This is a genomic window from Burkholderia sp. FL-7-2-10-S1-D7, from assembly GCF_001524185.1.
Classification (GTDB): domain Bacteria; phylum Pseudomonadota; class Gammaproteobacteria; order Burkholderiales; family Burkholderiaceae; genus Burkholderia; species Burkholderia diffusa.
In genome coordinates, this window is sequence record NZ_LOWY01000008.1 from 1 (window position 1) to 114,540 (window position 114,540).

Consider the following 114,540-nt stretch of genomic DNA (forward strand, 5'->3'; position numbering starts at 1 on the left):
CAGTCGCGCAGGCCGTAGTGAGCGCCGACGACGAGGCGCTTCGAGCCGATTCGGTTATTGGCTGCCATTTTCTTAGAATGCTCCGAACAGTTTGAGTGCCATGGCGATCGTCAGCGCGATCGAGACGACAAAGACGACGACGGCCGTCCGCTTGCCGCCTTCCTTCGAGACGGCGTCGTGGTTGACGTCCATCAGCAGGTGGCGAATGCCGGCGCAGAAATGGTGGAGAAACGCCCAGGACAGCGCGAGGACGATCAGCTTGACGACGATGTTGGAGAGGAAAGCCTTGAAGACTTCGAAGCTGAGCTCGGAGGTGAGACTCTGATCGAAGAGGAACAGCAGGAACGGCAGGAACAGGAACAGCAGCGCGCCGCTGACTCGATGGAGGATCGACAATATCGCCGCCAAGGGCATGCGATATTTCATCGTGATATCGCCGAATCCGATGTTCCGGTATTCCGGCCTCGGCTTTCTTACTGCGTCAGTCATGCTAGACCCCTACTATGTTGTCACACTAATCCGCGATTTTAGCGCCTTTTTATATCGCGCTGCAGCGAAAGTCTGCTCTGGATCATTACGCGAACGGGAATAAAGGCGGCCCGAAACATGCTACGCGAACATGGGGAGTCCGCGCGCACGCTGCTTGTGCCGATACGTCGTCAGCTCAAGTCATTCTGATAGTAATACCCGGTTGTGACATACCAGCCTCGCCGCACTTCCACAGGCCGGTCTCCGTATGTATAGGACACGCGCTCGACCGACAGCAAAGGAAAACCGGCCGGCACATGCAGCAGGTCGGCCACCGCCGGCTCCGCCGCCACCGCGCGGATCTTCTCCGTCGCGCGGATCATCCGCGTGCCGAACTCCGTCTCGAACATCGCGTAGAGCGGCCCCTTGTACTCGCTCAGCCGCTCGAACGTGAGCCCGCGGAACATCGCGCCCGGCAGCCAGATCTCGTCCAGCACCGTCACTTCGTTCTCGAACTCCAGCAGGCGGCGCACCTGCACGACAGGGTCGGCCGGCTTCAGCTCGAGCTGCCGCGCGATCTCGGCCGGCGCGCGCAGGCGCCGGCATTCGAGCAGGCGGCTCACGTGCGGATGCTCGGCACCGTCGTCGGCCAGCAGTCGCAGGAAGCGGAACTGCGCGCGATCTTCGTTGTGCGTTGCAACAAACGTACCCTTGCCCTGCCGCCGGACCACGAGGTTTTCCGCGGCCAGTTCGTCGATCGCCTTGCGAACGGTGCCCTGGCTGACCTTGTAACGGGCCGCGAGCTCCACTTCGCTCGGAATGATTTCGCCCGGCTTCCACTCGCCCGATTCCAGGCTTTGCGTGATCAATGACTTGATCTGCTGGTATAACGGACTGAAGGTCGGCGATGGCGACGGCGACGCGACAGGCGCCGGCACGGAATCGGCCGCGCCCGGCTGCCCTGGGCCGCCTGCGCCGGTCGGATTCGCGTTGTTCGCCTGGTTCGATGTCATGGCGCGCATTTCATCACAAACCGCGCTTTTCCGTCCACTCAAATTCCGCAAAACATCTGTCTTATATAAGACATATGATACCGTTTGACTTTGGGCCCGTCGGCTCCTACACTCCGGGGCGAGCAAGGGTTCGCGGGTGCAAAACGCGTCCCCGGCTACGTGCCACGGCCGTCTCCAGGTTCACCGCGTCTGCCTTTCGCGAGTCCTCCGCCCTGCTTCAATGCAACGCTACGCGTAACGCGCATAGAATGGCGTTTTGCCTAGCGTCCACCGCTTCACCCGTCCTGGAGATTTTCAATGGCTAAGCCCGCAAAGCGCGTTGCCGTCACCGGCGCCGCAGGTCAAATCGCTTACTCCCTGCTGTTCCGCATCGCGAACGGCGACCTGCTCGGCAAGGACCAGCCGGTCATCCTGCAACTGCTCGACCTCCCGCAAGCCCAAGCCGCCGTCAAAGGCGTCGTGATGGAACTCGACGATTGCGCGTTCCCGCTGCTCGCGGGCGTCGTGATCACCGACGATCCGAAGGTTGCATTCAAGGATGCAGACGTCGCGCTGCTGGTCGGTGCACGTCCGCGCTCGAAGGGCATGGAGCGCAAGGACCTGCTGTCGGCGAACGCCGAGATCTTCACGGTCCAGGGCGCCGCGCTGAACGAAGTCGCGAGCCGCGACGTGAAGGTGCTGGTCGTCGGCAACCCGGCGAACACCAACGCGTACATCGCGATGAAGTCGGCACCGGATCTGCCGAAGAAGAACTTCACGGCCATGCTGCGCCTCGACCACAACCGCGCGCTGTCGCAGCTCGCAGCGAAGTCGGGCAAGCCGGTCGCATCGATCGAGAAGCTCGCCGTGTGGGGCAACCACTCGCCGACGATGTACCCCGACTTCCGCTTCGCGACCGCCGAAGGCGAATCGCTGCTGAAGCTGATCAACGACGACGTGTGGAACCGCGACACGTTCATCCCGACCGTCGGCAAGCGCGGCGCGGCGATCATCGAAGCGCGCGGCCTGTCGTCGGCAGCGTCGGCAGCGAACGCGGCGATCGACCACGTGCGTGACTGGGTCCTCGGCACGAACGGCAAGTGGGTCACGATGGGCATCCCGTCGGACGGCTCGTACGGCATCCCCGAAGACATCATCTACGGCGTGCCCGTCACGTGCGAAAACGGCGAGTACAAGCGCGTCGAAGGCCTCGAAATCGACGCATTCTCGCGCGAGAAGATGGACGGCACGCTGGCTGAACTGCTCGAAGAGCGCGACGGCGTCGCCCACCTGCTGAAGAACTAAGCAGACTGCACGGCCGGGCCGCCTCCGGGCGGCCCGGTCACGGCACGGGCGGCGGGCCGGCAGCCGGCCCCGCCGCCCGATCCGATCCGGGCACGTTTTGCCGCTCCAGGCGCCCCGCGCGCCGGCCCAGAACGTGCCCGAATCCGATTTTCTCCACGTTGCCCGCCCCCTTGACGTAGAAGAGATGTCCGCGCTCACTCCTGCACAAGTGCTGTACGACGGGGCGTCCCCGCCCGCGATCCTGCCCTGCTGCGATCACTACGCGGGCAGCGAAAAGCTGATGCGCAAGTCGCTCGCGCTCCAGGCCGAACTCGGCCCCGTGTTCGACATCACGCTCGACTGCGAGGACGGCGCGGCCGTCGGCCAGGAAGCCGCGCACGCGGCACTCGTCGCCGAATTCCTCGGCAGCGCCGAGAACCGCTTCGGGCGCGTCGGCGTCCGCATCCACGACTTTTCCCACCCCCACTGGCGCGACGACGTGCGCATCGTGCTGCGCGCCGCGCGCGCGCCGGCCTACATCACGCTGCCGAAAATCGCGAGCGCCGCCGACGCGGCCGAGATGATCGCGTTCATCGAAGGCACGCGCCGCGAGCTCGGCCTCGCGCAGCCGATCCCGGTCGACGTGCTGGTCGAGACGCACGGCGCGCTTGCGCAGGCGGCCAGCCTCGCCGCGCTGCCGTTGGTCGGCACGCTCAGCTTCGGGCTGATGGACTTCGTATCCGCGCATCACGGCGCGATTCCCGATGCGGCGATGCGCTCGCCCGGCCAGTTCGACCACCCGCTCGTGCGCCGCGCGAAGCTGGAAATCGCCGCGGCCTGCCACGCGCACGGCAAGACGCCGTCGCACAACGTGACGACGGAAGTGCGCGACATGGCCGTCGTCGCCGGCGACGCGGGCCGCGCGCGCGACGAATTCGCGTTCACGCGGATGTGGAGCATCCATCCCGCGCAGATCCGCCCGATCGTCGACGCATTCGCGCCGCGCACCGATGAAGTCGCGCTGGCCGCCGAGATCCTGCTGGCCGCGCAGGCCGCAGACTGGGGCCCGACGCGCCACGGCGATACACTGCACGACCGCGCGAGCTACCGCTATTACTGGTCGGTGCTGCGCCGCGCACGGGCGACCGGCCAGCCGGTGCCGGCCGAGGCTGCGCCGCTGTTCGGCCCGGCCGCCGGAGACGGGCGGTGAGCGCGCGCCGACACACGCATTTCATCGATTCACTGGAGCGTGAACCCGAGACCGGTTTGCGAAACGACAAAAAACGTAACGGAGCCCGAAAACCTGAAATATGCGCGGCCAAATAGGTGAAAATAGCGGCCGCTGCGCGCTTCCGGGGCGCGTGCAGTTTCAAACCGGCCGGCAGCTTCGATTGCCGGCCCTTGTCAACTGATTATCGAAAGGTTCTGACTCCATGAAGAAACTCCTGATCGCTACCGCCATCGGCGCCTTGTCCGCCACGATGCTGGTGTCGGCTCCGAGCGCGTTTGCCCAGGGTACGGCCACCACGACCGCGAAGAAGGCAACGGCCAAGCGCCCGGCGCCGGCCAAGCGCATCATCCCGCGCAGCAAGAAGGCGCAGGCACGCGCAGCTGCAAAGGTCGATCCGGTACCGGACGGCGCGGTCAAGTGGTCCTGTAAGGAAGGCCTGTCGTTCGACCTCGCCGGCGACATGAAGCGCGACCAGGTCGTCACGGTTCACTGGGCGAAGAAGAACTACAAGCTGCCGCGTCAGGCCACGACGACGGGCGCCGACACGTTCTACGATCCGGCAGCTGGCTTCAAGCTGATCGTGATTCCGAGCAAGGCGATGCTGTTCTCCGACGCCAACGGCGGCGAGCGCCTCGCCGACGAATGCGTGACGCCGGAAATGGCGCAAGGCACGCCGGCTCCGACGCAATCGAACGAGCTGAAGCCGGCAACGAACTAAGCGCGCGTTTTCCGCTACCAGGCCCCTCGATGTCCGCCTCGGTCTCCAACGTCCGCCCCGCTCCGGATACGGTACTCGTCGATATCGTCGACTACGTGCTGAACATCGGAATCGACAGCGCCCTCGCGCTGGAGACGGCGCGTCATTGCCTGATCGACACGCTCGGATGCGGACTCGAGGCGCTGTCCTACCCTGCCTGCACCAAGCTGCTCGGCCCCGTCGTGCCCGGCACGATCGTGCCGAACGGCGCGAAGGTGCCGGGCACGTCCTTCCAGCTCGATCCCGTCCAGGCCGCGTTCGACATCGGCGCGATGATCCGCTGGCTGGACTTCAACGACACCTGGCTCGCCGCCGAATGGGGGCATCCGTCCGACAACCTCGGCGGAATCCTGGCGACGGCCGACTGGCTCTCCCGCACGGCCGTCGCGGCCGGCAGGAAGCCGCTCGCCATGCGCGACGTGCTCGTCGCGATGATCCAGGCCCACGAGATCCAGGGCTGCCTCGCACTCGAGAATTCGTTCAACGCGGTCGGGCTCGACCACGTGCTGCTCGTCAAGGTCGCGTCGACGGCCGTCGTCGGCCGTCTGCTCGAACTCACGCGCGACGAGCTGATCAACGCGGTATCGAACGCATTCGTCGACGGCCACGCGCTGCGCACGTATCGCCACGCGCCGAACACCGGTTCGCGCAAGTCGTGGGCGGCCGGCGACGCGACGTCCCGCGCGGTGCGCCTCGCGCTGATCGCGAAAACGGGTGAAATGGGCTACCCGTCGGCGCTCACCGCGAAAACCTGGGGCTTCTACGACGTGCTGTTCCGCGGCCAGCCGTTCCGCTTCCAGCGCCCGTACGGCACGTACGTGATGGAGAACGTGCTGTTCAAGATCGCGTTCCCCGCCGAATTCCATGCGCAGACGGCCGCCGAGGCCGCGCTGAAGCTGCACGCGCAGCTCGCCGCGGCGGGCCGCACGACCGACGAGATCAGCCGGATCACGATCCGCACGCACGCGGCCGCGATCCGCATCATCGACAAGCAGGGTCCGCTCTCCAATCCGGCCGACCGCGACCACTGCATCCAGTACATGGTCGCCGTGCCGCTGCTGTTCGGCCGGCTGACCGCGGCCGATTACGAAGACACGGTTGCCGCCGATCCGCGCATCGACGCGCTGCGCGCAAAAACCGTGTGTGTCGAGGATCCGCAGTTCACGAAGGATTACCATGACCCGGCCAAACGATCGATCGCGAATGCGCTGACGATCGAATTCGCGGATGGGTCGAAGCTTGCCGAAGTGGCGGTCGAATACCCGATCGGTCATCAGCGACGCCGTGCGGACGGCATCCCGCTCCTGGTCGAGAAGTTCAGGACCAACCTCGCCCGGCGCTTCCCGGCAAAGCAGCAACAAGCGATTCTCGACGTGTCGCTGGACCAGGCAAAGCTCGAAGCGATGCCGGTCGATGAGTACGTCGACTTGTATGTGATATAGGGGACTGTTTGCGGATGAAACGGACATGCGAATGCCCCAAATCGGTCGCAGGACAGGAAGTGAGGAGCGCCGTTTGGCCGTGCCGAACAAGTGACGAACGACGCCGTCATGTGGCCGATTTGGGTCATTCCCATGGAATAAAGTTTAAATTTGGGGCTGCCCCGAGAAAGGCCGTTCGCTGCGTCGCAGTCCTCGCGAGCGGCCTTTCTCGGGGCAACGCCTGTCCGTTTCATCCGCAAACAGCCCCCAGGTCATTTACAGGACTCTTTGTTTCCTAGCCTTAAACCCAGGAAAATCACCATGGCCCACAATCTCCACAAGACCCTCAAGGAATTCGACAGCGGTTCCGGCAAAGGCAAGTTCTACTCGCTGCCGCAGCTCGGCAAGGAACTGAAGACGAAGATCGAGCGCCTCCCGGTGTCGATCCGCATCGTGCTCGAGTCCGTGCTGCGCAACTACGACGGCAAGAAGATCACCGAGGAACACATCGAGCAGCTCGCGAACTGGAAGCCGACCGCGAAGCGCGTCGACGAGATTCCGTTCGTGGTGTCGCGCGTCGTGCTGCAGGACTTCACGGGCGTGCCGCTGCTCGCCGACATCGCGGCCATGCGTGGTGTGGCAGAGCGTTCGGGCAAGAACCCGAAGAAGATCGAGCCGCTGGTCCCGGTCGATCTCGTCGTCGATCACTCGGTCCAGATCGACTACTTCCGCCAGAAGGACGCACTCGACCTGAACATGAAGCTGGAATTCCAGCGCAACAACGAGCGCTACCAGTTCATGAAGTGGGGCATGCAGGCGTTCGACACGTTCAAGGTCGTGCCGCCGGGCGTCGGCATCGTCCACCAGGTGAACCTCGAGTATCTCGCGCGCGGCGTCCACAAGAAGGCGGACGGCGGCGACACCGTGTACTACCCGGACACGCTCGTCGGCACGGACAGCCACACGACGATGATCAACGGCATCGGCGTGGTTGGCTGGGGCGTGGGCGGCATCGAGGCGGAAGCCGGCATGCTCGGCCAGCCGGTGTACTTCCTGACGCCGGACGTCGTCGGCGTCGAGCTGAAGGGCAAGCTGCGCGAAGGCGTGACGGCCACCGACCTGGTGCTGACGATCACCGAAATGCTGCGCAAGGAGAAGGTCGTCGGCAAGTTCGTCGAGTTCTTCGGCGAGGGCACGAAGTCGCTGTCGCTGCCGGACCGCGCGACGATCGGCAACATGGCGCCGGAATATGGCGCCACGATGGGCTTCTTCCCGGTCGACGAAAAGACGATCGAGTACTTCGAAGGCACGGGCCGCACGAAGGCCGAAATCGCCGCGTTCGAAAACTACTTCAAGGCCCAGAAGCTGTTCGGCATTCCGAAGGCCGGCGACATCGACTACACGAAGACGGTGACGCTCGACCTGGCAACGGTCGCCCCGTCGCTGGCCGGCCCGAAGCGCCCGCAGGACCGCATCGAGATCGGCAACGTCAAGTCGACGTTCACCGACCTGTTCTCGAAGCCGGTCGCGGAAAACGGCTTCGCGAAGAAGGCGGACGACCTGAACGCGCAGTACACGACGAGCAACGGCGTCGACGTGAAGAACGGCGACGTGCTGATCGCCGCGATCACGTCGTGCACGAACACGTCGAACCCGAGCGTGCTGCTGGCCGCCGGCCTGCTCGCGAAGAAGGCCGTCGAAGCCGGCCTGACCGTCGCGCCGCACATCAAGACGTCGCTCGCGCCGGGATCGCGCATCGTCACCGAGTACCTGACGAAGACGGGCCTGCTGCCCTACCTCGCGAAGCTCGGCTTCGAAGTCGCCGCCTACGGCTGCACGACCTGTATCGGCAACGCGGGCGACCTGACGCCGGAACTGAACGAAGCGATCATGAAGAACGACATCGTCGCGGCTGCGGTGCTGTCGGGCAACCGTAACTTCGAAGCGCGTATCCACCCGAACATCCGCGCGAACTTCCTCGCGTCGCCGCCGCTCGTCGTCGCCTACGCGATCGCCGGCAACATCACGCGCGACCTGATGACCGAGCCGGTCGGCAAGGGCAAGGACGGCTACGACATCTACCTCGGCGACATCTGGCCGACGAGCGAGGAAATCCACGCGCTGCTCAAGTTCGCGCTCGACCCGAAGAAATTCGAGGACAACTACTCGAAGCTGACCAAGAAGGGCGACCTCTGGAGCAAGATCGAAGGCGAAACGGGCCAGGTCTACGACTGGCCGAAGTCGACCTACATCGCCGAGCCGCCGTTCTTCGGCAACGACTTCTCGATGGAGCCGGCGGATTCGATCCCGACGGTCAAGGGCGCGCGCGCACTGGGCATCTTCGGTGACTCGGTCACGACCGACCACATCAGCCCGGCAGGCTCGATCAAGGAAGACTCGCCGGCAGGCAAGTGGCTGAAGGAAAACGGCGTGCAGAAGGCCGATTTCAACAGCTACGGCTCGCGCCGCGGCAACCACGACGTGATGATGCGCGGCACGTTCGCGAACGTCCGGATCAAGAACCTGATGATCCCGGCGAAGGCCGACGGCACGCGCGTCGAAGGCGGCCTGACGATTCATCAGCCGAGCGGCGAACAGCTGTCGATCTACGATGCGGCGATGAAGTACGTCGACGCCGGCACGCCGACCGTCGTGTTCGCGGGCGAAGAGTACGGCACGGGCTCGTCGCGCGACTGGGCCGCGAAGGGCACGCAACTGCTCGGCGTGAAGGCCGTGATCGCACGCAGCTTCGAGCGGATCCACCGCTCGAACCTGGTCGGCATGGGCGTGCTGCCGCTGCAGTTCAAGGGCTCGGACAGCGTCCAGTCGCTCGGCATCACCGGCGAGGAGACCTATGACATCGAAGGCCTCGGCGACGACTTCAAGCCGCAGCAGGACGTCACGCTCGTGATCCACCGCAAGAACGGCGAAGCGACCCGCGTACCGGTGCTGCTGCGCATCGACACGCCGATCGAAGTCGACTACTACAAGCACGGCGGTATCCTGCCGTTCGTGCTGCGCTCGCTGCTCGCAGCGTAAGCGCCCTGCTGTTGCAGGTGCCGCAGCCGCCTCGCGGGCGGTTGCGGCCGATTTGGATGCCCGACCTCGTGTCGGGCTTTTTTTTGCCTGCTCGCTACGCGATGCCGTCGCTCGTCCGGCGCGTCACGCCGCCTTGTCGCCGCGCGCCTTCGCGCCCGCTCCTCGCGTGTTCTTCTTCAGGCGGGTGCGGTTGTATTCGATCGCCGCGCACACGAGGGCCTTAAGCGCCCGCTTGTCGATCCGGTCGCCTTCGAAGAAATCGATCGCGCGCCGCGCATTGCCTTCGAGGCCCGCATTGAACAGGCCATCGGGATCGGGCAGGTGCGCGCCGTGCATGAACGTCAGCTTCACCTTGCCCTTGTGCGCATTCGCGACCGCGATCATCCCGTCGCACGACCACACCGGGCTGCCCATCCATTTCCATTCCTCGACGATGCCGTCTTCGGCCGCAAGGATCGTCTCGCGCAGCGCGGCGAACGTCTTGCCTCGCCAGTCGGCGATGCCCGCGATCAGCGCGTCGATGCGTGCCGACGGCTCCAGGTCCGATGCGCTCATGCCCCGGCCTCCGGTTCTCCATCGGGCCGCGCCAGCACCTGTTCGAGCGATTCGAAGAACCGTACCCAGCCGTGCTGCGCACCGCGATACGCCTGTTCCTGATCCGCGCGGAAGCCGGCCTGCTCCATGCGCAGCAGCGTGCCGCGCGGCGTCGGCGTGAGCGTCCACGTGACGACACTTTCGAGCCCATACGCGGCCCATGTATAGGACAGCACGCGCTGCGGCTCGATCGTCAGCACCGTGCAGTCGACCGAACCCCAGTCCGCGCGGAAGCTGAACGCGCGGCCCGCGACGGGTTCGAAGTCGCTCTGCATCAGCCACGCCTCGATCAGGTGCGGTTGCGTGAGCGCACGCCAGATCTTCTCCGGCGGATGCGACAGTTCCCGTTCGACGACGACGGAGCGCGTTTCGGTAGTGGCCTGGTTCATTGATCCATCCTTTTGAGCAGATCTTCGAGCGCGTCGAACCGGGTCTGCCAGAAGCCGGCCATCTGGCTGGTCCAGTCGATCAGCGGAGTCAGCGCCTGCGGCTGCGCGCTGTAGTGCGTCTGCCGGCCTTCGTGACGGTCGCTCACGAGCCCGGCCTGCTTCAGTACGCCCAGATGCTTCGATACCGCCGGCTGCGACACGCCTGCATGGGCCGTGAGCGCGGCGACCGTCAACTCGCCCTCCTCGCACAGCCGCTCGAACAGCGCGCGGCGCGTCGGATCGGCAAGTGTCCTGAAAAGCATGTCGTGAGCGCTTTGCATGTTCGAATCAATAACCCGATGGTTATGGATTGAAGAATAGTCGCCGAACGAAACGCGTCAAGGAAGCGTTTCGCGGCGACATCGTTCGATCCCGCAGCGCGCTCGTTCGCCGGAGCGAGCCGAGCGGCAACGAACCGGCTCGCGATGGACATCCGGCGTGCGCCAAGTTGGCGCCATCGTCCGCATTCGAGCATTCACTCTAATCCGCGCACCTGACCCGCGAACCGAAAGCACGCTGCAAGACTCGGCGACGCGTTGTTCCACAGTTCGGGAAACGCTCGCGATCGACCGGCCCCTTTTTCGTGCATCCGCGCATCGAGGCGTCGTCGCGTTGGCATCATGGCGGCGCTTGACCACATAGTGCAACGCGCGGCGCACCCGTACCCGGTTGCACGCCAAGCGCTCTCGCCGCGATTCGCTCCGCAATCGCGCGCATTCCGATACCGCAACGAACGAGTCATGCGTGCAAACGTCGTCGGCCGCACCGCGATCGCGTCGCGAACCGGTTCCCTTTGCCGGCACCGATGCCGCGTGCACCGACGACGCCGGCACGTGCGCGCGAACACGCCGATGTCAGAACTGACAGCTATGGAAACTGGCAGCTACCGGAACGGCACCGACGCCCTACGCTCGTCACCGCTCGCGGCCCCACAAGGGCCGGGGGCTCCAGCAACGTCGTCTCTCCTAAAAAGGACTCCCGATGAAAAGGAACGCCCGGTTTGCCCTGCCCCTTCCGTCGCCCCGCCGCCTTGCGTGCGTGTGGCCGCTCGTGCTCGCCGCCGGCGCCGCACACGCGACGACGGACTGGGTCGATACCCACACGAAGGCCTTTCTGACCGGACCGCAACTTATGGCGCGCAGCGCGGCGCCGTCGCTCGAACTCGCGGCCGGCGAGACGACCGACATCGTCGTCAGCCTGAAGCTGCGCAATGCCGCGCAGCTCAAGCAGCTCGCGCACGACGTGAACCGGCCCGGCAACGCGCATTACCGCCAGTACCTGACGCACGAGCAGTTCCTCGCCAGCTACGCGCCGACCGACGCGCAGGTGCAGTCGGTCGTCGACTATCTGCGCAAGAGCGGCTTCGTGAACATCGAGGTCGCGCCGAACCGGCTGCTGGTGTCCGCGCGCGGCACGGCCGGCACCGTGAAGACCGCGTTCAACACGTCGCTCGTGCATTTCCAGTACGCGGGCCGCTCGGGCTTCGCGAACGCGTCGACCGCACAGGTGCCACGCGCGCTCGGCGACGTCGTCGGTTCGGTGCTCGGGCTGCAGAACGTCGCGCGTGCGCATCCGATGCTGCGCATCGGCAACGTGGCGAAGCCGCAGGCGCTCGCGGCGGGCACGGCCACCGGCCACTATCCGAAGGAATTCCCGGGCCTCTACAACGCGACCGGCGTGCCGACCGCGGCCGGCGTGACCGTCGGCATCATCACGATCGGCGGCGTGTCGCAGACACTGCAGGACCTGAAGCAGTTCACGTCGAGCAACGGTTACGGCACGGTCACGACCCAGACCGTCAAGACCAACGGCACCGGCACGAGCGGCAGCTACAGCGACGACCAGGACGGCCAGGGCGAATGGGATCTCGACAGCCAGTCGATCGTCGGCTCGGCCGGCGGCCAGGTCGGCAAGCTGGTGTTCTACATGGCGGACCTGAACGCCGCCGGCAACACGGGCCTCACACGGGCGTTCAACCGCGCGGTGTCGGACAACACCGCGAAGGTGATCAACGTGTCGCTCGGCTGGTGCGAAACCGACGCGAACGCGGACGGCACGATCGACGCCGAGGAACAAATCTTCACGACGGCTGCCGCGCAGGGCCAGACGTTCTCGGTATCGTCGGGTGACGAAGGCGTGTACGAGTGCAACAACCGCGGCTATCCGGACGGCGCGAACTACACGGTGTCGTGGCCGGCCGCATCGCCGCACGTGCTCGCGATCGGCGGCACGACGCTGTACACCACGTCGGCGGGCGCATTCTCGAACGAAACGGTGTGGAATGAAGGGCTCGACGAGAACGGCAAGCTGTGGGCCACGGGCGGCGGCGTCAGCACGGTCCTGCCGGCACCGGCGTGGCAGTCGGGCAGCAATCGTCAGTTGCCCGACGTGTCGTTCGATGCCGCGCAAAGCACGGGCGCGTACATCTACAACTATGGCCAGCTGCAGCAGATCGGCGGCACGAGCCTCGCCGCGCCGATCTTCACCGGTTTCTGGGCGCGTCTGCTCGCGGCGAACGGCACGGGCCTCGGCTTCCCGGCCGGCAAGTTCTATGCGGACATTCCGTCGAACCCGTCGCTCGTGCGCTATGACGTCGTGTCGGGAAACAACGGCTATCAGGGGTACGGCTACAACGCAGGCACCGGCTGGGATCTGACGACCGGCTTCGGCAGCCTGAACATCGCGAACCTCAACAAGCTGATCAAGACAGGCGGCTTCTGAGCGTGATGCGAAGGCCGGCGCGCGGCGGTCGCTTGCCGCACGCCGGCCGGGAAACGCGCGGGCAGCGGGCGCGCACGGAGCTACTCCGTCGCCCGCTCCTGCGCCGGCGTCGCCTCTACCGCGGCGACCGATGCGACCGGCGCGCCGGCCCGATGCGACGGCGCGAAGAGCCGCAACCCACTCGCGACGCTCGCGGCGCCGGCAAAGCCCGCACCGAGCATCAGCGCGAGCGTCGGCCCGTGACGCCCGGCGACCCCGAACGACAGCGCGACGAGCGCCGCGCCGGTCGCCTGCCCGATCAGCCGCGCGGTCGCGATGATGCCGCTCGCGCCGCCGCTGCGCTCGGGCGGCGCGCTCGACATCAACGCCTTCAGGTTCGGCGACTGGAAGAAACCGAAGCCCGCGCCGCACAGCATCATCCGCCAGCCGATGTCGACGACGTTCGGCGCCGCCGGCAGCGCGGCGAGCGACACCATTCCCGCGCTCAGCAGTGCGAGCCCGATCGCGCCGAGCAATCCGGGAGGATAACGATCGGACAGCCGGCCCGCGATCGGCGCGGCGAGCGCGACGATCGCCGACCATGGCGTCATCAGGAAGCCAGTCTCCACCGCGTCGCGATGCAGCACGGTTTCGAAGTAGAACGGCAGCGATACGAACGCGAGCCCCTGCGCGGCGAACGCGCACACGGCCGTCAGCGCGGACAGCGTGAACACCGGCCGGCGGAACAGGTCCACCGGCAGCATCGGTGCGGGGTGCCCGGCCTGGCGGCGGATCAGCAGCGCCCCGAACACGAGCGCGACCGCGGCAGCCGCGAACACGACGGACAGCGGCCCGCGCTGCGCGAATTCACCGAGCGCGAAGATCAGCGATGCGAACGTGATCACGTTGAACAGCGCGGCGAGCGGATCGAACGCATGCTTGCCGCGCGCAGTCTGCGGCAGCGACGGAATCGCCACGGCAAGCACGAGCACGCCGAGCGGCACGTTCACCGCGAACAGCCACGGCCAGGCCGCCACCGACAGGATCAGCGACGCGATCGTCGGCCCCACGGCGAAAGACACGCCGACGACCAGTGCGTTGAAGCCGACGCCGCGCCCGAGCCGGTGCGCGGGAAACAGGCCGCGGATCAGCGCGATGTTGACGCTCATGATCGCGCTCGCGCCGAAGCCCTGCACGATCCGCGCCGCTGTCAGCTGCGGCAGCGTCGCCGCGAGCGAGCAGCCGAGCGACGCGAGCGTGAACACCGCGAGGCCCGCGACATACACGCGCTTGTGACCGACGATGTCGCCGAGCGACGCGAACGGCAGCAGCGTCGCGACCATCGCGAGCTGGTAGGCGTTGATGATCCACACCGACGCGGCCGGCGACGCGTGCAGGTCGGTGGCGATCGCGGGCAGCGCGGTGTTCGCGATCGCCGTGTCGAGCGTCGCGAGCGCGACGGCCAGCAGCACGGCGGACATCGCGCGCCAGTTGACGGCCGGCTCCGGGGCGCCGGCAGGGGATGCAAATTCGGACAAGATGAGGCTCGGCTGACGAGCGACGCGCGGCGTCGCGGATTGAGCGGCGCGGCACCGGGCGCCCCTGCTGCAAGAACGGAACGCGCGGCATCGCGAGCCGTATTGTTGCAGAGCCTCATCGAGCGTGCAGGCAACCGCGTCGCCAGTCAGCGAAACGAAAGCTTCCGTGCGCCGCGTCGAGGGCGCGGCATCGTTGAGACCGCAACGATCGACGATACGGCGGCCGCTGCGGCGCCGGCCGTCAAGACACCGCGCGTCGCGCGTTGCGGCCGCGCAGCCATTCGAGCGCGAGCAGCAGGCTCGTCGAGAAGATGATCAGGATCGTTGCGAGCGCGGCGATCGTCGGGCTGATGTTCTCGCGAATGCCGGTGAACATCTGGCGCGGCAGCGTCGTCTGGTCCGCGCCCGCGAGGAACAGCGTGACGACGACTTCGTCGAACGACGTCGCGAACGCGAACAGCGCACCCGACATCACGCCCGGCGCGATCACCGGCAGCGTCACACGGAAGAACGTCGTGACGGGATTCGCGCCGAGCGACAAGCTCGCGCGCACCAGGTTCTGGTTGAAGCCCTGCAGCGTCGCGGCCACCGTCGTCACGACGAACGGCACGCCGAGCGCCGCGTGCGCGGCGATCAGCCCCGTGTAGGTATTCGCGAGGCCGAGCGGCGCGAAGAACAGGTACATGCCGACGCCGACCACGACCACGGGCACGATCATCGGCGACAGCAGCACGGCCATCAGGAGCCCCTTGCCCCGGAAGTCCGCCTTCGTGAGGCCGATCGCGGCAAGCGTGCCGAGCACGGTCGCGACGACGGTCGCCGACGGCGCGACGATGAAGCTGTTCTTCGCGGCCATCCGCCACTCGTCCGACGCGATCAGGTTCTCGTACCAGCGCATCGAGAAGCCCGGAATCGGATAGACGAGGAACGTGCTCGACGAAAACGACAGCGGCACGATGGCAAGCACCGGCAGGATCAGGTACAGCAGCGTCAGCACGACGAGCACGCGTAGCGCGACATACCACGCGCGCTCGACGAACGACATGTGCGGCGCGAACAGCGGCCTGGCGAGTTTCATGGTCGGCATCCCCTTCCCGTTTCTTTGCGTGTTGCTGCCCGGGCGCTCAGCCGAGGCTCACGTTGGTGCGCGTGAAGCGCCCGTACACCGCATACAGCACCAGCGTCGCCGCGAGCAGCAGCCCGCCGAGCGCGCACGCCATGCCCCAGTTGATCGTCACGTTCGTGAAGTACGCGACGTAGTAGCTGACCATCTGGTCGTTCGGCCCGCCGAGCAGCGCGGGTGTGATGTAGTAGCCGATCGCCAGGATGAACACGAGCAGCGCGCCGGCGCCGACGCCCGGATAGGTCTGCGGCACGTACACTCGCCAGAACGCGGCGAACGGATGGCTACCGAGCGACACGGCCGCGCGCTGGTATGTCGGCGGGATCGACTTCATCACGCTGTAGAGCGGCAGGATCATGAATGGCAGCAGGATGTGCGTCATCGAGATGTACACGCCTACGCGATTGAACAGCAGCGTCAGCGGATGCGAGATCAGCCCGCTGCCGATCAGTGCCGTATTGATGAGCCCCTCGCTCTGCAGCAGCACGATCCACGCGGCGACGCGCACGAGCACCGACGTCCAGAACGGAATCAGCACGAGGATCATCACGAGGTTCGCGCGGCGCTCAGACAGCGTCGAGATCCAGTACGCGAGCGGATAGCCGAGCAACAGCGCGAACAGCGTGACCGCGACGCCGATCACGAACGTGCGGCCGAAGATCGCGAGATAGATCGACTGATCGGGATCGGCCCGCACGATCTGGCCGAAGCCGTCCTGCTTGTGGTCGAGCGCGGCGAGCAGGTAGAACGGCGACAACTGGCTACCGTTCTTCGCGATCGACTGCCAGTACGCAACGTCGCCCCAGCGCGAATCGAGGTCGATCAGTTTCGCGCGCGTTTGCGCGGGCGTCAGTGCCGCGTCGTTGTCGCCTTTCAGCGGCATCGCGCGCGCCGTCTTCGCGACGAGCGAGCGGTAGCCGGGAATCTCGGTGTTCAGGCGCCGAGCGAGTGCGCCCATCGCCTCGCTGTCGGCGACCTTCGTCATGTCGGCCGCGAGCGCGACGTACGCGGCGTCGGCCGGCGGGGCCTTGCGGTCCCATCCCGACAGCGCGGCGATCGTGTTCGGCAGCGCGGCCGCGATCTCGGGGTTCTGCACCGCGCGCGTGAGCAGCGTGCCGATCGGCACGACGAAAATGAGCAGCAGGAAGATCGCGAGCGGCGCGATCAGCAGCAACGCCATCGTGCGCTTGCGGGCCTCGGCGGCCTTCAGCTCGCGCTTGAGCGCGGCTGACGACGGCGAGGAAGGAGCGATCGTCATCGTGTTCAACGGTTCTCTCCGGCCGGGCTCGATCCGGCGGAATGCCGCACGACGCAATCGATGCGCCGCGCGGCAGGTTGCATCAGGACACCTGAGTAGCGGTTACTTCGCCGCCCACGCGGCGAAGCGCTGCTCGAGCTCGTCGCTGTGGTCGGTCCAGAAGCCGATGTCCTCCAGCACCGCGTTCTTGCCGTTGGCCGGCGAGTTCGGCAGGTTCGCGAGCGTCTTCGCGTCGAGCGACTTGATCGCCGCGACGTTCGTGGGGCCGTACGCGATGTGCTGCGCATACGCCTGCTGCGGCTTCGGCGTCAGCGTGTACGCAATGTACTGCTCGGCCAGCGCCTTGTTCGGCGAGCCCTTCGGAATCGCCCAGTAGTCGAGGTCGTAGATGCTGCCGTTCCACACGACCTTCAGGTTCTTGCCTTCCTTCTGCGCGGCGTCGATACGGCCGTTGTACGCGGTCGACATCACGACGTCGCCGGCCACCAGGAACTGCGGCGGCTGCGCGCCCGCTTCCCACCACTGGATGTACGGCTTCAGCTCGTCGAGCTTCTTGAACGCGCGGTCCTGGCCGGCCTTCGTGCCGAGCACCTTGTACACGTCCTTCGGCGCGACGCCGTCGGCCATCAGCGCGAACTCGAGGTTGTAGCGCGCGCCCTTGCGCATGCCGCGCTTGCCGGGGAATTTCTTCACGTTCCAGAAATCGGCCCAGCCGGTCGGCCCGGTCTTCAGCTTGTCCGCGTTGTACGACAGCGCGGTCGACCACACGAAGAAGCCGACGCCGCACACCTGCGGCGATTCGGGAATCAGGTCGGACTTCTTCGCGATCTTCGACCAGTCGAGCTTCTCGTACAACCCTTCGTCGCAGCCGCGGTTCAGGTCGCCCGATTCGACTTCGACCACGTCCCAGTTGACGTGCTTCGCCTCGACCATCGCCTTCACTTTCGCCTGCTCGCCGTTGTACTCGACGGCCGTGACCTTGTTGCCGGTCGCCTTTTCGAACGGCTGGTTGAATGCGGCCTTCTGCGCGTCGCCGTTCGCGCCGCCGAAGTTGACGACCGTGAGTTCGGCCGCGGTGGCCGATGCGCCGACGACGGCGAGCGCCAGTGCGAGCGCGGTGCGACGCGCGGTAGAGCTTGCTCCGTTCATGGTGGTTCCTCTCCTCTCGTGGTGGAAGTGGGCAGTTGTTGTTGACGACGTACTGCGATAAAACGGGAAAACCCTGCGTCAGGCGAATATGCGCAGATGCTCGGGCGCGAATGCGAGCGATACCGGCGCGCCGGGGGAGAACGCATCGAGCGCGCCCGTACCGAGCGGCACCTTCACGAAGCACTCATCCTGGCCCGGCAGCGCGCAGCGCATGCGCACGTGATCGCCGAAATAGATGAGGCTGCGCGCTTCGCCGGTCACGCGGTTGGCGGTGCCGGTCGCGTGCCCGTTCGCGAGGCTCATGCGTTCGGGGCGGATGCACGCGACGGCCGGCGCGCCTTCAGCTGCGTCGCCGATGCGGCGACCGACGAGCTGCGTGCCGTCGTCGAGCCGGAATTCGCAGAATTCGCCGTCGACGCGCGCGATGGTGCCGCGCAGCCGGTTGCTGTCACCGATGAAGTTCGCGACGAATTCGTTGCACGGCGATTCGTACAGGCGGTCGACGGTATCGAGCTGCTGCACGATGCCCTTGTCGAACACGGCGACGCGATCGGACATCGTCAGCGCCTCGCCCTGGTCGTGCGTCACGTAGACGAAGGTCACGCCGAGCTTCTCGTGCAGCGCCTTCAGTTCGTACTGCATGTGTTCGCGCAACTGCTTGTCGAGCGCGCCGAGCGGCTCGTCCATCAGCACGAGCTTCGGCTCGAACACGAGCGCCCGCGCGAGCGCGATGCGCTGCTGCTGGCCGCCCGACAACTGCGCCGGATAGCGTTTCGCGAAACGCTCCATCTGCACCATCTTCAGCGCATGCGCGACGCGCTCCGCGCGCTCGGCCGCCGGCAGCTTGCGCACCGACAGCGGATACGCGACGTTCTGCTCGACCGTCAGGTGCGGAAACAGCGCGTAGTTCTGGAACACCATGCCGATGTTGCGCTTGTGCGGCGGCACGGTGTTCAACAGTTCGCCGTCGAGGCGGATCTCGCCGCCCGTCGGAAACTCGAAGCCCGCCAGCATCATGAGGCAGGTGGTCTTGCCCGAGCCGGACGGCCCGAGCAGCGTCAGGAATTCCCCTCGGTGGATGTCGAGGTCGAGCGATTTGACGACCAGCGTCTCGCCGTCGTAGGTCTTCCGCACGCCGCGAAAGCTGACGATCACATCATCGGACTTCATCGTGGCTGTCCCCTTGCTGCGCGACAAACGTTTTTGAGATGGGCCCACTATACGGTGCGTACGGTTCTACAATAGGGAACCATTTCAATATTACTAGTAGGACCACTTTGGATACCGTGATCCTGGCCGACTGGCTCTCCGCCCGTCTCGACCGCAGTTCGTCCGAGCCGATGTACCGGCAGTTGCTGCAACTGATGCAGCAAGCGATTCTTACCGGAGAATTAGGGCCAGGGACAAAGCTGCCCAGTTCACGCACCCTCGCGGCAGACCTGTCGATCGCGCGCAATACCGTGCTGCACGTGTACGACCAGCTGACGGCCGAAGGCTATGTGCTGACGACGACCGGGAGCGGCACCTACGTGGCCGACACGCGCCCGGACGCGGCCGTGATCCGCGTGCCGGGCGCCGCGCCGCCGCCGTCCGACGCCGGTGCGGCGGCGCAGCAGGACGCACAAGGCAGCCTGTCGATGCGGGGCCGGCAGTTGATCGAGCATGCGGGCGTGTCGCGGCGCCAGTGGGGCGCGTTCATGCCGGGCGTGCCGGATGTGTCGGAATTCCCGAGCCGGACATGGAGCCGCCTGCAGGCGCGCCTGTGGAAAGAAGCGAATCCCGAATTGCTGACCTATGCGCCGGGCGGCGGCTACCGGCCGCTGCGCCGTGCGCTCGCCGACTACCTGCGCGTCGCGCGCTCGGTCAAATGCTCGCCGGACCAGGTGATCATCACGACCGGCATCCACCAGTCGATCGACCTCGCGGTGCGGCTGCTATCCGACATCGGCGATCGTGCGTGGGTCGAGGAGCCGTGCTACTGGGGCGTGCGCAGCGTGCTGCAGGCGACCGGCCTCGCGCTCACGCCGGTGCCGGTCGACCAGGAAGGCATCGATCCGAGCACGAGCGACATGCAGCATCCGCCGCGGCTCGTGCTTGTCACGCCGTCGCACCAGTATCCGCTCGGGATGGTGATGAGCCTCGCTCGGCGCCGGATGCTGCTCGAGTATGCGCGCCAGCACCGCTGCTGGATCATCGAGGACGACTACGACAGCGAATTCCGCTACGGCAGCCGCCCGCTCGCGTCGCTGCAGGGGCTCGACGACGGCGGCCGCGTGATCTACGTCGGCAGCCTGGGCAAGATGCTGTTCCCGGGCCTGCGGATGGGCTACATGGTCGTGCCGGAGCATCTTGTCGACACGTTCCGCACCGGGTTGTCGGAACTGTATCGCGAGGGCCAGCTGATGCAGCAGGCCGTGCTCGCCGAATTCATCATGGATGGGCACCTGACTTCACACGTCAGGCGGATGCGCACGCTGTACGGCGAGCGCCGGCAATTGCTGATCGATGCGATCCACGCGCGCTTCGGCGACGCGCTGCCCGTGATGGGCGACGAGGCCGGCCTGCATCTGGTGCTCGGCCTGCCCGACACGTGCGACGATCGCGCGGTCACGCAAAGCGCATTCGACGCGGGTGTGATCGTGCGCCCGCTGACCAGCTACTACAGCAACCTGGACACCGCGCGGCGCGGGCTGCTGCTCGGCTATGCGTGCGTCGCGCACGAAGGCATCGGGCCCGCGTTCGACACGCTCGCGGCGACCATCGAACAGCATCTGCCGCGGCACTTCACGCGCGCCGCATGACCGCGTGCGTCATTGCGCGGCAGCCGTGCCGCGGTCGAGCGACGCCGCGCGGATCGCTTCGCCGGGCTTCGTGAACATGCGCTGCCGCAGTGCGGCGATCTGCGCGTCGCGATCCTGTGGCGACAACCCGGCCGCGTCGATCTGCGCACGCTGCGCCGCATAGTCGGCGTAGCGGCTCTGCCACGATGCGTCGTCCTGCTGCATCTGCGCGACGCGCGCGGCGGCTTCGGGGCCGAGTGTCTGCGTCAGTTGCGCGCGCATCGAATCGGGCGGCGCCCCGCTCTTCTGCAGCTGCGCGATCTGGTCGATCGCGGCCTGCTGCCGGTCGGCCTTCTCCCGAGCCGCGCGTTCGTCGGCGGGCATCTGCTGCGCGAGCGCTGCGAGCCGCTCCGCCTTCTGCGCATCCGTCAGCGTGCGGTCCTGCGCAATCTTCAGCCGCGCGAGATCGTAGCGCTGCCGCCACTGCTCCGCGCCGAAGAACGGCTGGCTCCAATCGCCGAGCGTGCGCGACGCGATCGACGCGCGCTGATCGAGCGCGAGCTGCAGCGCTCCGAGATCGGACTTGTCGACCGCGCCCGCCTCCGGCAGCTTCGCCAGCGCGTCGAGATACGCGCGATATCGATGCCAGACGTCGAGCGCCTGGCGCTGCGCGGCCGTGCCGTCGAGCTGTGCGGCGACCTCGCGCACGACGAGTGCATCGAGCGCGGCCGCGTTCAGGTCGCTCCGCGCGGTCAGACAGTAGTCGAAGAAATCGCGCACCGCGCGCGACTTCGCGAGATGGCCACCGGCATCGAGCGGCAGCCTCGGCGCACTGGAACCGTCGAGCGGCGGCGGCAGTCCAGCGCTCGCGGGCAGTGCGGCCTGCGGCGGCGCGGCGCTCGTGCCGCCGAGCACGGCCGCGCCGGCCGACACATGCGCCGCGTCGGCGCCGCGATGCGATGCCGTGCCGCTCCAGATCGCGACGCCGGCGATCGCCGCCAGCCCCACCGCGCCGTAGACCGCAACGCGTCGCGCGAGCGGCGCGCATCCTTCACGTGCCGTCATCGATCACACGCCCGCGAGCTTCAGCCGGTTCGCATGCGTGCGGATCACCGCGACCGGATCTTCCGCATTCGCGCCGCGCACGCCGAGCAACTGGTTGATCTCATCGAGATGGTTCCACTTGTAGCTCGTGCTCAGCACCTTTCCGTACAGCGCACTGCACTTCGACACGAGCCCGTCGTTCTGGCCCGAGGCGCGATTGATCATCACCGTGCCCGTGCCGAACAACGCAAGCGTCGACAAGTCGAGCGCGTTCGCCGGGTCGATCAGCGGAATCGTGCTGGTATCCGTCGAGCCCGTCACGCCGAACGCGGAGACGGTCGGCTGGATCGCCGTGCCGGCCCACGAATACAGCAGGTGCGTATTGCCTCCGACGGTTTCCGTCGGCGCACCCGTCTGGCAGCTGCCCGGCGCGCCGAGGCCCGCGCTCGGGTAATTCTGGTTGTACTTGGCGGCCTGGGAAGTCGTCAGCGTCTTCAGTGCGGCGAGCGCGTCCTGGTTGGTGTTGTGGCTGCTGCTCGTCAGGATACCGAACACATTGACGAACGCCGCGATCACCGAGGACGACAATCCGGTCGGATCGTAGGCGAGTACGCCCTGCACGAAGTCGGCGAACTCCGAGCCGCGATGCGGCGTGCCGATCGTCGTCACCGACGCGACGAGATCGGGTGCGACGGCCGCGACATAGCGCGACGTGAGGCCGCCCTGGCTGTGACCGACCAGGTTCACCTTGGTCGCACCGGTCGCGGCGAGCACCGTCTTGACGTAAGCGAGCAGTTGTTCACCGCGCCCGTTCGGCCCGTCGTCGCTCTGGAATCCCGACAGGTTCGCGACGTAGACGGTCGCGCCATGCTGCTGCAGGTCCTCCTGGATGCCGTACCAGTACTCGAGCACGCCCGCGTACTTGTCGGTGCCGGTGAGCCCGTGCACGAGGATGATCGGATAGCGCGTCGCCGCGTAGTCGTCCGCCGGCGCGGTTGCCGCCATCGCCGCGTGCGTCGTCGCGAGCGTCATCAGCGCGGCCGTCCCCGCGAACGGCGCGACGCTCATCGCGCAAGCCACTGCCCCTGCCACCACCCTGGAACGCATCGATCTGGCCATGCATGTTCTCCTGATTATTGTGTTGCCGGTGCGAATGAGATCGGATCGACGCGCACGGCAGGTCGCGAACGGTCGCGGGCAACGTGTGCGTCGAATGCGGGAGTGAATCACGAGTCGCGAACGTTTGCGCCCTGACTAGATACGGTTCTCTAATCGGTTGACGCGCCCCGCCCGTTCGGGCGGGGCTGCGTTCACGCGTGCGCATGCTGCATCGCACACGTGCACCGCGCGTTACAGCTTCGCGCTCACACGCAACCATGCCGTGCGCCCCGGCTCCATCACGGGCGCGTTCGCCGGATAGCCGAAGCCCGCGTTGCCGGCAAGGTTCAGGTGCTCGGTGTAGGCCTTGTCCAGCACGTTGTCGATGCCGACCGAGATCTGCACCTTCTTGCTCAGGTTGTACTGCGCATGCAGCGACAGCACGCCGAAGCCGGCGCTCGGACCGAAGTCCTTGCCCACCACATTGCCCTCGTTCAGGGCATAGCGATGCTGCGGCGCAACGACTCGCCACAGTCCGCCGGCCGACCATGCGCCGCGCGTATATTCGAGCCCGAAGCGCGCCTCGAGCGGCGGCATCTGCGGCAGCGGGTCGCCGCTCGTCGCGTTACGCCCCCACGCGTACGCGAGCGACGTCTCGACGCGCAGCGGTGCGACCGGCCGCCACGACACGCCGGCTTCTCCGCCCATGATCTGCGCGTTGACGTTGGTCGCCTGCGTGGTCGGCCCCATCATCCCGGCCGCGTAGTTGAACAGGATGTAGTCCTGCACATATCCCGCATAGGCCGACACCCACGCATCGAACCGGTCGCTCTTGTACTGCGCGCCGATGTCGAGTTGCGTGGTCTTCTCCGGCTGCACCGCCGAGAACGCATTGATCGAACCGGCCGGCCCGCGCTTCGCGGAGAACAGCTCCCAATAGTCCGGATAGCGTTCCGCGTGACCGATCCCCGCATACCAGGTGACCGGCAGCGCCGCGAGATCGCGCTCGTACCGCACGAAACCGCTCGGCAGCACGCGCGCGCGATCGTCGTCGAAGGTCGGGTTCGGCCTGCTCGCCATCATCCCGCTCGTCGTCGCACGCTTGTCGCGCGCGCTCGCGTAGTCGACCCGTGCGCCACCGATCACGCGCGACGCATCGCTCGCATACCACGTCAGCTCGCCGAACGCGCCCGCGTTCCACATCGTCGCCTGCGCATCCCACGGTTGGTCGCCGTAGTTCTGTCGCCCCATCGCCGAGCGGGCATCGAGCCGGTTCGACTGTGCATCGACGCCGGTCACGAGCTTGAAATCGTCGCCGAAACGGAACGTCGCGGCCGCCCGCGCACCGAGCGTGCGGCGCCGCACCTCGGATGCCATTCGCATCGGCATGCTGCTGGTCGGGTCGGGCTGCCGCAGCGTGTAGTTGTCCATCACGTGGTCGGCTTCGTTGTAGTACACGCGCGCTTCGATCCGGTCGAGCACGTCGCCGAGATGCCGCTTGTCGAACGAGAGGCCAAACGTCTCGCGGCGGAAATGCGCGCCATCCATGCCGCGCCCCGCGTAGCGCGCATAACCGTCACCGGTGCCCGCCGTCAGTTCGACGCGCGTGTGATCGTCGGGTGTCCAGCCCAGCGCCGCGTCCGCGTTCCACTTGTCCCATTGCGACGGTACGGTGTTGCCGTTGCCGTCCTTATAGTCCTGCGCATGTGCATGGTTCGCGGTCACGCGGCCGTAGACATCCGGCGTGCCGGCCGTCACGTCGACGTTCTGGTCGTTGCGGCCGAACGATCCGCCGACCAGGCTGCCGTCGAAACGCATGCCGGGGCGGTCGAAACGCGGCGTCACGCGTTCGAACAGCACGGTGCCGGCCGATGCGCCAGGGCCATACAGCACGGTTTGCGGGCCCTTCACGACGGTGACCTTGTCATAGCTTTCCGGCGCGATATACGAGGTCGGCGCATCCATCCGGTTCGGGCACGCGCCGAGCGTCGGCATCCCGTTCGCGAGAATGTTCAGCCGCGACCCGAACATCCCGCGCAGCACGGGGTCGCCGTTCGTCCCGCCGCTGCGGATCGACGTGAAGCCGGGAATGGTCTTCAGGTAGTCCGCGCCGTCGCTCGCCGGCAGCGGCTGGCGCGGCGTCTTCGGATCCGTGACGACGACGAGCGGCGTCGTCAGCGGCGACGCAACGACCTCGACGGGCGGCAGCAGCGCGGCCGCGTCGTCCGTCGGCGCACCGGCGGCCTGCGCGGATTCGGTCGCGGCCGCGGCCGCGGTCATCGCGCCGACGGCCAGCGCGGGAACAGTGAGTTTCAGCATGCGCGGCACGCGCCGCGCACGGGAATGGCGCGCCGCCCTCGGCGCGCGCAAGGAAAGAATGGTCATGATCGAAAGCCCGAGTGACGCCCTCCACGCGACCTCGACGGACCGCACGGATATCGGCGATGAATGGAACGGAAGACAGCGCGTCAGGCGCGCTCGGGCGGTGCGCGTGGATACGCGCGCGGATAGCAGTCGGCGCGTGCCGCGACCGCATGCGGCGCGGTGGCGGAAACGGCATGAGGGGGGACGAAGACGAACGATGCGGCGGCCGCGCCGCCGATCGCGGGACTGTGCGCGAAGAAGCCGCAATAGCCGCACGCATCGAGATGCAGTGCATGGTTGTGCGCGCGGCCCGCATCGGGCGCGCGGTGTGCGCCATGTTCTGCACTGCAGACGATTGCGTCGGGGGCGACCGCCTGCGCGATGCGCCACTGCGACACCAGCGGCGCCGCGATCGCGAGCCAGATCGCGAACACGCCGAGCCAGGCGGTCAGGTGACGATGTCGGTGCAGCATGCGCGGTGATGCGTAAGCGGAATGTAAAAGCAGCCGAGATGTTACAGAATGTTCGCCGCGATGGCCAGTCGTGCATCGCGGTAAACGGACCGGGGGCGCATGGTTGTCGATACAACCATGCGCCCCCGGCTGCTGCGCGGCTTCAGCGTGCGGCCATCACGGTGCCATGCGTCGCAGCACGTTGTCGCGCCGGATGAAGTGGTGGTAAAGCGCGGCCAGCGCATGCAGGCCGATCACGAAGTAGAACGCGTTACCGATCAGTTCGTGCGCTTCCTTGATCGTCGGCCGCAGCGCCTTGTCCGGGCCGAACAGCGTCAACGACACGCCGATCCAGTCGAGCGACACGGGCTTGCCGCCCATGTTGACCATCATGATGCCGAGCAGCGGCTGCGCGATGATGAATACATACAGCGCGAAATGAGCGAGCTTCGACATCCACTTGAGCAGCGTCGCCTGCTCAATGGCTTCCGGCACGCGGCTGATCACCCGCCATAGCACGCGCAGCACCGACAGCACGAGCACGCAGGTACCCGCCAGCAGGTGCACGTTCATCCAGAACACGCGACTGTCACTGCCTTTCGGTCCGCGAATCTCGATGGCCAGATAGGCCAGCGCCACCATCAGGAAGATGGCCCAGTGGAAAAAGATCGCGGGTGAGCTGTAGCGCGTCTGTTTCGCGAGGATGTTTTTCATGCTGTGTCTCGAAATTGCTCGTGTGGTATGCGGGGCAGACATACGCCGCGGCTGACGGCACCCCGGCGGTTGCCCCGATTGTAGCCTCACGGGCGACCGACGTTGTGCGGCCGGATCAAATATCCGAGGAATCCGCGCGGCCCGTCCGCTGGCCCGCATATGGAAAGTCCGAATCGCGCGGGCCCGCGGCTGTGGCAGGATTAAGCTTTGGTGCGACGTTGCGCGGGCATCATGAGTAAAGCGTTCTTCGTTGCGGCCTACCGGCTGATCGCCGCGTTGCTCGCGGTGTCGACCACGCTGCACAGCGTCGCAGGCTACTGGGGCATGCCTGCCTTCCATCTCGGCAACTACCTCAGCTACTTCACGCAACTGAGCAGCCTCTATGCCTCGGCCATGCTGATCGTGGGGCTGTCGCGTGTCACGCGTCCCGGCTCGGCGCGCTACGAATCGATGCGCGGCGCCGCCGTGCTCTACATGCTGATCACCGCGATCGTCTACGAACTGCTGCTCGCCCGGCTCGATGCGTTGCGCCACGTCACGCCGGCCCTCAACAACTGGGTCCTGCACCGGATCGTGCCGCTCGTGGTGCTGTGCGACTGGCTGTACGTGGAACCGCGCTCGCCGATCGCGTGGCGCAGTATGTTCGCGTGGCTCGGCTTTCCGGTCGTCTATCTCGGCTATACGCTCGTGCGCGGCGCGCTGGAGAACTGGTATCCCTACCCGTTCGTCGATCCGCGGCCGCACGGGTACCTGCCGGTCGCGCTCCAGTGTTCGCTGATCGCGCTCGGCGCGGCGGGACTCGCGCTGGGCATTCGCTGGCTCGGCAATCGTGCGAGGCAGTCCGGCACCGCGGAATTCAAGGAAGGGTGAAGACGGGAACGTGTGCGCCGCGCGGCGCACACGTCGTGACGCGGCGCGTCAGCCGCCGTTGCGCGGCAGGAAGTTCATCGGATCGACGACCTTGCCGTTCTGCCGGACTTCGAAGTCGAACGTCGCGCGACCGCTCGCGTCGGTGCCCATCTCGGCGACCGGTTGGCCCGCACGCACTGCGTCGCCTTCGTTGACGAGCAGCTTGCCGTTGTGCCCGTAGGCCGTGATGAGCCCGTTGTCGTGCTTCAGGATCACGAGCGGGCCGTATGCCTTGACGCCAGACCCGGCATAGACCACGCGCCCGTTTGCCGCGGCCCGCACCGAACGGTCGGGCCCGGTCGCAGCGATCACGATGCCGCGCGTCTTGCCGACCACGAATGGCGCGGCGACCATGCCCGTGGCCGGCCAGGCCAGCGAGCCCGGTTGTGCGGCCGCGGCGGGCGCCTGCCCGAACGAGGTCGAGGCAGGCGGCGGCGCGACGCGCAGCACCTGGCCGGGCGACAGGGCGTCATTCGGCGACATGTGGTTCCAGATGGCCACGTCCTGAACGCGCTGCCCATAGGCGGTGGCGACGCTGGCGAGCGTGTCGCCCGGATTCACGCGGTAATAGCCGGCAATCACGCCCGGCGTGGCGACCGACGCCGGCGTCGACGGTCGTACCGGCTGCCAGTTGTCGGTCCACGGCGTCATCGTACAGCCCGTCAGCATGGCGGCCGCGGCGACGAGCGCCGCCTGCGGCAACCAGCGCGCCAGCGCATCGTGGATCGGAATCGTATTTCTCAAGGGTCCTCCCGGATTTGCGTCGTGGCGCCGCCCACCGCCCTCCGGCGTGCGACGCACGATGTCCGGCCAGGCGGCCGGACCAACCAGTATCCGACCGCTCTCGCGGCCGTCAGTTTCCACGGCGGGACGTCGGCGCGAACGGGCTCATCGGCCCCTTTTTCGCGCCATTTTCGTATCGCCCCGGCCGTCAAAGATACCATCTGTCGTCGACAGGACCGCGGCAGGCGCCGATCCGGCAACAGTCTTGCGGTTTCCCCGACGCGTGCCGGCGGGCCGCGAGCCGCATCGCGCGGGGCGTCCGGAGGCTTCAGACCACCGTTCCGCCGCCGCCAGCCGTGTCCCACCGATGACTGCCGCCCCGCTGCCGGCCGCCTCCTATACTCGGAGGTGCACCGCACGATCCAGCGATAACGAGGAGAAAACCATGAACAATGCGACGTTTCTGTCCGTGCAGCTCAACGCCGAGGATTTCGCCGGTTCCAGCGGCCTCGTCGAATTGCTCAACCGGCACCTGTTGTTCGCGACGGACGTCGCCGAAGCAGCGGACGCACTCGTCCAACTGGCGAGCGTCGCGCACCTGAGCGGCGCCACCCGGCACAGCGTCGAGCTGCCGGTACTCGCGATCGAGCGGCTGCGCGACGCGCTCGACACGCTGAGCGGCTACGACGAGGCCTGGCTGCAGGCGCTGGAGCCGGCCGACGCGCTGTTCCGGGACATCGGCCGCGGACCACGGCCGCTGCATTGACACGACGGGCGCCACCAATGAAAACAGCCCGTCGTTCCGTGATGCGGAACGACGGGCTGCGGGTACTGCGTGGGGTCGCATCAGGCCGCACATGCGGCCGGCGATCGATGACGATTAACGACCCTTGTAGATCGGTGCGCCATCCGACACGCGCTTGACCTGCCAGCCGGTCTTGGCGACCGCCGGAGCGCCCGATTCCTGCTGGGCGGCCGGTTGCGCACCGTAGCCGCTCGTATCGGCAGCGGCCACGTTCTGTTGCGGGTTCACACGGGCTTCAGCGGCCTGGATGCTTGCCGGGTAGTCGGTGCGGTCGCTGCCCAGCTTGTAGCCGGCCTGTTGCAGCTGGGCCAGTTCGGCCTTCACCTGCGCACGGGTGACGGGGGCGTTCTGTTGGGCGAACGAGACGGCAGGAACGGCGAGGACAGCAGCAGCAGCGAACGTTGCGATCAGCGATTTCATGATTACCTCCGGGATTTTTTTGCTCCGCCGCACACACCATGTCTGCAGCGATTGAACAAAGTTTAGTCCCGAGATCACCTAGGGAAAACCATGAAACAACGAAAACACTGTTTCCTCGGAGCCAACAATTCCGGGATCCGGGAACGAAAAACCCTACTCAAAGAATAGAATTTCGCAACAATACCGTCCTCGCCAGCCGGTTACGACCAGTTCGCGTGGAAGCTGCCCGGCCGGTCGGTACGCTCGAACGTATGGGCGCCGAAGAAGTCGCGCTGCGCCTGCACAAGGTTCGCCGGCAGCCGCTCGGAACGGTAGCTGTCGAAGTACGCGACCGCCGACGCGAACGCCGGCACCGGCACGCCTGCCTTTACGGCGGCCACCACGACGTCGCGCAGCGACGCCTGGTAATTCGCGGCGATGTCCTTGAAATACGGGTCGAGCAGCAGGTTCGCGAGCGCCGGATCCTTCGCGTACGCGTCGGTGATCTTCTGCAGGAATCGCGCGCGGATGATGCAGCCCGCACGGAAGATCTTCGCGATCGTCCCGAGATCGAGGTTCCAGCCATACTCTTCGGACGCCATGCGCAGTTGCGCGAAGCCCTGCGCGTACGAGATCACCTTGCTCAGGTACAGCGCGCGGCGCACCGCTTCGACGAACGCGGCGCGATCGCCGTCGAACGACGCGGCGGCCGGGCCCGACAGGATCTTGCTGGCCGCGACGCGCTCCGTCTTCAGCGACGACAGCACGCGCGCGAACACCGACTCGGTGATCAGCGGCAGCGGCACGCCAAGATCCAGCGCGTTCTGGCTCGTCCACTTGCCGGTACCCTTCTGCGCGGCGCGATCGAGGATCACGTCGACGAGGTGCTTGCCGGTTTCTTCGTCCTTCTTGCCGAAGATCTTCGACGTGATCTCGATCAGATAGCTGTCGAGCTCGCCCTGATTCCACTCGGTGTAGACCGCGCCGAGTTCGTCGTTGGTCAGGCCCGCGACGTCCTTCAGCACGGCATAGCTCTCGGCGATCAGCTGCATGTCGCCGTATTCGATGCCGTTGTGGACCATCTTCACGTAGTGGCCCGCACCGTCCGGACCCATGTACGCGACGCACGGCTCGCCGTCCGACGGGGCCTTCGCGGCGATCTGCTTGAGGATCGGCTCGACCAGGTCGTACGCGTCGCGCTGGCCGCCGGGCATGATCGACGGGCCGCGCAGCGCGCCCTCTTCGCCGCCGGATACGCCGGTGCCAATGAAGTGCAGGCCCGATTGCGCGAGCTCCTGGTTGCGGCGGATCGTGTCCGTGAAGTGCGTATTCCCGCCGTCGATCAGCACGTCGCCCTTCTCGAGCAGCGGCTTGAGCGATGCGATCGTCGCATCGGTCGCTTCGCCCGACTTCACCATCATCAGGATCCGGCGCGGCGTCTCGAGCGACGCGACGAACTCTTCGAGCGTATAGGTCGGTACCAGATTACGGCCGGGGAATTCGGCGATCAGTTCGTCGGTTTTCTCGCGGCTGCGGTTGTACACCGAAACCGCGTAACCGCGGCTCTCGATATTGAGTGCGAGATTGCGCCCCATCACCGCGAGCCCGATCACACCGATTGCTTGTTTGCCCATTAGTCAATTCTCCGGAAAAAACAGGGCGCGACCCGAACAGGGCCGCGCGCACAGGCGAAAGGATAGTGGAAACCCGGCTGCGATGCGCGCTTGCGTGTCATTGCTCCGCGTGCGGCAGGCGCCTGAACACGACGCTCAGGTTGTTCGCCGGCATCTCGACGACCTCGATGCAGTCGAGCCCGCGGTCGAGGCCGAGCGCGACGACCGCCTCGAGATCGCGAACGCCCCACGACGGGTCGCGGCTGCGCAACTGCTGATCGAACGCTTCGTTGGACGGCGCCGTATGCCGGCCTTCGCGGCGATACGGGCCGTACAGGAACAGCACGCCGCCCGGACGCAGCACGCGCGACGCGCCGGCGAACAGTGCGTCGGTGCAGGCCCACGGCGAGATGTGGATCATGTTGATGCAGACGATCGCGTCGAACGCCGCGGCCGGCCACGACGCATCGCGCACGTCGAACGCCAGCGGCTCGGCCAGGTTCGCGAGGCCGGCATGCGCGACCCACGCGGCGATCGAGCGGCGCGCCTGTGCGTCAGGATCGCTCGGCTGCCAGCGCAGCGCCGGCAGCGCCTGCGCGAAATGGACCGCATGCTGCCCGGTGCCGCTCGCGATCTCCAGCACATCGCCGCTGGCCGGCAGCACGCGACGCAGCACATCGAGGATCGGCCCGCGATTGCGCTCGGCCGCCGGCGCCGACAGCCGCGCGGACGGATCGGGCGAGGACGTCGGCCCCGTCACGATGCGTGCTCCGGCGCGCCGCCGGCGACGCCCAGCCGCGCGTTCAGCGCGTCGAGCGCGGGCGCGCAACGCGCCTCGACCTTCAGCGTCAGCATCGGATCGGCGCGCGTATGGCCGAGGTTCAACGCGGCGACGGGCTTGTTCTGCGCCTGGGCCCACACGCAGAACCGGTAGCCGGAATACACCATCAGCGACGAGCCGACGACGAGCAGCGCATCGGCCGCATCGAGCGCCTGCGACGCCAGCGCGACGCGTTCGCGCGGCACGTTCTCGCCGAAGAACACCACCGCCGGCTTCAGCAACCCGCCGCAGGCCGGGCAGGCCGGGATGCGGAACGTGTCGAGCGCGGCCCATTCGAGGTGCGCGTCACCGTCGGCGGCGGGTTCCGCCTGCGCGCCCAGCAGCTCGGGGTTGTCCGTTTCGAGCACAGTCTGGATCGTCGCGCGCGCGTGATGCGCGCCGCAATCGAGGCACGTGACGCCGTTGATGCCGCCATGCAGTTCGATCACGTCGCCGCTGCCTGCACGCTGGTGCAGCCCGTCGACGTTCTGCGTGACGAGGCGCTCGATCCGGCCGGTGCCGCCGAGCCGCGCAAGCGCGACATGCGAGCGGTTCGGCCGCGCACGGCCCACCACCGGCCAGCCGATCATGCTGCGCGCCCAGTAGCGGCGGCGCGCGGTGTCGGAACCGAGGAATTCGTGGAGCTGGATCGGCGGCGAGCGCATCCATTGACCGTTGCGGTCGCGATAGCCGGGAATGCCGGAATCCGTGCTGATGCCTGCACCGGTCAGCACGAGCAGCCGCGGATGGCGCTCGACGAACGCGTGCAGCGCATCGAGCGCGGCCGGATCGATGCTGGCGGATGAGGGGTCGGGCGAGGCGATGTCGTTCATGTTGGCGGCGCGTGATCAGGCGCGGTGGCAAGCCGTGCGGCCAGCGCGCCAGCACATGATACAGAACGCCGGGCGATCGGGCTGGCGGCCCGCGCAACACCGGCGCAGCAAAAAAAGACGCCCATCGACCACATGGCGATGGGCGCTTCAACAATTGATCCATCGGGGTAGTGGATCAACTGACAGCACAATGTCGTCGGATCCACCGCGGCGCCGCCGGCGGACCTTTCCCCTGGACTACACCTTCGATTTCCCGATGTCGGGCGGATCGCCGCGCGGCGGTGCGTGCGGCAGGCACACGCATGCGTCGCGCTCGGCACGCGTGCGTTTCGCGCGTCGGCATGACGATCCATATCTCATGATTGATTGCCCATCCACGTGCTCGGCGGTTCATCCCCGAAGGCCGACTGGCACCGGTCGGCCTGGTGCGTCACGCCTGCACGTCGTCGTTCGGAACGAACCCGGATTGTTCGGATGGAACGAAAAGCCGCACGCTCATGTCACCGCAATCAACGGCGAAGCGAATTCACGGGCAGGTCGGCGATTCATTTTTGCAACACGACACGTTGCGATTCGGTCTGTTCTCATTCTCTTGTCCCCGTCTTCGATGCGTCCGACCCACTGAAGCGATGGCCGGCCCTCCACTGCGCCGGCGATCGCGCTCACGGCACACACAGATATGCAAGGAGTGCACCATGCTTCGCGGCGCAAGGCGGCGCGGCCGGTGAAGTGACCCCGAAGCGGATCGTGCGGCAACAGAAATGCGTGAACGTTTCGAAAGTGAAACAACCGGAAACGGCCCGCGCAATCGGCGGACGAGCGCGGCGCAGGTGTTGCACGAATGTGACGTGTACGCGGGCGAGACGTATGCACCTGCACGACACCCGACGATGCGCTTACGATCGCCTGCCCCTGGCCGCGCATGCGCGATCGAACGCGCACGTGATCCGAGGCAACCGATTGCGGATGTCCGCCGTGACGCCCGGCTCCTCGGCGCGCTTGCCGATATCGGCGTGCGTCGCCTCGCTCGTGCGAGCGCCGCCGCCGAACACGAACAGCACCGCGCGCCACAAGACCGAGCATTACTTGCCGAAGCGCGTTGATGCCGATTGATTGCCCGATGACCGAAAGCGCCGATCATGCCGGAGCCGCCGATGCCGCCGTGAATCGCTCGCGGCGCGTCGCAAGCGTCGCGCAAACACGCTAGCATGCGAACACCGTACGGAGCGCGCCCGCTTCGCCCCGTCTTCAAGGAATGGACATGCCCCTGCCCGCCTCCGGCCGCGCCGACGTCGCGCAGCGCATCTTCTTGGCCGAGCGGCTGTCGATCGGCCTGACGCTGCCGCTGCTGCGCAGCGGCCGGACCGTCGCCGATTTCAACGAGCAGCTCGAACTCGCGGCGCGGGCCGATTCACTCGGCTTTCGCGCACTGTGGATTCGCGACGTACCGCTGAACAGCGCCGACTATCCCGACCCGGTCGGGCACCTCGATCCGTGGGTGCTGCTCGGCGCGCTCGCGTCGCGCACGCGCCGGATCGTGCTCGCCAGCGGCGCGATCGTGCTGCCGCTGCGTCATCCGTTGCATATCGCGAAAGGCGCGCTGTCGGTCGCGACGCTGTCCGGCGGACGCTTCATCCTCGGTCTCGGCTCCGGCGACCGGCCGCCCGAATATGCGGCGTTCGGCGTCGATGCTCAAACGCGGCGCGACCGGTATCGCCGGCATTGGGACGTCGTTGCGGCCGCGCTCGGCGTGCCGTCCCGCGTGCTGCCCGACGAAACACCGCCGGACGCGCCCGACTTCACGCTGCTGCCGCGCGGCGATGCCGCGGTGCCGATGCTCGCGGTCGGCTCGGGCGGACAGAGCGTCGACTGGATCGCACGAAACGCGATCGGCTGGATGACGTACCACCGCGATCCGGACACGCAGCGTTCTCGTTATTCGATGTGGCGCGCGGCCGTCGACCGGCTCACTCAACCGGGCTTTCGCGCGTTCGGCGTGTCGATGCGGCTCGATCTCGATGCGAATCGCGATGCGCCGGCCCGCGCGCTGTCGCTCGGCTACGCGACCGGACGGAATGCGTTGATCGGGATCTTGCAGGACATGCGCGCAGCCGGCACGCACCACGTCACGCTGAATCCCGGCTCGGACCGGCCCGTGCGCGAGGTCATCGAGGAAATCGCCGAATACGTGCTGCCGATCTTTCACGACGAGCAGGGCTGATTCATCAGGAATCCGGAGTTTACCGAATGTAGCCGCAGCCGTGGTTTGCACCGAATCGATGTGCCGGCGAGCACGTTTCGTTCCCGACCCGGCACGTCGCAAGCGACTATTCGTCGACGGAACTATTCGGGTCCGTTCGCGATCATGTTAACTTCCGTCCATCGTCCAGACCGGCGGGCCACATTTCGATGAGCGCCCGCAAGCCTCCCCATGCGACATTTCCTGCTCGGCTGGCTGCTCGCCGCCGTCGTATCGATTGCCCACGCGGCTACCCCTGCACCAGCCGCCCCATCGGCGGCCTCCGGCGCCGTGCCCGCTTTGACGCCGCAACAGGCGCAGCAGGCCCTCTCCGTCCTGCAAAATCCTCGCGAGCGCGAACAGGTCGAAACGACGTTGCGCGCGATCGCGGCCGTCGGCGTGTTGAGCACGCCCGCGCTTCCGGCGAGCGCCGCGACACCGGCCAGCGCGGCATCGGCCACCCCAGCCGCGCTCACGACGAACGGGCTCGCGTCGATGCTCGTCCGGCAGGGGGCACGTTGGGCCGGCGAAATCGGCGCCGCGCTGAACGAATCGCTGCGCTCGCTGCTCGATGTCGGCTCCGTCGGCCGCTGGTGGCACGAGCGGCTGGTGCGAACCGACGAACGCGCGGACCTCACGCGCGCGATCCTGGTCATCCTCGCCGTGCTCGTGCCCGCGTTCGTCGTCGAATGGTTCGCGAAGCGGCTCCTGCGGCGCGCGCTGGCCGCCCTGGGCACGCGTCGTGCCGAATCGTCGCGTCGGGCCGAGCCCGAGCCAGCCGGGCCGGACGACGCCAGCGCCGACGGCACGGGCGCACCCGAAACGTCGTCGCAAGGCCGTGGCCATGCGCGGCGCCACACCACGCTGCTGCGCCGGATGCCGCGCGCGCTGGTCAGCCTCGCGCTGCGCGTGGTGCCGCTGGTGGTGTTCGTCGGCGTCGCGAGCCTGACGATGTCGGTGCTCGACGGCGACGGCACACCGACCGAAACCGCACTCGAATCGCTGATCGACATCTACGTGATCTGCCGCCTCGTGACGATTGTCAGCCGGCTGTTCTTCCAGCCCGATGCGCGGCAATTGCGGCTGCTGCACGTCAGCGACGCATGGGCCGCGATCGCGCAGCGCTCGATCGCGCGGATCGTGATCGTCGTCGGCGCCTGCACGGCCGCGGTCGAGATCGCCGCGAGCTTCGGCCTCAGCGACGCCGGTCACGTCGCGCTGCTGAAAGCCGTCGCGCTCGTCGGCCACTTGATGATCTCGGCGCTGATTCTCCGGTGCCGCCAGCCGGTTGCCGCCCGCATCCGCGCGGCCGGCGACGATCGGCCGGCCTTCGCGATGATCGGCAACGCGCTCGCCGACGCGTGGGCGCCCGTTTCGGTATTCGTCGTGATGGCGCTGTGGTTCGTGTGGGCGCTCGACGTCCACAACGGCTACCGCGTGCTGATCACGCTCGGCGGCCGCTCGATCGCCGCGATGATCGGCATGCGGATCGTGTCGATCGTCGTGTTGGGTGCGCTCGCTCGACTGTTCCAGCGCCGCGACGACGATCGCACGCTGGTCCACCTGCACGCGTACCGCTACTACCCGCTGGTGCGCCAGATCGTGTCGGCGGTGATCGCCGTCGTGACCGTCGTGCTGCTGCTGCAGATCTGGGGCGTGCCGATCTTCCACGCGTTCCAGACCGGCACGATCGGCCATCGGCTCGCGTCGGCGCTGATCACGATCGCGATCGCGGCCGTCGTCGCGCTGATCGTATGGGAAACCGCGAACATCGCGATCGAGCGCCGCCTGCAGCAGTGGACACACGAAGGCAACCTTGTGCGCGCCGCGCGGTTGCGCACGCTGCTGCCGATGCTGCGTTCGCTGCTGTTCATCATGATCGCGCTCGTCGTCGTGCTGACGGGCCTCAGCGAAATCGGCGTGAACATCGGTCCGCTGCTCGCCGGCGCCAGCATCTTCGGCGTCGCGCTCGGCTTCGGCTCGCAGAAGCTCGTGCAGGACTTCATCACCGGGATCTTCCTGCTGATGGAGAACGCGATGCAGGTGGGAGACTGGGTCACGCTCGCCGGCGTGTCCGGCACGGTCGAATACCTGTCGATCCGCACCGTGCGGCTGCGCGCGGGCGACGGGTCGCTGTACACGATCCCGTTCAGTTCCGTCACGACCGTCAACAACACGAATCGCGGGCTCGGCAACGCGGCCGTCAAGGTCAGCATCGCGTACGGCCAGGACATCGATCGCGCGATCGAGACGCTGAAGGAGATCGGCGCCGCATTGCGCGACGATCCGAATTACAAGGACGGCATCCTGTCGGATTTCAGCTACTGGGGCATCGACCAGGTCGACGGCGCGACGATCGCGCTGGCCGGACAGATCCAGTGCAAGGACTCGGCGCGCTGGGGCGTGCAGCGCGAATTCAACCGGCGTATCGCGGTGCGGTTCCGCGAACGCGGAATCCGGATCGCGAATCCGCAGCGCAGCGTCGTCGCGTATGAAGACGGTTCGCGGCCCGTGGCGCCCGAGAACGATGAGAATGGCGGCCCTACTGCCGGCAAGCCGGCCGCCGAACCGCCACCGCGCGCTGCCCCGGATCGCAAGCCGGACTGATCGTGCGGATGCCGCTGGGCCGGCCACCGCGCGTCGCGCCGTGCCTGTGCCGGCGCCATCGAACGACCGATAGCCGCGCTCGATGCGCGGCGGTTTTCATCGCGCGCTGAACGCGCTGCGCCGCGTTCGCCGGCGCGGCCCGCTCGCCGCCCGATGCGCCACGCTGCACATGCCAGTCCGATCTGCAATGGTCGCCATCAGCAGCGCGCGGCACCTTCACCGTTAGAACGATCCCGATCGAGCAGTTGCAGCGTGGAACGCGGCACGAGGTGGAATACCGTCAACTGGCCGAACGGACTCATCGCGCGCAACTGGTCGTCGCCGCGCCAATCGTCGACACGTTGTGTCATCCGGTCGCTTTGCCGCGCGATGCGATCCATCACGACGCGTCGCCCCACCCCGTTCTCGCGACGAGCCGTCGATCCGATCAGGTTGATTCGCCGGACGCGCCCGACGCGCGTCAAACCCTGCATTCCGTGACGGAAGACGCGCACGGGAGATTCGAATGATTTCTCGAATACGGTACGTGCATTACGAATCGAATCGCGAATTATCCGAAGGACGGATCCGCAATTGCATCCTGTTTCTGGTTTGAAAATTACAAAACACCCCATGACTTTTCAAAATAATTTCATCTAATTCCATTTAACTTTGTTTCATATAATCAGAAAAAGTTTGACAGCGAACTTTCGTTCTTGATACCGTCCGATGCAAGCAATCCGACGAACTGCAGACACGCAATCGTTCCCGCTCAACGCATCTCGCTTCCGCCGCACCGAAGTTCTCGCCGCCGACCGTCGCTTCTTCCGTCGGCGCATGCAACATCCCGATGCATTCATTGGGCAACTGCCGTCCGGCAGCAGGCCGAAGGACCGAACCAGATGAGCAGGATACCGAAACTGTTGCTCTAGCTTGCCTGCATCAGGCCTGCCGGCGCGGCCGGGCCGCATCGCGGCGCAGCGCCTCCCTTACCGAGCATTCCAGCATTTCGCCCCCCGGAGGATCACCACCCATCCGGGTCGGGCGAAAGGCCCCGTCGCGTCCGCGCCATCCGCGCGAGCGCGGCGGATATCGGCGGCGCACGATCCGCGCCGCCGTCGACCGTTGTTGTTCGTGCAGTTCGATGTTCAACCGGAGGGGTAATTCAAAATGAATCAGGTTGCAGACAAGAAACAAAAGCACAGCCGCATCGTCAAGCTCGCCCTCGCCGCCGCAGCAGCCGCTTCGTTCGGCATGGCCGCCCATGCCGCACCGGCCGCCGGCTGGACGGAAACGCGCACCAAGGGATTCCTGCCGCTCGTCCAGCAAGGTGAAAGCAGCAGTACCGCCGGTGCGCCGGCTGCCAGTACCGCCGCCGCTGCCGCGGCTGCCACCGAGATGGCGCCCGGTGAATCGGTCGACATCGCGCTCGGGCTGAACCTGCGCAACGAAGCGCAACTCGACCAGTACCTGCACGATCTGCATACACCCGGCTCGCCGCACTACAAGCAGTTCCTCACGTCGGCGCAGTTCGCCGCGCAATACGCGCCGACCGATCAGCAGGTTGCCGCCGTCGTCGCGCACCTGCACCAGGCCGGCTTCGTCAACATCGTGGTCGCGCCGAACCGCCTGCTCGTGTCCGCGTCGGGCACCGCGGCCACGGTCAAATCGGCGTTCCGCACGACGCTCAAGCGCTTCACGCGCAACGGCCGAAGCGTTTACGCGAACACCGATGCCGCGCAGGTGCCGAACGCAATCTCAGGCATCGTCGGTGCCGTGCTGGGGCTGCAGAACGTCGAGCTCATGCATACCGGCGCGGGCAGCAAACCGCAAGGCAACACCAGCAACCTGACGATTCCGGCAGGCGCATCGGCGGTGCCGCACAACCCGACGGAATTCTCGTCGCTCTATGGCGGCGACGGCACGCCGACGGCCTCACAAACCACCGTCGGCATCATCTCCGAAGGCGACCTGTCGCAGACGGTCAGCGACCTCAATACGTTCGCCGCCAACAACGGCCTCGGCACGATCAGCAGCAGCGTCGTGCAGACAGGTCCGTCAGGTAGTTCGTACACCGATACGTCCGGCACCGTCGAATGGAACCTCGACAGCCAGTCTATCGTCGGCGCCGCCGGCGGCAGCGTGAAGCAGGTCGTGTTCTACGTGGCGCCGTCGATGTCGCTCACCGCGATCACCGCCGCGTACAACAAGGCGGTGAGCGACAATGTCGCGAAGGTCATCAACGTGTCGCTCGGCGTGTGCGAATCGTCCGCGTACAGCACCGGCTCGCAGGCGACCGACGACACCATCTTCAAGCAGGCCGTCGCGCAAGGTCAGACCTTCTCCGTATCGGCCGGCGACCACGGCGCATACGAATGCGCGAGCGGCACGCCGTCGCGCTCGACCTACACGGTGAGCGAGCCCGCGACGTCGCCGTACGTGATCGCGGTCGGCGGCACGACCCTATTCACCAACACGTCGACCAACGCATACAACAGCGAAATCGTGTGGAACGATCCGAGCTGGCAGCCGGGCACCGTATGGTCGACAGGCGGCGGCTACAGCAAGTACGAAGCCGCGCCGTCGTGGCAATCGTCGAGCCTCACCGGGTCGACCAAGCGCGCACTGCCGGACGTCGGCTTCGACGCCGACCTGCGCACCGGCGCGATCCTCGTGGTGAACGGCCAGACGTCCGACACGCTGTGGGGCTCCGGCTACCTGAACAACGAAGGCGGCACGAGCCTCGCCGCGCCGATCTTCACCGGCATCTGGGCGCGGCTGCAATCGGCCAACAACAACGCGCTCGGATTCCCGGCGTCGAGCATCTACAAGTACTTTCCGAGCAATGCGGCGCTGGTGCACGACGTGACGTCCGGCAACAACGGCAGCGGCACGTACGGCCACAAGGCGAAGGCCGGCTGGGACGCGACGACGGGCTTCGGCAGCGTGAACATCTCGAAGCTGAACACGTTCATCCAGAGCACGTCCGATTTCGCGCGCTGATCGCGCGATGAATGGTGCGGTTTCCGGGTGCGGGTCGTTTTGCGCGCCCGGAGCCGCATCAGCGCCAGTGCGCGCACAGCCCCGGATCGACGCTGCGCGTCGGCACACGCCGCCCGCGGTCGCAGCGGGCCAGCGAAATCACAGCTGCGATTCGATCGGAAACAAGCCCAGAAACCACACTTCCACGCGCCGCGCCGCCGATACTTCCGGCTCGTGATCGAGTTCGGTCACTTTCCCGTCCGCGTCAGTCTGAATCCACTTGAGCTGCCCCTTCCCGGCCGGGTCGATCCTCGATTCGACTCGCCACGCGATTCGATCGAGCCGCGGCTCCAGGTCCGCCGCAACTTCCGACGCAATCGCCGGGCTCTCGCAGTAAACACCGATCTCGGTATTGAGATTCAGCGAGCGCGGATCGAGATTCATCGAACCGATGAAGATGCTTTTGCGATCGAACACATAGGTCTTCGCATGCAGCGAAGCACGCGACGAGCCGATGATGACCTGCTTCGAGATGCTCTTGTCGCCGGACGGCCGCCGTTCGTAAAGCCTCACGCCGGCCTCCAGCAGCGCACGCCGATAGCGCCGGTAGCCGGCATGCACGGCCGCGACGTCGGTCGATGCGAGCGAGTTGGTCAGGATCGTCACGCGCACGCCGCGTGCCGTGAGCGCGTGCAGCCGTTCGACCATATCCTTGCCCGGCACGAAGTACGGCGACACGATCAGCAGTTCCTGCTCGGGCCGCAACGCGAGTGCGCGCAGTTGCGGCATCAGGTGCCCGTCGCTGTCCTTCGGCGAGCGTGCGATCTTCGCCGGATCGTCGTACAGGACCGTCGCCTGCCCCCAGGACAGCTCGGTGCCCTGCCCGTGCACGATCTCGTCGAGCCGGTGTCGCGCCTCGAGCACGTACGGATTGTCCTCCATCGTGCGCAGGTAATCGCGCAACCGTTCGCGCTCCCGGTCGAGGCCGCCCGGCGCCGCGTCGTGCCCGACCAGCGCATCGATCGGATACGCATACGGCGAATTCCAGAACGTATCGAATTCGGTCGAGATGTCGTTCACGACGGGGCCGTGCACGACCACATCGAGATCGCCGAACTCCAGCATCGACGACGCGCCGAAATATTCGTCTCCGATATTGCGGCCGCCGACGATCGCGGCCTGGTTGTCCGCGATCATCGCCTTGTTGTGCATGCGCCGGTTGACGCGCGAGAATTCGAGCACCGTGCCGATCTTCTTGAAGTGGCGTGTGGCGACCGGATTGAAGAGCCGGATCTCGATGTTCGGATGCGAACTGATCTCGAGCAGCTTCTGGTCGTCCGCATTCGTCCCGAGATCGTCGAGCAGCGCGCGCACGCGAACCCCGCGATCGGCCGCACGGATGATCGCGTCCGCGAGCTCGTGTCCGGTCAGGTCGTCGTGCCAGATGTAGTACTGAAGGTCCAGCGAGCGGTCCGCGCGATCGGCGAGCAGCACGCGCGCATCGAGCGCATCGACGGGATCGCGCAGCAGATGAAACGCGTCCTGCCCCGGATGGGCGGTGGCCTGCTGACGGAACGCGACGCCGAGGCGCGTGGTTTCCGTATCGGTAAATGCGTGCGTTGGCGCGCGACCGGCCTGCGGCGGCAGGCTGGCGCACGCGGCAAGCATCAGCAACGACAGAATCGCACTCCACGAACGCAACATGATCATGATGGCCGCCCCCACTGTCGGGCGAAGTCTGTTTGTGTTTGTTCTGGCTGCCGGACGGAACGCGGCGCTGGCCTGCGGTTCGCGCGCTCGACGATTCTCGATCGTGCGCGCCGACCGCGCTACAGCATACTTCGATTGATATCGGGACGGCACGCTCCGCGCGTTTTCCCGGTGGCGGCGATGCGACACGCGACGCCGGCGTAAACGCATTCAACACGCTCGACACATTCAGGCGGCGCGCAAAAGAAAAACCCGCGAAGCCTTGCGGCGTCGCGGGTTTCGAAACTTCCTTGGATAGCCTTGGAAGCGAATCTGGTGGGCCCCCCGGGAGTCGAACCCGGCACCAACGAATTATGAGTTCGCTGCTCTAACCAAGCATGAGCTAGGGGCCCAGACAAGAAGCAACGTGTGCTACACGCCACTCCGGCAACGAAGCCGGGCCGGCATTGTAACAACAAAGACGCTAATGAGGACAAACGCCACCGGCATCACGCGGATACCGGCGGCGTTCGCAAGTCAGACGCTGGAAATCAGTTCCCTTCGAGGAACGACTTCAGCTTGTCGGAACGGCTCGGGTGACGCAGCTTGCGCAGCGCCTTGGCCTCGATCTGACGGATCCGCTCGCGGGTGACGTCGAACTGCTTGCCGACTTCCTCGAGCGTGTGATCGGTGCTCATCTCGATACCGAAACGCATCCGCAACACCTTCGCCTCGCGCGGCGTCAGCGAATCGAGCACGTCCTTCACGACGTCGCGCATGCTTGCATGCAGCGCGGCATCCGCCGGCGCGACCGTGTTGTTGTCCTCGATGAAGTCGCCGAGATGGGAATCGTCGTCGTCGCCGATCGGCGTTTCCATCGAGATCGGCTCCTTCGCGATCTTCATGATCTTGCGGATCTTGTCTTCCGGCATCTCCATCTTCTCGGCGAGCGTTGCCGGATCCGGCTCGAGACCGGTTTCCTGCAGGATCTGCCGCGAGATGCGGTTCATCTTGTTGATCGTTTCGATCATGTGAACCGGAATACGGATCGTGCGCGCCTGGTCCGCGATCGAACGCGTGATGGCCTGGCGAATCCACCACGTCGCATAGGTCGAGAACTTGTAGCCGCGACGGTATTCGAACTTGTCCACCGCCTTCATCAGGCCGATGTTGCCTTCCTGGATCAGGTCGAGGAACTGCAGGCCGCGGTTCGTGTACTTCTTCGCGATCGAAATCACGAGACGCAGGTTCGCCTCGGTCATTTCACGCTTCGCCTGACGCGCCTTCAGTTCGCCGGCCGCCATCTGGCGGTTGGTTTCCTTCAGGTCCTTCAGCGGCAGCACGACGCGCGCCTGCAGGTCGAGCAGACGTTGCTGCTGTTCGCGGATCGCCGGGATGTTGCGCGACAGGACTGCGCTGTACGAATGACCTTCAGCCGCGATCTTCTCGGCCCAGTCGAGATCCGTCTCGCTGCCGGGGAAGCGCGCGATGAATTCCGAACGCGGCATGCCGCACTTGTCGACGACGATGTGCAGAATCTGGCGCTCGACCTGACGCACTTCGTCCACTTGCGCACGCAGCGTGTCGCACAGACGCTCGACGGTACGCGCGGTGAAGCGGATCGTCATCAGTTCGGTCTGGATCGTTTCCTGCGCCTTCAGGTAGGACTTCGACTTGTAGCCTTCCTTCTCGAACGCGCGGCGCATCTTGTCGAACCACTCGCTGATCTGCGCGAACTTTTCGAGCGATGCGCGCTTGAGGGCTTCGAGCTGGGCGGCGTTGGCGGTTGCCTGGGCGGCACCGTCATCGTCCTCTTCTTCCTCTTCTTCCTCTTCCTCTTCGGCTTCCTCGTCCTCGTTCTCGATCGCTTCGGCTTCCTTCGCCGAGAAACCGTCCGTATCGGCGGAGTCCGAAGCATTCGGATCGAGCAGGCCGTCGACGAGTTCGTCGACGCGGATCTCTTCGTTCGCGACGCGCTCGGCCATCGCGAGGATGTCGGCGATCGTCGTCGGGCACGCGGAAATCGCCATCACCATGTGGCGCAGGCCGTCCTCGATCCGCTTCGCGATCTCGATTTCGCCTTCGCGCGTGAGCAGCTCGACCGTGCCCATCTCGCGCATGTACATCCGGACCGGATCGGTCGTGCGGCCGAATTCCGAATCGACGGTCGACAGCGCGACTTCCGCTTCTTCCTCGACTTCATCGTCCGACGACGCGGCCGGCGCGTTGTCGTTCAGGAGCAGCGTTTCCGCGTCCGGCGCCTGCTCGTAAACCGCCACGCCCATGTCGTTGAACGTGCCGATGATGCCTTCGAGGGCTTCGGTCTCGGTGAAGTTGTCCGGCAGGTGGTCGTTGATTTCGGCATACGTGAGGAAGCCGCGCTCCTTGCCGAGCTTGATCAGCGCGCGCAGCTTCACGCGGCGCTCTTCGAGCTCCTCGGCCGTGCCGGGCGTGCTCGTCGCGAACGCTTCCTTCAGCAGCGCCTTTTCCTTGGCGCGACGATCGCGCACCTTGGATTTGCCCGGGGCAGCCGCGGCTGCGGGCTGCTCGTCGCTCTGATTTGCGTCGTCATCGACGGATACTTCGTTCAGCTTTTTGGTCATGGAGTTCGCCGTACCGGCTATATCGACTCGCGGCTGCTGGACGACAGCCGGTTGAACCGTGGGTGCATGAGTAGTACGTACTGCCGTTTCGTCCGCGGCGGCAGTCGTGTCCCTTGCGCTTTTCGCACTTGCCCGCTTCGCCGCCGGCTTGGCCGGCCCGGAGTCGGGTCTGGCGGCAGCCCGTGTTTTGGCTGCCGGCGCCGGCGCAGCCTGAGCAGTGCCGGCCGCGGTTTTCTTTCCTGCAGGGGCTGACGTGGCTGAAGACACTGTCCTGGTGGAAGAAGCAGACTTGGCCGCTGTGACCTTCGTGGTCGGCTCCGTCGAGCCCTTGCCTGTTGCTTTCTTTCCGCCTGTCGTCTTTGCCATCGCGAATCTCGCCTCTGCTTAGAAAACAAACCGCTGGAAACCTTATATTATAGCACGCTGGGGAGCCCTCTCTTGGCGCCCCGGCCGCCTACAGCCCGAGCCGACGCTTCATGTCGGTTCGCTGCTGGTTCAATTCCGTCAATTCCGCCAGTTCCTCGGGTGTGAAGGTGGACTGCCGCGCAAGCCGGTCAAGCCGGTCGCAGCAGGCGTCATAGCGCATCTTGAGCACCGCGGCCTGCAGTTCCTCCCCCGCGATCCGTTCCTGTTCACGCTGCCGCTCGGGCACCGTCTCGTCTTCCGGATTCTGTAACAGCAAATCGCGGACGTTTTCATCATAGTCCAGAATTTCGCGGAAGATTTCCTCGTAAGTCGCGCCGTTCGAGGACGTCCGCAGGACATCCGACAGCAGCCGGAACTCCGCGCCGTCGCCCAGCGCACGCGCATGCTCGACGACTTCGGCGAACAGCTCGCCGATCCGCGGCAGCGCACGCAGGGTCGCAAGCTGTTCGTCGTCGAGTTGCGACGCGATCCGCGGATGCATCACGAGCGTACGCAACGCGCGCTTTTCGCTGTCCGTCACACGCCGCCGCTCGCTGCGCGCCGGCGCCTGGCGGGCCGGCGCCGCGATGCGCGCATCGACATCCGACAACGCCGCGACTTCCTCGAACGGGATATCGAGCCGGTCGGCGAACATGTGCATGATCTGCGCGCGCAACGCGTTCGCCGGCAGCGCCTGCAGCAGCGGCTTCGCGTCGAACAGCGCCTTCGCTCGACCTTCCGGCTGGTCGAGCGCCTTGCCGGCAATTGCTTCGTTCAACAGAAATTGTGACAACGGCATCGCACGCTCGACCTGCTCGGAAAACGCGTCCGCGCCGAATTCGCGTACGTAGCTGTCCGGATCGTGCTCGGACGGCAGGAAAAGGAATCGGATCGTCCGGTTGTCCGCCGCATGCGGCAGGCACGCCTCGAGCGCGCGGCGCGCCGCACGCCGGCCGGCCGAGTCGCCGTCGAAGCTGAAAATGACCGTGTCGGTCTGACGCAGCAACTTCTGCACATGGATCGGCGTGCACGCCGTGCCGAGCGTCGCGACCGCGTTCGGGAAGCCGAGCTGCGCGAGCGCGACGACGTCCATGTAGCCTTCGACGACCAGCACGTACTTGCGCTCGCGGATCGCAAGGCGCGCCTCGAACAGCCCGTACAGCTCACTACCCTTGTTGAACAGCGGCGTTTCGGGCGAATTCAGGTACTTCGGCTCACCGCTGCCGAGCACGCGGCCGCCGAACCCGATCACCTGCCCCTTCACGTTGCGGATCGGGAACATGATCCGCTCGCGGAACCGGTCGTAGCGTCGCGCGACGCCCTGTGCATCGGTTTTCTCGCTGACGATCACGAGCCCCGATTCGACGAGCGAGTCGTCGCGGTAGTCCGGGAACGCGGTTTCGAGGTTCTGCCAGCCGTCCGGCGCATAGCCGAGCCCGAAGCGCGCGGCGATCTCGCCGGTCAGGCCCCGGTTCTTCAGATACTGGATCGCGACGGTCGCGCCGCGCAATTGCTTGCGGTAGTAGTCGCACGCGGTGGACATCACGTCGGACAGCGCGGTCGCGACCGATTTCGACACGGGCGCCGGATAGTCACCGCCACCCGCACCGCCTCCGCCACCACCGCGCATGGACGGCTCGTGCGGCACGGTCAGTCCGACCGATTGCGCGAGCTCCTGCACGGCTTCCGGGAACGTGAGCCCCGCATGCTCCATCAGGAAACCGATCGCCGTGCCGTGCGCGCCGCAGCCGAAGCAGTGATAGAACTGCTTGGTCGGGCTGACGGTGAACGACGGGCTCTTCTCGTTATGGAACGGGCACAACCCCATGAAGTTGGCGCCGCCCTTCTTGAGCTGCACATACCGGCCCACCACGTCGACGATATCGACGCGGTTCAGCAAATCCTGCAGGAACGAATGCGGAATCACCGTGGGATCGAGCGAAAAATAGACAATACGACGCCCCGGCGCACGCGCATGCGGCGCGCCGGGATGCGGGTTTTACTTCGACAGCGCGGCCTTGACCTGCGCGGAAACGGCCGTCATGTCCGCCCGGCCGGCAAGCTTGCCCTTCAGCACGCCCATCACCTTGCCCATGTCCTGCGGGCCGGCCGCGCCCGTTGCCGCGACCGCGGCCTGGACTTCGGCAGCCACTTCGGCGTCCGACAACTGCGCGGGCATGTATGCGCCCAGCACGGTCAGCTCGGCCTGTTCCTTCGCGACGAGATCGTCGCGGCCTGCGGCTTCGAACTGGCTGATCGAGTCCTTGCGCTGCTTGATCATCTTGTCGATCACGGCGGTGATGCCCGCGTCGTCGAGGGTCACCCGATCATCGACCTCGCGCTGCTTGATCGCGGCCATCAGCAGGCGAATCGTCGCCAGACGCTCGCTTTCCTTCGCGCGCATCGCGGCCTTCATGTCTTCGCTGATCTGCTCTTTCAAACTCATCTTGCACCCGGGATGGAAACGTGACTTCAACGCCCGCGAACGGGCGTCAACACAAAAACCCGCTTGGGACTAAGTCTCAAGCGGGTTGCTCGAATCCGGCATCGGCGACTCGCAGCCCCAGATCGAGGCCGATCGTGCGGAGGTCGCCGGTGCGCCGCTCAGTGAATCGCGCGGCGCTCAATCGTTCAGTACAGCTTCTTCGGCAGCGTCTGGCTGCGGATTCGCTTGTAATGACGCTTCACCGCGGCAGCCTTCTTGCGCTTGCGCTCGGCGGTCGGCTTCTCGTAAAACTCCCGCGCACGAAGCTCGGTCAGCAGACCGTTCTTCTCGATCGTGCGCTTGAAGCGGCGCATGGCGACTTCGAACGGCTCGTTTTCTTTAACGCGAATGATCGTCATGATCCGACACGAATAAAGGTTTGCAGGGAAGATTGACAAGTATAGCAGAGCGCCGCGCAAAGACATAAGGGCCGGCCCCCGTCAACGGGGCCCGCGCCGCCGTGTCAGGCGCCCCGCGCAAACTCCGCCGCCGCCTGCCCGGCCGCCGTGCCGGATGCCCACGCCCACTGGAAGTTGTAGCCGCCGAGCCAGCCCGTCACGTCCACCGCCTCGCCGATGAAGAACAGCCCCGGCACCCGCGCGCTCATCATCGTCGCCGACGACAGTTCGCGCGTATCGACGCCGCCCTTCGTCACCTCTGCCTTCTTGTAGCCCTCGGTGCCGTTCGGCGTCAGCGTCCAGCCGGACAGCGCATCGCCGATCTGACGCAGCATCTTGTCGGGCAGGTCCGCGAGCCGCGCGTCCGCCGCGACGCGATGCGTGTCGAGCCAGACGTGAGCGAGGCGCGACGGCACCCAGTCCGCGAGCAGCGAGCCGATCTGGCGCTTCGACGTACGCTTCGCGTCGAGCAGGTCGGCCACCACGTCGCGCTGCGGCAGCAGGTCGATGCGGATCGGGTCGCCGGATTTCCAGTAGCTGGAAATCTGCAGGATGCCGGGGCCCGACAGGCCCCGATGGGTCAGCAGCAGGTCCTCGACGAATTCGCCGCCATGCTTCTTGTCGCCGGTCGACACGCGCACTTCGAGCGACACGCCGGACAGCGCCGCGAACGGCTCCCAGTCCTGCTGCGCAAAGGTGAGCGGCACAAGCGCGGGCCGCGTATCGACGAGCTTGTGGCCGAACTGCTTCGCGAGCCGGTAGCCGAAGTCGGTCGCGCCGATCTTCGGGATCGACAGGCCGCCGGTCGCGACGATCAGCGCGCGTGCGCGGATCGGCCCCGCCTGCTGCGTGTCGAGCGTGAAGCCCTCTGGCGCGTGGCGCACCGCGTCGACGGCCACCGGCCGGCGCCAGGCAATCCCGCCCGCATCGCATTCGTGCTTCAGCATGTCGATGATCGCGTCGCTGCCGTGATCGCAAAAGAGCTGCCCCTTGTGCTTTTCGTGCCAGGTGACGTGATGACGTTTGAGCAGCCCGAGGAAGTCGCGCGGCGTGTAGCGCGCAAGCGCCGAGCGCGCGAAATGCGGATTCGACGACAGATAATTGTCGGGGCCCGCATACAGATTCGTGAAGTTGCAGCGGCCGCCGCCCGAGATGCGGATTTTCTCGGCGAGCCGCGGCGCGTGGTCGATCAGCACCACGCGGCGACCGAGTTGCCCGGCGACCGCGGCGCTCATCATCCCGGCGGCGCCCGCGCCGATCACGGCGATATCGTAAGTTTCCATGGCGCGGATTGTTCAGGAACTTTGCATAGGTTAGGAAAATTTGTAGATTTATCAGTCACTTAGAGGTAGGCGACTGATTGCTATCTTGAGGAAGGGCGAATGATACATGCGACGGCCGACAACGCAACGCTTGGATGGTGGCGCAGCTCGTTCGCAAGTGGGGCTCGCAACCGCAAATCGACGGCCCCCATCCTTACTGATCTGCAGGAGAACCTGAATGCGGCTGATCTCTTCCACCAGCGACTTCCTCATCAGCGGCCGATCCTAGCCCACCAGCGGAACCGTGCCGGCCGGGCTGCTGTTCATCTCCAGCTGAAACCAGCTGGCTAAATCGAAGTGCCCCTCGGGCCGAAACCACTGCGACCAGTCTCAGTGGTTGAACATGCGAGCGAACTGGCTGAAGGAAATTTGGCTTTCCTCCGAATCGTATCAATGAGTGACGGCACGGGCACAACGCAATATAGCTACGTGCCAATCGGGACCTATGGCGCACTCCAGCTGCAACAGGAGAGCACGCCGATCGCAAGCGCGACGATCTCTTATGCGTATGACGAGTTCGGTAGATTGAGCATCCGAACAGTTGCGGGTGCTGGGCCGGAGACTTTCCAGTACGACGCCCTTGGTCGACTGGTGACCCATGCTGATGATCTGGGTTCTTTCACACTCGGCTACCTTGGGCAGACCCGTCAGATCGCGTCACGTCATTAGGCGCCGCCTACTTCTATCTTCACTGATTCGACAGGATATTGAATGAAAGCAACTCTTTTTATATTAGTTGCAGTTTTCTGGATTCCGTTTACGTATTGGACTGTTTGTTATTTGAGAAAGCTGAGAGGCTAGTCGGGTGGCGATATGATTTATCGACGAGGCATCTTGGGATTTGGTGTCTCTGGTTGGTCAGCGTTATTATTGCGCCAATAACCATACCGGAGCGTGATACTTACTCTTTATTGCACTGGGCCGTTGTTTTTCTCTACATTTCATTTCCGATATGTTTGTGGGCTGGATATTTTTGGGGTAAAGCAATGGCAGCGATTTTTCCGGGCACGCATGATCGATAGGATCGCTATACGCCTACGTAAGCGGCAACCCAATACCGGACGTGCCCACGCTTGAGGCGTTCCGCGCCCGACCACTCAACCGAACGCGTTCGACGAATCCGCGCAACTGGCGCGTCGCCGGCCGCGATCGCGATACGTGCGCCACGACACCACTCAGCTCGCCAGCAAGGTCCGGAGCGACGCCATTGTATGGGGCCGCGAGTACCAGAAACCCTGTGCTTCGTCGCATCCAAGTTCGCGCAACCGGTTGGCCTGCTCAACCGTTTCGACGCCTTCGGCCGTTACGCGCATGTGCAGCGCATGCGCCATCGCGATGATGGCATTGACGAGCTCCGCACTTCCAGCGTCACCAGGCAGCGGCGTCACGAATGAACGATCGATCTTGACCCGGTTGATCGGGAAGCGGGTCAGATAGGACAGGCTCGAATACCCGGTCCCGAAATCGTCGACCGCGACCTCGACGCCGAGTTCACGGATCGCACGAATCGTCTGCAGCGCGCCTTCCGTATCGGCAAACAGCACACCTTCGGTGATCTCGATTTCGAGGCACTCAGGAAGGAGCCCGCTACGGCCCAGTGCATCCCAGATGATCTCGAGCAGATTGCCGCGCTTGAACTGCTGCGGCGACACGTTCACGCACACGCGCGGCAGGTACCTAACGACGTGGCGCAGCTTGCCGAATTCCTGGCACGCCGTGTGGATCACCCACTCGCCGATCTGGTCGATCATCCCGCTCTGTTCAGCGATCGGAATGAATTCCGCGGGGCTGATCTCGCCGTGAGTCGGATGCTTCCAGCGCATCAGCGCCTCGACCTGCGCGATTTCGCCAGTCGCGAGCGTCACCTGGGGCTGGTACACAAGCCAGCACTGCTGCCGCTCGAGCGCGCGGGCAAGCATCGCTTCGAGTTCGAAGCGCCGCGCCGCGCGAACTTCGAGCACACTGGAGAAATGCAAGACACCGTTCGCGCCGGCGTCACGCGCGGACGATAGTGCAACTTCGGCACGACGCATCAGCGTTTCGGAGTCTTCGCCGTTGTCGGGATACGTCGCGATGCCTGCGTGGGCAGCAATGCGCAGATGGGCGCCGACAAACTCGAACGGCTCGCGCGCACGCGCGACAATTTCGCCGCCCAAATCCACCGACGCGTCATTACTAAAGAGCGCGAACTTGCCCTCACCGACGCACGCAAACGCCTGGGCGCGTGGGACGCGCTGCCGCAAGCGTTCACCGATCACCTGCGCGACGATCTCGACCCCCGGCTGCCCGAGCACATTGCGGATTGATTCGAGCCCGGACAGCGCAACCATCACCACACTGAAGCGGTCACGAACGCTGCGTGCCCGCGCGATGCGCAGGTCCAGCCGCTCGGCAAACAGCCGGCGGTTGGGCAAATTCATCGCGCCGTCGTAATTCAATGCGTACCAGCGCTCGCCATCCAAATGGCTGCCGTCCGCGCACGCGGTCAGAACGCCGACATATTCTTCGACTGCACACGCGTCGTGCGTGGAATCGATATCCGGGGGCGGCCTGTCGTCGAGTCGCGATACATCGACCCGCACGGGCCGCCAATCGCCCGGGCCTCGATGCACGCGCCAGCGCCCGCCATTCAGTTCGGTCACGCTCGCGGTGCACAGCAAGCCGCCCGATGAGGCCAATAGCGCCTGAATGGTCGAGCGGCCGACCAGCATCGCAGCCGGATAACCGGTCAGGGTTTCGAACGCGCGATTGACCCAGCTCAGCATCCCGTCGGCGGTGCAGAGAAACATCGGATTCGGGACCTGCCACGCCGCACGCTCGACACTCCGAAGCGCCCGCGCATCGGACGAACGCGAACCGCCGACCGCGTCGCCAGTCAGCCGCCACGCATCAAACGATCTTCCTGGGAACGTGGTTTTCTTCATCGGATCCGGCTTCGGTCATCGCGAAGCGGCGAACAGGAAATGCAACTCGGCAATGTCCGGCCCTCGGGGGCCGGTACCGCAGATGGTACTGGAAATGACGGATGCGCCACATGTTCGCGACCAAAATAACGCAACCCCATTGGGTTGACGAAAGGGCATGACGCTGCGCTGCCGTTGTCACATGCGTGTGGCAAATCGCGCGGACGGTTCGGTATGGGTATGGGTTCGGCTCACCAGTCCCGCTGCCTGACGGTGGCTCTGACGTTGATTCGATTGAATTTCAGACTGCGTACCTTGCTGGACGACGCGACGACTGCGAGGGGACCACTTCGTCCATCGGCAACATCGACGGTATCGACACGAGGCTGTTGAAGCGATGGGCGTACGCCCGTAAAAGCTCACCGTGGGGCAATCGTCCTTTTCGTGCACGTATGGACCTTGCGGTTTCGCCGCAAAGCCTTCTGTAGCAAGGCCTTGCGGTCGATTCTGGCTATCGTCGGCAGTCTCGGCCGGGATCTGCGGCAAGCTACCTGCCCGCAATTTTCAATTGCGACCGTGACGGGAGGCAGCAGATGTGATTCGGTGATTTCGCGCGGAAGGCACAGTATTTCTGGGGCGCGCCGATCATGCTCGTGGGTCTGTTTGTCGGCTATCAGAGCGTTGTCGCCTTGAGCTGATTCGAAATCAAGTACTATGCTCAAGGACCTAACCAGTTAGGAAGGTTCCAGAAAGTTGTACCTGCCTGGCCGCGCACCCGGGTCGCACCCCAGCGGCGGCAGGCCCTCGCCTGCTATAATTTGCGGTTACGTTTACCTTTGTGCGGCGCGCTCGACGCAGCTCGCACCGCCTCTACCCATGCTCGTTCTCGGCATCGAAAGCTCCTGCGACGAAACCGGCCTCGCGCTCTACGACACGCAGCGCGGCCTGCTCGCGCACGCGCTTCATTCGCAGATCGCGATGCACCGCGAATACGGCGGCGTCGTGCCCGAGCTCGCATCGCGCGACCACATCCGCCGCGCGCTGCCGCTGCTCGAGGAAGTCATGGCGCAAAGCGGCACGCGCCGCGAGGACATCGACGCGATCGCATTCACTCAAGGCCCCGGCCTCGCCGGCGCGCTGCTGGTCGGCGCGAGCATCGCGAATGCGCTCGCGCTGGCATGGAACAAGCCGACCGTCGGCATCCATCACCTCGAAGGCCACCTGCTGTCCCCGCTGCTCGTCGACGAACCGCCGCCGTTCCCGTTCATCGCGCTGCTGGTGTCGGGCGGCCACACGCAGCTGATGCGCGTGACCGATGTCGGCGTGTACGAGACGCTCGGCGAGACGCTCGACGACGCGGCCGGCGAAGCATTCGACAAAACGGCGAAGCTGATCGGCCTCGGCTATCCAGGCGGCCCGGAAGTGTCGAAGCTCGCGGAAACGGGCACGCCGGGCGCCGTCGCGCTGCCGCGCCCGATGCTCCATTCGGGCGATCTCGACTTCAGCTTCAGCGGCCTGAAGACGGCCGTGCTCACGCAGATGAAGAAGTTCGAGGCGGCAAAACTCGAAGGCGAAGCGCTCGAACGCGCGAAGGCCGATCTCGCGCGCGGCTTCGTCGACGCGGCCGTCGACGTGCTCGTCGCGAAGTCGCTCGCCGCACTCAAGAAGACGAAGCTCAAGCGCCTCGTCGTCGCGGGCGGCGTCGGCGCGAACCGCCAGTTGCGTGCCGCGCTGTCGGCCGCCGCGGCCAAGCGCGGCTTCGACGTGCACTATCCGGATCTCGCGCTCTGCACCGACAACGGCGCGATGATCGCGCTCGCCGGCGCATTGCGGCTCGGCCGCTGGCCCGAGCAGGCGAACGCCGACTACGCGTTCACGGTGAAACCGCGCTGGGATCTCGCGTCGCTCGCACGCTGATTCGCACAACGCACCGGCACGCACCGGAAATCACCAGCCAAAACACAAAGGCCGCTCGATCGAGCGGCCTTTTCCGTTACAGCGGCACAACGTCACGCAGCGTGCCGCTTGTCGCGCTCGATCAGCGCATACGCGCTGTGATTATGGATCGACTCGAAGTTCTCGGCTTCGAGCACGTAGGCGACCACGCGGTCGTCCGCATCGAGACGCTGCGCGACGTCGCGCACCAGATCCTCGACGAACTTCGGATTTTCGTACGCACGCTCCGTGACGAACTTCTCGTCCGGACGCTTCAGCAAGCCCCACAGCTCGCACGACGCCTCTTCTTCCGCGATGCGGATCAGCGCCTCGACCGGCAGGTCGGCCGCGAGCTCGGCGTCGATCGTCACGTGCGAGCGCTGGTTGTGCGCACCGTACTGCGAGATCTTCTTCGAGCACGGGCACAGGCTCGTCACCGGCACGAGCACCTTCAGGAACAGGCGCGCTTCGCCGTTGCGGCTTTCGCCCGCGAGCGTCACTTCATAGTCGAGCAGGCTCTGCACGCCCGACACCGGCGCCGTCTTGTTCACGAAGTACGGGAACGTGACCTCGATGCGGCCGGCCTCGGCTTCCAGCTTCTCGAGCATCGACGCGAGCATCGCACGGAAGCGCTCGACCGTCAGCGGCGCACGATTCTCCTCGAGCAGCGCGACGAAGCGCGACATGTGCGTGCCCTTCTGATCGGCAGGCAGGCGCACGTCGAGATTCCAGACGCCGACGGTCGGCTGCACGTCGCCGCTCTCGGTGCACACCGTCAACGGATGCCGGACCGCCTTCACGCCCACGCGCTGAATCGGAATCTGGCGGGTATCCACCGTGCTCTGCACGTCGGGCATCACGAAGGCGGGATTCATCTGGTTCATCTTTTTCAATCCTTGTAAGCAGCGCGTCCGACGACGCGCACGCCGCGTCATGCGGCAGCCGGAAAAGCAACATGGGCCCGCAGGCCCATGTTTTCCGCATCAATGTAGACCGGTTGCGCCAGTCGCACCGACGCCGCCCGCAGGCGGCGCCAGCTTATGCGACGCGCTTCGCCTGGCCGGCGACATCGGCCGCCGCGCTCAGGAAGCGTTCGCGAATCGATTTCGCGATGCCCGCGCCGTCGAGGCCGCATTGCGACAGCAGCTTCGCGGGATCGCCGTGATCGATGAACTGGTCAGGGAGGCCCAATTGTATTACGGGTCGGATAACCCCACTCTCCATCAGGGCTTCGACGCAGGCCGAGCCCGCACCGCCCATCACGCAACCTTCCTCGACCGTGACGAGGTAGTCGTGCGTCTCGGCGAGTTCACGCACGAGCGCCGCATCGACCGGCTTGACGAAGCGCATGTTCGCGACCGTTGCATCGAGCTCCTCGCCTGCCACGAGCGACGGCGCAACCATCGTGCCGAACGCGAGGATCGCGACGCGCTTGCCTTCCGGCTGCGACGTGCGGCGACGCACTTCACCCTTGCCGAGCGGGATTTCGGTGAATTCCTTCACCGTCGCCACGCCCGTGCCCGCGCCGCGCGGATAACGCACCGCGGTCGGGTTCGGCTGCTGAAGCGCCGTGTGCAGCATCTGGCGGCACTCGTTCTCGTCGGACGCGGCCATGATCGTCATGTTCGGAATGCAGCGCATGAACGCGAGATCGTACGCGCCCGCGTGCGTCGCACCGTCCGCGCCGACGAGGCCCGCGCGGTCGATCGCGAACACGACCGGCAGGTTCTGCAGCGCGACGTCGTGGATCAGCTGGTCGTACGCACGCTGCAGGAACGTCGAGTAGATCGCGACGACGGGCTTCAGCCCTTCGGTCGCGAGGCCGCCCGCGAACGTCACCGCGTGCTGCTCGGCGATGCCGACGTCGTAATAGCGATCCTTGAAGCGCTTCTCGAACTCGACCATGCCCGAGCCTTCGCGCATCGCGGGCGTGATGCCGACGACGCGCGAATCGCGCTCGGCTTCATCGCACAGCCATTCGCCGAACACCTGCGTATACGTCTTCTTCGCGGGCGTGGCCGACGGCTTGATGCCTTCTGCCGGGTTGAACTTGCCGGGGCCGTGGTAGAGCACGGGATCGGCTTCGGCGAGCTTGTAGCCCTGGCCTTTCTTCGTCACCACGTGCAGGAATTGCGGGCCGCGCAGTTCGCGGATGTTCTGCAGCGTCGGGATCAGCGAATCGAGATCGTGACCGTCGATCGGGCCGATGTAGTTGAAGCCGAACTCTTCGAACAGCGTGGCCGGCACGACCATGCCCTTCGCGTGCTCCTCGAGCTTGCGCGCAAGTTCGAGCACCGGCGGCGCGACGCTCAGCACGCGCTCGACGCCCGCACGCGCGGCCGCGTAGAAGCGGCCCGACATCAGGCGTGCGAGATGGCGGTTCAGCGCGCCGACCGGCGGCGAAATCGACATGTCGTTGTCGTTGAGGATCACGAGCAGCTTCGCATCCTCCGACACGCCCGCGTTGTTCATCGCCTCGAACGCCATGCCAGCCGTCATCGCGCCGTCGCCGATCACCGCGATCGAGAAGCGGTCGTCGCCGTTCAGCTGGCTGCCGATCGCCATCCCGAGTGCCGCCGAGATCGACGTGCTCGAATGCGCGGTGCCGAACGTGTCGTATTCGGACTCGCTGCGGCGCGGGAAACCCGAGATGCCGTCGTACTGGCGCAGCGTGTGCATCTGGTCGCGGCGGCCCGTCAGGATCTTGTGCGGGTAGGTCTGATGACCCACGTCCCAGACGATCCGGTCGTTCGGCGTGTTGAACACGTAGTGCAACGCGATCGTCAGCTCGACCGTCCCGAGGTTGGACGACAGATGGCCGCCCGTCTTCGACACGCTGTCGAGCACGAACGCGCGCAGTTCATCCGCGAGCGGTTGGAGTTGGCGACGATCGAGGCGGCGCAGATCCGCCGGGTCGTCGATGGTTTTCAGCAAGTCGTACATCGTCGTTCCATTGTAGGAAATCAAACGCGCCCGCATTCTATTGCACGCACCGTAGCGTGTGCGCAGCGGCGGGCTTCGCGTCAGCTGACCCGGTTTACCACCAGGTCGGCAAGTTCGGCGAGACGCTGTGCGCGTGCGCCGAACGGTTTCAGCGCATCGTGCGCTTCGGCGCGCAGCTGGGCCGCGAGCTCACGCGATGCGTCGAGGCCGAGGATCGATACGTAGGTCGGCTTGTCGTTCGCCGCATCCTTGCCTGCCGTCTTGCCGAGCGTCGCCGAATCGGTCGTGACGTCGAGAATGTCGTCGACGACCTGGAAGGCGAGACCCACGGCGCCCGCGTAAACGTCGAGCGCGGCCATCGCTTCCGCCGACGGCGTGTCGCCGGCCAGCGCGCCCATCCGCACGGCGGCACGCAGCAGCGCGCCCGTCTTCATCCGGTGCATCGTCTCGAGCTGTTCGCGCGTCAGCTTGAGGCCGACGCTCGCCAGGTCGATCGCTTGCCCGCCGGCCATGCCGATCGAGCCGCTCGCCAGCGCCAGCTCACGCACGAGCGCAGCCTGCTGCACCGGAGTCAGTGCCGCGGCGTCGGTCAGCGCGACGAATGCCTGCGACTGCAGCGCATCGCCGACCAGCAGCGCCGTCGGCTCGTCATACTGCACGTGCACGGTCGGCTTGCCGCGTCGCAGCGCGTCGTCGTCCATGCACGGCATGTCGTCGTGCACGAGCGAGTAAACGTGGATCATCTCCAGCGCCGCCGCCGCTGCGTTGCGCGCCGCTTCGGTCGCGCCGGTCAGTTCGCCTGCTGCATGGCACAGCAGCGGGCGAACGCGTTTGCCGCCGCCGAGGACCGCGTAACGCATCGCTTCGTGCAGTTGCGTGGGCACCACATTATCAGCCGGCAAATAGTGGCCGAGTGCGTCCTCGACGCGGTCGAGCACGGACCGCATCCATTGTTCGAATGTCATAGATCGTCGTCTTCGCCGTCCGTGGCGGCCGTTCCGGACGAAAGCGGCTTCAGGGTCGCGCCGTCCAGCACGCGAACCTGCTGCTCCACTTTCTCGAGCTGCTGTTGGCAAAACGCAACGAGGGCCGCACCGCGGCGATACGCCGCCAGCGAATCCTCGAGGCTCAACGCGCCGCCTTCCATCCGTGCAACCAGCGTCTCGAGTTCCGCGAGCGCCATCTCATAATTGTCCGGCAACGGTTCGGTGCCATTGCCGGGCGGCGTGGCGCCTGGGGATGCGGTTTTCGCCATGGACGAGGGTGTCAAATTTCAAAACAAGTCGGACATTCTACGGCAAAAGAGAATTCTCCGATCTGCCGACGTGGGCACCCCGGCACATCTTCCGGCCCCATCTTCGACACACGGGGTGCGCACCCCGATTGCCTCCCGACAAAAAATTGACACAAATCAGGCACTTAATCCTAGCCTTGCGAGGCGAACCGGGTATAATTCCCCGTTTCCCTAAATCGATTTTTCGATGGTTGGGTTGTTCACTGCTTTCACGCTAACACCGGGAGTGGGAATGTCCAATCTGAGCGACGCGCTTCAGTTGAAGTCGGCTCACAGCCAGCTTCCAGTCACTGCATATTTCGATGAGGCGCTCCTCGAGCGCGAGATCGAAACCCTCTTCAAGAAAGGACCTCGTTACGTCGGGCACGAATTGATGGTGCCCGAGGCGGGGGATTATTTTGCGCTGCCGTCCGAGAAGGAAGGCCGCGTGCTGGTCCGCAACCCGGCGAACCAGATCGAACTGCTGTCGAACGTGTGCCGTCACCGGCAGGCGATCATGCTGAACGGGCGCGGCCACACGCAGAACATCGTGTGCCCGCTGCACCGCTGGACGTACGATCTGGAAGGCCAGTTGCTCGGCGCGCCGCACTTCCCCGACAAGCCGTGCCTGAACCTCGGCAAGAGCCCGCTGCAGAACTGGCAGGGGCTGCTGTTCGAGGCCGAAGGCCGCAACGTCGCGCGCGATCTCGCGAACCTCGGCACGAAGCATCACTTCGACTTCTCCGAATATCACTTCGATCACGTCGAAGTGCACGAGTGCGATTACAACTGGAAGACGTTCATCGAGGTCTACCTCGAGGATTATCACGTCGTCCCGTTCCACCCGGGCCTCGGCAGCTTCGTGTCGTGCGACGATCTCAAATGGGAGTTCGGCGACTGGTACAGCGTGCAGACGGTCGGCGTGCACAACGCCCTCGCGAAACCGGGCAGCGCCACCTACCAGAAGTGGCACGAGCAGGTGCTCAAGTTCCGCAACGGCGTGCCGCCGGAGTTCGGCGCGATCTGGATGGTCTACTACCCGGGCCTGATGATCGAGTGGTATCCGCACGTGCTCGTCGTGTCGTGGCTGATTCCGCGCGGGCCGCAAAAGACGACCAACATCGTCGAGTTCTATTACCCCGAGGAAATCGCGCTGTTCGAACGCGAATTCGTCGAGGCTGAGCGCGCCGCCTATATGGAAACGGCCATCGAGGACGACGAGATCGCGATGCGGATGGACGCGGGCCGCCGCGCGCTGATGGCACGCGGCGAGTCGCAGGTCGGCCCGTACCAGAGCCCGATGGAAGACGGCATGCAGCACTTCCACGAGTTCCTGCGCCGCCACCTCGGCGACATCTGACCGCGCGCGGCGCGCCAGCGCCGCATGGCATTCGGCATATCAAAAGACGGGTTTCGGCCCGTCTTTTTTTGTTTAGACTTGGAGTATCAGGCCGTTTGCACTCCAGGGAGCCGTCATGCCACACACCCACTACACCACGCTTATCTCCGCAGCCAATCTCGCCGAGCGGCTGGCTGCGGCGCCGGGCAGCGTCGCCGTGTTCGACTGCCGCTTCGACCTCGTCGATCCGGGCGCAGGCGAAGCCGCCTATGCGGCCGGCCATATCCCCGGCGCGCAGTATCTCCATCTCGACCGCGACCTGTCCGGCCGCAAGACCGGCACCAACGGGCGCCATCCGCTGCCGACCCGCGACGCATTCGCGACGCTGATCGCCAGCCGCGGCGTCAAGCAGGGCCAGCAGGTCATCGCCTATGACGCACAAGGCGGCGCCTATGCGGCGCGGCTTTGGTGGCTGCTGCGCTGGCTCGGGCACGATTCCGTCGCGGTGCTCGACGGCGGCCTGCAGGCATGGGAAGCGGCCGGCCAGCCGCTGACCACCGACGTGCCGCATCCGGCCGCCGGCGACTTCCGCGCGGCGACCCCGCTCGAATCGACGGTCGACGCGGCAGCCGTGCTCGCGAACGTGACGTCGGCCACGCGCGTCGTGATCGATGCGCGCGCACCGGATCGCTATCGCGGCGAAAACGAAACGATCGATCGTGTCGGCGGCCACATTCCCGGCGCACGCAACCGGTTCTTCAAGGACAACCTGGCCGCCGACGGCCGCTTCAAGACCGGCCATGAGCTGCGCGAGACATTCACCACGCTGCTGGCCGGCACCGAACCGAACAGCGTGATCCTGCAATGCGGGTCCGGCGTGACCGCATGCCACAACGCGCTCGCGCTCGAAATCGCGGGGCTGCATGGCGCGTCGCTGTATCCGGGCTCGTGGAGCGAATGGAGCGCCGATCCGTCGCGTCCGATCGCGACCGGCCCGAACCCGTAAGCACCTGCGCGGCGCGACGACAAGGCGGCGGCATCTGCCGCCTTGTCGCCTACATCACGCCGTACTTGTGGAACCACTCGATCGCGCGCTTCCAGCCGTCCTCGGCATCGCCCTTCACGTAACTCGGCCGATAATCGGCGAAGAACGCGTGGCCGGCATCCGGATACACGACGATCTCCGATTGACGCGCAAGCTTCGAGTCGCTCTTCTGGATCGCCTGGCGCATGTCCGCGAGCGACGCCTGCGTGATGTTCGTGTCCTTCTCGCCGTACAGCCCGAGCACGGGTACCTTCAGCAACGGCGCATGATCGACCGGATTGAACGGCGTCATCTCGTCGGTCTTGCCCTCGACGAACCCGTACCATGCGACGGCCGCGCGCACGTGCGGATTATGCTCCGCGTATAGCCACGCCTGGCGGCCGCCCCAGCAGAACCCCGTCACGCCGAGACGCGACAGGTCACCGCCGTTCTTGCCGGCCCACGCGACGGTCGCATCGAGATCCTCGGTGACCTGCCGGTCGGGCACCTTGCTGATGATGTTGTCGTAAAGCTCCTTCATCGTCGGATACTTCGACGCATTGCCCTGGCGCGCGAACAGGTCCGGCGCGATCGCCAGATAGCCGAGCTTCGCGAAGCGACGGCAGACGTCGGCGATATGCGCATGCACGCCGAAGATCTCGTGGATCACGATGACGACCGGCAGGTTCGTCTTGTCGACCGGCTGCGCGCGATACGCGGGGATGCTCGCGTCGCCCGAGCGGATCTCGATGGTGTCGACGTCCAGCCCGGTGCTGTCGGTCGTGATCGTCTGCGCCGACACGGGCAGCACGGCCGCCGCGAAGGCGCCGCCCAGCGCGGCCTGCATGAACTTGCGGCGCGAGAACGGAACGTGGGGAACCAGGCTGTCGACTTCGGGTTTCAACATGAATGCACTCCTCGATTGGGCGCCGCCGTCACGGCCAGGGACGCGACCCGGCATCATGCCGGCGGACGGCGCGGATGTCGCGGCGGTTGGCACCCCGCCGCAAGCGGAAACCCGGACAAGATGCCCAATAATCCGTTGTCGCGTCAACTGTCAGATGTGTAAGACTCGATTACGACGGTGTAATGTAGTGGCATCCAACGGCATCGATAACCGCGGCGACCCGGCCCGGCAAACCCATGCAGGGCACGCATGCGGCGAGCGCCGTCGCGCGCTCGAAAGTCCACGGATTGAAACGAAACGATGCGCAATAAACAGGCCCCGGTGCGCGAATCCGAGGTCAACCGCACCTGAAACGACAACGGGCAGGAAACGCGCTCGATACGCGTTCCCTGCCCGTCGGAGCACGAACCGTGCGGTCAGTGCAGCTTCACGCGCGGCAGCGTCGTGCGGCGCAGCCAGTGCGCGAACGTATCGAGCATCATGCGCGGATAGCCGTGCAGCGCCGCGATGTGCAGGCGGTACAGCGACATGTACATGAAGCGCGCGAACAGCCCTTCGATCAGCATGTTGCCGCCGATCAGTCCGCCCATCAGGTTGCCGACCGCGCTGAAGTGACCGAGCGACACGAGCGAACCGAAATCGCGATACGTGAACTCGGGCAGCGGACGTCCGTCGAGCCGGCAGCCGATCGCCTTCAGCAGAAAGCTCGCCTGCTGGTGCGCAGCCTGCGCACGCGGCGGCACGTTACGCTCGTTGCCGGGCCATACGCATGCCGCGCAATCGCCGAGTGCGAAGACGTTGTCGTCGGTGAAGGTCTGCAGTGTGCGACGCACGTCGAGCTGGCCGAGCTTGTTGACCTGCAGGCCATCAAGATTCGACAGCACGGACGGCGCCTTGATGCCGGCCGCCCAGACCGTGAGATCCGCGCGCACCGACTTGCCGCTCGCGGTATGCACGAAACCCGGCGCGACCTCGGTCACACGCTCCGCGAGCATCAATCGCACGCCGAGCTTTTCGAGCAGCTCGGCCGTTGCGGTCGATACGCGCTCCTGCAGCGCAGGCAGAATCCGCGGCCCCGATTCGATCAGCACGATGCCGACGTCGTGCTGCGGGTCGAGCTTGTGCAGCCCATAGACGGACAGCACCTGCGCGGTGTTGCGCAGTTCCGCGGACAGCTCGACGCCCGTCGCGCCACCGCCGACGATCACCACCTGGATGCGCGGCTCGTCCGGCGCGCCCGGCGCGGGCTGCGCCGGCACCTGGTGCTCGGCGCGCATGCACGCGGCGATCAGGCGCTTGCGGAAGCGCTCGGCCTCGCCGACCGTGTCGAGCGCAATCGCGTTTTCGGCCGCGCCCTGCACGCCGAAGAAATGCGTCGTGCTGCCGATCGCGATCACGAGCGTGTCGTATTCCAGGTCGCGCGCCGGCAGCAGTTCCGCGCCGTCGCTGTCGTTGACGGGCGACAGTGTGATGCGCTTCGCCGCGCGATCGAGCGAGGTCAGTTCGCCCTGCTGAAACTCGAAGCCATGCCAGCGCGCCTGCGCCGCATATTCGAGTTCCTGCGTGAACGGGTCCATGCTGCCGGCCGCGACCTCGTGCAGCAATGGCTTCCAGATGTGGGTCGGATTGCGGTCGACGAGCGTGACAAGCGCACGCGCGGGACGATTGCCGCGCGCGCTGTAACGATCGCCGAGCCGCGTCGCCAGTTCCAGGCCGCCCGCGCCTCCGCCTACGATGATGATCCGATGCATCCGATTCCCCCTTTGCGATTCGAAACTGCTGCCGCCGGACGATGCAGACGCGATGCGTTCGCGCCGCCCGCTGGATTAACCGGTTCGGACATCATCGATGTGCAGTTCGAAACACTTCGATGTGCCGATCCCGGAACGCGGGGCGCGCTGCCCCCGCGACAATGACCTGACTGACATGCATTGTCCGGGAGCTTGCGCGTTGACCACAAGCAAACCATCTCGATATTCAGCATCCCTGCAACAATATGCCGCGGGACGCGGGAATCACGCGGGGGTGCGTCAGTGTGCCTCTTCCCAGTTCGCGCCGGCACCCACTTCAGCGACCAGCGGCACCTTCAGCTTCGCCACGCCGCACATCATTTCCGGCAGTTTCTCGCGCACGAGCGACAGTTCGTCGTCGGGCACCTCGAGCACCAGTTCGTCGTGCACCTGCATGATCATCCGCGATGCGAGGTGGTCGCGCGTGAGCCAGTCGTCCACCACGATCATCGACAGCTTGATCAGGTCGGCAGCCGTGCCCTGCATCGGTGCATTGATGGCCGCACGCTCAGCGGCCTGACGGCGCGGGCCATTGCCGCCGTTGATCTCCGGCAGCCACAGGCGGCGGCCAAAGACGGTTTCGACGTAGCCCTTTTCCTTCGCGGCCGCACGCGTGTCCTCCATGTACTGCGCAACGCCCGGGTAGCGCGCGAAATAGCGGTCGATATACAGCTTCGCCGCATCGCGCGTGATGCCGAGGTTCGACGCGAGGCCGAACGCGCTCATCCCGTAGATGAGCCCGAAGTTGATCACCTTCGCGATGCGGCGCTGGTCGGAGTTGACTTCCAGCGGCGTCACGCCGAACACTTCGGCGGCCGTTGCGCGGTGGATGTCCTCGCCCTGCGAGAACGCGCGCAGCAGCGACGCGTCGCCTGAAATGTGCGCCATGATCCGCAGTTCGATCTGCGAATAGTCGGCCGACACGATGCAGTGACCCGGCGACGCGATGAACGCCTCGCGGATCCGCCGGCCCTCGGCCGTGCGCACCGGAATGTTCTGAAGATTGGGATCGTTCGACGCAAGGCGGCCCGTAACCGCGACGGCCTGCGCGTAGTTCGTGTGCACGCGGCCCGTTGCGGGATTCACCATGCGCGGCAGCTTGTCGGTGTAGGTCGACTTCAGCTTCGACAGCCCGCGATGCTCGAGCAGCAGCTTCGGCAGCGGGTAATCCTCGGCCAGCTTCTGCAGCACCTCTTCGTCGGTCGACGGCGCGCCGCTCGGCGTCTTCTTCACGACCGGCAACTGCAGCTTCTCGAAGAAGATCTGCCCGATCTGCTTCGGCGAACCGAGATTGAATTCGCCGCCGGCCAGTTCGTACGCCTGCCCTTCGAGCTCGATGAGACGCGTCGCGATCTCGCTGCTTTGCGCCTGCAGCAGTGCGTCGTCGATGAGCACGCCCGTGCGCTCCATCTTGCGCAGCACGAGCGACACCGGCATCTCGATCTCGCGATACACACGCTCGAGGCCCGGTTCGCGCGCAACCTGCGGATACAGCGCATGATGAAGCTGCAGCGTGATGTCCGCATCTTCGGCGGCGTACGCGGCGGCCTGCTCGAGCGCCACTTCGTCGAAGCCGATCTGCTTCGCGCCCTTGCCGGCCACGTCTTCGTACTTGATCGTCTTGACGCCCAGATGACGCAGCGCGAGGCTGTCCATGTCGTGCGTGCGGTGCGATTCGAGTACGTACGATTCGAGCATCGTGTCGTGCTCGATACCGTTCAGCGCGATGTCGTAGTTCGCGAGCACCTGCGCGTCGTACTTCAGGTGTTGGCCCACCTTCTTGCGGTCCGCCGATTCGAGCCACGGCTTCAGGCGCGCGAGCACGTCGTCGATCGGCAATTGCTCGGGCAGGTCGGGGCCGCGATGCGCGACCGGAAGATACGCGGCCTTGCCCGGCTCGATCGAAAACGACAGGCCCACGAGCCGCGCGGTCATCGGATCAAGCGAGGTCGTTTCGGTGTCGAACGCGGTCAGAGCGGCCGCATCGATCTTCGCGAACCATGCGTCGAACTGTTCCCAGGTCTGGATCGTGTCGTATTCGCGGACGATGTCCGCCGCGACCACCGGTGCCGGCTCGCCTTCCGGCGCGTCGGCGCCGCCGCCTTCGGCGGGCGCGCTGTCGACTTCGCGCAGCCACGTCTTGAAGCCATAGCGCGCGAAGATGTCGCGCAGCAGGTCGCGTGCTTCGCCGTCGGTCTTCAGCGACGCTTCGATCGATTCGAGATGCGGTGCGAGATCGCAGGCCGTGTCGACGGTCACGAGCTTGCGGCCGAGCGGCAGGAAGTCGAGCGCGCGGCGCAGGTTGTCGCCGACCACGCCCTTGATCTCGCCCGCGTGTTCGATCACGCCGTCGAGGCTGTCGTATTGCGACAACCATTTCACGGCCGTCTTCGGCCCGCATTTCTCGACGCCGGGCACGTTGTCGACAGTGTCGCCGATCAACGCGAGATAGTCGATGATCCGCTCGGGCGGCACGCCGAACTTCTCGATCACGCCGCTGCGATCGAGCGTCTCGTTGGTCATCGTGTTGACGAGCGTGACGTGATCGGTGACGAGCTGCGCGAGGTCCTTGTCGCCGGTCGACACGATCACGTTCATCCCGTGCCGCTCGGCTTCGCGCGCGAGCGTGCCGATCACGTCGTCGGCCTCGACGCCCTCGACCATCAGCAGCGGCCAGCCGAGCGCGCGTACCGCGCCGTGAATCGGCTCGACCTGCAGTGCAAGATCGGGCGGCATCGACGGACGGTTTGCCTTATAGTCGGCATAAAGGTCGTCACGGAACGTCTTGCCCTTTGCATCGAACACGCAAGCGCTATACTCTGCACTGACTTCCTTGCGCATACGGCGCAGCATGTTGATGATTCCGTAGAGCGCTCCGGTCGGCTCCCCGCCAGGGCCACGCAAATCAGGCATCGCATGGTAAGCCCGATACAGATAGCTCGAACCGTCAACCAATAGCAGGGTCTTACCTTCCAGATTTCGTTCTTCAGGCATTATGAACAAGAGAAAAGTGATTCCGAGTCTGCGTTCGCTCGCAGATCAAGAACGCGCGACGGCCAAGAAGGCGCGCGCATCGTGGCAGATGTTCACGATTATGGCAGAGTTTATCGAGGCGACCGAGTACCTGTCGGAGATCCGACCGGCCGTCAGCATCTACGGTTCTGCCCGTCTCAAGCCCGACACGCCGCACTACAAGCTGGCCGTGCAGATCGCGCGCAAGCTGTCCGACGCCGGCTTCGCGGTGATCTCCGGCGGCGGCCCCGGCATCATGGAAGCCGCGAACAAGGGTGCGCACGCCGGCAAGGCGCCGTCGGTCGGCCTGAACATCGAGTTGCCGCACGAGCAGGCGGGCAACCACTACCAGGACATCTCGCTGCGCTTCCGCCACTTCTTCACGCGCAAGGTAACGTTCGTGAAGAACTCCGACGCGGTGATCGTGATGCCGGGCGGCTTCGGCACGCTCGACGAACTGTCCGAGGTGCTCACGCTGATCCAGACGAAGAAGTCGCGCCTCGTGCCGATCATTCTCGTGGGTAGCACGTTCTGGCAGGGGCTGCTGCAATGGTTCCGCGACCAGTTGATTCCGATGGGCCTCATCAATCCGGAAGACATGGATCTGATGCAGGTGATCGACGATCCCGACCAGGTGCTCGACGCTGTGCTCGCATTCTACGAGGACAGCGGCGAGGAAGAAGGCGCGGACGGCGAAGACCATCCGCCGCGGCCCGAAGAAGACCGCATGTTCTATCTGTAATTCGATCGGTGCGATGGCCGGCCTCACGGCCGGCGTCCCGTCTCCCGCGCGGCAGGCACGGCAATTCCGCCGCCTGTCGCCCGTCATTTTGTAACGCCGTATTAATCCCGCCGCGCAGCCGTGCGCCGCCGAATGTCAAATCCGGGCAGCCTGCATCGCGCCATGCGGTCGACGCCTCCCATGCCCGGCCTGCCATTGTCAAATCATGCAGCCTGCCATCGATCCGGCCGGCGCATCTGACGTCAATCCGACGTAACAAACCCGTCTCGCCTTTTTCGCGCCGCGCCTGCACACTGCATCTCGTCGGCGTGGCGTCCCCCGGTGGAACGATCCCCCCTCGCGTCCATCGCGTCGCGCCGGCCTTTTGACAAAGACATCACGGAAAACAACATGAAACGTTCGCTGATCGCCCTCGCCTTCGCCGGCCTCGGTCTTTCGCTGTCCGGCCTTGCCCAAGCCGTCAATGTCGACGTCAACATCGGCACGCCTGCGCCGGTCGTCGTCGCACCTGCGCCTGTCGTGGTCGCTCCGGGGCCTGCGGTCGTGACCGGCTGGCACGGCGATCGTTACTGGGACGGCCGCCGCTACTGGGAGCGTCGCGAGTGGGAAGATCATCAGCGCCATCGCGGTCACCACGACTACCATTGCCCGCCGGGACACGCGAAGAAGGGTGAGTGCTGAGCATCTGAGTGCGGGGTCGATCGGGGTCGCGCACCGCAGGACAAAGAACGAGGCCGCACGTGAACGAAAGTTCGCGTGCGGCCTTTGTCGTTATGCTCGCGGCTTGCGCGGCGTTTGCATCACTGAAACGCCACTTCCGCGAAGCTCCGAAGTTTGCGGACACAAAATCACATCAAATCTCGGCGTTCCACAACTTCCTCAAACTTTTTGCGGAAATTCCGTTCACGGTTACGTGGGGATTTCAGCAGCATTCCGGGAGCAAGTTAGACGACGCTTGCGGGCGGTCATACGCTGCCTTTGGAGTTCTATCAGCGCCCTGGACATCCTTAAAATCAATGTCTTACGCGACCCGCAAACCGCAAACCGCAAATCCAAGGCTACCCAAGGTCAATCAGAGGCCACCCAAGCTGTGATTTCACTGTAGTTGCCACGCACCAGGAAAACAGCGCCGAGCGCCCCGACTTTTCGCAGATACGATCCGTGGCTTCTCTACCGAACACCCCGAGCTTCGGCGTTTCAGAACTGAATCATCCGAGGCGATCGTCCCGTTTCCAATGGCCTGAGCTTGCAGGTGCGGCGCGTTGACGAGGCGAAATCGGCGTTCCACGGTACAAGCCTGAAACATTTTCCATACCACCCCATTTTTGTTCCCCCACGCCGCAGCCTGGGGCCCCGTGCCACAAGCGATTGCGACCGATGGTGCGCGTTTTGCTTATCCGCTGACCGTATGCACCGAGGTGTATGTGGGAGGCAGCGAGTTGTGTCGCGCAGCGGAGGGGGGCCGCTTCCCGCTACGCATTCGAAGTCGGCGACGCTGTTCACCGGCATCGGGACACGCACGGTCGCGCCAGTCGGCAAAGCCAGTTCGCATCAAGTACAGCGCGGATCGGGGTGATCTGACCTGTATGTAGCAGCAAGTTTCGGGCGCCAAGAACTGCGCCACGTTTATTGAACGGGGAAAAATAATCATGAATCGACAACATTGGAAGAAGCAACGGGGTGTTGCTGTTGTTGAATTTGCATTGGTTCTCCCTCTGCTGCTGTTGATCCTGTTTGGCATTGTCGAGTTCGGACTTGTGATGTTCGACCAAGCCGTCATCACAAATGCAAGCCGTGAAGGTGCGCGCGCGGGGATTGTCCTCAAATCGCCGAAAGCGACGACAACCGACATTCAGACCGTCGCGCTCAACTACTGCCAAAGCCATCTGATCAGTTTGGGCAGCACATCAACACCTATTGTCTCCGTTCCGTCGGGCCAAGGTGGCAGTTTTGGTACGCCACTCACTGTTACTGTCACATACAAATTCACTGGACTGGCTTTGGGTTCATGGATTGGTCCGTTCAGCAAACTGCTGACGTTGACGGCTACCACTGTCATGAACAATGAATGAGGAGCCGGTCATGGATCGCACTCGCTCACAGCCGATAGACGTGCCTCGCTCGCCCAGACCGTCGACGTACAACCGATGCGGTTTGAAGCGTCGTCGAAATCAGAGAGGTGCGGTCGCGATAACCGTCGCTCTCATGATGCTGATACTGCTCGGCTTTGCCGCAATCTCCATCGACGTCGGATATCTCTTTGTTGTCCGGAATGAACTGCAGAACGCAGCCGATGCTGCCGCGCTGGCCGGTGCGCCATGCATTTACCCCCGAGCGCAATGTGGCAATACGAATGCCGCGGCTCCAGATTGGGCAACGGCCCAAGCGCAAGCCGTGCTCGGTGTCTCGTTGAACAAGTCGTCAAACGTAACGCTGACGGGATATACGTCCGACGTGTCGTACGGTTACTGGGACGTCACTGGTAGCGTCAAGGGCCTTCAAACGTCCATGCCGCCATCACCGGCCGTTGGCAAGCCTGCAGTGCAGGTAGTTGTCAGCCGCTCTGGAACGAAGAATGGCGGCGGCGTTCCTTCGTTTTTGGCGAAGATTTGGGGGTTGCAGTCTGTACCCGAGAACGCCGTGGCTGTCGCGGTCATTTCGGACCCCGGAAACACTGGCTCCGGTGCGCTATTCCCGGTTGCGCTGACGAAGTGCATGTATGACCAGTACTGGGATTCGACGAACGGTAAGCCCAAAGTTGCAACATCGACGACGCCGCCCGGCACGGGTCAGCCAAACCAAGTGGTTGGACAACCGTACACCTTTTATGTGACCTCGTCCTACCATGCTGGTCCTTGCGAAGCGGGTCAATGGACGACCTTCGACACAACCGCTAACGATGTTCCAACCGTGCGGAATTTGATATCCAACGGTAATCCGGATCCAGCAGCAGTCGGATCGCCTGGTGGTGTTTGCTCGACACCGGACGATACATGCACCTATATCCAGCCCGGCACGAAAACGACGCTGTATACGTCCGTCAACGACTGTAGTGCCGCCGGCAACAAAGCTTGCGAGTATGTCCTGGTCCCGATTGTTCAGGATCTCACGACAACGTCCTACGAGCGGATTCTTGCATTTGCGTGTGTGCACATCGACCAGGCAGTTGGTGGAAGCGGGAAGTACATCCAAATGGAGATGAGCAACAATGCGGACAAATGCCAAGCGTCAGGGGCGGGCGGGGTCGGGCCGTACTATGGTGCTCTCACACCTGCGCGACTGGTCGAATGACTGGAACGGGTCCGGGAAATGGCGATCGCCCCGAGGGACCACGACTGCCCCAGTCATGGCGTCCCTTAAAAGAAAGCACGAAGATCGAGGAAGCCAGATTCGCGATGGCATTGATCGTTGTACTGATTGTCTATTTAGAGGTAGATCCAGCATCACGTAACACGAGCATCGAGAACGCCAACTGAAATGGAGCCCACTCCAACACCTTGCTTCATGTGCCGACATTGCGCACCAGCGACACATCATTCTGAAATCGACGATTGGCGCGCGCAGAATTTTGAACTGCCCGAGCCGCAGGGTTGCGTAGTTGGCTCGCGGGAGCAATTGGTTCCCGTGTTGGGCCGTGTGCCGGAGGGGGTACGGGGCGCGGCTCTCTTTTTACCTCTCACTGAATCTGATGGACCAGAGCAGCCGGGGCCGCTGTATTGTGACAATACGCTTGCGGGGGTCGGTATGGACGATCGTTACGCTGGGATTGAACGAGATCTGGTGCATGTAGAAAATGCCCTACAAACCCTTTCGCAAAACCGCGACGAGTTTCCGCTTGGGGCGTCGATCCGCGATCCCGCATATTGGCAGGCGCGACTCGAGTCGATTCGTGATACGGCCGATCGCTACAACTATCTGGATCTCCGGGATCGCTCTGATGATCTGCTCATCGAGATTTCGAAGCTGCAGTATTGGACCGCTCGACGTCGCGACACTGATGTTGGTTCGACGCCTGCCTCGCGAGGGTCCGCACGTCCCCAGAGAAAGTGACCCCGGCTGAGGATGAACGCGACGCGCGCCGACCATTGGTCGCGCACTGCTGCCCTACCCCGTCAACGAAACGACCGCCGAGCCTGACCGGCCGGCGAAGTAGCCGGTACTGTCGGCAACCGGCGGTCCCGTCACTGCGTCGGCGGCACATATTGGCGGAAGCGCACAACCTCGATCCCGATCCAGTCGTTCAGCTCACGGAGCCGCGCCTTCAGCGGCTCGATCTCGAGGCCATTGAATACCCCCCGGCCACCTTCTCCACGTTACCGAACCCGCCCGCGTTCGACGGGATGATCCCCATCGGTTGCGGCGGCACGCGGTGCGTCCGCCTGTTGATCGAGATGCCCCCGACCTGAGAGAAACATTGGATCGAGCGCGCGGCGGCAAGATCACCGCCATCGGGCCAGTGACATGCACGCATGCCGGTGGCCGCTTCACCGATATCGGCGCGTACTCAGGGTGGAAACGCGCCTGTCAGCGCGCACGATTGGCCTACGAGAAAGACTGCGAAGAAAGGGGAATCACCCCGAATCCGCTATACCTGATCGGCATGCACTTCCACGACCTGCGGGCGAAAGCGCTGACCGATCTGAAGCGGCGGCGGGGGGCCGCGGCAGCGCAATAACTGGCCGGCCACACGACCGAAAGCATGACGGCACACTACACGAAATCGCGTGAAGTAGAACGCGTTCAACCCGTTCCATTGACGCGTCCAAGTTGGACGCCGACGCCCATGTTAGACACGAGGGCTCCCCGAATCATCCGGGGAGCCTTATACCGCAGGGGCTTGTTACTGAAACGCCACTTCCGCGAAGCTCCGAAGTTTGCGGCTATGGAGCTTGTCGAGCCCGTTCGTGCGCAGAATCTCCATCGCCTTCACGCCGATCTGCAGATGCTGGTCGACCTGACCGCGATAGAACGTGTCGGCCATGCCCGGCAGCTTCAGCTCGCCATGCAGCGGCTTGTCCGATACGCACAGCAGCGTGCCGTACGGCACGCGGAAACGGAAACCGTTGGCGGCGATCGTCGCACTTTCCATGTCGAGCGCGATCGCGCGGCTCTGCGACAGCCGCTGCACGGGCTCGCGGTGATCGCGCAGTTCCCAGTTGCGGTTGTCGACGCTCGCGACCGTGCCCGTGCGCATCACGCGCTTCAGTTCGGCACCTTCGAGACGCGTGACCTCGGCCACGCCGCGTTCGAGCGCGAGCTGTACTTCGGCGAGCGCCGGAATCGGCACCCACAGCGGCAGGTCCGCATCCAGCACGTGATCCTCGCGCACGTAACCGTGCGCGAGCACGTAGTCGCCGAGGCGCTGCGTGTTGCGCAGGCCCGCGCAGTGACCGAGCATCACCCAGGCATGAGGACGCAGCACCGCGATGTGATCGGTGATCGTCTTCGCGTTCGACGGACCGACACCGATGTTGACCATCGTGATCCCGCTGCCGTCCGCGCGCTTCAGGTGATACGCGGGCATCTGCGGCAGCCGCGGCGGCGCGGCGCCCTCGGCCGGCTCGCTGCCGAGGTTCGCGTTGTACGTGATGACGTCGCCCGGCTCGACAAACGAACTGTACTGGCTGCGGTACGCGCGCACGTCGGGATCGGTGCTTTCCGTCATCAGCGTGCGGCCGAGCTTCACGAATTCGTCGATATAGAACTGGTAGTTCGTGTAGAGCACGTAATTCTGGAAGTGCGTGGGCGACGTCGCCGTGTAGTGACGCAGCCGGTGCAGCGAGAAGTCGACGCGCGCCGCGGTAAACAGCGCGAGCGGATGCGGCTCGCCGGGTGCCGGCTCGAACGTGCCGTTGACGATGCGGTCGTCGAGGTACGACAGGTCGGGCGTGTCGAAGATGTCGCGCATCGCGAGCAGGCGGTCGCGGTCGAGCTCGCCTTCGAGATGGATGCCTTCGGGAAACGCGAAGTGAACCGGAATCGGCTGCGACGACACGCCGATCTCGATCTTCACATGATGGTTCTTCGACAGCAGGCGCAGTTGCTCGCGATAGTAGTTCGCGAACAGGTCGGGACGCGTGACGGTCGTCTCGAACACGCCGGGGCCCGCGACGAACCCGTACGAGCGGCGCGAATCGACGTGCGTGTTGACTTCGGTGCGAATCCGCACGAACGGATAGCACGCGCGCACGTGCTCGGTGATCGATTCATGGCGGCGATAACGCGCGAAGGCGTCGCGCAGGAAGCCGGTATTGGTGTCGTAGATGGCCGACAGCCGCGCGACGGCGGCAACGGAATCGTCGAATGCTTCGACGGGCGGGCTCTCGGGCGTCAGCATCCGATGCCGGCGGCTCAAATCGTTCTTCATTTTCATCACCTCGTCTGATCGAACGACATTACCACGGAACCCGGTCACGCTCATGGCCGCCCGCTCGCACGCCGCTTAAACGCGAGGGCCGGGCCGCGCGCAGTATTTGCTAAAATCCGAAGGTTCACTGGAGACTCATCATGAAGCCGCTCATTCTCGTCGCCGCTGCCGCCGTGCTCGCTGGCACGTTTGCCGCCGCCCACGCCGCCGGCGGCACGCCCGACGCCGACGCGCAGGCCCGGGCCGAGGCCAACGAAGCCGCCGGCCTGCCCGATCTCCGCAAGATCAACCGGCCCGGCGCCGAAGTCACGTCGAAAGTCGACTTCGCCGACATTCGTCGCACGCCGAGCTTCCACGAAAAGAGCAAGAACGGCACCGAGGTCACCGAGTATCGCGATCGCGGCAAGCCGGTCGAGATCGACGTGAAGTCGAACTTCGGCACGCGCTACCAGATGAGCTCGACCCTCGACACCTCGCCGAAGCCGCATGACGCGGGCGTCCCGATCACGCGCCTGCCGTCGGTCAACCTCCGCTACTGATTTCCTGCCGCGCCGCGTCGATCCCGACGCGGCGCGCCGGCTTTCCCTTCACCTCCTGTCGCGCCGCACGCCGCGCGCGTGCCGACAACTGACCAGACGCATCTCGCATGGCCGTTTTCACCGCTGTTTCCGACTCCGATCTCGCGCAATGGATGCGCCACTACGAACTGGGCGACGTGCTGGCGTTCCGCGGCATTCCGTCCGGCATCGAAAACAGCAACTTCTTCCTGACGACGACGCGCGGCGAATACGTCCTGACGATCTTCGAAAAGCTGACGGGGGAACAACTGCCGTTCTACCTGGACCTGATGCGCCATCTGGCCAGCCACGGCGTGCCGGTGCCGGATCCGGTCCCGCGCGACGACGGCGCGCTGTTCGGCGAGCTGCACGGCAAGCCGGCGGCGATCGTCACGAAGCTCGAGGGCGCCGCCGAACTCGCACCGGGGGTCGAACACTGCATCGAGGTCGGGCAGATGCTCGCGCGCCTGCACCTCGCGGGGCGCGACTATGCGCGCCACCAGCCGAACCTGCGCAGCCTGCCGTGGTGGCAGGAGAACGTGCCGGCGATCGTGCCGTTCATTTCCGACGCGCAGCGCACGCTGCTCGAGGACGAACTCGCGCACCAGGCCGCGTTCTTCTCGTCGGACGACTACGCGGCGCTGCCGAGCGGCCCGTGCCATTGCGACCTGTTCCGCGACAACGTGCTGTTCGCGCACGCGGCGCCCGGCACCGGTCATGACGTCCGGCTCGGCGGCTTCTTCGATTTCTATTTCGCGGGCTGCGACAAATGGCTGTTCGACGTCGCGGTGACCGTCAACGACTGGTGCGTCGACCTCGCGACGGGCGTGCTCGACGTCGCGCGCGCGGACGCGCTGCTGCGCGCGTACCAGACGGTCCGGCCGTTCACGGCCGAGGAGCGCCGCCACTGGAGCAACATGCTGCGCGCGGGCGCGTACCGCTTCTGGGTATCGCGCCTGTACGACTTCTACCTGCCGCGCGCGGCCGAAATGCTCAAACCGCACGACCCCGGTCATTTCGAACGCATCCTGCGTGAACGTATCGCCCATACGCCCGCGCTTCCCGAGACCCATACCGCATGCAACTGATCGAAGTACCCGCGAAAGCGGGCTATGTCTGGTTCCGTCAAGGCATCTGGCTGTTCCGCCGGAACCCGCTCGCGTTCATCACGCTGTTTTTCACGTACCTGCTGGCGATCACGCTGGTGTCGATGGTGCCTGTCATCGGCGCGGCGCTGCCGCTGCTGTTCATCCCCGGCGTCGCCGTCGGCTTCATGGCCGCGTGCCGCGACACGGTGGCCGGCAAGCCGGTGATGCCGACGATCCTCGTCGACGGCTTTCGCTCGTACGGCACCGTGACGACGCAGCGGCTGCTCGTGCTCGGCGTGGTCTACGTCGCGCTGATGGTGCTGGTGTTCGCCGCGTCGTCCGTCGTGGACGGCGGCGGGCTGCTCACCATGATGCTGGGCGCGACGAGCGAAACGAGTCCGACGCCGGAAGCGCTTGCCGCGCAAGGCACGCTCGGCGCCCTGCTGCTGGCGACGCTGCTCTACGCGCCGGTCGCGATGTTGTTCTGGTTCGCGCCGGTGCTCACCGCGTGGCACGACATCCCGCCCGCCAAGGCGCTGTTCTTCAGCATCGTCAGTTGCTGGCGCAATCGCGGCGCATTCGTGGTGTACGGGCTGCTGTGGTTCGCCGTTGCGCTCGGCACGTCGTTCGGCCTGTCGCTGCTGCTGCAGGCGCTCGGCGCCGGTGCTTACGTGCTGACGATCATGATGCCGGTGACGATCATCATCGTGACGATGATGTACTGCTCGTTCTACGCGACCTATCGCGGCTGCTTCGGCGTGCAGGAACCGGGGGCCGCAACGCCCACGTCGGGCCGTTAAGTTGGGCCGTTAAGTTGGGCCGTTGAGTCGGGCCGTTGATGCAGACTCGGCCGGCGCACGCCGCCGGCCGCCCCAACCTTCGCGCTGCCCCCTGTTCAATCGAATCTGTTGAGCGCAAAATGATTTGCATGCAAATCATTAGCGCGTCCGCCGCGCCACCCGAATCATGGACCGCCTGCCCCCGCTGCCCCAGACGCTCGACGAGCAACTGTGCTTCGCGCTCTATTCGACTTCGCATGCAATGACGAAGGCGTACAAGCTGCTGCTCGACAAACTGTCGCTGACCTATCCCCAATATCTGGCGATGCTCGTGCTGTGGGAACGTGACGATATCGCGGTGAAGGATATCGCTGCCCGCCTCGACCTCGACCCGGCCACCGTCACGCCGCTGCTGAAGCGGCTCGAGGCGCTCGGCTATGTCGAACGCGTGCGCAGTGCGACCGACGAGCGCGTCGTGAACGTGCGCGTGACGCCGGAAGGCCGAGCGCTGAAGCTCAAGGCGCGCTCGGTGCCCGCCGATCTTTTTTGCGCGATGCAGCAAACGCCCGAGTTCCTGGTCAGGCTGCGCGCGGATCTCCAGCAATTGCGCAATGCACTGTCGGCCGCCAACGAAGGCTGACGGCACGTCGGTCTCAAACAGGCCCGGCACCGCCGGGCTTTTTCTTCAAATTTCATTTGCACACAAATCATTTGTGTTCTATACTTCTTCCGTGGCCGGCGACACCCCGTCCGACCGGACCGCTTCCCACCATTCTTTCGACAGGAGCTGCACCATGAACATTCTGTACAAGACCAGCGCCACGAGCACGGGCGGCCGCGACGGCCGTGCGGTATCGGCCGACAACAAGCTGGAAGTGAAGTTGGCCGCGCCGCGCGAGCTCGGCGGTACGGGCGCGGAAGGTACGAATCCGGAGCAGCTGTTTGCAGCAGGTTACTCGGCTTGTTTCCTGAGCGCGATGAAGTTCGTCGCCGGCCAGAACAAGCAGGCGCTGCCGGCCGACACGCAAGTGACCGCGGAAGTGGGCATCGGCCCGAACGACGCCGGCGGCTTCGGGCTCGACATCGAACTGCGCGTGTCGCTGCCGGGGTTCGACAAGGCCGACGCACAGGCGCTGGTCGACAAGGCGCACCACGTGTGCCCGTACTCGAACGCGACCCGCAACAACGTGCCGGTGCGCCTGACGGTCATCTGACGCAACGCGCGGCGCCGAATGCAAAAAGGGCGTGTGTGGCTGCTTGCCACACACGCCCTCTTGCGTGATTCGCCGGGCCGGCGAGTGAGCCGGCCCGCGCTGCGCTGCTTAACGCGAGCCGAACGAGAACGGACGGTTCATCGCCGCTTCGCGATCGATCTTGCGCATGCGGAATTCGAGATCGTAGATGTCGGTTGCTTCGGCCAGGTACGCATCGGCGGGCTCTTGCGCGGCCTTTTCAGCGTTTTTGGTCAGCATCAGGAAGAGGTGGCTCAGCAGGTACATGGTCGATCTCGCAATCCAAAGGTTCTTTGACTAGGGTTTTCCCGAATTATAGGGAAAACCCTAGTCTTTGGCCAGCGTCGATCAGACGGTGCGTCGTTCGGTCGCCACAATCCGCCGATTCTCTTCGAAAAATGACCATATCATCGCGCTCGCATCGGGACCGACCGCCGCATGAAACGGCACCGCTTCGTCGCCGCCCGCCCACGCATGATCGAGCCCTTTCACGTGACAGAGCCGCACGATCGACTCGCCGTCGCGACGCACGTCGGTGATCTGCGCGCCAGCCTCGCGCGTTTCCACACGCTCGCCGCCGCGCAGTGCGCCGCGGCTGTCCGCGAGCCCGTTCAGGCGCATGAACTGCACCATCAACTGGTCGGCATTCTTCGGCGCGACGACATGGTCCCGGTCGCCCTGCACGATCAACACGGGCATGCCCGGATACGCCCCCGCATCAACCAGCGTGTCGACCACCGCGGCCGGGTTCTGCCGCAGGCCGCGCCGCATCACGTCCATCGCGCTGATCCCGGAATTCGCCTCGCCGAGCGCGGGGCCCGAGTGCAGTGCCACAGCCGCGAAGCGATCCGGGTGGTGCAGCGCGAGCAGTGCCGCCAGGCCCGCGCCGGCCGACAGCCCGGCGACGTAGACGCGCGATGCGTCGAAGCCGTGCTCGTCGACGAGGGCGTCGACGAGCGACGCGGCCGCGTCCGCCTCGCCGCGGCCCGCGCGGTCGGTGTCTTCGTACCAGTGCCAGCAGCCGTGCGCGTGCGCGCGCAGCGACTGCTCCGGGTACAGCACCGCGAAGCCATACTTGTCGGCCAGCAGGTTCATCCGGGTGCCCTGCGCGAACTCGTCGACCGATTGCTGGCAGCCGTGCAGCATCACCACGAGCGGCATCGCACCGCGCCGGCGGCCAGGCGGAACGTACAGCCCGTAGGCGAGCTGCTGGACCAGGCGGCCAAGCGCGGGCGCCATCGGATGCTCGCCGCGCGTCCACTCGCCGGCCGCCCATGCAGCCGCGCGCGGCCGCACGCGCGACTCACGCGGCGGGGACAGATCGGTTGCGGCGGGCGACGCGGCGGCCTCGAGCGTATCGCGCGCGATACGCTGTGCATCACGTGCCGCTCGTTTGGCGGCCGGAGACAGCATACGTTTCATGCCGCCCAGCCATACCTTCGTCAGACTTTTGGTCATCGATCGGGCTCGCAGTCAGGAAAAATAGGGATACAACACTCGGTGGATCGTTCGACTTTGTGCAATGCACCATAGCATTGTTTATGGGATTTTTCCTGCTCGCGGATAGTTCCCCCGGGGCGCAAAAAACGGGCCTCGAGCATACGCGGCGCTATACTGGGGTTTAACCGCTTGTATCCGTTGTAGTCGTTCTTTCCGGCTCGCGCGTTGATTTAAGCATTCGTCCCGCCTCTGCTCGTTTCTCTCCCGATGTTCGACCTGCCCTCTCACCTGTGGATCACGATCACCGCGTTCGGTGGCGCCGGGCTGACCTTGCCGCTCGCGATCACGATCGCCGTGTGGCTCGCGCTCGGCTACTCGTGGCAGCGCGCGGCCGCGTGGCTCGGCGTGCTCGCCGTCGCGATCGGGGTCGTCGCGCTCACCAAGATCGCATTCCTCGGCTGGGGCGTCGGCATCCGCGCATGGGACTTCACGGGATTCAGCGGCCACGCGATGCTGTCGACGTCGGTCTATCCCGTCGCGATCTTCCTCGCGCTGATCCGCACGCGCACGACGGTGCGGATCGCCGGCATCGCGCTCGGGCTCGCGGCCGGCATCGCGGTCGGCGTGTCGCGCGTCGCGCTCGACGCGCATTCGCCGTCCGAATCGATCACCGGCTGCATCGTCGGTGCGATCGCCGCGCTGGCATTCATCGCCGGGTCGTGGCACGCGGTGCCGCACCGCTGGTCGGTGCCGGCGGTCGTCGTGAGCCTCGCGCTCGTCACCGTCGCGCTGCACGGCATCACGGTGCCGTCGCACCGCTGGGTCACCAGGGTTGCGCTGGAACTGTCGGGGCACGAGCGGCCGTTCGTCCGTGCCCGATGGAAAGCCAATCCCAACTACCGGCCGGCCTATCAGCCGTCGTCGCTGCACCGCACCGGATCGCCGCCGTTGCTGCACGCGTAACGGGCCGCGCGCCCGTCATTCCCGCCGCCGTTCAGGCCTGAAGATTTCATGCGCGCCGTCGCATGAACGGTATGTCGAGCGTTATAACCCGCCCTATATTACGATTACGGTTCCAACCATTCCATTCGAACGATCAGTCCATGCGCTCAACCGTCCGCCCGCTTCGCCGCACCCTGCTCCGCCTGCTGCCGCTCGCCGCGGTTGCCGCGGCCATCTCGTTCAGCGGGCCGGCTTCCGCTGCCGACGAGCTGGTCGTGTCGGCGGCGGCAAGCCTGACGAATGCGTTCAAGGCCGTCGGCGATGCCTATCAGAAGCAGCATCCGGACACCAAGGTGCTGTTCAACTTTGGCGCGTCTGACGTGCTGATGCAGCAGATCGCCAAGGGTGCGCCGGCCGACGTGTTCGCATCGGCCGACCAGAAGGCGATGGATCGTGCGGTCAGCGAAAAGGTCATCGTGCCGGGTACGCGCCGCGATTTCGCGGCGAACTCGCTCGTGCTGATCGTGCCGGCCGACAGCCACGCGGCCGCGCCGACGTCGCTGAACGACCTGACGGCGCCCGGCGTGAAGCGTATCGCGTACGGCGACCCGGCGTCGGTGCCGGTCGGCCGCTACACGGAAGGCGCGCTGCGTGCGGCAGGCGTATGGGACGCCGTCAGCGCCAAGGGCGTGCTGGCCGCCAACGTGCGCCAGAGCCTCGATTACGTCGCCCGCGGCGAAGTCGACGCGGGCTTCGTATTCGGCACCGACGCGGCAATCATGCCGGGCCGCGTGAAGGTGGTGCTGACCGTGCCGACGCAGACGGCCATCACCTATCCGATCGCGGTGGTCAAGGACAGCCGCCATGCCGCACAGGCGCAGTCGTTCATCGACTTCGTCGCGTCGCCGCAAGGCCAGGCCGTACTGGCCACGTTCGGCTTCAAGCCCGCGGGCAAGTGAGCGCAGCATGATGCAGGACGCCTGGGTACCGCTGCTGTTGTCGCTGAAGGTCGCCGGCTGGGCGACCGCGCTCGACGTCGTGCTCGGCGTCGCCGCCGCCTTCCTGCTCGCGCGCTGGCGCTCGCCGATGCGCGACGTGGTCGATTCGCTGCTGACGCTGCCGCTCGTGTTGCCGCCGACGGTGCTCGGCTATTACCTGCTCGTGCTGCTCGGCCGACGCGGCGTGTTCGGCGCATGGCTCGACAAGCTCGGCATCCAACTCGTCTTCACGTGGCAGGGCGCGGTGATCGCATCGATGGTCGTCGCGTTCCCGCTGATCCTCAAATCGGCGCGCACGGCGTTCGAAAGCGTCGATCCGCATCTCGAGCGCGCGGCACGCACGCTCGGGCTCGGCGAAGCCGCGGTGTTCTTCCGCGTGACGCTGCCGCTCGCCACGCGCGGCATCCTGGCCGGTGCGCTGCTCGCCTTCGCGCGCGCGCTCGGCGAATTCGGCGCGACGCTGATGATCGCCGGCAACCTGCCCGGCCGCACGCAGACGCTTTCGGTCGCGATCTATGCGGCGGTGCAGGCCGGCGACGACAGCACGGCCAACTTCCTCGTGCTGGTGACGTCGATCACCTGCGTGCTCGTGCTGCTCGCGACCGGCTGGCTCGTGCCGTCGCGCGCCGGGCGGAGCCAGCTGACATGACGCGCGTGCCGCATTCGTACCGCCGCGCCTCACGGGTCGCGGCAAAACGCCTTCCCGCCGCGCGATCGGCTTCCCGCACGCGCGGCGCGGCACGACGGAGACCGGCATGAGCGTTGCCGTCGACATCCGCAAGACCTACGTGACTGCGGAGCGCCGCTTCACGCTCGACGTGTCGTTCGCGGCCGCCACGCAGCGCGTCGTGCTGTTCGGGCCGTCCGGCGCGGGCAAGAGCATGACGCTGCAGGCGATCGCCGGCCTGTTGTCGCCCGACGAAGGCACGATCGCGCTGAATGGCGAACCGCTGTTCGATTCCGCGCGCGGCATCGACGTGCCGACCCGTGCGCGCCGCGTCGCCTACCTGTTTCAGGACTATGCGCTGTTTCCGCACCTGAACGTGCGCCAGAACATCGCGTTCGGGCTCACGTCGGGCCTGCGCAATCCGCGTGCGAAGGCCGTGCCGCCCGAAGTCGCGTACTGGCTGCATGCGTTCGAACTCGACACGCTCGCCGGGCAATTCCCGTCGCAGTTGTCGGGCGGACAGAAGCAGCGCGTCGCGCTTGCCCGCGCACTGGTCGCGCAGCCGCGCATCCTGCTGCTCGACGAACCGTTCGCGGCGCTCGACGGCGCGATGCGGCAGCGCATGCGCCACGAGCTCGCCGAACTGCAGGCGCGGCTCGATATCCCGATGGTGCTCATCACGCACGACCCCGACGACGTCGCCGCATTCGGCGACCAGGTCGTGCAATTGAGCGAAGGACGCGTGCAGGCCGCCGTGCCGCACGCCGAGTGGCCGACGCGCGTCACCTGATCGCGCGAAGGCGGTGGCCCAAGCGGCCACATTTGACCTGAGAGAAGCCGCACTGGCGGCACAAGCTGAAAACGGGATCGAAGCCGGCGCCTCGCGTACGTTGGGCGGCGCCGGTTTCGCCTCGCCCACCCACGGTCATCGCCGGAAACGGCTCACACCGCCGTCGCGCGCGATCAGCCCGTCACCGCGAGAATCACGCTCGATGCCTTGAACAGCGCGATCGCACGCTGGCCGGCGGCGAGTTGCAATGCCCTGACGCTGTCGTTCGTGACCACGGCCGTGAGCGTCCCGCCGCCGTCGAGCGCCAGCGTCACCTCGCTGTTCACCGCGCCCGCCGCGACGGCTTCGACCGTCCCGTGCAACTGGTTGCGCGCGGATACCTTCAGAAACGCTTCGGCTCCGCCTTCGTCGTCGACGGCCAGCACGACCCACGACGCCTTCACGAGCGCGCACGCATCCGCGCCCGGCCGCAGGCCCAGCGCATCGGCGCTTTCGTGCGTCAGCACCGCGACGATCACCTGCCCGCCGGGCAGCACGAGCGTCACCTCGTCGTTCACCGTGCCGCGCACGATCGCCTCGACCTTGCCGAACAACTGGTTGCGCGCGCTCGTTTTCATCCCGATCCGGCCGATCAGTGCCCAGTCGACGTCGAAACCGGACACCGCCGCGCTCGCGGCGTCGATGAAGCGGCGATGCTCGCGCTCGATCGTGCGGAACGCGGCAATCAGCGACGTCGCGCGCGGCGTCAGCGTCGTGCCGCCGCCGCCCTTGCCGCCCGTCGAGCGCGTCACGAGCGGCTCGCCGGCCAGGTTGTTCATCGTATCGATCGCATCCCACGCGGCCTTGTAGCTGAGGCCGACGGCCTTCGCCGCGCGCGTGATCGACCCGGTGTCGCCGATCGCCGCGAGTAGCGCGATGCGGGTGGCGCCGCCGAGCGTCTGCTCGCCCGCGCGCAGCCACAGTTCGCCGCCCAGCTCGAGCGGTCCGGCAGAAGAGGAAGGAGGCGACGCGTCGCTCATCGGTCTTTCTGAAGAAAACGGGTGGCCATTATAGTGAGCGCGCGCCGCTCAACGCGGCTTGCCATTCAGCTTCGGCGGGCGCAGGCTCGCGAGCAGCGTCTCGGCCTCCCTCGCCGCGCGTTGCTCGAGCGCGGCACCGTAGCCGCGCACGAAACCCAGCTGGTAAGCGGGCGCCGCCAGTTGCTCGAGATGATGCAGCGCGACGATCGTGTCGTTCGCCTCGCCAAGCACGCTCTGCACGCGCGCGAGCGTCTTGACCGTTTCGTTGCGCGTGCGGCGCGAGGCCAGCGACGCGAAGAATTCGAGCGCGTAACGCAGCCGCTTCGCGTCGATCCGCACCTGATGCCGCGCGGCCGTGTCGAGCGACGTGAGCGACGGCGTTGCATACAGCTGACCGAACAGCCGCCGCACGCGCTTGGTCGCGTGACGCCGCAGCGACGGTGCGTCGTCGTCGGCATCGGTCGGCGGCAGCGCGAGCCCGCTCAGCCACTCGAGCCACCCGAGCGTCAGTCGCGCATAGCGCGCCGAATGCAGCGCCTGGCGCAGTTCGACGCGCGCGGCCATCGCCTGCACGCGCGCGGCGTCGAGCGTGCCGTCCCAGTCCGCGCTGCCGCCGTCGGCCGCGATCAGCGCGGGCAGGCTCTCGGTCGAGAACACGTCCCAGTCGCGCACCGTGCCGAGCAGGGCCGCAAGCCAGCGCAAGTCGACGCCGAACGTGTCCTGCCATTGATCGTCCGCGAAACGCGGGAAGAAGCGCATCAGCGTACGCAGCCGCCGCAGCGCGACGCGCATCTGGTGCACGAATTCGGGATCGTCGCGGTGGAGCACGCCGCCCTCGTTGCCGAGCCATTGCGCGGCGATGTCACCCGACAGCGCGAACAGCGCTGCCCGCTGCGTGCGGATGCCGGTCAGGTCGACGGGTTGCGCCTTGACCGGCCCCGCGACGGCAGGCTCGCCCGCGCACGCGCGATCGATCACGCTGGTCAGCTGCACGAACGCGGGCCATGCGCCGCTGAGCTCGCGCACGGCGGCAAACAGCGCGCGCAGCGCCGCCGTGCGTGCGGCGGCGGTTTCCCAGTCGGGGGCCGCGAGGCGCAGTTCGACATGACGGCGCGGCGGCTCGGTGCCGCCGTGCAGCGTGACATCGTCGAGCGTCATCTCGACCACCACGCCGGTGTCGTCCGCCCAGCGCCCGCGCCGCCGCTCGCTGACGAGCCGCGGCGGTGCGGGCGCCGACGATGCGGCGACCGCCGCTTCGTCGACGGCGCCAGCCGTCACGCTATCGCCCTCGCCCGTGGCCGCCGCGGATTCCGAATCGGCGATCGGCGCCGACACCGGCGTGGCCACGACGATGCCCGCATGCTCGGCATCGAACAACTCACGCTCCACGACGCCGGGCGCGAATGCCTTGGTGCGCGACGCGACGACCCGCCGCCCCTGCGCGTTCGACTCGATCCACGTCCACCAGCACTCGCCGGGGTTCGGCTCGGCTTCCTCGACCTGGCACGGCTCGATCGTCACGCGCTCCTGGCCGCGCCGCATTCGCACCTGCGGGCAGATCCGCCACGCACGGACGAGTTCGGCACCGAAGTCGCGCTGCGCGCCACGGGCCCGGCTTCCCGTCTTGACCGGCCAACCTTCCAGCGACAGGCACAACACGATTTCCAGCACGCGCGACATGGAGGCTCCTGCACATGAAGAATCGCCGGCGCATCGTCCGCGCCGGCGTCACCCGTGAAGCAGCTTCCATAGTACACGCCGCAAAAACGCGCGGGAAACGATCTGGCCCTGTCGCGCCTGTCGCGCATCAAACGACGTATCAGACGACGTATTGCGCGATGCCGTTGCCGAACGACCAGTCCTCCTTCAGCACTTCGACCAGACTGATGAATACGTCCTGCGGCCGCACGCCGGGCTGTCGCGCGAGGTTTTCGGCGATGGTCCGGTACAGCGCCTGCTTCTGCTCGAGCGTGCGCGTGTTGTTCGCCGTGATCTGGATCATCACGAGATCGTCGCTGCGTTCGATGTCGAGGTAGTGGCGGCCGAATACGAAGTTCTCGGCCGAATGCTCGGTCACGACCATGAAGATGTCGTCTTCGGGCACGTTGAACGTGTGCATCAGCGCGCGATGCACGCCGTCGACGAGCGCCGCACGGTAGGCGGCCGGTTTGCCTTCGCGCACTGCGATACGGGTGAACGGCATGGTCCTGCTCCTTTCGGTGACGTTGAAAAATGGAAACGCCACGTCAGGTTAGGCGCGCCTTACTATAATTAACAGTCATCAATCTATATTTCATTCATTTACATTTGAAATGAAAGTCCTCGACCTCGATGCAGTGCGCGCGTTCGTGCTGGTCGCCGATCTCGCGAGCTTCACGCGCGCGGCCGACGCGCTCGGCACCACGCAATCGGCCGTCAGCCTGAAGCTGAAACGGCTCGAAGCGCACCTCGGCAAGCCGCTGCTCGCGCGCACGCCGCGCGTCGTCAAGCTGGCCGCTGACGGCGAGAACTTCCTGCCCGCCGCACGCGCGCTGCTCGACGCGCACGATCAGGCGCTCGGTGCGATTTCGGCCGGCACGCACCGCCTGTCGCTCGGCGTCAGCGAGCACGTTGCGGTGCCCGACCTGCCGGCCGTGCTGACGAGCCTGCACCGGCAGGATCCCGGGCTGTCGCTGGAAATGCATCTGGGCACGTCGGCGAGCCTGATCGCGCAATACGACGAACGGCGGCTCGACGCGGCGATCGTGCGGCACGAACCCGGCGAGGATCCTCCGCGCGACGACGGCACGCTGCTGTTTACCGAACCGCTCGCGTGGCTCGCCGCGCCCGACTGGACGCCGCGCGCCGGCGAGCCGCTGCCGCTCGCGGTGCTGGCCGGGCCGTGCGGCGTGCGGGCCGCCGCGCTGCGCGCGCTCGAGCATGCTGGACGGCCGTGGCGCGAGCGCTTTACGGGCGGCGGCGTCGCAGCGGTCGCGGCGGCGGCCGCGGCCGGGCTCGCGGTCTGTCCGCTGGCGCGGCGCGTCGCGCCGCGCACGCTGGTCGACGTCGGCGCGAAATTCGGCTTGCCACCGCTGCCGCACTCGCAAGTCGTGCTGTATTCGCGCGTGCGCGACGCCCGCGCGGCGGCCGCCCTCCGAAGGTTTTCCGACAGCCTTGCAATCTCGGCGTAAACTGATCGGCCCGCCGTTCGCAATCTTCCGAAGAATTCCGATGAAGCCAGAAGCCCGCAAGCACCTCCGTGCCAACCTGCTGATGCTCGCCGCCGCCGCGATCTGGGGCTCGGCGTTCGTCGCGCAACGCCTGAGCCTCGACGTGATCGGGCCGTTTCTGTTTACGGGGCTGCGCTTCCTGCTCGGCGCACTGGTGTTGATCCCGCTGCTGACGCTCAACGCGGGCTCGCGCGCGCAGCTCGCGGCGATTCGGCGCGAGCCGGCGCTGCTCGGGCCGGGCCTCGCGCTCGGCGGGCTGCTCGCCGTATCGATCTCGCTGCAGCAGTTCGGCCTGCAGTACACACGGGTCGCGAACGCGGGCTTCATCAGCTCGCTGTACGTCGTGATCGTGCCGCTGATGGGTGTGTTCGCTCGCCACCGGATCGGCGCCGGCACGTGGTTCGGCGCGCTGCTCGCGGCGATCGGCCTGTACTTCCTCAGCATCGACGAGCATTTCTCGGTGCTCTACGGCGACTGGTTCCAGCTCGCGGGCGCCGTGGTCATCGCCGCGCACGTGATGGCCGTCGGCCATTTCGCGACGCGGCACGATCCGCTCGTGCTCGCGTTCCTGCAGTTCGTCACGTGCGGCGCGCTGTGCCTCGCGGCCGGCCTCGTGATCGAGCCGGTCAGCGTCGCGATGCTGCGCAGCGCGCTGCCGACGCTGCTGTACGGCGGGCTACTGTCGGTCGGCGTCGGCTATACGCTTCAGGTCGTCGCGCAGCGCGATGCGGCGCCCGCGCACGCGGCCGTGATCTTCAGCATGGAAGGCGTGTTCGCGGCCATCGCGGGCTGGGCCGCGCTCGGCGAGACGCTGACGCTGCGCGCGCTGGTCGGCTGCGCGCTGATGCTGGCCGGCCTGCTCGCCTGCCAGTTGCTGCCGAACGGCGACGCCCGGAAAAAGGACGAGGACGCGCTGCCGGCGTGACACGCACGATCCCTATAATGGCGGTTCGCGTGTTTTTCATGCCAACCGCTTCCGACAGGCCAGCTCCGTGACGTCCAATTCCGTCGATCCCGCCGCCGACCTCCTGCGCGAACGCGCAGCGCACTATGCCGCCGAAGCCGCGCTGTTCCTGCGCGACCAGGCGCTGTCCACCGCATCGCACGACCTACGCAGCCCGCTGAACGCGATGCACAGCTGGGCGTACGTGCTCGAGCGCCAGCTCGCCGGTGCCGACCCGAACCTGCAACGCGCGCTCGCTGGCATCCGCGCAGGGATCGACCAGCAGGTCGCGCTGATCGACGACGTGCTCGACGCGCCGCGCGCCGCAACGCGCACACTCGCGATCGCGGTGGAGCCGTTCGCGCTGCGCCCGCTGCTCGACGATACGCTTGCACTGGTGCGCTTCGCGCTGGCCGACGCGCGGCGGGTGACCATCGACGCGACGCTGCCCGACGGCGAATCGTCGCTGACTGCCGATCGCGAACGCATCGCGCAGGCGTTCTGGACGATGCTGACGACGGCCGTCGAAGCCAGCGCCGCCGGTAGTCGCGTGACCTTCACATGCACGCGCGACGGCGCGCTGTGCGTCGCGCACGTCACCTGCGACGTGAACGCCGACGCGCTCGCCGATCCCGCGCTGCCGCACGCATTCGAACCGTTCGCCCGCCACGAGATGCTGCGCGCGCGCGACGCGAAGCGCGTCGCCGGGACGCTCGCGCTGTGTCAGCGTGTCGCGCTCGCGCACGGCGGCACCTTCACCCACACCCCGTTCGCCGACAATTCCGCCGCCACCCTCTCGCTCTGCGTTCCCTGCGAGGCGCCGGTGTAAGCGATCGGCAGCCCGAATCATTACATTTCACTTTCAGGCCCTATACTGATGGGCCTTTCATGACTGGAGCGATTCTTTGTTACAGATCTTCGCGCTCATCGGCGCGTTGTTCCTGGTGGCCCTGAACGGGTTTTTCGTCGCAGCCGAATTCGGCCTCGTCAAACTGCGCGCGACGCGCGTCAAGACACTTGCCCGCAAGCACGGCCTGCGCGGGCGCATTCTCGCCATCGTGCACGGCCGGCTCGACGCCTATCTGTCCGCCTGCCAGCTCGGCATCACGCTCGCGTCGCTCGGCCTCGGCTGGGTCGGCGAGCCGGCGTTCGCGCAACTGATCGGCCCGCTGCTCGACCTGATCGGCGTGCAGTCCGAACGCATCGTGCACCTGATCTCGCTCGTGTTCGCGTTTTCGCTGATCTCGTTCCTACACATCGTGGTCGGCGAGCTCGCACCGAAATCGATGGCGATCCGCCAGTCGGAAAAGGTCGGCCTGTGGGTCGCGCTGCCGCTCTACGCGTTCTACTGGGCGATGTATCCGGCGATCTGGGTGCTCAACAGCAGCGCGAATGCGGTGCTGAAGCTCGCGGGGTTGTCGGCCGACCACGGCGGCGATGCGCACTACTCGACCGACGAGCTGAAGCTGATCCTGCGCAGCCGCCGCAGCGCGGGCAACGCGGCTCAGCCGGCCCGCGGCACCTACTCCAACGACGAGTGGAACACGCTCGCGCATTCGCTCGATTTCTCGTCGATGACGGTATCGGACCTGATGCGGCCGGCGCATGAAATGGTCGGCCTGCGCCGCGACCTGCCGCTGCCCGACAACATGGGGATCGTCGCGCGGCACCGCTTCAGCCGTTATCCGCTGTTCGAGGATGCGTCGCGCGAAGAGGTGAGCGGGCTGATCCACCTGAAGGACCTGCTGCTCGCGCGTCATGCCGGGGCGGCGCTCGAGGACCTTTCCGACTACGTGCGCCCGGTGCAGTACGTGAAGCCCGACACGCCGGCGCTCGACCTGTTCCGCCGCTTCCGCAAGGGCGCGCCGCACTTCGCGTTGGTCGGCAACAAGGGCGAGAAGCCGATCGGCTTCCTGACGCTCGACAACCTGCTCGGCGCGCTGGTCGGCCAAATCCACGACGAGTTCCGCCAGGGCGATGCGGACTGGAGCCGCCTCGACGACGGCACGCTGATGGGCAAGGGTAGCCTGCCCGTCGTGTCGCTCGAGCAGGCGCTCGGCATCGACATCGACGAAGGGCGCGCGGAATCGGTCGGCGGCCTCGTAATCCAGGCGCTCAACGATTTGCCGACCGAAGGGCAGCGCGTGTCGTTCGATCGCTTCGACGTCGTCGTGAAGAAGATGAACGGGCCGCGCATCGTGCTGGTACGCGTCTACCCGAAGATCGCGAAGGAGGCCGACGAATGACGGTCGCCGCTCGCCGCGCGCGATGAGCCCGACGTTGCCGCGCTGCTACGTGATCACGCCAGAGCCGGCGTCCGCGTCGGCCGCCGATTGCCACGCATTCCTCGACAGGCTGTCGGCCGTGCTGGCGCGCGGCGAGACGCTCGTGCAGTTGCGCGTGAAGTCGTTCGATGCAGACGCGTTCGCGCGGCTGGCCGCCGATGCGCTCGCGCGCTGCGACGCGGCCGGCGCGCAACTCATGCTCAACGGGCCGATCGATGTTGCGGGCGTGATGCAACTCGACGGCGCGGGCTGGCACCTCGACGGCGCCGCGCTGCGCGCCGTCGCGCAACGGCCGCTGCCGGCCGCGCGCCGCATGTCGGCCGCTTGCCACGCGGCCGACGATCTCGTGCTGGCCGCGCGCGCGGGCGTGGATTTCGTCACGCTGTCGCCCGTATTGCCAACACTTAGCCATCCCGGCGCGCCGACGCTCGGCTGGAAGCGATTCGCCGCGTTGGCCGCGCAGGCCGCGATGCCGGTCTATGCGCTCGGCGGCATGACACGCGCGCATCTCGACGAAGCGCGCCGCCACGGCGCGTACGGCGTCGCGGGCATTCGCAGCTTCTGGTAACTGCGGCCGGGTGCGCCAGCATCCGGCCGTCCGCAGGCATCATGCGCCCGGAACGGGACGCATTGCGTGTCGTACGCTGTCGTCGATCCTGCGCACGTCGTGCGTCAGCGCGTACCGGTTGACGTCGCCCGTCAGCCATGCGACGAGCGAATACGGCGGCAACTCCCCTTCATCGACCCGGTCGCGTGCGCGTGCCGGCGTCTCGAACACGACCTGCCCGCTCGGCGCATCGAACGGCACCGCGTCGGGCGACAGGTTCAATGCGATGGTCAGCGTCTCGTCATCGGCGAGCCGCCATGATGCAAGCAGCGCATCGGCATCCCCGTCACCGCTCGCCTTCAGCGCATGCGCGTCCTGCGGCCGGCAATCGGACAGCCGCGGCGCAATCAGCTTCGCGCGCACCGCGAGCGCCGACTGCACGAAATGCGCACGATCGACATCGCGCGCGGTTTCGTCGAAGATCAGCGGGATCTGCGGCGTGAGCAGCGATAGCGCGAGCGCCGCGAGGCCGGGAGTTTCCTCGTGGTCGCCATGCTCGCTTTCGCGCCATGCGCCGTCGGACAGCACCAGCGACGTGAGCGACAACCCTTCGGCGCATGGACCGTCGCCCGCCGTGGCCGGCTGGAATGCCGCGCCTGCCGCGGTCAGCGCGCGAGCGAGCGTGTGGATCGACTGGTGAGGCGAAATCCCCTCGTGCGCCGATACGTCGCGCCCCGTCAGCCGATGCAGCGCGCGTTCTCCGCAACCGTTCCACTGCGCGTCGAAATGCGTATCGGCCAGATGCACCGGGTGACGCTCGCTGCCGAGCACGAGGTGGATCATCCGGTCGGCCGGCACGGCCGCGCGCACGCGATCGGCGATCTCCCGCAGCCACGACGTGCCGATCCGGTCGGCCTCGCGCAGCCGCAAGCCGTCGCAACGGTATTCGTCGATCCAGTACAGCGCGTTGTCGCAGAAGAAGTCGCAAACCTCCGGATGATCGAGCGCGAGCGGCGGTACCTGCAGCGGATCGTCGCGCGTATGAAAGAACGGTGTCGCGTAATGACGCAGCGCGTCGGTGCCGCTGCCGAAGCGCGCGTAATCGAGTTCCAGTAGCACCGCGAGACCGTAGCCGTGCGCATCGTCGATCAGCGCCTTCAGTGCGTCGGGGCCGCCCTCCGCCGCGAGCGGCGCGAATGGCAGGCTGTCGTGCGGCGACGCGAGCAACTCCAGCGCGGTCACGCCGAGACGGGCAAGCTGAGGCAACCGGCGGCGCACGCCCTCGAAGCCGCCGACCGCGTGCGGACGAATCGCGTACAGCGCAATGCCTTCCCACGGACGTCCGCGCCAGAACGTGTTACGCCACGTGAACGCGCGCGGATCGACGACCTCGCTCGGGCCGTTGAGCCCGTCGGGTTGCGAACGCGATGCGGGATCCGGAATCGACGCGACGTCGTCGAGCCGATAACGGTAACGCGCGCCCGCACCGCATTCGACGAACGCCTCGAACCAGTGCGGACCGGCCGCCGTCATCGGGACGAGCGTCGGGCCCATACCGGTATCGAGTTCGAGCTGAACATGCGTGCTGCCCGGTGCCCATACGCGGAAATGCGTGCGCGGCGACGTGCCGAACGCGCCGCAGGGCTGCGCGCCGAACGGCAGGCAGTGAATGTAGTGCTGCGCATACGGATCGTGCGGACAATCTGACATCATGCGCTCCTCGTGCGTGCCGAGCGGCATGGCCGCGCGGTCGGCGCGGCGCATCGGGGCCCGGCATGCGACGGCCAGGCAGGGGGGAAGAAAAGTATGCGCCGGTTTCACGGCCGCGACGCATCGATTCCTCGCATTTTTAAATGCGAATCGACCCCGTCAATAGTCGCGCATAGGGCGCGCCGAGTCGGGTAGTCCGCATACCGGAATGTCTGCTCGCCTTGTTGCGCGGCCGACCCGCGCTTACGCTCCGTGCGATGCGCGTGGGCACCCCGTCCGCGCCCGAACCCGAGGAATCCGCCATGTCGCTCCCCTCCAGCGCCGCGAAGTTCGATCCGGCACGCGCGCACGAATACGCCGAACAATCCCGCATCGCGCTCGCCGGCTACGACGCGTGCCACGAGCTCGCCGCGTGCATGCTCGCGTCGGCGATCGGTGTGCCGCAGGCGCGGCTCCTCGTCGTGGGAGCAGGCGGCACCGGGCAGGAAATCTGCATACCCGCGGCGCTGGAACCCGGCTGGCAGTTCACGGCCGTCGATCCGTCCGCGCCGATGCTCGCGCTCGCGCGTGCCAACGTCGAAGCGGCGGGTTTCGCCGCACGCACGCAATTCGTCGAGGCCGGCGTCGATGCGCTGCCCGATGCGCCGGCCTTCGACGGCGCGACGCTGATCGGCGTGCTGCATCACGTCCCCGGCGACGCGGCGAAGGCCGCGCTGCTGGACGCGATCGCGCGGCGCCTGAAGCCCGGCGCACCGCTCGTGATCGCGGGCAACTATCGCCGCTACGCGGACCACCCTCGCCTGCTCGACGCGTGGCAGCAGCGCTGGCGGATGAAGGGCGCGACGCCCGACGCAGTGCGTGCGCAGCTGGCGAAAATCCTGCAGGGCGCCGATCCGCCGGCTGCCGAGGAAGCCGTGTTCGCGTTGCTGCACGATGCGGGCTTCGATGCGCCGCTGCGCTTTTTCTCGAGCCTGTTCTGGGGCGCGTGGATCGCGATGCGACGCGGCGCGTGACGACGAAAAACGGCGCGAGGCGGCACGCACACGGCAATCGCGCGCTTTCTCGAAGTGATCCAGGCGCGCGCCGCCGACCGCCTCACGCTCGAGCGTGGCAGTCCTTACGAACGGCTCGAGTCACCCGCGTCAGCTCAACAACCCGGCCGCGACGTTGATCGACAGCCCGAGCACGGCCATGTTGAAGTAGAACGACAGGATGGACTGCGCGAGCACCGCGCGCCGAGCGGAACGGTTCGCGAGCGACACGTCGGCCGTCTGCGACGCGACCGCGATCGTAAACGCGAAATACAGGAAATCCCAGTAATCGGGCTCGGGGTTGCGGTCGGGGAACCGCAGTGCGCGATCGCCGCTCGGCGAGCCGTAATAGAGCCGCGCATAGTGCAGCGTGAAGATCGTCGGAATCAGGAACCATGCGCCGAACAGCGTCGCGCCCGTGACCGCGTAATGGCCGAGCCCGGCGCGAAAGCCCACGTTCTTCGCGGTGGCGAGTTCGATCGCGATCGCAGCGACGCTCGCGACCGTCGCGATGCAGATGACCGTCAGCACGGTCGTCGCGCTCTCGTCCTCGCGGATCGCGATCTCGCGCACCTGGTGATGATGCGCGGTGACCATGCGTACCCACATCAGCACGAGATACATCCAGATCGTGCAATCCCAGCCGATCAGCGCACGCGCGGTCGGCCTCAACTGCAACGGCAGCAGCACCGCGCACAGCACGCCGACGGCGAAGGCGACGACCATGCGCGGCCGATTGCGTAACACCTGCGGATAAAGCGTCATCGTACGATTCCGAAAGCGGATGGAAAGGGTTCGGCCGGCGTGCGAACGGTGCGCTGCGCCGTGCCGAACGGTACCGCCCCGATTATCGCCATTCCTGCATGACGTGGCGATGGGCGTGAGCGCCTAAGATATCGGAATGACTCCCGTCCTCTGCCATCATCCCGCGAACGCGGCCGGCCGCGACTTCGTCGTCGGCGATCTGCACGGTTGCGTGGATGTGCTGCGCGCGCTGCTGCACGACATCGGCTTCGACCCGGCTCGCGACAGGCTGTTCTCGGTCGGCGATCTCGTCGATCGCGGCCCCGCGTCCGAAACCGCGCTCGAGCTGCTCGACCGCCCGTGGTGCCACGTGGTGCGCGGCAATCACGAAGAAGTGCTGAGCCTCGTGTCGCGCGGCAAGCTGTCGCCCGACGCGTGGCGTGGAATCGGCGGCGACTGGGGCGCCGATCTTCCGCCGGAACGGCTGCACGCGCATGCGGCACGCGTCGACGCGCTGCCGCTCGTGCGCGTGATCGGCGACGGCCCCGCGCGCTTCAACGTGCTGCATGCGGAATTCTTCGGTTCGGACGCCGAACTCGACGCGGGCAGCTATTCGCCCGACGTGCGCGAGCGGCTGATCTGGGGGCGCGACCTGGTGCAGGGGCTCGCCGACCCGGCCCGGCAGGCCGGCCTGTCGCTGACCTGCACCGGCCACACACCCGTGCGCGCGCCGCAGCGCATCGGCGCGCAATGGTTCATCGACACCGGCGCGTTCGCACCGTCCGGACGCCTGACGATCGTCGAGCCGCGCACGGGCGAGACGTGGTCGCTCACCCAGGCCGACGCGCGCGCACGTCATGCGGGCGACCTGCCGCTGCCTTAAGGCCGGTTCACGCCAATGCAGGGCCTCGGGGCCGGCGGCGTTCATGGCGGGCCCACCGCGCTGGCTAGCCGACCTGGTTCAGTTCGAACACCGCATCGATCGCGGAACCGTTCCAGTTGTATTCGAGATACGCCGCGTGATGACAGTCGCGCAGCAACGTCGTGCGGAACGCCGCGAGACACTCGCCGCGCGGGTCGCGCACCGACGGATAGACGATCCCCGCGCCGCCCGCATTGCGCACCGCGCGGCCGAGCGCCTGCCCGGCGCTGTAGTCGAGCGGATCGAGCAGCCCCGGGCTGCGCTGCGGCCACGTGCGCACGTCGGCGACGTCGCCCTGCGCGTACACCGTGTACAGCCGCATCTGCTGGCGCATCGGCGCCTCCTTCGTCGCGGCCAGGAACAGCCCGCTGTGATAGCGCGTCTCGGCGATCGCCGTATCGCGCGACCGTCCGCAGTAGAACACGCCGTAGCTGCCGTCGGAAAAGCGGCTGCCCTGCGGATTCAGGTGCGTGAACGCGGCCATGATGGGCCCCCAGCCCGGGCCGTAGCGACGCTCGGCCGGCGGCACGAGGTCGAGCGTGCCGACTTCGTTGCGGATGCGGTCGTTGGTCAGCGATTCGAGCGCATAGAGCGCGTCGAAATCCTCGGCGTCCGCCACGCGGTCGAACAGGTTGATGGCCGGAAAACGAGTGGGAATCACGCGATAGGCAGGTGCCCAGTCGACAGCGGTCGTGGGCCAGTGCCGTACTGCTTCGAGCGGCATCGTCACGCCCAGCCACCCCGCATCGCGTCGAGATATTGACGGACGGCAACCAGGTCGCCGACGTTGCCGGCGAGCATGCGGTCGAGCGCGCGCTTGCCGCCGAACGGCGCGGCATCGTTGGGCCGCTTGACCCAGGTGTCGGCCGCGGCCGGTTGCGGCAGCAGGATCTGCAGCGCCTTGTAGATGCCGAGCAGCAGCGACAGCCGCTCGAGCGTATCGCGCGGCAGGCGGGCCGATTCCGGCGCGGCCTTCCACTTGAAGAACGTCGAGCGGCCGGGCGACCCGAGTAGCACGATCTGTTCGTCGATCGTCAGCTCCCAGTCGCGCGCGATGTTGAAGAACGCGCGCAGGCCGGCCGCCGACATCCGCGCGACCGAGGCCTGCCGCGGGGCGGAATGCGAATCGAAGGCGGGCTGTGACATGATCGTTAGTCTCGAAACGAATTTACTAACAAGATTAGTCCATTTTCGTATTTTTGCAAGGGTCGCCCCCTCGACGTCGGGATTCCGTCCGAAGGACCGATATTTTTTGTCCATTCTGGACTGTAATTTTATTTTCTGCGTTAATGATCGTGCGGACAGCGCACCGGGACGCGGAGCGTCCCCGCAGCAACCGTGTCGCCCAGAACCGGACAGACCACGCCAAGGAACCACCATGAAGAGACTGATTGCCGCCGTTTCGATCGCCCTGCTCGCGGTATCGGCAGGCCCCGCCGTCGCGAAGGACTGGACCACGCTGCGCTTCGGCACCGACGCCAGCTACGCGCCGTTCGAATCGAAGGCGCCCGACGGCAAGCTCGTCGGCTTCGACATCGACCTCGGCAACGAGATCTGCGCACGGCTGAAGGCGAAGTGCGTGTGGCTCGAGAACGATTTCGACGGGATGATCCCGGCGCTGAAGGCGAAGAAGTTCGACGCGGTGCTGTCGTCGATGTCGATCACGCCGCAGCGCGCGGAACAGATCGGCTTCACGACGAAGATCTACAACCAGCCGACGCGGCTCGTCGTGAAGAAGGGTTCGCCGCTGCTGCCGACGGCCGAATCGCTGAAGGGCAAGTCGATCGGCGTCGAACAGGGCACGACGCAGGAAGCGTATGCGAAGGCGTACTGGGCGAAGCAGGGTGCGAACGTCGTGTCCTACCAGAACCAGGACGGCGTGTATGCGGACCTGACGTCGGGCCGCCTCGACGCCGCACTGCAGGACGAGGTGCAGGCCGCGATCGGGTTCCTGAAGTCGCCGCGCGGCACGGGCTACCAGTTCGTCGGGCCCGAACTCGTCGACGAGAAGGTGCTCGGCATCGGCGCCGGCATCGGGCTGCGCAAGGAAGACACCGACCTGAAGGCGAAGATCGATCGCGCGATCCTCGACATGGTCAAGGACGGCACGTACAAGCGGCTCGCGTCGAAGTACTTCGACTTCGACATATACGGCGGCTGAAGCGGCGCCGCGCGCACGGGTGCGATACCCGTCGCGCGCGGTCTGACCGCCCCTCCCCTGCTCGCCGGACGGCGACGCCTCCCTGACGTTCGCCGTCGCGCCGGTTCATCGTCCGTATCGCGCATCCGGACGCCGCACATCGTTCGCATTGCAAACGGATCACCCGCTCTGGCGACAGCAGGCGCTCGACGTCGTCAATAAGCAAAGATCGGGCGCCGGTGGACCGGTGCCCGCGTGCACATCCCCATGCGGATCGGGTTCGCGAGCGAGAAAGCGCCGGCCCGGCGCGGATGACCGGGTATCAGCCGGATCCGCCTCGCACCGGGCGCGGAGAGGTGGCCTGTCGACGCATGCCGGCCGGCAGCAAGATGCGCGGTCGACCGGCGATGGGTCGAATCACTGCGATCGCGGCCTGCCGGCCGCGGCGTGTGGCGATCGTTCGTCATTTTTCTACCCCGTGTTCGATCCGTAGCTTGTACCGGCAACCGGACATCGCCGGCGCCCCGACGATCCGTCGATGGCGGCCCATGCCGTTCGGAGCAGGGCCATGCTGCCTGCCCGTCCGTCCGGTCATCCCCGTGGACTGCGTCCTTGCCGGTCCTCGCATGGTTCGCTGCCGGACCGACCGGACGCCACGTCATCGACTTTCGCACCTCAAACTGCGCAAGGAGCGGGCCAGCTTCGTTCAAGGCCGGCCGCACAAGGCTTTCATCGGACAAGCCCGCGGCCGGAACGGGCGGGACAGGCAGGACGTTGCGAAACTGAAACGCGTCGGGCGCAGGCGGGCGCGCCCGTGTGGCGGCAACGCCTTGCCGGACAAGGCGCGCGGACGATGCGGAATATTTTCCCGACACGGGCGGCACGCCGCCGCGCGCGTTTGCCGGGTCGATTTGGGCGGCCGCCGGCGGGAAACGTTTCACGCTCTTTACATGGCGCCGGACGCCCGCGCACGGGACGACCGCAGACGCTTTCCCGCCGTCGTTCAGCCGACTCGCTGATGGTCGGCGTCGTCGGGCGGCGCGCCGTCCTTTCCGCCGTTGTCGCCGTTGTTGTCGTGGTCGTTGAGCCCGTGCTCGATCATCATCCGGTAAAGCGTGACGCGCGAGATGCCGAGTTCGGCGGCGGCCTTGTTGATCCGGTGATCGTTGCGCAGCAGCGCGTTTTCGATCGCTGTGCGCTCGGCGAGCGAACGCGCCTGCTCGAGCGTCACGGGCTCCGTTTCGCCCGGAACATCGAGCCCGAGGTCGTGCGGTGTCAGCAGCCGGCTCTCGGCCATCACGATCGCGCGGCGCACCCGGTTGATCAGCTCGCGCACATTGCCGGGCCACTCGTAGCGGCGCATCGCGTCGAGCGCGGCCGAGGTGAAGCCGCTGATCTTGCGGCCGCTGTCGGCCTTGTATTTCTGCAGCACGTAATGCGCGAGGATGTCGATGTCCTTGCCGCGCGCACGCAGCGGCGGCTCGTGAATGCGCAGCACGCAGAGCCGGTGATAGAGGTCCGCGCGAAAGCGTCCGGCTTCGACCGCGCCGTCGAGATCCACGTGCGTCGCCGAGATGATCCGCACGTCGACCGGAATCGACTCCTGGCCGCCGAGCCGCTCGATCTTCCCTTCCTGCAGGAAGCGCAGCAGGCTCGCCTGGCTTTCGATCGGCATGTCGCCGATTTCGTCGAGAAACAGCGTGCCGCCGTTCGCGGATTCGATCCGGCCCGCGCGCCGCTGGTTCGCGCCGGTGAATGCGCCGCGCTCGTAGCCGAACAGTTCCGACTGCAGCAGGTGATGCGGAATCGCGCCGCAGTTGATCGCGACGAACGGCCCCTTGCCGCGCACCGAGCGCTCGTGGATCGCGAGCGCCGTCAGCTCCTTGCCGGTGCCCGACTCGCCGGAGATGAACACGCTCGCGTCGGTCTTCGCGACCTTGCGGATCGTGCTGAACAGCTGCTGCATGGCTTCGCAGTTGCCGATCATCCCGTGCTCGCCGATCGACGCCGCGTACGCCGCGCCGTCGACGCGATCGAGCGCGGCCATCCCGCGCGCGTGGCCGAGCACGTGCGAAATCCATTCGTGCGGCAACGGCAGCGTCACGTAATCGAAACAATAGCTGCGGATCAGCTCGCGCACGGCAGCGCTGATCGTGACGCCGGCCTGCGCGACGGAAATCCAGCCGATCGCCGGCTGGCTCAGGCACGCCTTCAGCGCGGGATAGTCGCGCGACGTGAAGCCCGAGAAATCGACGAGCCCGGCTGCGACATTCACGCCGGACGTCATGTTCTGCGCGGCGCCGGCTGTCTTCGCGACCGAGATGTCCCAGCCGAGCTCGCGCAGTTGCGCCAGCAACGGCTCGTCGGGCGAACGCATGATGACGAACAGCTTGCGCCCAGCCTCGGGAGCGGTAACGGACACGGGCGGCATCTCGGACGCCGCCGTCCCGCTTGCGTCGGGTGACCTTGCAACCATCGTTGTTCCCCGCTTGGCGTTGGTATCGTGCGTCGGCTCGCCGCCGCATCCGAAGGACCTCGATCGAACCGACATATTGGCCGCATTTCCGTCCGAATAAAATCCCCCCGGGCAATAATCGCGCGCCGGGCGGATTCTTTCATGAACGGTATAACGGTGCCGCCGATGCGCGGCTAGATGGGTGATATCCGGGTGGCGAGGCGGGTGCGAAAACATGGCCGGACGGATCTCGGGCGCGCGAAGCCGCGCTGGTGCGGGCGCGCGGGTGCGACGCGCGGCGCCGGGCACGTGGAATCGGCCCGGCGGCCGTGCCGGCCCGCGCTCGCGCAACCGTTTTCCGCTTGACGCTGGTCAATCGTCAGAAGAAGCGGGGTTGATGCACGAACGCAACACGTGCCGCGCGGCGTGGCGGTGTCAGCGCCCCGATGCGAGCGGCGCGAGTGCGTTGGCGCGGCCGCGTCCGGCCGACGCGCCGTCGTGTGCGCCGTAGGCGGCGACGAGCGTGTCGACGCGCGCGAGGTGGTGGCGATTGTCGTGGTCCCACGGATGGAAGCCCGGCCGGAAGAAGCTCAGCCATTCACCCGCGATGCGCGGGAACAGCCCGCGGCGCGGCCCGTACAGGAATGCAATCATGCGCAGCATGCCGCGCACACGATGCCTGATGCCGCGATCGCGCGACAGCAGCGTCACGTGTATCAGGAACACGGTCGGCCAGAACGTCAGCGTCGTCGCCAGGTACACGCCGACGCGGATCAGGTAGCGGCGCAGGCCTGGTTTCATCACGGCGTTCCACACGTCGTAGGACACGGCCTTGTGCTCGGTTTCCTCGAGCGCATGCCACAGCCACATCTGCCGGTAGCCTTCGACCGAGCCGTCCAGGCGCGTCGGGTCGCTCAGGAGCCAGTCCGCAAGCATCGCCGTGTAGTGTTCGGCGGCGACCGTGTGCGCGAGCTGCACCGAATGCGGCAGCGTGCGCTTCGCGAAGCCGAGCACCGTCCATACTCGCTTGTCGAGCTTGCGCGCGGGCAGGCGGTTGGCCTGCAGCAGTTCGTTGTATTCGACATGCTCGCGCGTATGCATCGCCTCCTGGCCGATGAAGCCGAGCACCTGCCGCTTGAGCACCGGGTCGTCGATCCGGTCGCGATAATTGCGCACCGAATCCATGAAAAAGCGTTCGCCGGCCGGAAACAGCAGCGACAGCGCATTGAAGAAGTGGGTCACGTGCGGGCCGAGCCCATGCCAGTCCTTCGCGCGCTCGACCGGCAAGTCGAAGCGCAGGTCGCGGCGCACCGGCATCACCTCGGCTGCAGTGGCTGAAGCGGCTGACTTCATGTTCGTCGTTCTCCTGGTTTTCGGGCGGCCCGCCAGCCGTCGCGGCCTTGTCGGCGCGGGCCCGGGCAGCGCATCGCGCAACGCCGAAATCTTGACATCGATAACTGTAAAGATAGGCGCCGGCCGGCGTCGCGCGCAAGCCGCGCGGTAGACGCGCGCTTCCAAACAGGGCACGGTCGGCAGCGCGGAAAAAACGAGGTTCGAGCGGCATTCGGGCGCGCCGGGATTCGAACGCGCACGCCGGTACGCGACCGGCAGCCAGACGGCGCGCGCACGCGCCGAAATCGGCACGAAAACCCCGCGCGACGGGCGTTTCGCGGGACCACGCGGTGCCGCCCGACGTGATGCCGGGCAGCCGGGTGGCACCGATTCATACGCGCGCCGCGTTCGCGCGGCGCAACCCCGTCGGTCCGGTTCACGAAAAATTCAAACACGCGTTCCATTCTCGTTTCAGGCGGAATGCATGACCACCGCCGCGGCCGGTGCGCAATCGGCATGCCGCGGGGCGCTTGTCGCGTAAGGCGGCCCCCTGCCCGCTCGCCTACAATAGCGGTTTTACCCAACCCCTTTCAGGAGAAGTCATGTCTGTCACCACGACCGCATCGGGCCTCAAAATCGAAGACCTGACCGAAGGCAGCGGCGCGGAAGCGCAAGCCGGCCAGACCGTCAGCGTCCACTACACGGGCTGGCTGACCGACGGTCAGAAATTCGATTCGAGCGAGGACCGCAACGACCCGTTCGCGTTCGTGCTCGGCGGCGGCATGGTCATCAAGGGCTGGGACGAAGGCGTGCAGGGCATGAAGGTCGGCGGCGTGCGTCGCCTGACGATCCCGCCGCAACTCGGCTACGGCCCGCGCGGCGCAGGCGGCGTGATCCCCCCGAACGCGACGCTCGTGTTCGAAGTCGAACTGCTCGCCGTCTGACGACGCCATCGGCCGACGTCCTTCCGATGGAACGCATCCCGTCTCCCGCCATCGCGCTGCGCCGTTACGACACGTGCGAAGCATCCGACGTGCACGACTTTCATCAGGTCGTGATCGGCGTCGACGGCGCGATGGTGATGGCGGTGGACGGCGTCGGCCAGCGCATCGACCGGCACGCGGCGTGGCTGATTCCGGCCGGCGCGCGCCACGATTACGCGGGCCTCGGCGAGAATCGCCAGCTCGTGCTCGACTTGCCCGCCGCGTCGCTTGCGGTGCCCCAGCGGCTGTTCGACAGCGCGCGTGCCGTGTCGATCGACCCGGCGCTCACGTCGCTCGTCGCGCAGGTCGCGGCGGCGGCCGCGCAATTCGACGGGACAGCCGGCGACACGCAGCGCGCGCATCGCTTCCAGTGGCAGGCCGCCGCGCGTCTGTGCGACGCGCTGCTCGACGATGCCGGCCTCGCCGCGCCCGCGGCGGGCCTGGATTTCGCGCGCATCGACCGCTGGCTGCGCGCGCGGCTCGCGGAACCGCTGCGCATCGCCGATCTCGCCGCGCACTGCGGTTACGGAATGCGCCGCTTTCATCAACTGTTCGTCGACGCGTTCGGCGAAACCCCGCATCGCTACCTGCAGCGGCTGCGGCTCGACGCCGCCGTCGTGCTGCTCGCGGACGACCGCCATCCGCTCGTCGACATCGCCGGTATGGTCGGCTTCGCCGACCAGAGCACCTTCACGCACGCTTTCAAGAAGCGCTTCGGTCTCGCACCGGGGCGCTGGCGCGGCGAGCGGCACTGAGCGCTCACGCGCGTCGCCCCGGCCTGCCCGAAAACCGTGTCACGGCTCGCTGAGCCTCCCTGCCCCCGTGCCCCTGTCGCGCTGCGGCCGGCAAGCCGGGCCACATCGCGACGGTATCGACGCTTCACGTCTCACTGAAACGTCGCCCGCCCGTCGCGTCCTACGATGGGCGCATGGATACGACCACGCGCTCCCCCACCTTTCCGCCCGGGCTCGCCCGCATCGTCGCGACCGTCAGCATCGGCTTCGTCGTCACGCAACTCGACGTGACGATCGTCAACATCGCGCTCGCGCATCTGGCCGGCGATCTGCATCTGCCGGTCGCCGGCCTGCAGTGGGTCGTCGATGCGTATACGCTCGCGTTCGCGGTGCTGATGCTGTCGGGCGGCGCGCTTGGCGATCGCTTCGGCGCGCGCCGCATGTACGTCGTCGGCCTCGTGCTGTTCGCACTCGCGTCGCTCGCGTGCGGCGCCGCCGTCTCGCCCGCGATGCTGATCGCGGCCCGGGCGCTGCAAGGCGTCGGCGCCGCGGCGATGCTGCCGAATTCGCTCGCACTGCTCAACGATGCGTGCCGGCATGATCCGCCTCTGCGCGCCCGCGCCGTCGGCTGGTGGACCGCCGCGGGCTCGATCTCGATCGCGGCCGGCCCGGTCGTGGGCGGCCTGCTGATCGCCGCATGGGGCTGGCGCGGCATCTTTCTCGTGAACCTGCCGCTGTGTGCGGCGGGGCTGGCGGCCACGTTCGCATGGGTGCCCGCGCGTCACATCGGCGCTGCGTCGAAGCAACCGACGACGCCAGTGCGCGCCGTGCAGGCACTCGACCTGCGCGGTCAGCTCATCGCGATCGCGATGCTGACCGCGCTGACCGCCGCCGTGATCGAATGGCAACCGCTCGGCTTCTCGCATCCGGTCGTCGCCGGCGGCTTCGCGCTCGCGGCGCTGGCCGGGCTCGCGTTCGTCGCAGTCGAGTCGCACACCGCGACGCCGATGCTGCCGCTGTCGCTGTTCCGCCGCCGCACGTTCAGCGCGGCTGTCCTGTTCGGCATCTGCGTGAACCTCACGTACTACGGCACCGTGTTCGTGCTTGCGCTGTACCTGCAGCGCGTGCGCGGCGAATCGGCGTGGCAGGCGGGGCTCGCGTTCCTGCCGCTCACGGGCGGCTTCCTGCTGTCGAACCTCGCGAGCGGCCGCGCGGTCGCGCGTCACGGCCCGCGCGCGCCGATGCTCGCGGGCGCGCTGGTTGCCGCGCTCGGCTACGGCGCGCTGCATTTCATCGATGCGTCGACGCCGCTGCCGCTGCTGCTCGTGCCGTTCCTGCTGATTCCGACCGGCATGGGCTTCGCGGTGCCGGCGATGACGACGGCCGTGCTCGCGTCGGTCGAGCATGAGTGCGCGGGTATCGCATCGGCGGTGCTGAACACCGCACGACAGACCGGCGGCGCGATGGGCGTCGCCGCGTTCGGCGCGGTCGCGGGCAGCGGCGCCGCGTGGCAAACCGTCGAGGGCCTGCATGTCGAAACCGGCGTGTCGGCCGGGCTGCTGGTCACGGCCGCGCTGCTCGCGACGCTGGTCAGGCCGGATGCGCATCGCGGTGCATCCGGTGCGCGTCGCGCGGCGTCGGCAGCCGATTGAGCGGTGCGGTCGGCCGTCGACTGCGTCGACGATGATGTATGCGCACGCCAGATGGATCGGCGTCTGCGGGCTCGGGGCGGCGGTCAGCGTGGGGGCAATCGCCGTATGGGCCGTGACGCTCCGGCGTGCATGACGCGTGTCGACGTGTCGAACACGCCGCGCGAATCGCGGCGTACCTCGCACGGAACGAAAAAAACCGGCTCGCCCGGATCGAGCGGCCGGCATGCGGGCCGGGCGCATGCGCGTGCGCCGGCTCGACCGTCGCGGCGGCGTGCCGCGTTCGCCTACCCCGCCGCCTGGATCGCCTCTTCGTACACGCCGGCGACGCGTCGCGCGATCACCGCGTTGTCGAAGTGGTCGCGCGCGTAGCGCTTGCACGCGGCCTCGTCCGGCAGCGCGATCGCGCCCGACAGCGCGCCGCCGAGCCCTTCCGCGATCGCATCCGCGCCCGTCGACGGCAGCACGAGATCGTTGGACAACCCGGCCACCGCCTCCGGCAGCCCGCCGACCGGCGTCACCAGCACCGGCGTGCCGGACGCCAGCGATTCGACCGTGATCAGCCCGAAGCCTTCGAGCGCGACCGTCGGCACGACGCTGACCGTCGCCGCGCGGTACAGCGCCGCGAGATGATGGTCGGGCACGAACCCGAGCAGCTTCACGTTGTCCTGCAGCCCCGCGTCGTCGATGCGCTGCTGCAGTTCCTCGCCGATCTTGCCCTTGCCGGCGATCAGCAGCAGCACGTCCGGGTGACGGTGCTTGACGAGACCGATCGCATCGATCAGGTCTTCCAGCCCCATGCGCCGCACGAGCCGGCGCACGGCCAGCACGATCGGCCGGTCCTGCGGCAGTTGCAGCTTGTGCCGCGCCTCGGTCGGCGTGAGCGGCGTATCGAACTGCGCGGTATCGACGCAGCCGGGAATCACGCGTACGCGCGACGGATCGATGCCGTAGCGGTTCGTCAGGATCTGGCCGAATGCCTGCGACAGCACGATCAGGCGCGACGAGCGCGTATAGACGGCCTGTTCGAGATAGCGCTTCGCGCGCTGCCCGAGCGACGCGGCGCCCTCGACCTGGCTTTCGTCGGCCCACGGCCCCTGGAAATGCGACACCTGCGGAATCCCGCGCGTCACGTCGAGGCCCGGGAACGTGTACAGCGCGAAGTGCGACGAAATCACGTCGGGCCGCTCGCTGCGGATCTCGTCGCGCAACGCGCGGCGCGCGGCGAGCATGCGGCGCGCAAGCGGCTGCGACGCGGGTCCGAAGCCCTGGATCGCACCGCCCGTGTCGTCGGCGACCTTCGGCGAGCCGGCAACGAGCCCGCGCACCTCGACGCCCGCACCGGGCAGCGCGCCGACGAGCGAGTAGTACATCCGGTCGAGGCCGCCCGCGCGTTCGGGGAACCAGTGCATGCCGATCTGCAACGATTTGATCGGCCGGGAAGATTGGGACATTACGACTGCTCCTGCGTAACCGCATGCTCGACCCGCTCGAACGCGGACGGCTGCGAGGGTTGGCCGATGCGCCGGTATAGCGCGACATACTGGGCGCCCATGTGGGCCCAGCCGAAACGGGTCATCAGTTCGCGGGCCGCGTCGCCCATCGCGCGACAGGTGTCGCGCGACGCCGCGAGCGAGCCGATCGCCTGCGCGAGCGCGGCCGGATCGTCGGGGTCCTCCAGCACGATCCCGCAGTCGCGCGTGATGATTTCCGCGCCGCCGGCGGTGCGCGCGGTGACGACCGGCAGCCCGGCCGCCATGGCTTCCAGCAGCGACAGGCTCATCGCTTCGTAGCGCGACGGAAACACGTAGGCGTCGACGGAGCGCATCAGCGTGGGCATGTTCTTCACGAGACCGAGGAAATGCACGCGCGAATCGATGCCGAGCGCGCGCGCCTCGTCCGGATACGGGCTGCCGGGCAGATAGCCCGCCACCGCGAGATGAACGTTCGCCGGCAGCTTCGTCAGCGCCTTCAGCACGGTGCCGAGGTTCTTGCGCGGCGTGCGCAGGTCGCCGACGAACAGCAGCAGGAACGCATCGTCCGGCAGCTTGAACGCCGCGCGATCGGCCTGCGCACCCGCGAACGCGCTGCCGTCGACGCCGTTGTAGATCACGCTGATCTTGCCGCTGTCGATGCCGAGCCCGGCGATCTCGTCGGCCACCTTCTGCGATACGGCCGTAATCGCGCGCGAACGCCGGTACGCCCAGCGCTCGAGCACCGTATTCACGCGCGTGTAGACATACTGGTAGGCCGACCACAGCCCCTTCGTCAGCCCGAACGGGTAATACGGGCTCTTGAACCAGCCGCCGTGCACGAAGTGCGCGGTATTCACGTCGGCCTTGATCCACGAAATGAAGCCGTTGACATGCAGCACGTCGTACTCGCTGCGATGCGCGCGCAGCCACCACGCGCTCTTCAGCGCGAACACCTGCTGCTTGACGAGATTCGACGGCCAGAAGCCGCCGACCTTCACCGGCACCCAGCGCACGCGCGGGTCGGCCAGCAGCTCGGGCGCGACATGCGACGCCACCAGCGTGACCTCGTAGTGCTCGGCCAGCGCCGCGCGCGCGATTTCGTAATTGACGCGGCCCTGCCCGTCGTTATGTCGCACGACGTGCGTGACGATCGCGATTCTCAATGGTCGCCTCCCCGTGAACGTGCGGCGGCCAGCAGGCGCTGTGCCTTCTGCCAGTGCGCCGCGGATAGTATTGAAAAAATGGCCGTGAACAGCAGCAGGCCGCCCGTGCCGATCAGCGAGTTCGTGAACACGAGCATCGCGAACACCGACAGGCACAGGCTCAGGCATGCGCCGACGAACTTGTCCTTGCGCAGCTTGAACGCCGCGCGCACGGTGCGGGCGAGCAGCATCACGACGCCCGACAGGTACAGCAGCGTGCCGGGCCAGCCGAGCACGAACGGCACGTTCATCACGCCGCTGTCGAAGCTGCCGTACTTGCCGAGCTCGCCGCTGTCGCTCGACAGCTTGGTGGACGCGCCGGTCGCGCCCATCCCCTCGCCGGCGACGTCGGTGAACGCCGTTTGCGCGAAGGTCGCGTAGAACTTGTTGCGGTCGTCGTAGCTGCGGTCGTCCTTCAGGTTCGCGATCGATTGCAGGCGCGCGCCGAGGCGGTCGGCCACCGGCCCGACGGTCAGCAGCGGCACGCATAGCCCGACCAGCACGACACCGCTGATCAGGATCCGCATCCGCACGCGGTTGCTCGACTGCACGAGCTGGATCGCGAGCGCGATCACCCAGCCGCCCCAGGTCGAGCGCACGAGACACAGCGCGAACGACACGAAGCCGGCGGCGCCCGCGAACCATCGGACCTTCTGCGGCGCCGCGAACACGAACACCAGCGCGCCCATGATCGCGAACGCGAACGGCCCCGACGAGTTCATCGTGCTGAAGACGCGGACACCGTACGGCACCGGCTCGCCCTGCGAACCCATGTCGGAGCCGATCATCCACAGCACGTCCCACTGCGGCATCACGAAGTACTGCACGACGCCATACACGCCCATCACGAGCATGCCCCACATGAACGTGGACAACAGCACGTCGCGGTACTCGGGATAGTCGCGCGAGTTGACCATGATGTGAAAACCGATCAGCACCGGGTACACCCAGTTCGCGAGGTCGTAGGTCGCGGCCATCACGCCGCTCGACACGATCCCGACGAGGTACGCGTACGTGAGCCCGAACAGCATCAGCAGCACGGGTATCCCGCGCCGCTGCGCGAGCACGCGGTAATGCCTGAGCAGCCCGAACCCGGCGATCATCGTCACCGCAAGCGGCGCGACCTGGATCAGGCTCGTCGGCGTGAACGCGCCCTTCGACCAGTCGGCGAGACGCCGCACTTCCGGGCTCAGGAACCACACCCACCACATGAAGCCGACGTAGCGCGCCGGGCTCTTGAAATACAGCCAGATGCCGACCGCGATGGCCAGCACGGGAAACGCGAGCGTCAGCACCTTGCCCTGGTGAATGGCGATCAGCGCAGCGGTAAACGTCCACAGCCCGGCCTGCCCGACCCAGTGCTTCGGTTCGGGTAACCAGCTGCGGCTGCGCGACGGTGCGCGTTCGGCGGCAATCGTACTCATCGATCCGTTCTCACCGCGACGACGGGCGCGAATCCGCGAGCGGCATCGCGAGACCGGCCGCCGCCGGCGTGCGGCGCCGGCGCAGCATGTCGCGCGTGATCCGCACGTGCTGCGCGGCGAACGCCTGCGTGGTCAGGTCGCGCTCGCGCAGGCACGCGGCGGCGGCACGCGCGCATTCGAGCGCCGCGGCCGGATCCGCCACGAAGCGATCGGCGGCCTGGCGCATCGCCGCTGCGTCGAACGCCGGCACGTAGGCGGCCGTATCGTGCGGGAAGTAGTCGCTGAGCCCGCCGACGTCGGACACGATCATCGGCTTGCCGACCGCCGCCGCCTCGAGCATCACGGTGATGCCCGATGCGTGGAAGTTCGGCCGCAGCGGCACGACGATCACGTCGGCCCATGCGTACAGCTCATGCTGCTTCGCGAGGCCCGACGCCGAGCCGATCTTCACGTTCGGTGCATGCCACTCGCGCGGCACGCGGCGCCGCGTCGCGAGCCGCACGTCGTAGCGCTCGTCGCCGCCGAACGCGGCAAGAAACGTGCGCCAGTCGCGATCGCGGTCGTTGCCGATCGCGGCGATCCGCAGCGGCCGGTTCGGCTTCCACTGTTGCGGCTCGGTGAGCGGGAAGTCCTGCGTGTTCAGCCCGTAGTAGACGAACTCGGCCTCGCGCCCGAGAAAGCGGCGGCACAGCTCGGCGTTGTCGCGGGCGAGCGTCGTCAGCGCGTCGGCGCGCGCGAGCAGCTTGCGGTACAGCCAGCGGCGCGGGCCGCCGAACGTGTTCCACTTGTCGAACAGCCACACGCTCTGCGCGAGCAGCAGCGGGCGCTTGCCTTGTGCGCCGGCGAGCTTCAGGATCAGCGCGGCGGCGAGATGCTCCTGCTCGGTGTGCGTCCAGATCACGTCGGTGTCCAACAACGCGGCGCGATTGCGCCACGCATGCACGACGTCGAAGCCGAGCGCCGCCTTCAGCGCACGGCGCGCGAGGCTCGCGACGCGGTTCTCGCGCCGGTCCTGCGAATAGGTCAGCCGGAATTCGTCGGATTCCGCGTGGTGATAGCCGTACAGGCAGCCAATGTTCTCGCCTTTCCGGTAAGTACGCGGATCGGCGCCGTGGAACAGGTGGACGTGAACCTTCGTGGAATTCATGCAAGCCCTCCGGGGATGGCCGCGCGTCGTGCGCGCAGCCCGTTCAAGACGTCACCGGCGGCATCGCCGCACGATGGGGGGCAAGGTCGGCGCGGCGCGCATCGCGTGCGCCGCGGCGCACCGCGCGCCAGTGCTCGCGCACACGGTCGCGCCGCGCGGTATGCAGCGACAGCAGCACGTGCGCGAAGCCCGGATAGACGCGCGTGCCGATCAGCGTCCACCACCACCACGCGATCTCGCGCCGCACCGGCGGCAGATGCTCGCGCAGGATCAGGTGCAGGTTGTACGCGCCGTTGCTGATCGCATTCAGCGATGCCGCATCGCGCCGGTCGTCGTCGAAACGCTCGGCCGGAAAATGATCGACCGCGATCGCCGGGTCGTAGACGAGCTTCCAGCCGTCACGCTGCACCTGCATGCTGAAACCCATGTCGTTGTGCACCTGCGCGCCGGCGCCACGCAGCCGCGTGTCGAAGCGCAGGCGTTCGATCGCGGCGCGGCGGTAGCTCATGTTCGCGCCCTTGAGCATGTCGACTTCGCGTGCGCCGCCGACGCCCAGATGATGGTTGCCGACGATCTTGCCGGACAGCATGAGCTGGCCGACGAGCTCGCGCGACTCGTCGAGCACGCGGCCCTTCTCATGCACCCAGTCGCGGCCGCCGACCGCACCGACGCGAGGGTCGGCCAGGAACACGGCTTCGACGCGCGCGAGCCAGTCGGCGCGCGGCGCCGCGTCGTCGTCGGTGATCGCGACGATGTCGCCGCTCGCCGAGTCGAGCCCCTTGTTCAGCGCGGCGACCTGCCCCGGCACGTCGACCGGCACGATCCGCAGCGGCAGCATGCCGCCGACTGCTGGATCGGCGAGGCGCTCGTGCGTGGCATCGTCCTCCGGGCGCGCGACGACGATCACCTCGTCGGGCAGCCGCTGCTGGCGCTGCAGCGCCAGCAGGCAGCGCGCCAGGTCGGCGGGCCGCCTGTAAGTCGGAACGAGCACGGAAATTTTCATCGAGGGTTCTCCAGTCGGCCGGGCCGGCGCTGCGCACGCCGGCCCGGTTTCGTGCAATGCCGTCAGGCGCTCAGGTATTCGTGGACGGCCGCATAGCCGCGGCCGTAGCCGCGCGCCTTCGGCGGCACGCCGTTGAAGATCCCGCCTTCCAGATCGACGCCCGCGGTACGCAGGCGCTTGATCGCGTCGGCGATCTCGCCTTCGGTATGCATGCCCGAGCGCAGCACCAGGAAGGTCGCGCCGGCCATGCGGCCGATGATGGTCGCGTCGGTCACCGCCAGCACCGGCGGCGAGTCGATCAGCACGACGTCGTAGCGCTTGCCGAGCCCTTCGAGGTATTGCGGCAGGCGCGTCGACATCAGCAGCTCCGACGGGTTCGGCGGGCGCGTGCCGGCCGAGATGAACGACAGGCCCTGCACCGGCGTCTCGCGGATCGCCTCCTCGAGCGGCGCCTGATCGCTCAGCAGTTCGGACAGGCCCGGCTGCGCGGTGAGGCCGAAGTAGCGGTCGAGCATCCCGCGACGCATGTCGGCGTCGATCAACAGCACGCGCTTGCCCGAATGCGCGAGCAGCACCGCGAGGTTGACCGTCAGGAAGCTCTTGCCGATGCCCGGCGTCGGGCCGGTCAGCACGACCACGCGTTTCTTCGCATCCATCATCGCGAACTGCATCGCGGTGCGCAGGCTGCGCATGCTTTCGACGCTCAGGTCCTTCGGGCGCAGGCTCGCGAGGATCGGCCGCGCGCGGCCGCCGCTCTTTTCGGCCATGGCGTCGAGCTTCACCTGCTCGGTGCTTTGCGGCACCAGCCCGTAAAGCGGCAGGTTGAACGTGCGCTCGACGCGATCCGGATCCTCGATGCCCTGGAACAGGTTGCGGCGCAGGAACACGATGCCGGTACCGAGGATCAGCCCGAGGAATACCGCGGCCGACAGGATCAGCACCTTCTTCGGCTTGACCGGATCGCCCGGGCGCAGCGCGGAATCGACGAGGTGGATGTTGCCGCCCGTGCCGGCCTTCTGCACCGACAGCTCCTGCACGCGGTTCAGCAGCAGCACGTAGATGTCCTCGGCGACTTTCGCGTCGCGCTGGAGCTGGACGGCCTTCACTTCGGTCGCCGGCAGGCTGCGGAAGCGGTTGCTGAACTTGTCCTTCTCGCCCTGCAGTTCCGCGAGCTGCTGCTTCGCGGCGATCACCATCGGGTGCGAATCGGTGAAGCGCTGCGCGAGCGATGCGAGCTGCAGGCGCTGGGCCGCGATCTGCTGCTCGTACTGCACGCTGCCTTCGAGGTAGACCTTCGCCTCGTCGCTCGCGTTGATCGAGCCGGACGTGCGCTGATACTGCGTCAGCGCGGCTTCCGCGCGTTCGAGATCGGCCTTCAGGCGCGGCTCCTCGCCCTTCAGGAAGTCGAGCATCTTGGTCGCTTCGGCCTGCTTCGCGATCACGTGCTGGTTCAGGTACGACTGCGCGAGCGCGTTCGCGATCGCGGCGGTCTGGTCCGGGTCCTTGCCTTCGAGCGAGATCTGCACGACACCCGTCTGCTTGCCCTGCTCGGACACCTGGATGCCCGACTGGAAGCCGGTGATCGCGTCGAGATCGTTGTAGCGGACCACCGTGAATTGCGTGCCCGGACGCGCGATCAGCTTCTGCACCAGCAGCGTTACGCCGCCGCCCTGCTCCGATTCGCCGACACGGCCCGACAGCAGGCGGCTGCCGTTCGCGTCGACGAGCGTATAGGTGCCGTTCGGACCGGCCGTCAGCGTCATCTTCTTGCCTTCGAGCGCGGGCACGACGTTGATCGAGTCGATGTCGGCCACCTCGCCGCCCCATGCGTAAGACCGCAGGCCGAACCAGGCGCGCGACGGCACGCCGGGCGTCGCGACGCGCGCGGACAGGCTGCCGAGCAGCGGAATCGTCTTCGGCACGACCGAGAAGTTCAGCTTGAACTGCTCGACGACCGGCGTGACGACGCCGCGACTCTTGATGATCTCGATTTCCGCGTCGGTCTGCGCTTGCTGCGGGCCGCTGTTGATCGTCGCACCCGTCTGCGTCTGCGTGAGCGCCTGCGACGTGTTGTCGTTGCTCTCGACCCGCACGTGCACGTCGGCCTGGTACACCGGTTTCGCGATGTAGCAGTAGAGGCCGGCGAGCGCGATGACGGTCACCGCGATGCCGAGCAGCAGCCAGATGTCGTCCATCAGCACCTGGAGCAGCTGGCCGAGGACGACGTCCTCTTCCTCGGTTTTCGCGGTCAGATCCGCGTAGGCGTGTTTTGCTTGCGTGTTCACCATTCGTTCCCGCTTGAGTGGTGCCGGGGGGCAGGCGCCGCCCCGGCGGGCTATCAGCGCGTGATTTGCCGCATGTAGAAGATCGTCTGGATCGTCGGCAGCACCTGCTGCAGCACACGGTTGAACTGCACCGAGCCGGCCGTGCTGACGTAGACGACGTCGAGCGGCTGGAGCGGGAAGCGGCTCGACAGCATCAGCGCATCCGGCTGCGTCATGTCGAGACGGAACACTTCCGGCTTCGTCGGGTTGTCGCGCATCCCGCGCATCACGTAGATCTTGCGCGGGTTCGCATCGGTGTCGAGGATGCCGCCGCCGGCCGTCAGCGCGTCGGCGATGGTCAGCCTGCCCTTGAGCATCGGCACCGTGACCGGGGTCTTGACCTCGCCCATGATGAACACGCGGCTGTCGCTGCGGTCCGGCACGTTGATGATGTCGCCCGGCTGCAGCATCACGTTCTGCTTCACTTCGCCGCGGTCGAGCACGCCGTTCGCGTCGAGCGTGTAGAGCTTGCCGTCGCGCGTCAGGCGCACGCGCTGCAGGTCGGCCTCGGCGGTCGAGCCGCCCGAGCGCGAGATCGCGTCGACGAGCGTCAGCGGCACGTCGCTCATCGCGAGCGGGCCGGGCGTCTTCACCTCGCCCGTCACCTGCACCTTCTGGCTGCGGAACGACAGCACGCGCACATCGAGCTGCGGATTCTTCACGTAGCGCGCAAGGCGCGTGGCCAGCTCGTCGCGCGTCTGCGCGATCGTCTTGCCCGCCACGTGGATGCGGCCGACGAACGGGAAGAAGATCGTGCCGTCGGCGGCCACGGTCTGGCCGTACGGATCGGCCTGGCCCGGCAGCGACGACGAATATGGCTGCTGCAGCGCGCCCGCGATCGTCTGCGTCGTGTTGCCGCCGCTCGAGAACGACTGGCCCTGCGGCGTCGTCAGCTCGGGGTGGTCCCACACGGTGACGCCGAGAATGTCCTGCGGGCCGATGCGGTAAACGTACTGCGACGGATCGGTGTAACGGCCCGGCGGCAGCGGGTGCTCGACCTGCTGCTTCTGCAACTGATCCATCACCAGCTTCGCGTCGATGTAATGAACCGGATAGGTTTCGGCCTGACCTTGCCGGCCTTCGTCCCTCAGGTTCGACGCGTCGAGATAGTTGCCGGGCGCGCTCGCGCAGGCCGACAGGAAGGTCGTCATCGCGACGGCGAGCGCCAGCGGGCGCATGGGACGTTTCAGCATAGTTTTTGCAGCCATCCTTGAACCAGACGTTCGATCAATGAGTAGCTCTCGCGATAGTCGGCCTCGGGGCCGCCATGCGGATCCGCGATCTCGGCGTCCTCCCACTTGCCCAGCAGGTGGACCTTGCCGCGCGCGAACGGATCGACCGATTCGACGGCCTTGATCTGTTCGCGCTCGCTGACGAGAATCAGGTCGGCGTCGCGCACGATCCGGCGCGACAGCCGGCGCGACCGGTGGGTCGTCGCATCGACGCCCCGCTCGGCGAGCAGTTGCCGCATCACCGGATCGATGCCGTCGCCGTCGTTCGCATGCACGCCGGCGGAGTGGAACGTCACGCGCGGGCCGCCACGCGACGCCGCGTGCGACTTGAACAGCAGTTCCGCCGCCGGGCTGCGGCAGACGTTCGCGTGACAGACGATCAGGATGTTCCGGAACATGGCATCTCGAGTCGGGTTACGGGTAACGGCGACGCGCGGGTTACGCGTTCGCGCGCGCGGCGCCCGGCACGCGGGCGGCGACGGCCTGACGCGAGCCGGGGCGGCCGATCGGGTGGTATTCGATGCCCTGCTCGCTCATCGCCTCCGGCTCGTACAGGTTGCGGCCGTCGAAGATCACCGGCGATTTCCATTGACGGCCGAGCGCGACGAAATCCGGGCTCTTGAACGCCTTCCATTCGGTGACGATCACGAGCGCGTCGGCATCGCGCGCGGCCTGCGCCTCGTCGTCGACGAACGTGAGACGCTCGAGCCAGCTCGGGTGATCCGCGAGATCGAGCGTGAGCACGCGGCGCGCTTCCTGCTGCGCGACCGGGTCGTACGCAGCGATGCGCGCGCCGCGCGACAGCAGCTCGGCGATCAGCTCGCGGCTCGGTGCCTCGCGCATGTCGTCGGTGTTCGGCTTGAACGCGAGACCCCAGATGGCGAACGTGCGGCCCGTCAGGTCCTCGCCGAAGCGCGCGACGATCTTGTCGGCAAGCACGCGCTTTTGCGTCGCGTTGACCGACGACACGGCCTTCAGGATCTGCAGCGACTGGCCGTGCTCGTCGGCCGTGCGGATCAGCGCCTCGACGTCCTTCGGGAAGCACGAGCCGCCGTAG

General features: G+C 66.5%; 98 protein-coding genes, 1 tRNA gene and 2 pseudogenes (1 of these 101 only partly in view). 42 read left to right on the forward strand and 59 right to left on the reverse strand.

Translation table 11 applies throughout. The annotated features are described in order from the left end of the window. The 3 genes and pseudogenes from WS75_RS33200 to WS75_RS01070 all read right to left on the reverse strand — a co-directional run. Window positions 1–68 (reverse strand): annotated as a pseudogene (locus WS75_RS33200) (succinate dehydrogenase, hydrophobic membrane anchor protein); the annotation flags it as partial. Between the two features lie 4 nt (window positions 69–72). After that, a complete protein-coding gene (gene sdhC, locus WS75_RS01065; protein WP_059601793.1) occupies window positions 73–489 on the reverse strand; it encodes a succinate dehydrogenase, cytochrome b556 subunit in 417 nt (138 codons plus the stop codon). 170 nt (window positions 490–659) lie between these two features. Continuing rightward, window positions 660–1,490, reverse strand: a complete 831-nt coding sequence (locus WS75_RS01070) for a GntR family transcriptional regulator (protein WP_082729457.1) — start codon at window positions 1,488–1,490, stop codon at window positions 660–662. Between the two features lie 288 nt (window positions 1,491–1,778). Here WS75_RS01070 and WS75_RS01075 point away from each other — a divergent pair, with 288 nt between their 5' ends. The 5 genes from WS75_RS01075 to acnA all read left to right on the forward strand — a co-directional run bounded on the left by WS75_RS01075 (window position 1,779) and on the right by acnA (window position 9,192). Beyond that, window positions 1,779–2,765, forward strand: a complete 987-nt coding sequence (locus tag WS75_RS01075; RefSeq protein WP_006487742.1) for a malate dehydrogenase — start codon at window positions 1,779–1,781, stop codon at window positions 2,763–2,765. Window positions 2,766–2,949: 184 nt separating this feature from the next. Further along, complete coding sequence (locus WS75_RS01080) at window positions 2,950–3,954, forward strand: HpcH/HpaI aldolase/citrate lyase family protein (RefSeq protein ID WP_059678774.1); 1,005 nt, start codon at window positions 2,950–2,952, stop codon at window positions 3,952–3,954. A 223-nt stretch (window positions 3,955–4,177) separates the two neighbouring features. Next, window positions 4,178–4,693: a hypothetical protein gene (locus tag WS75_RS01085; protein ID WP_059678775.1), complete on the forward strand. Its 516-nt coding sequence runs from the start codon at window positions 4,178–4,180 to the stop codon at window positions 4,691–4,693. 29 nt (window positions 4,694–4,722) lie between these two features. After that, the gene (locus tag WS75_RS01090) at window positions 4,723–6,174 is read left to right on the forward strand and encodes a bifunctional 2-methylcitrate dehydratase/aconitate hydratase (RefSeq protein WP_059678776.1); all 1,452 of its coding nucleotides are present in this window, start codon (window positions 4,723–4,725) and stop codon (window positions 6,172–6,174) included. A gap of 300 nt (window positions 6,175–6,474) precedes the next feature. Next, entirely contained in the window at window positions 6,475–9,192 is a 2,718-nt protein-coding gene (gene acnA / locus WS75_RS01095; protein ID WP_059678777.1) for an aconitate hydratase AcnA, read from the forward strand. Window positions 9,193–9,315: 123 nt separating this feature from the next. Here acnA and WS75_RS01100 read toward each other — a convergent pair whose 3' ends face one another. Genes WS75_RS01100 through WS75_RS01110 form a run of 3 tightly spaced genes read right to left on the reverse strand, consistent with a single transcriptional unit; the run spans window position 9,316 to window position 10,495 of the window. Beyond that, window positions 9,316–9,747 (reverse strand): DUF1801 domain-containing protein, encoded by a 432-nt coding sequence (locus tag WS75_RS01100; protein ID WP_059678778.1) that lies wholly within the window; start codon window positions 9,745–9,747, stop codon window positions 9,316–9,318. Continuing rightward, window positions 9,744–10,175, reverse strand: coding sequence for an SRPBCC family protein (locus WS75_RS01105; protein WP_059678779.1), 432 nt, complete (start codon window positions 10,173–10,175; stop codon window positions 9,744–9,746). Before WS75_RS01105 ends, WS75_RS01100 begins: the two co-directional genes overlap by 4 nt. After that, on the reverse strand, window positions 10,172–10,495 hold the full coding sequence (locus tag WS75_RS01110) for an ArsR/SmtB family transcription factor (protein WP_059678780.1): 324 nt from the start codon (window positions 10,493–10,495) through the stop codon (window positions 10,172–10,174). The genes WS75_RS01105 and WS75_RS01110 overlap by 4 nt, the downstream gene beginning before the upstream one ends. A gap of 700 nt (window positions 10,496–11,195) precedes the next feature. Between WS75_RS01110 and WS75_RS01115 the strand changes: the two genes are divergently transcribed. Beyond that, window positions 11,196–12,935 (forward strand): S53 family peptidase, encoded by a 1,740-nt coding sequence (locus WS75_RS01115; RefSeq protein WP_059678781.1) that lies wholly within the window; start codon window positions 11,196–11,198, stop codon window positions 12,933–12,935. A gap of 80 nt (window positions 12,936–13,015) precedes the next feature. On the opposite strand, the gene WS75_RS01120 is transcribed toward WS75_RS01115, so the two are convergent. The 5 genes from WS75_RS01120 to WS75_RS01140 all read right to left on the reverse strand — a co-directional run bounded on the left by WS75_RS01120 (window position 13,016) and on the right by WS75_RS01140 (window position 19,152). Then, window positions 13,016–14,452, reverse strand: coding sequence for an MFS transporter (locus tag WS75_RS01120; RefSeq protein WP_082729458.1), 1,437 nt, complete (start codon window positions 14,450–14,452; stop codon window positions 13,016–13,018). A gap of 241 nt (window positions 14,453–14,693) precedes the next feature. Continuing rightward, a complete protein-coding gene (locus WS75_RS01125) occupies window positions 14,694–15,530 on the reverse strand; it encodes an ABC transporter permease (protein WP_059525632.1) in 837 nt (278 codons plus the stop codon). 46 nt (window positions 15,531–15,576) lie between these two features. Next, window positions 15,577–16,833: an ABC transporter permease gene (locus WS75_RS01130; protein WP_059678915.1), complete on the reverse strand. Its 1,257-nt coding sequence runs from the start codon at window positions 16,831–16,833 to the stop codon at window positions 15,577–15,579. Window positions 16,834–16,935: 102 nt separating this feature from the next. Further along, window positions 16,936–17,982, reverse strand: a complete 1,047-nt coding sequence (locus tag WS75_RS01135; protein WP_059678783.1) for an ABC transporter substrate-binding protein — start codon at window positions 17,980–17,982, stop codon at window positions 16,936–16,938. A gap of 78 nt (window positions 17,983–18,060) precedes the next feature. After that, window positions 18,061–19,152, reverse strand: a complete 1,092-nt coding sequence (locus tag WS75_RS01140) for an ABC transporter ATP-binding protein (RefSeq protein WP_059678784.1) — start codon at window positions 19,150–19,152, stop codon at window positions 18,061–18,063. Window positions 19,153–19,259: 107 nt separating this feature from the next. Between WS75_RS01140 and pdxR the strand changes: the two genes are divergently transcribed. Further along, on the forward strand, window positions 19,260–20,783 hold the full coding sequence (gene pdxR / locus WS75_RS01145; protein WP_059678785.1) for a MocR-like pyridoxine biosynthesis transcription factor PdxR: 1,524 nt from the start codon (window positions 19,260–19,262) through the stop codon (window positions 20,781–20,783). A 9-nt stretch (window positions 20,784–20,792) separates the two neighbouring features. On the opposite strand, the gene WS75_RS01150 is transcribed toward pdxR, so the two are convergent. The 5 genes from WS75_RS01150 to WS75_RS01170 all read right to left on the reverse strand — a co-directional run bounded on the left by WS75_RS01150 (window position 20,793) and on the right by WS75_RS01170 (window position 26,434). Next, the gene (locus WS75_RS01150; protein WP_059678786.1) at window positions 20,793–21,827 is read right to left on the reverse strand and encodes a lipase secretion chaperone; all 1,035 of its coding nucleotides are present in this window, start codon (window positions 21,825–21,827) and stop codon (window positions 20,793–20,795) included. A gap of 3 nt (window positions 21,828–21,830) precedes the next feature. Next, window positions 21,831–22,925 carry a triacylglycerol lipase gene (locus WS75_RS01155; protein WP_059678787.1) on the reverse strand — a complete coding sequence of 365 codons (1,095 nt, stop codon included), beginning with the start codon at window positions 22,923–22,925 and terminating at the stop codon, window positions 21,831–21,833. A 231-nt stretch (window positions 22,926–23,156) separates the two neighbouring features. Beyond that, the gene (locus WS75_RS01160) at window positions 23,157–25,289 is read right to left on the reverse strand and encodes a TonB-dependent copper receptor (protein WP_059678788.1); all 2,133 of its coding nucleotides are present in this window, start codon (window positions 25,287–25,289) and stop codon (window positions 23,157–23,159) included. An 83-nt stretch (window positions 25,290–25,372) separates the two neighbouring features. Continuing rightward, window positions 25,373–25,741 (reverse strand): DUF2946 domain-containing protein, encoded by a 369-nt coding sequence (locus tag WS75_RS01165; RefSeq protein WP_059678789.1) that lies wholly within the window; start codon window positions 25,739–25,741, stop codon window positions 25,373–25,375. A 156-nt stretch (window positions 25,742–25,897) separates the two neighbouring features. Continuing rightward, complete coding sequence (locus tag WS75_RS01170) at window positions 25,898–26,434, reverse strand: cytochrome b (RefSeq protein ID WP_059678790.1); 537 nt, start codon at window positions 26,432–26,434, stop codon at window positions 25,898–25,900. Window positions 26,435–26,665: 231 nt separating this feature from the next. On the opposite strand from WS75_RS01170, the gene WS75_RS01175 reads away from it, so the two are divergent. Next, complete coding sequence (locus WS75_RS01175; protein WP_059678916.1) at window positions 26,666–27,304, forward strand: Pr6Pr family membrane protein; 639 nt, start codon at window positions 26,666–26,668, stop codon at window positions 27,302–27,304. Between the two features lie 48 nt (window positions 27,305–27,352). On the opposite strand, the gene WS75_RS01180 is transcribed toward WS75_RS01175, so the two are convergent. Next, window positions 27,353–28,087, reverse strand: coding sequence for a peptidoglycan DD-metalloendopeptidase family protein (locus WS75_RS01180; RefSeq protein WP_059678791.1), 735 nt, complete (start codon window positions 28,085–28,087; stop codon window positions 27,353–27,355). A gap of 424 nt (window positions 28,088–28,511) precedes the next feature. Here WS75_RS01180 and WS75_RS01185 point away from each other — a divergent pair, with 424 nt between their 5' ends. Further along, window positions 28,512–28,832 (forward strand): hypothetical protein, encoded by a 321-nt coding sequence (locus WS75_RS01185; protein WP_006760526.1) that lies wholly within the window; start codon window positions 28,512–28,514, stop codon window positions 28,830–28,832. A gap of 114 nt (window positions 28,833–28,946) precedes the next feature. Here the strand turns inward: WS75_RS01185 and WS75_RS01190 are convergent, their stop codons facing one another. From WS75_RS01190 to WS75_RS01205, 4 genes are all read right to left on the reverse strand, one after another. Next, the gene (locus WS75_RS01190; protein ID WP_059678792.1) at window positions 28,947–29,291 is read right to left on the reverse strand and encodes a DUF4148 domain-containing protein; all 345 of its coding nucleotides are present in this window, start codon (window positions 29,289–29,291) and stop codon (window positions 28,947–28,949) included. 200 nt (window positions 29,292–29,491) lie between these two features. Continuing rightward, window positions 29,492–30,904, reverse strand: coding sequence for an NADP-dependent phosphogluconate dehydrogenase (gndA, locus tag WS75_RS01195; protein WP_059678793.1), 1,413 nt, complete (start codon window positions 30,902–30,904; stop codon window positions 29,492–29,494). A 97-nt stretch (window positions 30,905–31,001) separates the two neighbouring features. After that, window positions 31,002–31,643, reverse strand: a complete 642-nt coding sequence (locus WS75_RS01200) for a DUF938 domain-containing protein (RefSeq protein WP_059678794.1) — start codon at window positions 31,641–31,643, stop codon at window positions 31,002–31,004. Then, complete coding sequence (locus WS75_RS01205) at window positions 31,640–32,536, reverse strand: NAD-dependent protein deacetylase (RefSeq protein WP_059678795.1); 897 nt, start codon at window positions 32,534–32,536, stop codon at window positions 31,640–31,642. The genes WS75_RS01200 and WS75_RS01205 overlap by 4 nt, the downstream gene beginning before the upstream one ends. Window positions 32,537–33,403: 867 nt before the next feature. Here WS75_RS01205 and WS75_RS33205 point away from each other — a divergent pair. The 3 genes from WS75_RS33205 (at window position 33,404) to WS75_RS01215 (ending at window position 37,382) form a co-directional block, all read left to right on the forward strand. After that, complete coding sequence (locus tag WS75_RS33205; RefSeq protein WP_156429683.1) at window positions 33,404–33,649, forward strand: hypothetical protein; 246 nt, start codon at window positions 33,404–33,406, stop codon at window positions 33,647–33,649. Window positions 33,650–33,797: 148 nt separating this feature from the next. Continuing rightward, window positions 33,798–34,757, forward strand: coding sequence for an LLM class oxidoreductase (locus WS75_RS01210; RefSeq protein ID WP_059678917.1), 960 nt, complete (start codon window positions 33,798–33,800; stop codon window positions 34,755–34,757). A gap of 210 nt (window positions 34,758–34,967) precedes the next feature. Further along, window positions 34,968–37,382, forward strand: coding sequence for a mechanosensitive ion channel family protein (locus WS75_RS01215; RefSeq protein WP_059678796.1), 2,415 nt, complete (start codon window positions 34,968–34,970; stop codon window positions 37,380–37,382). A gap of 197 nt (window positions 37,383–37,579) precedes the next feature. On the opposite strand, the gene WS75_RS34360 is transcribed toward WS75_RS01215, so the two are convergent. Further along, window positions 37,580–37,996 carry a hypothetical protein gene (locus tag WS75_RS34360; protein WP_257129306.1) on the reverse strand — a complete coding sequence of 139 codons (417 nt, stop codon included), beginning with the start codon at window positions 37,994–37,996 and terminating at the stop codon, window positions 37,580–37,582. Window positions 37,997–38,531: 535 nt separating this feature from the next. Between WS75_RS34360 and WS75_RS01225 the strand changes: the two genes are divergently transcribed. Continuing rightward, window positions 38,532–40,364 carry a S53 family peptidase gene (locus tag WS75_RS01225; RefSeq protein WP_059678798.1) on the forward strand — a complete coding sequence of 611 codons (1,833 nt, stop codon included), beginning with the start codon at window positions 38,532–38,534 and terminating at the stop codon, window positions 40,362–40,364. 138 nt (window positions 40,365–40,502) lie between these two features. Here the strand turns inward: WS75_RS01225 and WS75_RS01230 are convergent, their stop codons facing one another. From WS75_RS01230 to WS75_RS01275, 8 genes are all read right to left on the reverse strand, one after another. Beyond that, on the reverse strand, window positions 40,503–42,053 hold the full coding sequence (locus tag WS75_RS01230) for a phospholipase D family protein (protein WP_059678799.1): 1,551 nt from the start codon (window positions 42,051–42,053) through the stop codon (window positions 40,503–40,505). Between the two features lie 313 nt (window positions 42,054–42,366). Beyond that, window positions 42,367–42,445, reverse strand: a tRNA-Ile gene (locus WS75_RS01235). A gap of 138 nt (window positions 42,446–42,583) precedes the next feature. Next, window positions 42,584–45,001 (reverse strand): RNA polymerase sigma factor RpoD, encoded by a 2,418-nt coding sequence (rpoD, locus tag WS75_RS01240; protein WP_082729459.1) that lies wholly within the window; start codon window positions 44,999–45,001, stop codon window positions 42,584–42,586. A gap of 88 nt (window positions 45,002–45,089) precedes the next feature. Next, entirely contained in the window at window positions 45,090–46,967 is a 1,878-nt protein-coding gene (gene dnaG, locus WS75_RS01250; RefSeq protein WP_059678801.1) for a DNA primase, read from the reverse strand. 72 nt (window positions 46,968–47,039) lie between these two features. Beyond that, on the reverse strand, window positions 47,040–47,486 hold the full coding sequence (locus WS75_RS01255) for a GatB/YqeY domain-containing protein (protein ID WP_059524656.1): 447 nt from the start codon (window positions 47,484–47,486) through the stop codon (window positions 47,040–47,042). A gap of 185 nt (window positions 47,487–47,671) precedes the next feature. Beyond that, window positions 47,672–47,884 (reverse strand): 30S ribosomal protein S21, encoded by a 213-nt coding sequence (gene rpsU, locus WS75_RS01260; protein WP_006479415.1) that lies wholly within the window; start codon window positions 47,882–47,884, stop codon window positions 47,672–47,674. 104 nt (window positions 47,885–47,988) lie between these two features. After that, the gene (locus tag WS75_RS01265) at window positions 47,989–49,206 is read right to left on the reverse strand and encodes an NAD(P)/FAD-dependent oxidoreductase (RefSeq protein ID WP_059678802.1); all 1,218 of its coding nucleotides are present in this window, start codon (window positions 49,204–49,206) and stop codon (window positions 47,989–47,991) included. A gap of 1,214 nt (window positions 49,207–50,420) precedes the next feature. Next, window positions 50,421–52,169: a putative bifunctional diguanylate cyclase/phosphodiesterase gene (locus WS75_RS01275; RefSeq protein WP_082729460.1), complete on the reverse strand. Its 1,749-nt coding sequence runs from the start codon at window positions 52,167–52,169 to the stop codon at window positions 50,421–50,423. Between the two features lie 855 nt (window positions 52,170–53,024). Between WS75_RS01275 and tsaD the strand changes: the two genes are divergently transcribed. Continuing rightward, entirely contained in the window at window positions 53,025–54,065 is a 1,041-nt protein-coding gene (gene tsaD / locus WS75_RS01280; protein ID WP_059678804.1) for a tRNA (adenosine(37)-N6)-threonylcarbamoyltransferase complex transferase subunit TsaD, read from the forward strand. Window positions 54,066–54,157: 92 nt separating this feature from the next. Here tsaD and folE2 read toward each other — a convergent pair whose 3' ends face one another. The 4 genes from folE2 to WS75_RS01300 all read right to left on the reverse strand — a co-directional run bounded on the left by folE2 (window position 54,158) and on the right by WS75_RS01300 (window position 58,281). Continuing rightward, the gene (folE2, locus tag WS75_RS01285; protein ID WP_059601731.1) at window positions 54,158–54,967 is read right to left on the reverse strand and encodes a GTP cyclohydrolase FolE2; all 810 of its coding nucleotides are present in this window, start codon (window positions 54,965–54,967) and stop codon (window positions 54,158–54,160) included. Window positions 54,968–55,121: 154 nt separating this feature from the next. Beyond that, entirely contained in the window at window positions 55,122–57,026 is a 1,905-nt protein-coding gene (gene dxs, locus WS75_RS01290; RefSeq protein ID WP_059678805.1) for a 1-deoxy-D-xylulose-5-phosphate synthase, read from the reverse strand. 80 nt (window positions 57,027–57,106) lie between these two features. After that, entirely contained in the window at window positions 57,107–57,991 is an 885-nt protein-coding gene (locus WS75_RS01295; RefSeq protein ID WP_059678806.1) for a polyprenyl synthetase family protein, read from the reverse strand. Further along, the gene (locus WS75_RS01300; RefSeq protein WP_059678807.1) at window positions 57,988–58,281 is read right to left on the reverse strand and encodes an exodeoxyribonuclease VII small subunit; all 294 of its coding nucleotides are present in this window, start codon (window positions 58,279–58,281) and stop codon (window positions 57,988–57,990) included. The genes WS75_RS01295 and WS75_RS01300 overlap by 4 nt, the downstream gene beginning before the upstream one ends. A 271-nt stretch (window positions 58,282–58,552) precedes the next feature. Between WS75_RS01300 and WS75_RS01305 the strand changes: the two genes are divergently transcribed. Both WS75_RS01305 and WS75_RS01310 read left to right on the forward strand, forming a co-directional pair. Beyond that, window positions 58,553–59,659 carry an aromatic ring-hydroxylating oxygenase subunit alpha gene (locus WS75_RS01305; RefSeq protein ID WP_059678808.1) on the forward strand — a complete coding sequence of 369 codons (1,107 nt, stop codon included), beginning with the start codon at window positions 58,553–58,555 and terminating at the stop codon, window positions 59,657–59,659. 115 nt (window positions 59,660–59,774) lie between these two features. Continuing rightward, window positions 59,775–60,644, forward strand: coding sequence for a sulfurtransferase (locus tag WS75_RS01310; protein WP_059678809.1), 870 nt, complete (start codon window positions 59,775–59,777; stop codon window positions 60,642–60,644). Between the two features lie 49 nt (window positions 60,645–60,693). Here WS75_RS01310 and WS75_RS01315 read toward each other — a convergent pair whose 3' ends face one another. From WS75_RS01315 to polA, 3 genes are all read right to left on the reverse strand, one after another. Continuing rightward, on the reverse strand, window positions 60,694–61,569 hold the full coding sequence (locus WS75_RS01315; protein ID WP_059678810.1) for a dienelactone hydrolase family protein: 876 nt from the start codon (window positions 61,567–61,569) through the stop codon (window positions 60,694–60,696). Between the two features lie 416 nt (window positions 61,570–61,985). After that, complete coding sequence (locus WS75_RS01320) at window positions 61,986–63,320, reverse strand: NAD(P)/FAD-dependent oxidoreductase (protein ID WP_059678811.1); 1,335 nt, start codon at window positions 63,318–63,320, stop codon at window positions 61,986–61,988. A 279-nt stretch (window positions 63,321–63,599) separates the two neighbouring features. Next, window positions 63,600–66,353, reverse strand: coding sequence for a DNA polymerase I (gene polA, locus WS75_RS01325; RefSeq protein WP_059678812.1), 2,754 nt, complete (start codon window positions 66,351–66,353; stop codon window positions 63,600–63,602). A gap of 1 nt (window position 66,354) precedes the next feature. Between polA and WS75_RS01330 the strand changes: the two genes are divergently transcribed. The 5 genes from WS75_RS01330 to WS75_RS33215 all read left to right on the forward strand — a co-directional run bounded on the left by WS75_RS01330 (window position 66,355) and on the right by WS75_RS33215 (window position 71,163). Further along, window positions 66,355–67,113 (forward strand): TIGR00730 family Rossman fold protein, encoded by a 759-nt coding sequence (locus WS75_RS01330; RefSeq protein WP_059601715.1) that lies wholly within the window; start codon window positions 66,355–66,357, stop codon window positions 67,111–67,113. A 390-nt stretch (window positions 67,114–67,503) separates the two neighbouring features. Continuing rightward, window positions 67,504–67,794 carry a hypothetical protein gene (locus tag WS75_RS01335; protein ID WP_059678813.1) on the forward strand — a complete coding sequence of 97 codons (291 nt, stop codon included), beginning with the start codon at window positions 67,504–67,506 and terminating at the stop codon, window positions 67,792–67,794. 968 nt (window positions 67,795–68,762) lie between these two features. After that, the gene (locus WS75_RS01340) at window positions 68,763–69,185 is read left to right on the forward strand and encodes a TadE/TadG family type IV pilus assembly protein (RefSeq protein ID WP_059678814.1); all 423 of its coding nucleotides are present in this window, start codon (window positions 68,763–68,765) and stop codon (window positions 69,183–69,185) included. 40 nt (window positions 69,186–69,225) lie between these two features. Next, window positions 69,226–70,404 carry a pilus assembly protein TadG-related protein gene (locus tag WS75_RS31300; protein ID WP_257129309.1) on the forward strand — a complete coding sequence of 393 codons (1,179 nt, stop codon included), beginning with the start codon at window positions 69,226–69,228 and terminating at the stop codon, window positions 70,402–70,404. 453 nt (window positions 70,405–70,857) lie between these two features. Further along, entirely contained in the window at window positions 70,858–71,163 is a 306-nt protein-coding gene (locus WS75_RS33215; RefSeq protein ID WP_156429684.1) for a hypothetical protein, read from the forward strand. Window positions 71,164–71,294: 131 nt separating this feature from the next. Here WS75_RS33215 and WS75_RS34365 read toward each other — a convergent pair. Next, window positions 71,295–71,485, reverse strand: a pseudogene (locus tag WS75_RS34365) (phage portal protein); the annotation flags it as partial. Between the two features lie 42 nt (window positions 71,486–71,527). Here WS75_RS34365 and WS75_RS01350 point away from each other — a divergent pair. Further along, a complete protein-coding gene (locus WS75_RS01350; RefSeq protein ID WP_257129311.1) occupies window positions 71,528–71,788 on the forward strand; it encodes a hypothetical protein in 261 nt (86 codons plus the stop codon). 165 nt (window positions 71,789–71,953) lie between these two features. On the opposite strand, the gene WS75_RS01355 is transcribed toward WS75_RS01350, so the two are convergent. After that, window positions 71,954–73,480, reverse strand: a complete 1,527-nt coding sequence (locus WS75_RS01355; protein ID WP_059678919.1) for an AMP nucleosidase — start codon at window positions 73,478–73,480, stop codon at window positions 71,954–71,956. Window positions 73,481–73,620: 140 nt separating this feature from the next. On the opposite strand from WS75_RS01355, the gene WS75_RS01360 reads away from it, so the two are divergent. From WS75_RS01360 to WS75_RS01380, 5 genes are all read left to right on the forward strand, one after another. Continuing rightward, complete coding sequence (locus WS75_RS01360) at window positions 73,621–74,019, forward strand: hypothetical protein (protein WP_059678816.1); 399 nt, start codon at window positions 73,621–73,623, stop codon at window positions 74,017–74,019. Between the two features lie 107 nt (window positions 74,020–74,126). Next, window positions 74,127–75,125 carry a homoserine kinase gene (locus WS75_RS01365; RefSeq protein ID WP_059678817.1) on the forward strand — a complete coding sequence of 333 codons (999 nt, stop codon included), beginning with the start codon at window positions 74,127–74,129 and terminating at the stop codon, window positions 75,123–75,125. Then, complete coding sequence (locus WS75_RS01370) at window positions 75,116–75,925, forward strand: BPSS1780 family membrane protein (RefSeq protein WP_059678818.1); 810 nt, start codon at window positions 75,116–75,118, stop codon at window positions 75,923–75,925. The genes WS75_RS01365 and WS75_RS01370 overlap by 10 nt, the downstream gene beginning before the upstream one ends. Before the next feature lie 166 nt (window positions 75,926–76,091). Further along, window positions 76,092–76,544, forward strand: coding sequence for a MarR family winged helix-turn-helix transcriptional regulator (locus WS75_RS01375; RefSeq protein WP_059678819.1), 453 nt, complete (start codon window positions 76,092–76,094; stop codon window positions 76,542–76,544). A gap of 154 nt (window positions 76,545–76,698) precedes the next feature. Beyond that, entirely contained in the window at window positions 76,699–77,118 is a 420-nt protein-coding gene (locus WS75_RS01380; RefSeq protein ID WP_059678820.1) for an organic hydroperoxide resistance protein, read from the forward strand. Between the two features lie 108 nt (window positions 77,119–77,226). Here WS75_RS01380 and WS75_RS31310 read toward each other — a convergent pair whose 3' ends face one another. Together WS75_RS31310 and WS75_RS01385 are read right to left on the reverse strand one after the other, a co-directional pair. Next, window positions 77,227–77,403: a DUF3563 family protein gene (locus WS75_RS31310; protein ID WP_082729461.1), complete on the reverse strand. Its 177-nt coding sequence runs from the start codon at window positions 77,401–77,403 to the stop codon at window positions 77,227–77,229. An 81-nt stretch (window positions 77,404–77,484) separates the two neighbouring features. Next, a complete protein-coding gene (locus tag WS75_RS01385; protein WP_059678821.1) occupies window positions 77,485–78,594 on the reverse strand; it encodes an extracellular catalytic domain type 1 short-chain-length polyhydroxyalkanoate depolymerase in 1,110 nt (369 codons plus the stop codon). Window positions 78,595–78,843: 249 nt separating this feature from the next. Here WS75_RS01385 and WS75_RS01390 point away from each other — a divergent pair, with 249 nt between their 5' ends. From WS75_RS01390 to WS75_RS01405, 4 genes are all read left to right on the forward strand, one after another. After that, complete coding sequence (locus WS75_RS01390; protein WP_059678822.1) at window positions 78,844–79,539, forward strand: phosphatase PAP2 family protein; 696 nt, start codon at window positions 78,844–78,846, stop codon at window positions 79,537–79,539. Between the two features lie 140 nt (window positions 79,540–79,679). Continuing rightward, the gene (gene modA / locus WS75_RS01395; protein ID WP_059678823.1) at window positions 79,680–80,477 is read left to right on the forward strand and encodes a molybdate ABC transporter substrate-binding protein; all 798 of its coding nucleotides are present in this window, start codon (window positions 79,680–79,682) and stop codon (window positions 80,475–80,477) included. Between the two features lie 10 nt (window positions 80,478–80,487). Continuing rightward, window positions 80,488–81,165 (forward strand): molybdate ABC transporter permease subunit, encoded by a 678-nt coding sequence (modB, locus tag WS75_RS01400; protein WP_059678920.1) that lies wholly within the window; start codon window positions 80,488–80,490, stop codon window positions 81,163–81,165. A gap of 106 nt (window positions 81,166–81,271) precedes the next feature. Continuing rightward, window positions 81,272–81,973, forward strand: a complete 702-nt coding sequence (locus WS75_RS01405) for a sulfate/molybdate ABC transporter ATP-binding protein (protein WP_059678824.1) — start codon at window positions 81,272–81,274, stop codon at window positions 81,971–81,973. A gap of 173 nt (window positions 81,974–82,146) precedes the next feature. Here WS75_RS01405 and WS75_RS01410 read toward each other — a convergent pair whose 3' ends face one another. The 3 genes from WS75_RS01410 to WS75_RS01420 form a co-directional block, all read right to left on the reverse strand. Beyond that, window positions 82,147–82,992 carry a TOBE domain-containing protein gene (locus WS75_RS01410; RefSeq protein ID WP_059678825.1) on the reverse strand — a complete coding sequence of 282 codons (846 nt, stop codon included), beginning with the start codon at window positions 82,990–82,992 and terminating at the stop codon, window positions 82,147–82,149. Window positions 82,993–83,040: 48 nt separating this feature from the next. Beyond that, entirely contained in the window at window positions 83,041–84,672 is a 1,632-nt protein-coding gene (locus tag WS75_RS01415) for a CHAD domain-containing protein (RefSeq protein ID WP_059678826.1), read from the reverse strand. Between the two features lie 139 nt (window positions 84,673–84,811). Beyond that, a complete protein-coding gene (locus WS75_RS01420; protein ID WP_059531531.1) occupies window positions 84,812–85,195 on the reverse strand; it encodes a tautomerase family protein in 384 nt (127 codons plus the stop codon). Between the two features lie 109 nt (window positions 85,196–85,304). Here WS75_RS01420 and WS75_RS01425 point away from each other — a divergent pair, with 109 nt between their 5' ends. The 5 genes from WS75_RS01425 to WS75_RS01445 all read left to right on the forward strand — a co-directional run bounded on the left by WS75_RS01425 (window position 85,305) and on the right by WS75_RS01445 (window position 89,997). Then, window positions 85,305–86,162 carry a LysR family transcriptional regulator gene (locus tag WS75_RS01425; protein ID WP_059678827.1) on the forward strand — a complete coding sequence of 286 codons (858 nt, stop codon included), beginning with the start codon at window positions 85,305–85,307 and terminating at the stop codon, window positions 86,160–86,162. Window positions 86,163–86,202: 40 nt separating this feature from the next. Then, window positions 86,203–87,126 carry a DMT family transporter gene (locus tag WS75_RS01430; protein WP_059678828.1) on the forward strand — a complete coding sequence of 308 codons (924 nt, stop codon included), beginning with the start codon at window positions 86,203–86,205 and terminating at the stop codon, window positions 87,124–87,126. A gap of 67 nt (window positions 87,127–87,193) precedes the next feature. After that, window positions 87,194–87,973, forward strand: a complete 780-nt coding sequence (locus WS75_RS01435; RefSeq protein WP_059678829.1) for a sensor histidine kinase — start codon at window positions 87,194–87,196, stop codon at window positions 87,971–87,973. A gap of 76 nt (window positions 87,974–88,049) precedes the next feature. Next, a complete protein-coding gene (locus WS75_RS01440) occupies window positions 88,050–89,390 on the forward strand; it encodes a hemolysin family protein (protein WP_059678830.1) in 1,341 nt (446 codons plus the stop codon). 22 nt (window positions 89,391–89,412) lie between these two features. After that, a complete protein-coding gene (locus tag WS75_RS01445) occupies window positions 89,413–89,997 on the forward strand; it encodes a thiamine phosphate synthase (protein ID WP_059678831.1) in 585 nt (194 codons plus the stop codon). A 39-nt stretch (window positions 89,998–90,036) separates the two neighbouring features. Here WS75_RS01445 and WS75_RS01450 read toward each other — a convergent pair whose 3' ends face one another. Continuing rightward, complete coding sequence (locus tag WS75_RS01450; protein ID WP_059678921.1) at window positions 90,037–91,686, reverse strand: DUF3459 domain-containing protein; 1,650 nt, start codon at window positions 91,684–91,686, stop codon at window positions 90,037–90,039. 302 nt (window positions 91,687–91,988) lie between these two features. Here WS75_RS01450 and WS75_RS01455 point away from each other — a divergent pair, with 302 nt between their 5' ends. After that, window positions 91,989–92,699 carry a class I SAM-dependent methyltransferase gene (locus tag WS75_RS01455; RefSeq protein ID WP_059678832.1) on the forward strand — a complete coding sequence of 237 codons (711 nt, stop codon included), beginning with the start codon at window positions 91,989–91,991 and terminating at the stop codon, window positions 92,697–92,699. Window positions 92,700–92,828: 129 nt separating this feature from the next. On the opposite strand, the gene WS75_RS01460 is transcribed toward WS75_RS01455, so the two are convergent. Continuing rightward, window positions 92,829–93,482, reverse strand: a complete 654-nt coding sequence (locus tag WS75_RS01460; protein ID WP_059678833.1) for a DUF1345 domain-containing protein — start codon at window positions 93,480–93,482, stop codon at window positions 92,829–92,831. Between the two features lie 136 nt (window positions 93,483–93,618). Between WS75_RS01460 and WS75_RS01465 the strand changes: the two genes are divergently transcribed. Further along, the gene (locus tag WS75_RS01465; RefSeq protein WP_059678834.1) at window positions 93,619–94,344 is read left to right on the forward strand and encodes a metallophosphoesterase; all 726 of its coding nucleotides are present in this window, start codon (window positions 93,619–93,621) and stop codon (window positions 94,342–94,344) included. Window positions 94,345–94,408: 64 nt separating this feature from the next. Here WS75_RS01465 and WS75_RS01470 read toward each other — a convergent pair whose 3' ends face one another. Both WS75_RS01470 and WS75_RS01475 read right to left on the reverse strand, forming a co-directional pair. Then, complete coding sequence (locus WS75_RS01470) at window positions 94,409–95,107, reverse strand: RES family NAD+ phosphorylase (RefSeq protein WP_059678835.1); 699 nt, start codon at window positions 95,105–95,107, stop codon at window positions 94,409–94,411. A gap of 2 nt (window positions 95,108–95,109) precedes the next feature. After that, complete coding sequence (locus tag WS75_RS01475) at window positions 95,110–95,529, reverse strand: MbcA/ParS/Xre antitoxin family protein (RefSeq protein ID WP_059601665.1); 420 nt, start codon at window positions 95,527–95,529, stop codon at window positions 95,110–95,112. 232 nt (window positions 95,530–95,761) lie between these two features. Between WS75_RS01475 and WS75_RS01480 the strand changes: the two genes are divergently transcribed. Beyond that, on the forward strand, window positions 95,762–96,544 hold the full coding sequence (locus WS75_RS01480; protein ID WP_059678836.1) for an ABC transporter substrate-binding protein: 783 nt from the start codon (window positions 95,762–95,764) through the stop codon (window positions 96,542–96,544). A 982-nt stretch (window positions 96,545–97,526) separates the two neighbouring features. Here the strand turns inward: WS75_RS01480 and WS75_RS35020 are convergent. Then, entirely contained in the window at window positions 97,527–98,999 is a 1,473-nt protein-coding gene (locus WS75_RS35020; RefSeq protein WP_059678837.1) for a sigma-54 dependent transcriptional regulator, read from the reverse strand. 414 nt (window positions 99,000–99,413) lie between these two features. Further along, entirely contained in the window at window positions 99,414–100,331 is a 918-nt protein-coding gene (locus tag WS75_RS01490; protein ID WP_059678922.1) for a metal-dependent hydrolase, read from the reverse strand. A gap of 581 nt (window positions 100,332–100,912) precedes the next feature. Here WS75_RS01490 and WS75_RS01495 point away from each other — a divergent pair. The 3 genes from WS75_RS01495 to WS75_RS01505 all read left to right on the forward strand — a co-directional run bounded on the left by WS75_RS01495 (window position 100,913) and on the right by WS75_RS01505 (window position 103,679). Further along, window positions 100,913–101,254: an FKBP-type peptidyl-prolyl cis-trans isomerase gene (locus tag WS75_RS01495; protein ID WP_059678838.1), complete on the forward strand. Its 342-nt coding sequence runs from the start codon at window positions 100,913–100,915 to the stop codon at window positions 101,252–101,254. Window positions 101,255–101,280: 26 nt separating this feature from the next. Next, the gene (locus WS75_RS01500) at window positions 101,281–102,048 is read left to right on the forward strand and encodes an AraC family transcriptional regulator (protein ID WP_059678839.1); all 768 of its coding nucleotides are present in this window, start codon (window positions 101,281–101,283) and stop codon (window positions 102,046–102,048) included. A gap of 173 nt (window positions 102,049–102,221) precedes the next feature. Further along, the gene (locus tag WS75_RS01505; protein WP_059678840.1) at window positions 102,222–103,679 is read left to right on the forward strand and encodes an MFS transporter; all 1,458 of its coding nucleotides are present in this window, start codon (window positions 102,222–102,224) and stop codon (window positions 103,677–103,679) included. A gap of 284 nt (window positions 103,680–103,963) precedes the next feature. Here WS75_RS01505 and WS75_RS01510 read toward each other — a convergent pair whose 3' ends face one another. The 9 genes from WS75_RS01510 to WS75_RS01550 all read right to left on the reverse strand — a co-directional run. Then, window positions 103,964–105,130 (reverse strand): glycosyltransferase family 4 protein, encoded by a 1,167-nt coding sequence (locus WS75_RS01510; RefSeq protein WP_059678841.1) that lies wholly within the window; start codon window positions 105,128–105,130, stop codon window positions 103,964–103,966. Continuing rightward, window positions 105,130–106,314 carry a glycosyltransferase family 4 protein gene (locus tag WS75_RS01515; protein ID WP_059678842.1) on the reverse strand — a complete coding sequence of 395 codons (1,185 nt, stop codon included), beginning with the start codon at window positions 106,312–106,314 and terminating at the stop codon, window positions 105,130–105,132. Before WS75_RS01515 ends, WS75_RS01510 begins: the two co-directional genes overlap by 1 nt. After that, entirely contained in the window at window positions 106,311–107,777 is a 1,467-nt protein-coding gene (locus WS75_RS01520; protein WP_059678843.1) for a glucose-6-phosphate isomerase, read from the reverse strand. Before WS75_RS01520 ends, WS75_RS01515 begins: the two co-directional genes overlap by 4 nt. 10 nt (window positions 107,778–107,787) lie before the next feature. Next, window positions 107,788–108,924: a glycosyltransferase family 4 protein gene (locus WS75_RS01525; protein ID WP_059678844.1), complete on the reverse strand. Its 1,137-nt coding sequence runs from the start codon at window positions 108,922–108,924 to the stop codon at window positions 107,788–107,790. 43 nt (window positions 108,925–108,967) lie between these two features. Beyond that, window positions 108,968–109,927: a glycosyltransferase family 2 protein gene (locus WS75_RS01530; RefSeq protein ID WP_059678845.1), complete on the reverse strand. Its 960-nt coding sequence runs from the start codon at window positions 109,925–109,927 to the stop codon at window positions 108,968–108,970. A gap of 62 nt (window positions 109,928–109,989) precedes the next feature. Continuing rightward, entirely contained in the window at window positions 109,990–112,215 is a 2,226-nt protein-coding gene (locus WS75_RS01535; RefSeq protein ID WP_059678846.1) for a polysaccharide biosynthesis tyrosine autokinase, read from the reverse strand. Window positions 112,216–112,265: 50 nt separating this feature from the next. Beyond that, window positions 112,266–113,444 carry a polysaccharide biosynthesis/export family protein gene (locus WS75_RS01540; protein ID WP_059678847.1) on the reverse strand — a complete coding sequence of 393 codons (1,179 nt, stop codon included), beginning with the start codon at window positions 113,442–113,444 and terminating at the stop codon, window positions 112,266–112,268. Further along, the gene (locus WS75_RS01545) at window positions 113,438–113,881 is read right to left on the reverse strand and encodes a low molecular weight protein-tyrosine-phosphatase (RefSeq protein ID WP_059678848.1); all 444 of its coding nucleotides are present in this window, start codon (window positions 113,879–113,881) and stop codon (window positions 113,438–113,440) included. The genes WS75_RS01540 and WS75_RS01545 overlap by 7 nt, the downstream gene beginning before the upstream one ends. A 40-nt stretch (window positions 113,882–113,921) precedes the next feature. Continuing rightward, window positions 113,922–114,540: the 3' portion of a UDP-glucose dehydrogenase family protein gene (locus WS75_RS01550; protein ID WP_059678849.1), read on the reverse strand. The gene runs 797 nt beyond the window's last position; only the last 619 of its 1,416 coding nucleotides appear in the window; the start codon falls outside the window, past its right edge; it ends in the stop codon at window positions 113,922–113,924.

What these genes read in the sequence shown, in the direction of transcription:
- tsaD (WP_059678804.1), top strand. Translation starts at nt 53,025, where the DNA reads ATGCTCGTTCTCGGCATCGAAAGCTCCTGCGACGAAACCGGCCTCGCG.
- WS75_RS01525 (WP_059678844.1), bottom strand. Translation starts at nt 108,924, where the DNA reads ATGAATTCCACGAAGGTTCACGTCCACCTGTTCCACGGCGCCGATCCG.
- WS75_RS01365 (WP_059678817.1), top strand. Translation starts at nt 74,127, where the DNA reads ATGGCCGTTTTCACCGCTGTTTCCGACTCCGATCTCGCGCAATGGATG.
- modB (WP_059678920.1), top strand. Translation starts at nt 80,488, where the DNA reads ATGCAGGACGCCTGGGTACCGCTGCTGTTGTCGCTGAAGGTCGCCGGC.
- polA (WP_059678812.1), bottom strand. Translation starts at nt 66,353, where the DNA reads ATGCCTGAAGAACGAAATCTGGAAGGTAAGACCCTGCTATTGGTTGAC.
- WS75_RS01415 (WP_059678826.1), bottom strand. Translation starts at nt 84,672, where the DNA reads ATGTCGCGCGTGCTGGAAATCGTGTTGTGCCTGTCGCTGGAAGGTTGG.
- WS75_RS01205 (WP_059678795.1), bottom strand. Translation starts at nt 32,536, where the DNA reads ATGAACGACATCGCCTCGCCCGACCCCTCATCCGCCAGCATCGATCCG.
- WS75_RS01480 (WP_059678836.1), top strand. Translation starts at nt 95,762, where the DNA reads ATGAAGAGACTGATTGCCGCCGTTTCGATCGCCCTGCTCGCGGTATCG.
- WS75_RS01470 (WP_059678835.1), bottom strand. Translation starts at nt 95,107, where the DNA reads ATGCCGCTCGAAGCAGTACGGCACTGGCCCACGACCGCTGTCGACTGG.
- WS75_RS01295 (WP_059678806.1), bottom strand. Translation starts at nt 57,991, where the DNA reads ATGACATTCGAACAATGGATGCGGTCCGTGCTCGACCGCGTCGAGGAC.
- WS75_RS01505 (WP_059678840.1), top strand. Translation starts at nt 102,222, where the DNA reads ATGGATACGACCACGCGCTCCCCCACCTTTCCGCCCGGGCTCGCCCGC.
- WS75_RS01255 (WP_059524656.1), bottom strand. Translation starts at nt 47,486, where the DNA reads ATGAGTTTGAAAGAGCAGATCAGCGAAGACATGAAGGCCGCGATGCGC.
- WS75_RS01135 (WP_059678783.1), bottom strand. Translation starts at nt 17,982, where the DNA reads ATGAACGGAGCAAGCTCTACCGCGCGTCGCACCGCGCTCGCACTGGCG.
- WS75_RS01215 (WP_059678796.1), top strand. Translation starts at nt 34,968, where the DNA reads ATGCGACATTTCCTGCTCGGCTGGCTGCTCGCCGCCGTCGTATCGATT.
- WS75_RS01320 (WP_059678811.1), bottom strand. Translation starts at nt 63,320, where the DNA reads ATGCATCGGATCATCATCGTAGGCGGAGGCGCGGGCGGCCTGGAACTG.
- WS75_RS01080 (WP_059678774.1), top strand. Translation starts at nt 2,950, where the DNA reads ATGTCCGCGCTCACTCCTGCACAAGTGCTGTACGACGGGGCGTCCCCG.
- WS75_RS01330 (WP_059601715.1), top strand. Translation starts at nt 66,355, where the DNA reads ATGAACAAGAGAAAAGTGATTCCGAGTCTGCGTTCGCTCGCAGATCAA.
- WS75_RS01540 (WP_059678847.1), bottom strand. Translation starts at nt 113,444, where the DNA reads ATGCTGAAACGTCCCATGCGCCCGCTGGCGCTCGCCGTCGCGATGACG.
- WS75_RS01155 (WP_059678787.1), bottom strand. Translation starts at nt 22,925, where the DNA reads ATGGCCAGATCGATGCGTTCCAGGGTGGTGGCAGGGGCAGTGGCTTGC.
- WS75_RS01110 (WP_059678780.1), bottom strand. Translation starts at nt 10,495, where the DNA reads ATGCAAAGCGCTCACGACATGCTTTTCAGGACACTTGCCGATCCGACG.
- WS75_RS01375 (WP_059678819.1), top strand. Translation starts at nt 76,092, where the DNA reads ATGGACCGCCTGCCCCCGCTGCCCCAGACGCTCGACGAGCAACTGTGC.
- WS75_RS01520 (WP_059678843.1), bottom strand. Translation starts at nt 107,777, where the DNA reads ATGAGTACGATTGCCGCCGAACGCGCACCGTCGCGCAGCCGCAGCTGG.
- WS75_RS01460 (WP_059678833.1), bottom strand. Translation starts at nt 93,482, where the DNA reads ATGACGCTTTATCCGCAGGTGTTACGCAATCGGCCGCGCATGGTCGTC.
- WS75_RS01185 (WP_006760526.1), top strand. Translation starts at nt 28,512, where the DNA reads ATGAACAATGCGACGTTTCTGTCCGTGCAGCTCAACGCCGAGGATTTC.
- WS75_RS01390 (WP_059678822.1), top strand. Translation starts at nt 78,844, where the DNA reads ATGTTCGACCTGCCCTCTCACCTGTGGATCACGATCACCGCGTTCGGT.
- WS75_RS35020 (WP_059678837.1), bottom strand. Translation starts at nt 98,999, where the DNA reads ATGGTTGCAAGGTCACCCGACGCAAGCGGGACGGCGGCGTCCGAGATG.
- WS75_RS01335 (WP_059678813.1), top strand. Translation starts at nt 67,504, where the DNA reads ATGAAACGTTCGCTGATCGCCCTCGCCTTCGCCGGCCTCGGTCTTTCG.
- WS75_RS01385 (WP_059678821.1), bottom strand. Translation starts at nt 78,594, where the DNA reads ATGACCAAAAGTCTGACGAAGGTATGGCTGGGCGGCATGAAACGTATG.
- WS75_RS01465 (WP_059678834.1), top strand. Translation starts at nt 93,619, where the DNA reads ATGACTCCCGTCCTCTGCCATCATCCCGCGAACGCGGCCGGCCGCGAC.
- WS75_RS01230 (WP_059678799.1), bottom strand. Translation starts at nt 42,053, where the DNA reads ATGATCATGTTGCGTTCGTGGAGTGCGATTCTGTCGTTGCTGATGCTT.
- WS75_RS01355 (WP_059678919.1), bottom strand. Translation starts at nt 73,480, where the DNA reads ATGAAGAACGATTTGAGCCGCCGGCATCGGATGCTGACGCCCGAGAGC.
- WS75_RS01140 (WP_059678784.1), bottom strand. Translation starts at nt 19,152, where the DNA reads ATGAAGTCCGATGATGTGATCGTCAGCTTTCGCGGCGTGCGGAAGACC.
- WS75_RS01425 (WP_059678827.1), top strand. Translation starts at nt 85,305, where the DNA reads ATGAAAGTCCTCGACCTCGATGCAGTGCGCGCGTTCGTGCTGGTCGCC.
- sdhC (WP_059601793.1), bottom strand. Translation starts at nt 489, where the DNA reads ATGACTGACGCAGTAAGAAAGCCGAGGCCGGAATACCGGAACATCGGA.
- WS75_RS01170 (WP_059678790.1), bottom strand. Translation starts at nt 26,434, where the DNA reads ATGAAAAACATCCTCGCGAAACAGACGCGCTACAGCTCACCCGCGATC.
- WS75_RS01115 (WP_059678781.1), top strand. Translation starts at nt 11,196, where the DNA reads ATGAAAAGGAACGCCCGGTTTGCCCTGCCCCTTCCGTCGCCCCGCCGC.
- WS75_RS01450 (WP_059678921.1), bottom strand. Translation starts at nt 91,686, where the DNA reads ATGTCAGATTGTCCGCACGATCCGTATGCGCAGCACTACATTCACTGC.
- WS75_RS01475 (WP_059601665.1), bottom strand. Translation starts at nt 95,529, where the DNA reads ATGTCACAGCCCGCCTTCGATTCGCATTCCGCCCCGCGGCAGGCCTCG.
- WS75_RS01175 (WP_059678916.1), top strand. Translation starts at nt 26,666, where the DNA reads ATGAGTAAAGCGTTCTTCGTTGCGGCCTACCGGCTGATCGCCGCGTTG.
- WS75_RS01380 (WP_059678820.1), top strand. Translation starts at nt 76,699, where the DNA reads ATGAACATTCTGTACAAGACCAGCGCCACGAGCACGGGCGGCCGCGAC.
- rpoD (WP_082729459.1), bottom strand. Translation starts at nt 45,001, where the DNA reads ATGGCAAAGACGACAGGCGGAAAGAAAGCAACAGGCAAGGGCTCGACG.
- WS75_RS01105 (WP_059678779.1), bottom strand. Translation starts at nt 10,175, where the DNA reads ATGAACCAGGCCACTACCGAAACGCGCTCCGTCGTCGTCGAACGGGAA.
- WS75_RS01130 (WP_059678915.1), bottom strand. Translation starts at nt 16,833, where the DNA reads ATGACGATCGCTCCTTCCTCGCCGTCGTCAGCCGCGCTCAAGCGCGAG.
- dxs (WP_059678805.1), bottom strand. Translation starts at nt 57,026, where the DNA reads ATGTACGACTTGCTGAAAACCATCGACGACCCGGCGGATCTGCGCCGC.
- WS75_RS01510 (WP_059678841.1), bottom strand. Translation starts at nt 105,130, where the DNA reads ATGTCCCAATCTTCCCGGCCGATCAAATCGTTGCAGATCGGCATGCAC.
- WS75_RS01500 (WP_059678839.1), top strand. Translation starts at nt 101,281, where the DNA reads ATGGAACGCATCCCGTCTCCCGCCATCGCGCTGCGCCGTTACGACACG.
- WS75_RS34360 (WP_257129306.1), bottom strand. Translation starts at nt 37,996, where the DNA reads ATGGGGTGTTTTGTAATTTTCAAACCAGAAACAGGATGCAATTGCGGA.
- WS75_RS01265 (WP_059678802.1), bottom strand. Translation starts at nt 49,206, where the DNA reads ATGGAAACTTACGATATCGCCGTGATCGGCGCGGGCGCCGCCGGGATG.
- folE2 (WP_059601731.1), bottom strand. Translation starts at nt 54,967, where the DNA reads ATGAACCAGATGAATCCCGCCTTCGTGATGCCCGACGTGCAGAGCACG.
- WS75_RS01275 (WP_082729460.1), bottom strand. Translation starts at nt 52,169, where the DNA reads ATGAAGAAAACCACGTTCCCAGGAAGATCGTTTGATGCGTGGCGGCTG.
- WS75_RS01190 (WP_059678792.1), bottom strand. Translation starts at nt 29,291, where the DNA reads ATGAAATCGCTGATCGCAACGTTCGCTGCTGCTGCTGTCCTCGCCGTT.
- WS75_RS01360 (WP_059678816.1), top strand. Translation starts at nt 73,621, where the DNA reads ATGAAGCCGCTCATTCTCGTCGCCGCTGCCGCCGTGCTCGCTGGCACG.
- WS75_RS01410 (WP_059678825.1), bottom strand. Translation starts at nt 82,992, where the DNA reads ATGAGCGACGCGTCGCCTCCTTCCTCTTCTGCCGGACCGCTCGAGCTG.
- WS75_RS01165 (WP_059678789.1), bottom strand. Translation starts at nt 25,741, where the DNA reads ATGCTGCACCGACATCGTCACCTGACCGCCTGGCTCGGCGTGTTCGCG.
- WS75_RS33215 (WP_156429684.1), top strand. Translation starts at nt 70,858, where the DNA reads ATGGACGATCGTTACGCTGGGATTGAACGAGATCTGGTGCATGTAGAA.
- WS75_RS01085 (WP_059678775.1), top strand. Translation starts at nt 4,178, where the DNA reads ATGAAGAAACTCCTGATCGCTACCGCCATCGGCGCCTTGTCCGCCACG.
- rpsU (WP_006479415.1), bottom strand. Translation starts at nt 47,884, where the DNA reads ATGACGATCATTCGCGTTAAAGAAAACGAGCCGTTCGAAGTCGCCATG.
- WS75_RS01150 (WP_059678786.1), bottom strand. Translation starts at nt 21,827, where the DNA reads ATGACGGCACGTGAAGGATGCGCGCCGCTCGCGCGACGCGTTGCGGTC.
- WS75_RS01300 (WP_059678807.1), bottom strand. Translation starts at nt 58,281, where the DNA reads ATGGCGAAAACCGCATCCCCAGGCGCCACGCCGCCCGGCAATGGCACC.
- WS75_RS01070 (WP_082729457.1), bottom strand. Translation starts at nt 1,490, where the DNA reads ATGCGCGCCATGACATCGAACCAGGCGAACAACGCGAATCCGACCGGC.
- WS75_RS01340 (WP_059678814.1), top strand. Translation starts at nt 68,763, where the DNA reads ATGAATCGACAACATTGGAAGAAGCAACGGGGTGTTGCTGTTGTTGAA.
- WS75_RS01535 (WP_059678846.1), bottom strand. Translation starts at nt 112,215, where the DNA reads ATGGTGAACACGCAAGCAAAACACGCCTACGCGGATCTGACCGCGAAA.
- WS75_RS01455 (WP_059678832.1), top strand. Translation starts at nt 91,989, where the DNA reads ATGTCGCTCCCCTCCAGCGCCGCGAAGTTCGATCCGGCACGCGCGCAC.
- WS75_RS01125 (WP_059525632.1), bottom strand. Translation starts at nt 15,530, where the DNA reads ATGAAACTCGCCAGGCCGCTGTTCGCGCCGCACATGTCGTTCGTCGAG.
- WS75_RS01090 (WP_059678776.1), top strand. Translation starts at nt 4,723, where the DNA reads ATGTCCGCCTCGGTCTCCAACGTCCGCCCCGCTCCGGATACGGTACTC.
- WS75_RS01445 (WP_059678831.1), top strand. Translation starts at nt 89,413, where the DNA reads ATGAGCCCGACGTTGCCGCGCTGCTACGTGATCACGCCAGAGCCGGCG.
- WS75_RS01370 (WP_059678818.1), top strand. Translation starts at nt 75,116, where the DNA reads ATGCAACTGATCGAAGTACCCGCGAAAGCGGGCTATGTCTGGTTCCGT.
- WS75_RS01530 (WP_059678845.1), bottom strand. Translation starts at nt 109,927, where the DNA reads ATGAAAATTTCCGTGCTCGTTCCGACTTACAGGCGGCCCGCCGACCTG.
- WS75_RS01490 (WP_059678922.1), bottom strand. Translation starts at nt 100,331, where the DNA reads ATGAAGTCAGCCGCTTCAGCCACTGCAGCCGAGGTGATGCCGGTGCGC.
- WS75_RS01210 (WP_059678917.1), top strand. Translation starts at nt 33,798, where the DNA reads ATGCCCCTGCCCGCCTCCGGCCGCGCCGACGTCGCGCAGCGCATCTTC.
- WS75_RS01495 (WP_059678838.1), top strand. Translation starts at nt 100,913, where the DNA reads ATGTCTGTCACCACGACCGCATCGGGCCTCAAAATCGAAGACCTGACC.
- WS75_RS01100 (WP_059678778.1), bottom strand. Translation starts at nt 9,747, where the DNA reads ATGAGCGCATCGGACCTGGAGCCGTCGGCACGCATCGACGCGCTGATC.
- WS75_RS01075 (WP_006487742.1), top strand. Translation starts at nt 1,779, where the DNA reads ATGGCTAAGCCCGCAAAGCGCGTTGCCGTCACCGGCGCCGCAGGTCAA.
- modA (WP_059678823.1), top strand. Translation starts at nt 79,680, where the DNA reads ATGCGCTCAACCGTCCGCCCGCTTCGCCGCACCCTGCTCCGCCTGCTG.
- gndA (WP_059678793.1), bottom strand. Translation starts at nt 30,904, where the DNA reads ATGGGCAAACAAGCAATCGGTGTGATCGGGCTCGCGGTGATGGGGCGC.
- WS75_RS01405 (WP_059678824.1), top strand. Translation starts at nt 81,272, where the DNA reads ATGAGCGTTGCCGTCGACATCCGCAAGACCTACGTGACTGCGGAGCGC.
- WS75_RS33205 (WP_156429683.1), top strand. Translation starts at nt 33,404, where the DNA reads ATGCACCTGCACGACACCCGACGATGCGCTTACGATCGCCTGCCCCTG.
- acnA (WP_059678777.1), top strand. Translation starts at nt 6,475, where the DNA reads ATGGCCCACAATCTCCACAAGACCCTCAAGGAATTCGACAGCGGTTCC.
- WS75_RS01315 (WP_059678810.1), bottom strand. Translation starts at nt 61,569, where the DNA reads ATGTTGAAACCCGAAGTCGACAGCCTGGTTCCCCACGTTCCGTTCTCG.
- WS75_RS01160 (WP_059678788.1), bottom strand. Translation starts at nt 25,289, where the DNA reads ATGACCATTCTTTCCTTGCGCGCGCCGAGGGCGGCGCGCCATTCCCGT.
- WS75_RS01420 (WP_059531531.1), bottom strand. Translation starts at nt 85,195, where the DNA reads ATGCCGTTCACCCGTATCGCAGTGCGCGAAGGCAAACCGGCCGCCTAC.
- WS75_RS01310 (WP_059678809.1), top strand. Translation starts at nt 59,775, where the DNA reads ATGCCACACACCCACTACACCACGCTTATCTCCGCAGCCAATCTCGCC.
- WS75_RS01430 (WP_059678828.1), top strand. Translation starts at nt 86,203, where the DNA reads ATGAAGCCAGAAGCCCGCAAGCACCTCCGTGCCAACCTGCTGATGCTC.
- WS75_RS01305 (WP_059678808.1), top strand. Translation starts at nt 58,553, where the DNA reads ATGTCCAATCTGAGCGACGCGCTTCAGTTGAAGTCGGCTCACAGCCAG.
- WS75_RS31310 (WP_082729461.1), bottom strand. Translation starts at nt 77,403, where the DNA reads ATGTACCTGCTGAGCCACCTCTTCCTGATGCTGACCAAAAACGCTGAA.
- WS75_RS01225 (WP_059678798.1), top strand. Translation starts at nt 38,532, where the DNA reads ATGAATCAGGTTGCAGACAAGAAACAAAAGCACAGCCGCATCGTCAAG.
- WS75_RS01545 (WP_059678848.1), bottom strand. Translation starts at nt 113,881, where the DNA reads ATGTTCCGGAACATCCTGATCGTCTGTCACGCGAACGTCTGCCGCAGC.